The 112,096-nt window shown below is 71.2% G+C and carries 106 protein-coding genes, 1 tRNA gene and 4 pseudogenes (1 of these 111 cut by a window edge); 74 read left to right on the plus strand and 37 right to left on the minus strand.

Annotated features, from left to right (window positions below; all coding sequences use genetic code 11):
- The first annotated feature begins 131 nt into the window (after positions 1 to 131).
- Both ACFY0F_RS14135 and ACFY0F_RS14140 read left to right on the plus strand, forming a co-directional pair.
- Positions 132 to 644, plus strand: a complete 513-nt coding sequence (locus tag ACFY0F_RS14135; protein WP_388792892.1) for a SigE family RNA polymerase sigma factor — start codon at positions 132 to 134, stop codon at positions 642 to 644.
- Entirely contained in the window at positions 634 to 1,383 is a 750-nt protein-coding gene (locus ACFY0F_RS14140) for a L,D-transpeptidase (RefSeq protein ID WP_388792894.1), read from the plus strand. Before ACFY0F_RS14135 ends, ACFY0F_RS14140 begins: the two co-directional genes overlap by 11 nt.
- 72 nt (positions 1,384 to 1,455) lie before the next feature.
- Here the strand turns inward: ACFY0F_RS14140 and ACFY0F_RS14145 are convergent, their stop codons facing one another.
- On the minus strand, positions 1,456 to 3,738 hold the full coding sequence (locus ACFY0F_RS14145) for a (Fe-S)-binding protein (RefSeq protein ID WP_388792896.1): 2,283 nt from the start codon (positions 3,736 to 3,738) through the stop codon (positions 1,456 to 1,458).
- A 230-nt stretch (positions 3,739 to 3,968) separates the two neighbouring features.
- Between ACFY0F_RS14145 and ACFY0F_RS14150 the strand changes: the two genes are divergently transcribed.
- The 7 genes from ACFY0F_RS14150 (at position 3,969) to ACFY0F_RS14180 (ending at position 12,338) form a co-directional block, all read left to right on the plus strand.
- A complete protein-coding gene (locus ACFY0F_RS14150; RefSeq protein WP_388792898.1) occupies positions 3,969 to 5,192 on the plus strand; it encodes an undecaprenyl/decaprenyl-phosphate alpha-N-acetylglucosaminyl 1-phosphate transferase in 1,224 nt (407 codons plus the stop codon).
- Between the two features lie 94 nt (positions 5,193 to 5,286).
- Positions 5,287 to 7,125, plus strand: a complete 1,839-nt coding sequence (gene dnaK, locus ACFY0F_RS14155) for a molecular chaperone DnaK (protein WP_388792899.1) — start codon at positions 5,287 to 5,289, stop codon at positions 7,123 to 7,125.
- Entirely contained in the window at positions 7,122 to 7,781 is a 660-nt protein-coding gene (gene grpE, locus ACFY0F_RS14160; RefSeq protein WP_388792901.1) for a nucleotide exchange factor GrpE, read from the plus strand. Before dnaK ends, grpE begins: the two co-directional genes overlap by 4 nt.
- A gap of 36 nt (positions 7,782 to 7,817) precedes the next feature.
- Entirely contained in the window at positions 7,818 to 8,996 is a 1,179-nt protein-coding gene (dnaJ, locus tag ACFY0F_RS14165; protein ID WP_388792903.1) for a molecular chaperone DnaJ, read from the plus strand.
- Between the two features lie 5 nt (positions 8,997 to 9,001).
- Entirely contained in the window at positions 9,002 to 9,454 is a 453-nt protein-coding gene (locus tag ACFY0F_RS14170; RefSeq protein WP_388792905.1) for a heat shock protein transcriptional repressor HspR, read from the plus strand.
- Between the two features lie 416 nt (positions 9,455 to 9,870).
- Positions 9,871 to 10,977, plus strand: a complete 1,107-nt coding sequence (locus ACFY0F_RS14175; RefSeq protein WP_388792907.1) for a sugar ABC transporter substrate-binding protein — start codon at positions 9,871 to 9,873, stop codon at positions 10,975 to 10,977.
- A 314-nt stretch (positions 10,978 to 11,291) separates the two neighbouring features.
- Complete coding sequence (locus tag ACFY0F_RS14180; protein WP_388792909.1) at positions 11,292 to 12,338, plus strand: LuxR C-terminal-related transcriptional regulator; 1,047 nt, start codon at positions 11,292 to 11,294, stop codon at positions 12,336 to 12,338.
- On the opposite strand, the gene ACFY0F_RS14185 is transcribed toward ACFY0F_RS14180, so the two are convergent.
- Positions 12,301 to 13,293, minus strand: coding sequence for a helix-turn-helix transcriptional regulator (locus tag ACFY0F_RS14185; protein WP_388792911.1), 993 nt, complete (start codon positions 13,291 to 13,293; stop codon positions 12,301 to 12,303). The two genes, ACFY0F_RS14180 and ACFY0F_RS14185, sit on opposite strands and share 38 nt — an antisense overlap.
- Complete coding sequence (locus ACFY0F_RS14190) at positions 13,290 to 14,255, minus strand: helix-turn-helix transcriptional regulator (RefSeq protein WP_388792913.1); 966 nt, start codon at positions 14,253 to 14,255, stop codon at positions 13,290 to 13,292. Before ACFY0F_RS14190 ends, ACFY0F_RS14185 begins: the two co-directional genes overlap by 4 nt.
- Positions 14,256 to 14,425: 170 nt before the next feature.
- On the opposite strand from ACFY0F_RS14190, the gene ACFY0F_RS14195 reads away from it, so the two are divergent.
- Both ACFY0F_RS14195 and ACFY0F_RS14200 read left to right on the plus strand, forming a co-directional pair.
- A complete protein-coding gene (locus ACFY0F_RS14195) occupies positions 14,426 to 14,677 on the plus strand; it encodes a hypothetical protein (protein ID WP_388792915.1) in 252 nt (83 codons plus the stop codon).
- A 1-nt stretch (position 14,678) separates the two neighbouring features.
- Positions 14,679 to 15,014 (plus strand): hypothetical protein, encoded by a 336-nt coding sequence (locus ACFY0F_RS14200; RefSeq protein WP_388792916.1) that lies wholly within the window; start codon positions 14,679 to 14,681, stop codon positions 15,012 to 15,014.
- A gap of 149 nt (positions 15,015 to 15,163) precedes the next feature.
- Here the strand turns inward: ACFY0F_RS14200 and ACFY0F_RS14205 are convergent, their stop codons facing one another.
- A complete protein-coding gene (locus tag ACFY0F_RS14205; protein WP_388792918.1) occupies positions 15,164 to 15,577 on the minus strand; it encodes a pyridoxamine 5'-phosphate oxidase family protein in 414 nt (137 codons plus the stop codon).
- Positions 15,578 to 15,727: 150 nt separating this feature from the next.
- Between ACFY0F_RS14205 and clpB the strand changes: the two genes are divergently transcribed.
- The 5 genes and pseudogenes from clpB to ACFY0F_RS14230 all read left to right on the plus strand — a co-directional run bounded on the left by clpB (position 15,728) and on the right by ACFY0F_RS14230 (position 20,917).
- Positions 15,728 to 18,325: an ATP-dependent chaperone ClpB gene (gene clpB, locus ACFY0F_RS14210; protein WP_388793222.1), complete on the plus strand. Its 2,598-nt coding sequence runs from the start codon at positions 15,728 to 15,730 to the stop codon at positions 18,323 to 18,325.
- 292 nt (positions 18,326 to 18,617) lie between these two features.
- On the plus strand, positions 18,618 to 19,157 hold the full coding sequence (locus ACFY0F_RS14215; RefSeq protein ID WP_388792920.1) for a YbjN domain-containing protein: 540 nt from the start codon (positions 18,618 to 18,620) through the stop codon (positions 19,155 to 19,157).
- A 420-nt stretch (positions 19,158 to 19,577) separates the two neighbouring features.
- Positions 19,578 to 19,880, plus strand: a pseudogene (locus ACFY0F_RS14220) (hypothetical protein); the annotation flags it as partial.
- Positions 19,881 to 20,084: 204 nt separating this feature from the next.
- On the plus strand, positions 20,085 to 20,570 hold the full coding sequence (locus ACFY0F_RS14225; protein ID WP_388792922.1) for a prevent-host-death family protein: 486 nt from the start codon (positions 20,085 to 20,087) through the stop codon (positions 20,568 to 20,570).
- Entirely contained in the window at positions 20,567 to 20,917 is a 351-nt protein-coding gene (locus tag ACFY0F_RS14230; RefSeq protein WP_388792924.1) for a hypothetical protein, read from the plus strand. The genes ACFY0F_RS14225 and ACFY0F_RS14230 overlap by 4 nt, the downstream gene beginning before the upstream one ends.
- Before the next feature lie 45 nt (positions 20,918 to 20,962).
- Here the strand turns inward: ACFY0F_RS14230 and ACFY0F_RS14235 are convergent.
- Positions 20,963 to 21,259 (minus strand): annotated as a pseudogene (locus ACFY0F_RS14235) (aminotransferase class I/II-fold pyridoxal phosphate-dependent enzyme); the annotation flags it as partial.
- 91 nt (positions 21,260 to 21,350) lie between these two features.
- Between ACFY0F_RS14235 and ACFY0F_RS14240 the strand changes: the two are divergent.
- Both ACFY0F_RS14240 and ACFY0F_RS14245 read left to right on the plus strand, forming a co-directional pair.
- Positions 21,351 to 21,620: a type II toxin-antitoxin system Phd/YefM family antitoxin gene (locus ACFY0F_RS14240; protein ID WP_005483715.1), complete on the plus strand. Its 270-nt coding sequence runs from the start codon at positions 21,351 to 21,353 to the stop codon at positions 21,618 to 21,620.
- On the plus strand, positions 21,613 to 21,876 hold the full coding sequence (locus ACFY0F_RS14245) for a type II toxin-antitoxin system RelE/ParE family toxin (protein WP_388792927.1): 264 nt from the start codon (positions 21,613 to 21,615) through the stop codon (positions 21,874 to 21,876). Before ACFY0F_RS14240 ends, ACFY0F_RS14245 begins: the two co-directional genes overlap by 8 nt.
- Before the next feature lie 43 nt (positions 21,877 to 21,919).
- Here the strand turns inward: ACFY0F_RS14245 and ACFY0F_RS14250 are convergent.
- The 3 genes and pseudogenes from ACFY0F_RS14250 to ACFY0F_RS14260 all read right to left on the minus strand — a co-directional run.
- Positions 21,920 to 22,033, minus strand: a pseudogene (locus ACFY0F_RS14250) (aminotransferase); the annotation flags it as partial.
- Between the two features lie 193 nt (positions 22,034 to 22,226).
- Positions 22,227 to 22,577 carry a hypothetical protein gene (locus tag ACFY0F_RS14255; RefSeq protein WP_388792928.1) on the minus strand — a complete coding sequence of 117 codons (351 nt, stop codon included), beginning with the start codon at positions 22,575 to 22,577 and terminating at the stop codon, positions 22,227 to 22,229.
- Between the two features lie 149 nt (positions 22,578 to 22,726).
- Positions 22,727 to 23,911 (minus strand): pyridoxal phosphate-dependent aminotransferase, encoded by a 1,185-nt coding sequence (locus ACFY0F_RS14260; protein ID WP_388792930.1) that lies wholly within the window; start codon positions 23,909 to 23,911, stop codon positions 22,727 to 22,729.
- Between the two features lie 801 nt (positions 23,912 to 24,712).
- On the opposite strand from ACFY0F_RS14260, the gene ACFY0F_RS14265 reads away from it, so the two are divergent.
- Entirely contained in the window at positions 24,713 to 25,279 is a 567-nt protein-coding gene (locus ACFY0F_RS14265; protein WP_388792932.1) for a DUF2617 family protein, read from the plus strand.
- Here ACFY0F_RS14265 and ACFY0F_RS14270 read toward each other — a convergent pair.
- Positions 25,260 to 25,952 carry a TetR/AcrR family transcriptional regulator C-terminal domain-containing protein gene (locus ACFY0F_RS14270; protein ID WP_388792933.1) on the minus strand — a complete coding sequence of 231 codons (693 nt, stop codon included), beginning with the start codon at positions 25,950 to 25,952 and terminating at the stop codon, positions 25,260 to 25,262. The two genes, ACFY0F_RS14265 and ACFY0F_RS14270, sit on opposite strands and share 20 nt — an antisense overlap.
- Before the next feature lie 54 nt (positions 25,953 to 26,006).
- Between ACFY0F_RS14270 and ACFY0F_RS14275 the strand changes: the two genes are divergently transcribed.
- From ACFY0F_RS14275 to ACFY0F_RS14305, 7 genes are all read left to right on the plus strand, one after another.
- Positions 26,007 to 27,131: an FAD-dependent oxidoreductase gene (locus ACFY0F_RS14275; protein ID WP_388792935.1), complete on the plus strand. Its 1,125-nt coding sequence runs from the start codon at positions 26,007 to 26,009 to the stop codon at positions 27,129 to 27,131.
- A gap of 140 nt (positions 27,132 to 27,271) precedes the next feature.
- Positions 27,272 to 28,912 (plus strand): polyamine aminopropyltransferase, encoded by a 1,641-nt coding sequence (locus tag ACFY0F_RS14280; protein WP_388792937.1) that lies wholly within the window; start codon positions 27,272 to 27,274, stop codon positions 28,910 to 28,912.
- Between the two features lie 52 nt (positions 28,913 to 28,964).
- Positions 28,965 to 29,774, plus strand: coding sequence for an SRPBCC family protein (locus ACFY0F_RS14285; protein WP_388792939.1), 810 nt, complete (start codon positions 28,965 to 28,967; stop codon positions 29,772 to 29,774).
- 53 nt (positions 29,775 to 29,827) lie between these two features.
- Positions 29,828 to 30,616, plus strand: a complete 789-nt coding sequence (locus ACFY0F_RS14290; RefSeq protein ID WP_388792941.1) for an aldose 1-epimerase — start codon at positions 29,828 to 29,830, stop codon at positions 30,614 to 30,616.
- Between the two features lie 10 nt (positions 30,617 to 30,626).
- Positions 30,627 to 31,175 (plus strand): orotate phosphoribosyltransferase, encoded by a 549-nt coding sequence (gene pyrE, locus ACFY0F_RS14295; RefSeq protein WP_388792943.1) that lies wholly within the window; start codon positions 30,627 to 30,629, stop codon positions 31,173 to 31,175.
- Positions 31,176 to 31,309: 134 nt separating this feature from the next.
- Positions 31,310 to 32,341, plus strand: a complete 1,032-nt coding sequence (gene fbaA / locus ACFY0F_RS14300) for a class II fructose-bisphosphate aldolase (protein WP_388792944.1) — start codon at positions 31,310 to 31,312, stop codon at positions 32,339 to 32,341.
- 69 nt (positions 32,342 to 32,410) lie between these two features.
- Entirely contained in the window at positions 32,411 to 33,868 is a 1,458-nt protein-coding gene (locus ACFY0F_RS14305; RefSeq protein ID WP_388792946.1) for an MFS transporter, read from the plus strand.
- Positions 33,869 to 34,078: 210 nt separating this feature from the next.
- Here the strand turns inward: ACFY0F_RS14305 and ACFY0F_RS14310 are convergent, their stop codons facing one another.
- Complete coding sequence (locus ACFY0F_RS14310) at positions 34,079 to 34,498, minus strand: DUF3151 domain-containing protein (protein ID WP_388792948.1); 420 nt, start codon at positions 34,496 to 34,498, stop codon at positions 34,079 to 34,081.
- Positions 34,499 to 34,837: 339 nt separating this feature from the next.
- Between ACFY0F_RS14310 and ACFY0F_RS14315 the strand changes: the two genes are divergently transcribed.
- From ACFY0F_RS14315 to ACFY0F_RS14370, 12 genes are all read left to right on the plus strand, one after another.
- A complete protein-coding gene (locus tag ACFY0F_RS14315) occupies positions 34,838 to 35,401 on the plus strand; it encodes a fasciclin domain-containing protein (RefSeq protein ID WP_388792950.1) in 564 nt (187 codons plus the stop codon).
- A gap of 160 nt (positions 35,402 to 35,561) precedes the next feature.
- The gene (locus ACFY0F_RS14320) at positions 35,562 to 36,419 is read left to right on the plus strand and encodes a tryptophan 2,3-dioxygenase family protein (RefSeq protein WP_388792952.1); all 858 of its coding nucleotides are present in this window, start codon (positions 35,562 to 35,564) and stop codon (positions 36,417 to 36,419) included.
- A complete protein-coding gene (gene kynU / locus ACFY0F_RS14325) occupies positions 36,412 to 37,599 on the plus strand; it encodes a kynureninase (protein WP_388792953.1) in 1,188 nt (395 codons plus the stop codon). The genes ACFY0F_RS14320 and kynU overlap by 8 nt, the downstream gene beginning before the upstream one ends.
- Before the next feature lie 502 nt (positions 37,600 to 38,101).
- Complete coding sequence (locus ACFY0F_RS14330; protein WP_388792955.1) at positions 38,102 to 38,986, plus strand: alpha/beta hydrolase; 885 nt, start codon at positions 38,102 to 38,104, stop codon at positions 38,984 to 38,986.
- A 246-nt stretch (positions 38,987 to 39,232) separates the two neighbouring features.
- Positions 39,233 to 40,234, plus strand: a complete 1,002-nt coding sequence (locus ACFY0F_RS14335; protein WP_388792957.1) for an alpha/beta hydrolase — start codon at positions 39,233 to 39,235, stop codon at positions 40,232 to 40,234.
- Positions 40,227 to 41,435: an acyltransferase gene (locus tag ACFY0F_RS14340; RefSeq protein ID WP_388792959.1), complete on the plus strand. Its 1,209-nt coding sequence runs from the start codon at positions 40,227 to 40,229 to the stop codon at positions 41,433 to 41,435. The genes ACFY0F_RS14335 and ACFY0F_RS14340 overlap by 8 nt, the downstream gene beginning before the upstream one ends.
- Positions 41,428 to 42,801, plus strand: coding sequence for a sensor histidine kinase (locus ACFY0F_RS14345; protein ID WP_388792961.1), 1,374 nt, complete (start codon positions 41,428 to 41,430; stop codon positions 42,799 to 42,801). The genes ACFY0F_RS14340 and ACFY0F_RS14345 overlap by 8 nt, the downstream gene beginning before the upstream one ends.
- A complete protein-coding gene (locus tag ACFY0F_RS14350; RefSeq protein ID WP_388792963.1) occupies positions 42,798 to 43,472 on the plus strand; it encodes a response regulator in 675 nt (224 codons plus the stop codon). Before ACFY0F_RS14345 ends, ACFY0F_RS14350 begins: the two co-directional genes overlap by 4 nt.
- Before the next feature lie 115 nt (positions 43,473 to 43,587).
- Complete coding sequence (locus tag ACFY0F_RS14355; protein WP_388792965.1) at positions 43,588 to 44,934, plus strand: histidine kinase; 1,347 nt, start codon at positions 43,588 to 43,590, stop codon at positions 44,932 to 44,934.
- Positions 44,931 to 45,596, plus strand: coding sequence for a response regulator (locus ACFY0F_RS14360; protein ID WP_388792967.1), 666 nt, complete (start codon positions 44,931 to 44,933; stop codon positions 45,594 to 45,596). The genes ACFY0F_RS14355 and ACFY0F_RS14360 overlap by 4 nt, the downstream gene beginning before the upstream one ends.
- Positions 45,597 to 45,657: 61 nt before the next feature.
- A complete protein-coding gene (locus tag ACFY0F_RS14365) occupies positions 45,658 to 46,878 on the plus strand; it encodes a cytochrome P450 (RefSeq protein WP_388792969.1) in 1,221 nt (406 codons plus the stop codon).
- A gap of 56 nt (positions 46,879 to 46,934) precedes the next feature.
- Entirely contained in the window at positions 46,935 to 47,537 is a 603-nt protein-coding gene (locus ACFY0F_RS14370) for a Uma2 family endonuclease (protein ID WP_388792971.1), read from the plus strand.
- Here the strand turns inward: ACFY0F_RS14370 and ACFY0F_RS14375 are convergent.
- Entirely contained in the window at positions 47,529 to 48,377 is an 849-nt protein-coding gene (locus ACFY0F_RS14375) for a diacylglycerol kinase (RefSeq protein ID WP_388792973.1), read from the minus strand. The genes ACFY0F_RS14370 and ACFY0F_RS14375 overlap by 9 nt on opposite strands.
- A 196-nt stretch (positions 48,378 to 48,573) precedes the next feature.
- On the opposite strand from ACFY0F_RS14375, the gene ACFY0F_RS14380 reads away from it, so the two are divergent.
- Positions 48,574 to 49,857, plus strand: coding sequence for an adenylosuccinate synthase (locus tag ACFY0F_RS14380; RefSeq protein WP_388792975.1), 1,284 nt, complete (start codon positions 48,574 to 48,576; stop codon positions 49,855 to 49,857).
- Positions 49,858 to 50,017: 160 nt separating this feature from the next.
- On the plus strand, positions 50,018 to 51,820 hold the full coding sequence (locus tag ACFY0F_RS14385) for a bifunctional metallophosphatase/5'-nucleotidase (RefSeq protein ID WP_388792977.1): 1,803 nt from the start codon (positions 50,018 to 50,020) through the stop codon (positions 51,818 to 51,820).
- Positions 51,821 to 51,835: 15 nt separating this feature from the next.
- Here the strand turns inward: ACFY0F_RS14385 and ACFY0F_RS14390 are convergent, their stop codons facing one another.
- From ACFY0F_RS14390 to ACFY0F_RS14400, 3 genes are all read right to left on the minus strand, one after another.
- A complete protein-coding gene (locus tag ACFY0F_RS14390; RefSeq protein WP_388792978.1) occupies positions 51,836 to 52,486 on the minus strand; it encodes a hypothetical protein in 651 nt (216 codons plus the stop codon).
- A gap of 102 nt (positions 52,487 to 52,588) precedes the next feature.
- Positions 52,589 to 53,281, minus strand: a complete 693-nt coding sequence (locus ACFY0F_RS14395; protein WP_388792980.1) for a GntR family transcriptional regulator — start codon at positions 53,279 to 53,281, stop codon at positions 52,589 to 52,591.
- Between the two features lie 111 nt (positions 53,282 to 53,392).
- Positions 53,393 to 54,748, minus strand: coding sequence for an aspartate aminotransferase family protein (locus ACFY0F_RS14400; protein ID WP_388792982.1), 1,356 nt, complete (start codon positions 54,746 to 54,748; stop codon positions 53,393 to 53,395).
- Positions 54,749 to 54,977: 229 nt separating this feature from the next.
- On the opposite strand from ACFY0F_RS14400, the gene ACFY0F_RS14405 reads away from it, so the two are divergent.
- Positions 54,978 to 56,885 carry a serine/threonine-protein kinase gene (locus ACFY0F_RS14405; RefSeq protein ID WP_388792984.1) on the plus strand — a complete coding sequence of 636 codons (1,908 nt, stop codon included), beginning with the start codon at positions 54,978 to 54,980 and terminating at the stop codon, positions 56,883 to 56,885.
- Positions 56,886 to 57,004: 119 nt separating this feature from the next.
- Here ACFY0F_RS14405 and ACFY0F_RS14410 read toward each other — a convergent pair whose 3' ends face one another.
- Entirely contained in the window at positions 57,005 to 57,754 is a 750-nt protein-coding gene (locus ACFY0F_RS14410; protein ID WP_388792986.1) for an SLATT domain-containing protein, read from the minus strand.
- A 309-nt stretch (positions 57,755 to 58,063) separates the two neighbouring features.
- Here ACFY0F_RS14410 and ACFY0F_RS14415 point away from each other — a divergent pair, with 309 nt between their 5' ends.
- From ACFY0F_RS14415 to ACFY0F_RS14445, 7 genes are all read left to right on the plus strand, one after another.
- Positions 58,064 to 58,408, plus strand: a complete 345-nt coding sequence (locus ACFY0F_RS14415) for a YbaB/EbfC family nucleoid-associated protein (RefSeq protein WP_388792988.1) — start codon at positions 58,064 to 58,066, stop codon at positions 58,406 to 58,408.
- Positions 58,409 to 58,463: 55 nt separating this feature from the next.
- Entirely contained in the window at positions 58,464 to 59,063 is a 600-nt protein-coding gene (gene recR / locus ACFY0F_RS14420) for a recombination mediator RecR (RefSeq protein WP_132856910.1), read from the plus strand.
- Positions 59,056 to 59,712: a DUF5063 domain-containing protein gene (locus tag ACFY0F_RS14425; protein WP_388792990.1), complete on the plus strand. Its 657-nt coding sequence runs from the start codon at positions 59,056 to 59,058 to the stop codon at positions 59,710 to 59,712. The genes recR and ACFY0F_RS14425 overlap by 8 nt, the downstream gene beginning before the upstream one ends.
- A gap of 197 nt (positions 59,713 to 59,909) precedes the next feature.
- The gene (locus ACFY0F_RS14430; protein WP_388792992.1) at positions 59,910 to 61,187 is read left to right on the plus strand and encodes an aspartate kinase; all 1,278 of its coding nucleotides are present in this window, start codon (positions 59,910 to 59,912) and stop codon (positions 61,185 to 61,187) included.
- On the plus strand, positions 61,184 to 62,236 hold the full coding sequence (locus ACFY0F_RS14435) for an aspartate-semialdehyde dehydrogenase (protein WP_388792994.1): 1,053 nt from the start codon (positions 61,184 to 61,186) through the stop codon (positions 62,234 to 62,236). The genes ACFY0F_RS14430 and ACFY0F_RS14435 overlap by 4 nt, the downstream gene beginning before the upstream one ends.
- Before the next feature lie 499 nt (positions 62,237 to 62,735).
- On the plus strand, positions 62,736 to 63,365 hold the full coding sequence (locus tag ACFY0F_RS14440; protein ID WP_388792996.1) for a SigE family RNA polymerase sigma factor: 630 nt from the start codon (positions 62,736 to 62,738) through the stop codon (positions 63,363 to 63,365).
- 113 nt (positions 63,366 to 63,478) lie between these two features.
- Positions 63,479 to 64,531: a hypothetical protein gene (locus ACFY0F_RS14445; RefSeq protein ID WP_388792998.1), complete on the plus strand. Its 1,053-nt coding sequence runs from the start codon at positions 63,479 to 63,481 to the stop codon at positions 64,529 to 64,531.
- Positions 64,532 to 64,716: 185 nt separating this feature from the next.
- On the opposite strand, the gene ACFY0F_RS14450 is transcribed toward ACFY0F_RS14445, so the two are convergent.
- The gene (locus ACFY0F_RS14450; protein ID WP_388793000.1) at positions 64,717 to 65,496 is read right to left on the minus strand and encodes an SURF1 family protein; all 780 of its coding nucleotides are present in this window, start codon (positions 65,494 to 65,496) and stop codon (positions 64,717 to 64,719) included.
- 133 nt (positions 65,497 to 65,629) lie between these two features.
- On the opposite strand from ACFY0F_RS14450, the gene ACFY0F_RS14455 reads away from it, so the two are divergent.
- From ACFY0F_RS14455 to ACFY0F_RS14465, 3 genes are all read left to right on the plus strand, one after another.
- Positions 65,630 to 67,447 (plus strand): prolyl oligopeptidase family serine peptidase, encoded by a 1,818-nt coding sequence (locus ACFY0F_RS14455; protein ID WP_388793002.1) that lies wholly within the window; start codon positions 65,630 to 65,632, stop codon positions 67,445 to 67,447.
- A 211-nt stretch (positions 67,448 to 67,658) separates the two neighbouring features.
- On the plus strand, positions 67,659 to 67,868 hold the full coding sequence (locus ACFY0F_RS14460; RefSeq protein ID WP_388793004.1) for a hypothetical protein: 210 nt from the start codon (positions 67,659 to 67,661) through the stop codon (positions 67,866 to 67,868).
- Positions 67,865 to 68,632, plus strand: coding sequence for a hypothetical protein (locus ACFY0F_RS14465; RefSeq protein WP_388793006.1), 768 nt, complete (start codon positions 67,865 to 67,867; stop codon positions 68,630 to 68,632). Before ACFY0F_RS14460 ends, ACFY0F_RS14465 begins: the two co-directional genes overlap by 4 nt.
- Before the next feature lie 31 nt (positions 68,633 to 68,663).
- On the opposite strand, the gene ACFY0F_RS14470 is transcribed toward ACFY0F_RS14465, so the two are convergent.
- Positions 68,664 to 70,520, minus strand: a complete 1,857-nt coding sequence (locus ACFY0F_RS14470; protein ID WP_388793008.1) for an NAD-binding protein — start codon at positions 70,518 to 70,520, stop codon at positions 68,664 to 68,666.
- Positions 70,521 to 70,704: 184 nt separating this feature from the next.
- Between ACFY0F_RS14470 and ACFY0F_RS14475 the strand changes: the two genes are divergently transcribed.
- Entirely contained in the window at positions 70,705 to 71,760 is a 1,056-nt protein-coding gene (locus ACFY0F_RS14475) for a permease (protein WP_388793010.1), read from the plus strand.
- Entirely contained in the window at positions 71,757 to 72,521 is a 765-nt protein-coding gene (locus ACFY0F_RS14480; RefSeq protein ID WP_388793012.1) for a TIGR03943 family putative permease subunit, read from the plus strand. The genes ACFY0F_RS14475 and ACFY0F_RS14480 overlap by 4 nt, the downstream gene beginning before the upstream one ends.
- A gap of 17 nt (positions 72,522 to 72,538) precedes the next feature.
- On the opposite strand, the gene ACFY0F_RS14485 is transcribed toward ACFY0F_RS14480, so the two are convergent.
- Together ACFY0F_RS14485 and ACFY0F_RS14490 are read right to left on the minus strand one after the other, a co-directional pair.
- The gene (locus ACFY0F_RS14485; RefSeq protein ID WP_388793014.1) at positions 72,539 to 72,796 is read right to left on the minus strand and encodes a hypothetical protein; all 258 of its coding nucleotides are present in this window, start codon (positions 72,794 to 72,796) and stop codon (positions 72,539 to 72,541) included.
- 39 nt (positions 72,797 to 72,835) lie between these two features.
- Complete coding sequence (locus tag ACFY0F_RS14490) at positions 72,836 to 73,894, minus strand: PucR family transcriptional regulator (protein WP_388793016.1); 1,059 nt, start codon at positions 73,892 to 73,894, stop codon at positions 72,836 to 72,838.
- A gap of 288 nt (positions 73,895 to 74,182) precedes the next feature.
- Between ACFY0F_RS14490 and ACFY0F_RS14495 the strand changes: the two genes are divergently transcribed.
- Both ACFY0F_RS14495 and ACFY0F_RS14500 read left to right on the plus strand, forming a co-directional pair.
- Positions 74,183 to 75,205 (plus strand): alcohol dehydrogenase, encoded by a 1,023-nt coding sequence (locus ACFY0F_RS14495; RefSeq protein ID WP_388793017.1) that lies wholly within the window; start codon positions 74,183 to 74,185, stop codon positions 75,203 to 75,205.
- A gap of 79 nt (positions 75,206 to 75,284) precedes the next feature.
- On the plus strand, positions 75,285 to 75,674 hold the full coding sequence (locus ACFY0F_RS14500; RefSeq protein ID WP_388793019.1) for a hypothetical protein: 390 nt from the start codon (positions 75,285 to 75,287) through the stop codon (positions 75,672 to 75,674).
- A 48-nt stretch (positions 75,675 to 75,722) separates the two neighbouring features.
- Here the strand turns inward: ACFY0F_RS14500 and ACFY0F_RS14505 are convergent, their stop codons facing one another.
- The 3 genes from ACFY0F_RS14505 to ACFY0F_RS14515 are packed head-to-tail and all read right to left on the minus strand — an operon-like array spanning position 75,723 to position 78,923.
- On the minus strand, positions 75,723 to 77,009 hold the full coding sequence (locus tag ACFY0F_RS14505; RefSeq protein ID WP_388793021.1) for a sugar ABC transporter permease: 1,287 nt from the start codon (positions 77,007 to 77,009) through the stop codon (positions 75,723 to 75,725).
- The gene (locus ACFY0F_RS14510) at positions 77,000 to 77,779 is read right to left on the minus strand and encodes an ATP-binding cassette domain-containing protein (RefSeq protein WP_388793022.1); all 780 of its coding nucleotides are present in this window, start codon (positions 77,777 to 77,779) and stop codon (positions 77,000 to 77,002) included. Before ACFY0F_RS14510 ends, ACFY0F_RS14505 begins: the two co-directional genes overlap by 10 nt.
- Before the next feature lie 31 nt (positions 77,780 to 77,810).
- The gene (locus ACFY0F_RS14515) at positions 77,811 to 78,923 is read right to left on the minus strand and encodes a sugar ABC transporter substrate-binding protein (RefSeq protein ID WP_388793024.1); all 1,113 of its coding nucleotides are present in this window, start codon (positions 78,921 to 78,923) and stop codon (positions 77,811 to 77,813) included.
- A 310-nt stretch (positions 78,924 to 79,233) separates the two neighbouring features.
- On the opposite strand from ACFY0F_RS14515, the gene ACFY0F_RS14520 reads away from it, so the two are divergent.
- The 3 genes from ACFY0F_RS14520 (at position 79,234) to ACFY0F_RS14530 (ending at position 81,283) form a co-directional block, all read left to right on the plus strand.
- Positions 79,234 to 79,416 carry a hypothetical protein gene (locus ACFY0F_RS14520; protein WP_388793026.1) on the plus strand — a complete coding sequence of 61 codons (183 nt, stop codon included), beginning with the start codon at positions 79,234 to 79,236 and terminating at the stop codon, positions 79,414 to 79,416.
- Between the two features lie 110 nt (positions 79,417 to 79,526).
- Positions 79,527 to 80,492, plus strand: a complete 966-nt coding sequence (locus tag ACFY0F_RS14525; protein ID WP_388793028.1) for an ATP-binding cassette domain-containing protein — start codon at positions 79,527 to 79,529, stop codon at positions 80,490 to 80,492.
- A complete protein-coding gene (locus ACFY0F_RS14530; RefSeq protein WP_388793030.1) occupies positions 80,489 to 81,283 on the plus strand; it encodes an ABC transporter permease in 795 nt (264 codons plus the stop codon). Before ACFY0F_RS14525 ends, ACFY0F_RS14530 begins: the two co-directional genes overlap by 4 nt.
- Here ACFY0F_RS14530 and ACFY0F_RS14535 read toward each other — a convergent pair.
- The 3 genes from ACFY0F_RS14535 to ACFY0F_RS14545 all read right to left on the minus strand — a co-directional run bounded on the left by ACFY0F_RS14535 (position 81,261) and on the right by ACFY0F_RS14545 (position 86,104).
- The gene (locus tag ACFY0F_RS14535; protein ID WP_388793032.1) at positions 81,261 to 84,395 is read right to left on the minus strand and encodes an ATP-binding protein; all 3,135 of its coding nucleotides are present in this window, start codon (positions 84,393 to 84,395) and stop codon (positions 81,261 to 81,263) included. The genes ACFY0F_RS14530 and ACFY0F_RS14535 overlap by 23 nt on opposite strands.
- Before the next feature lie 201 nt (positions 84,396 to 84,596).
- The gene (locus tag ACFY0F_RS14540) at positions 84,597 to 85,433 is read right to left on the minus strand and encodes an isocitrate lyase/phosphoenolpyruvate mutase family protein (RefSeq protein WP_388793034.1); all 837 of its coding nucleotides are present in this window, start codon (positions 85,431 to 85,433) and stop codon (positions 84,597 to 84,599) included.
- A 197-nt stretch (positions 85,434 to 85,630) separates the two neighbouring features.
- Positions 85,631 to 86,104 carry an ArsI/CadI family heavy metal resistance metalloenzyme gene (locus ACFY0F_RS14545; RefSeq protein ID WP_388793036.1) on the minus strand — a complete coding sequence of 158 codons (474 nt, stop codon included), beginning with the start codon at positions 86,102 to 86,104 and terminating at the stop codon, positions 85,631 to 85,633.
- A 79-nt stretch (positions 86,105 to 86,183) separates the two neighbouring features.
- Here ACFY0F_RS14545 and ACFY0F_RS14550 point away from each other — a divergent pair, with 79 nt between their 5' ends.
- The 3 genes from ACFY0F_RS14550 to ACFY0F_RS14560 are packed head-to-tail and all read left to right on the plus strand — an operon-like array spanning position 86,184 to position 87,757.
- A complete protein-coding gene (locus tag ACFY0F_RS14550) occupies positions 86,184 to 86,564 on the plus strand; it encodes an ArsR/SmtB family transcription factor (protein ID WP_388793038.1) in 381 nt (126 codons plus the stop codon).
- Positions 86,561 to 87,304, plus strand: a complete 744-nt coding sequence (locus ACFY0F_RS14555; RefSeq protein WP_388793040.1) for an aquaporin — start codon at positions 86,561 to 86,563, stop codon at positions 87,302 to 87,304. Before ACFY0F_RS14550 ends, ACFY0F_RS14555 begins: the two co-directional genes overlap by 4 nt.
- 30 nt (positions 87,305 to 87,334) lie before the next feature.
- A complete protein-coding gene (locus ACFY0F_RS14560) occupies positions 87,335 to 87,757 on the plus strand; it encodes an arsenate reductase ArsC (RefSeq protein ID WP_388793042.1) in 423 nt (140 codons plus the stop codon).
- 982 nt (positions 87,758 to 88,739) lie between these two features.
- Here the strand turns inward: ACFY0F_RS14560 and ACFY0F_RS14565 are convergent.
- Positions 88,740 to 89,756, minus strand: coding sequence for a hypothetical protein (locus ACFY0F_RS14565; protein WP_388793044.1), 1,017 nt, complete (start codon positions 89,754 to 89,756; stop codon positions 88,740 to 88,742).
- 907 nt (positions 89,757 to 90,663) lie between these two features.
- On the opposite strand from ACFY0F_RS14565, the gene ACFY0F_RS14570 reads away from it, so the two are divergent.
- From ACFY0F_RS14570 to ACFY0F_RS14580, 3 genes are all read left to right on the plus strand, one after another.
- Positions 90,664 to 91,026, plus strand: a complete 363-nt coding sequence (locus tag ACFY0F_RS14570; RefSeq protein WP_388793046.1) for an SNF2-related protein — start codon at positions 90,664 to 90,666, stop codon at positions 91,024 to 91,026.
- Between the two features lie 15 nt (positions 91,027 to 91,041).
- Positions 91,042 to 92,379 (plus strand): helicase-related protein, encoded by a 1,338-nt coding sequence (locus ACFY0F_RS14575; protein WP_388793048.1) that lies wholly within the window; start codon positions 91,042 to 91,044, stop codon positions 92,377 to 92,379.
- A gap of 158 nt (positions 92,380 to 92,537) precedes the next feature.
- Positions 92,538 to 93,491 (plus strand): FAD-dependent oxidoreductase, encoded by a 954-nt coding sequence (locus tag ACFY0F_RS14580; protein ID WP_388793050.1) that lies wholly within the window; start codon positions 92,538 to 92,540, stop codon positions 93,489 to 93,491.
- A gap of 61 nt (positions 93,492 to 93,552) precedes the next feature.
- Here the strand turns inward: ACFY0F_RS14580 and ACFY0F_RS14585 are convergent.
- Positions 93,553 to 93,702, minus strand: a pseudogene (locus ACFY0F_RS14585) (IS5/IS1182 family transposase); the annotation flags it as partial.
- Between the two features lie 163 nt (positions 93,703 to 93,865).
- Here ACFY0F_RS14585 and ACFY0F_RS14590 point away from each other — a divergent pair.
- A complete protein-coding gene (locus ACFY0F_RS14590) occupies positions 93,866 to 95,011 on the plus strand; it encodes a hypothetical protein (protein WP_388793051.1) in 1,146 nt (381 codons plus the stop codon).
- 182 nt (positions 95,012 to 95,193) lie between these two features.
- Here ACFY0F_RS14590 and ACFY0F_RS14595 read toward each other — a convergent pair.
- Together ACFY0F_RS14595 and ACFY0F_RS14600 are read right to left on the minus strand one after the other, a co-directional pair.
- Positions 95,194 to 95,267: transfer RNA gene (locus ACFY0F_RS14595), tRNA-Pro, on the minus strand.
- A 100-nt stretch (positions 95,268 to 95,367) separates the two neighbouring features.
- Positions 95,368 to 96,294, minus strand: coding sequence for a metallophosphoesterase (locus ACFY0F_RS14600; RefSeq protein ID WP_388793053.1), 927 nt, complete (start codon positions 96,292 to 96,294; stop codon positions 95,368 to 95,370).
- A 93-nt stretch (positions 96,295 to 96,387) separates the two neighbouring features.
- Here ACFY0F_RS14600 and ACFY0F_RS14605 point away from each other — a divergent pair, with 93 nt between their 5' ends.
- Positions 96,388 to 96,855: a GatB/YqeY domain-containing protein gene (locus ACFY0F_RS14605; protein ID WP_388793055.1), complete on the plus strand. Its 468-nt coding sequence runs from the start codon at positions 96,388 to 96,390 to the stop codon at positions 96,853 to 96,855.
- A 92-nt stretch (positions 96,856 to 96,947) separates the two neighbouring features.
- Here ACFY0F_RS14605 and ACFY0F_RS14610 read toward each other — a convergent pair whose 3' ends face one another.
- Positions 96,948 to 99,251 (minus strand): transglycosylase domain-containing protein, encoded by a 2,304-nt coding sequence (locus tag ACFY0F_RS14610; RefSeq protein WP_388793057.1) that lies wholly within the window; start codon positions 99,249 to 99,251, stop codon positions 96,948 to 96,950.
- A gap of 568 nt (positions 99,252 to 99,819) precedes the next feature.
- On the opposite strand from ACFY0F_RS14610, the gene wblA reads away from it, so the two are divergent.
- Entirely contained in the window at positions 99,820 to 100,158 is a 339-nt protein-coding gene (gene wblA / locus ACFY0F_RS14615) for a transcriptional regulator WblA (protein ID WP_388793059.1), read from the plus strand.
- Between the two features lie 11 nt (positions 100,159 to 100,169).
- Here wblA and ACFY0F_RS14620 read toward each other — a convergent pair whose 3' ends face one another.
- On the minus strand, positions 100,170 to 101,504 hold the full coding sequence (locus tag ACFY0F_RS14620; RefSeq protein ID WP_388793061.1) for an ArsA family ATPase: 1,335 nt from the start codon (positions 101,502 to 101,504) through the stop codon (positions 100,170 to 100,172).
- Entirely contained in the window at positions 101,501 to 102,478 is a 978-nt protein-coding gene (locus tag ACFY0F_RS14625) for an ArsA family ATPase (RefSeq protein WP_388793063.1), read from the minus strand. Before ACFY0F_RS14625 ends, ACFY0F_RS14620 begins: the two co-directional genes overlap by 4 nt.
- A 72-nt stretch (positions 102,479 to 102,550) precedes the next feature.
- On the opposite strand from ACFY0F_RS14625, the gene ACFY0F_RS14630 reads away from it, so the two are divergent.
- From ACFY0F_RS14630 to ACFY0F_RS14645, 4 genes are all read left to right on the plus strand, one after another.
- Entirely contained in the window at positions 102,551 to 102,709 is a 159-nt protein-coding gene (locus ACFY0F_RS14630; RefSeq protein WP_003991873.1) for a DUF4177 domain-containing protein, read from the plus strand.
- The gene (locus ACFY0F_RS14635) at positions 102,709 to 103,173 is read left to right on the plus strand and encodes a RidA family protein (RefSeq protein WP_388793065.1); all 465 of its coding nucleotides are present in this window, start codon (positions 102,709 to 102,711) and stop codon (positions 103,171 to 103,173) included. Before ACFY0F_RS14630 ends, ACFY0F_RS14635 begins: the two co-directional genes overlap by 1 nt.
- 68 nt (positions 103,174 to 103,241) lie before the next feature.
- Entirely contained in the window at positions 103,242 to 104,159 is a 918-nt protein-coding gene (locus ACFY0F_RS14640) for an NUDIX hydrolase (RefSeq protein ID WP_388793067.1), read from the plus strand.
- On the plus strand, positions 104,156 to 104,986 hold the full coding sequence (locus tag ACFY0F_RS14645) for an MBL fold metallo-hydrolase (protein WP_388793069.1): 831 nt from the start codon (positions 104,156 to 104,158) through the stop codon (positions 104,984 to 104,986). Before ACFY0F_RS14640 ends, ACFY0F_RS14645 begins: the two co-directional genes overlap by 4 nt.
- A gap of 47 nt (positions 104,987 to 105,033) precedes the next feature.
- On the opposite strand, the gene ACFY0F_RS14650 is transcribed toward ACFY0F_RS14645, so the two are convergent.
- The 3 genes from ACFY0F_RS14650 to ACFY0F_RS14660 all read right to left on the minus strand — a co-directional run bounded on the left by ACFY0F_RS14650 (position 105,034) and on the right by ACFY0F_RS14660 (position 107,699).
- Positions 105,034 to 105,855 (minus strand): nucleotidyltransferase domain-containing protein, encoded by an 822-nt coding sequence (locus tag ACFY0F_RS14650; protein ID WP_388793071.1) that lies wholly within the window; start codon positions 105,853 to 105,855, stop codon positions 105,034 to 105,036.
- A gap of 63 nt (positions 105,856 to 105,918) precedes the next feature.
- Positions 105,919 to 106,944: a PQQ-binding-like beta-propeller repeat protein gene (locus ACFY0F_RS14655; protein ID WP_388793073.1), complete on the minus strand. Its 1,026-nt coding sequence runs from the start codon at positions 106,942 to 106,944 to the stop codon at positions 105,919 to 105,921.
- A gap of 80 nt (positions 106,945 to 107,024) precedes the next feature.
- Positions 107,025 to 107,699: a Crp/Fnr family transcriptional regulator gene (locus ACFY0F_RS14660; RefSeq protein ID WP_030734182.1), complete on the minus strand. Its 675-nt coding sequence runs from the start codon at positions 107,697 to 107,699 to the stop codon at positions 107,025 to 107,027.
- A gap of 275 nt (positions 107,700 to 107,974) precedes the next feature.
- On the opposite strand from ACFY0F_RS14660, the gene nth reads away from it, so the two are divergent.
- Genes nth through ACFY0F_RS14675 form a run of 3 tightly spaced genes read left to right on the plus strand, consistent with a single transcriptional unit; the run spans position 107,975 to position 110,772 of the window.
- Positions 107,975 to 108,811, plus strand: coding sequence for an endonuclease III (gene nth, locus ACFY0F_RS14665; RefSeq protein ID WP_388793075.1), 837 nt, complete (start codon positions 107,975 to 107,977; stop codon positions 108,809 to 108,811).
- Positions 108,812 to 108,863: 52 nt separating this feature from the next.
- The gene (locus ACFY0F_RS14670) at positions 108,864 to 109,559 is read left to right on the plus strand and encodes an NUDIX hydrolase (RefSeq protein ID WP_388793077.1); all 696 of its coding nucleotides are present in this window, start codon (positions 108,864 to 108,866) and stop codon (positions 109,557 to 109,559) included.
- Positions 109,560 to 109,572: 13 nt separating this feature from the next.
- Positions 109,573 to 110,772 (plus strand): MarP family serine protease, encoded by a 1,200-nt coding sequence (locus ACFY0F_RS14675; RefSeq protein WP_388793079.1) that lies wholly within the window; start codon positions 109,573 to 109,575, stop codon positions 110,770 to 110,772.
- Positions 110,773 to 110,793: 21 nt separating this feature from the next.
- On the opposite strand, the gene ACFY0F_RS14680 is transcribed toward ACFY0F_RS14675, so the two are convergent.
- Positions 110,794 to 110,973, minus strand: a complete 180-nt coding sequence (locus ACFY0F_RS14680) for a hypothetical protein (protein WP_388793081.1) — start codon at positions 110,971 to 110,973, stop codon at positions 110,794 to 110,796.
- Positions 110,974 to 111,158: 185 nt separating this feature from the next.
- Positions 111,159 to 112,096: the 3' portion of an alpha/beta fold hydrolase gene (locus tag ACFY0F_RS14685; RefSeq protein ID WP_388793083.1), read on the minus strand. 10 nt of this gene lie beyond the right edge of the window; only the last 938 of its 948 coding nucleotides appear in the window; the start codon falls outside the window, past its right edge; the stop codon is at positions 111,159 to 111,161.

Genomic DNA, 112,096 nt, shown 5'->3' on the forward strand with positions numbered 1-112,096 from the left:
GTCATGGTTTTCCTCCTGCGGTGTGTTTCGATGTGCGACGTACGGGACCTGTACGCACGGCGGTGACCGCCGGGTTGCACGGGACATCGGGAAACTCGTGGTGGGGGCATGACGGAGGAAGAGGCGGGGGCATGACGGAGGAGGAGTTCGACGCTTTCTACGCCGCCGCGTTCCCCCGGCTGACCGGCCAGCTCTACGCCTTCACCGGGGACCACGGCGAGGCGCAGGACGTCGTGCAGGACGCGTTCGTACGGGCTTGGGACCGGCGCCGGGAGTTCCTGGCGGACGGGGCGCCCGAGGCGTGGGTCCGGACCGTGGCGATGCGGCTCGCGGTGAGCCGCTGGCGGCGGGCGAAGCGGTGGCTGGAACTGGTGCGCCGTACCCCGCCGCCGGAGTACACGCCGGGGCCCGAGTCCGGGCAGGCTCATCTCGCCGATCTGGTCGCCGCGTTGCGGCGGTTGCCCGAGGCGCAGCGGATGGCGGTGGTCCTGCACCATCTGTGCGACCTGAGTGTGGAGCAGGTAGCCTCCGAGACCGGGGCCCCCGTGGGGACGGTCAAGGCCCGGCTGTCCCGCGGCCGGGCGGCGCTGGCGCGGGAACTGGGCAGCGGTGACGGGGAGAGGGAGGACGACCGTGTCCGATGACCTCACCACCGGGCTGCGCCAACTGGCCGAGTCGGGGCAGAGGTTGCCGACCGCGTCGGGCGCGGACATCCGCCGCCTGGCCCAGTCGCGCCGCCGTCACCGGCGTACCGCCGCCGCCGTCGCCGGGACGGCCGCCGCGGTCGCGGTGACGCTCACGCTGGTGCTGAACCTGGGCGGTCCGGACGCCGGGCGGACGTCCACGCCGGCCGCCGGCCGGACCAGCGCGCCGCCCGCCCCGCGGCAGACCCGTACGGCGATCAGCTCGCCGACCCAGCGGGCGGCGGCCGACGTCACGGTGAACCTCTCGGCGCGCTACCTCGTCGCCGGCGGGCGCAAGCTGCCGATCACCTCCGGCCTCGCGAAGACACCGACGCCGACCGGGCGGATGACCGTCACCTCGATGACCGACGTGAAGGTGATGGGCGATGGAGTGGTCGTCGGAGGGGCCACAGGCGGCTACAAGCTGCCGTGGGTGATCGGCCTGCGGGCGCAGGACGGCGCGACCACCTTCCTCGCCGCCATACCGAACGGCACCAAGGCCCCGGGCAAGTACGACACCACGTCGGGCTGGATCGGCCTGCGGCTCTCCGACGCGAAGTGGCTGTACGGGCGGCTGCGGATCGGGGCGGTGGTCGACATCGTGAGGACGACGGCGGCCGAGCCGGCCCCGGGCGGGACACCGACCTTTCCCGGCTCCGCCCCCGTCGTGACACCGAGCTCCACCGTCTCGGGCTGGTGAGCACGACGATGCCCCCTCGCCCGGAAAGGGCGAGGGGGCATCGTGCGTACCGATCGAGTCGGGGTGCTTCGCCTACTTCACCGGCTCCGGCTCCGGCTCGCTCTCCGTCTCCGCCTCGCCCGCCGGGTCGACCGGGGTCCTGACGGAGTCGAGGAGGAGCTGGGCGACGTCCACGACCTGGATGGACTCCTTGGCCTTGCCGTCGTTCTTCTTGCCGTTGACCGAGTCGGTCAGCATGACCAGGCAGAACGGGCAGGCCGTGGAGACGATGTCCGGGTTGAGGGAGAGGGCTTCGTCGACGCGCTCGTTGTTGATGCGCTTGCCGATCCGCTCCTCCATCCACATCCGGGCGCCGCCGGCGCCGCAGCAGAAGCCGCGCTCCTTGTGGCGGTGCATCTCCTCGTTGCGCAGGCCCGGGACCTTGCCGATGATCTCGCGCGGGGGCGTGTAGATCTTGTTGTGGCGGCCCAGGTAGCACGGGTCGTGGTAGGTGATGATGCCCTCGACCGGGGTGACCGGGACCAGCTTGCCCTCGTCCACCAGGTGCTGGAGGAGCTGGGTGTGGTGGATGACCTCGTAGTCGCCGCCGAGCTGCGGGTACTCGTTGCCGAGCGTGTTGAGGCAGTGCGGGCAGGTGGCGACGATCTTCTTCGCCGACTTCGGCTTCTTCGACTCGGCCGTGACCTTGCCCTCGTCGTCCAGCTCCTCGCCGAACGCCGTGTTCAGGGCCATCACGTTCTCCATGCCGAGCTCCTGGAAGAGGGGCTCGTTGCCGAGGCGGCGGGCGGAGTCACCGGTGCACTTCTCGTCGCCGCCCATGATCGCGAACTTGACGCCCGCGATGTGGAGGAGTTCGGCGAAGGCCTTGGTGGTCTTCTTGGCGCGGTCCTCGAGGGCGCCGGCGCAGCCGACCCAGTACAGGTACTCGACCTCGGTGAGGTCCTCGATGTCCTTGCCGACGACCGGGACCTCGAAGTCGACCTCCTTGAGCCACTCCAGGCGCTGCTTCTTGGCCAGGCCCCAGGGGTTGCCCTTCTTCTCCAGGTTCTTGAGCATCGTGCCCGCCTCGGACGGGAAGGCGCTCTCGATCATCACCTGGTAGCGGCGCATGTCGACGATGTGGTCGACGTGCTCGATGTCGACGGGGCACTGCTCGACGCAGGCGCCGCAGGTGGTGCAGGACCACAGGACGTCCGGGTCGATGACGCCGTTCTCCTCGGCGGTGCCGATCAGCGGGCGCTCGGCCTCCGCGAGGGCGGCGGCGGGGACGTCCTTCAGGGCCTCCTCGGACGCCTTCTCCTCGCCCTCCATGGTCTTGCCGCCACCCGCGAGCAGGTAGGGCGCCTTGGCGTGGGCGTGGTCCCGCAGCGACATGATCAGCAGCTTGGGGGAGAGCGGCTTGCCGGTGTTCCAGGCGGGGCACTGCGACTGGCAGCGGCCGCACTCGGTGCAGGTGGAGAAGTCGAGCAGGCCCTTCCAGGAGAACTGCTCGACCTGCGAGACGCCGAAGACGTCGTCGTCGCCCGGGTCCTCGAAGTCGATCGGCTTGCCGCCGGACGTCATCGGGAGCAGGGCGCCCAGGGAGGTCTCACCGGTCGCGTTGCGCTTGAACCAGATGTTCGGGAACGCGAGGAAGCGGTGCCAGGCGACGCCCATGTCGGTCTTCAGGGCGACCACGATCATCCAGATGAAGGAGGTCGCGATCTTCAGGCCGGCGAAGAAGTAGGTGAGGTTCTGGAGCGTGGAGACGTCCATGCCCTCCAGCCAGTGCACCACCGGGTACGAGATGAAGAACGAGGCCTCGTAGCCGTCCACGTGGTGCTGGGCGCCCTCCAGGGCGTGCAGCATGAAGATGCAGACGCCGACGATGAGGATGACGGTCTCGACGAAGTACGCCTGGCCGAAGTTGGAGCCGGCGAAGCGGGACTTGCGGCCCGGCCTGCGCGGGTGGCTGAGCTGGCGGATGACGATCAGGGCGAGGATGCCGAGCACCGTCATCGTGCCGATGAACTCGACGTACATGTTGTACGGCGCCCACTCGCCGAGGACCGGCAGGAGCCAGTCGGCCTGGAACAGCTGGCCGAACGCGTTGACGATCGTCAGCAGCAGGGTGAGGAAGCCCACCGCCACGAACCAGTGCGCCACACCGATGACGCCCCACCGGTTCATCCGGGTGTGGCCGATGAACTCCTTGGCCACGGTGAGGGTGCGCTGTGTGGGATCGTTGGTCCGCGTGCCGGCCGGCACGGGCTGGCCCAGCCGCATGAAGTTGTAGATCTGCAGGAGGGCGCGGCCGAACAGTGCCACGCCGACCACGATCAGGACCAGCGACACGATGATCGCGGCGAGTTGCATTGGGGCTCCTGAGGCGGCCTCGAATTGACCGAGCGACATTACTAAGCGGTAACTTATGCAGTCCGTCTGAGACTACCCCCATCTTCCGTCGGGATGCAGCCGGGTGCGGGGTGATATGGGTCGCTGAGGTGGCCCTGAGCGGAGGCCGCGGGGGGCCGAGGCGGCGCCCGACGCACAATCTGATCGTGTTATTCATCCAGAATTGTTACTTTCGGGCCTAATTTAGAGCCGTGCTCTACGGGATCAGCGCCGCCACCACCGCCTTCCTCCTGACCGCCGTGCTCGCGGCCATGCTCAGGGGGCCCGTTCTGCGGGCCGGGATCGTCGACCGGCGGCGGCAGCGGCCGGTGCCGCTGTTCGGGGGGCTGGCCGTCGTGGCCGTCACCTGTCTCGTCGCCGGGACGGGGCAGTGGACGCGGGTGGCACCCCTGGGGGACGGGGTGGCACGCCTGCTGGTCGCGGGGGTGGGCGTCGCCGCGCTCGGGCTGGCCGCCGACGTGTGGCGGCTGCGGGCGCGGGTCCTGGTCGGCGGTACGGCGGTGGCGGCGGCCCTCGTGGTGCCGTACGAGGAGACGGGGCTGCCCGCCGGGCTGCTCGCGGTCGCCTGGATCGTCTTCGTCGCGCTGGCCTTCCGGGCCCTCGACCACGCCGACGGGCTCGCGGGCACGGTCGGGGTGGTCACCGCCTTCGGCGCGGGCGCCTGCGCGGCGGCCGAGGTGATGGACGGGCTCGCGGTGCTGCTGAGCGTGCTCGCCGCCGCCCTGACCGGTTTCCTCATGCACAACTGGCCGCCGGCCCGGATCGGCCTGGGCGCCTGCGGGTCGCTGTTCACCGGGTTCCTGCTCGCCTCCGCCGCCGTGTTCGCCCGGGCCGGGTACCCGCTCGCGTCCAGCGCCCGGGTGCTCTTCCCGCTCACCGCGGTCGCCACCGCGGACGTGGTCCTCGTGGTCGTCTCGCGGCTGATGGCCGGGCGCCCGCTGCTGCGCGGCGGACCCGACCACCTCGCCCACCGGTTGCGGCGGCTCGGGCCCACTCCGCCCACGGTCACCGCGCTCCTGGGGGCCGGGGCCTTCGCGGCGGTACTGGCCGGGGTGCTCGTGCACAGCGGGTGGGCGGGGGAGCCGGCCGTGCTGTGGGTGGTCGGCGGGGCGTCGGCGGTCGTGCTCGGGCTGCTGCGCGTCCCCGTGTACGGCGCCCGTCGCCGGGCACCCGCACAGAGCGGCCCCCGGACGGCGACCCGCACCCTCACCGGGACGCCCGTCCAGACCTCGACCCGCACTCCCGCGCAGACCTCCACCCGGACACCCGTTCAGACCTTCACCCGGACACCGGCCCAGACCTCCCCGAGGTCACCCGTTCGGGCCTGCCCCAGGCCGCCCGCGCAGACCTCCACACGGGCCTCCGGCGAGGTATCCGCACAGGTCACAGGGCGGTTGCGTGTAAGGAACGGATAAGACTTGAGCCCAGTCGACTCATGTCTGTTGACCCAGCGGTCCGCCTCGTGCACACTTGAGCCTGTTCCACTCAAGTCAGCTGGAGGAATCAACCATGGCACGTGCGGTCGGCATCGACCTGGGCACGACTAACTCCGTCGTCAGCGTTCTGGAGGGCGGCGAGCCCACCGTCATCACCAACGCCGAGGGTGCCAGGACCACGCCGTCCGTCGTCGCCTTCGCCAAGAACGGCGAGGTGCTGGTGGGCGAGGTCGCCAAGCGCCAGGCGGTCACGAACGTGGACCGGACCATCCGCTCGGTGAAGCGCCACATGGGCACCGACTGGAAGATGGAGCTCGACGGGAAGCCCTTCAACCCGCAGCAGATCTCCGCCTTCATCCTGCAGAAGCTGAAGCGCGATGCCGAGTCCTACCTGGGCGAGAAGGTGACCGACGCGGTCATCACCGTCCCGGCGTACTTCAACGACTCCGAGCGCCAGGCGACCAAGGAGGCCGGCGAGATCGCCGGTCTGAACGTCCTGCGCATCGTCAACGAGCCGACCGCGGCCGCGCTCGCCTACGGCCTGGACAAGGACGACCAGACGATCCTCGTCTTCGACCTCGGTGGCGGCACCTTCGACGTGTCCCTGCTGGAGATCGGCGACGGCGTCGTCGAGGTGAAGGCCACCAACGGTGACAACCACCTCGGTGGTGACGACTGGGACCAGCGCGTCGTCGACTACCTGGTGCAGCAGTTCAAGTCCGGTCACGGCGTGGACCTGGCCAAGGACAAGATGGCCCTGCAGCGTCTGCGCGAGGCCGCCGAGAAGGCGAAGATCGAGCTGTCCTCGTCCACCGAGACCTCGATCAACCTGCCCTACATCACCGCGTCCGCCGAGGGCCCGCTGCACCTGGACGAGAAGCTCACCCGGGCTCAGTTCCAGCAGCTGACGGCCGATCTGCTGGAGCGCTGCAAGACGCCGTTCCACAACGTCATCAAGGACGCCGGCATCTCCATCAACGAGATCGACCACGTCGTCCTCGTCGGTGGCTCCACCCGTATGCCCGCCGTCGCCGAGCTCGTCAAGGAGCTGACCGGCGGCAAGGAGGCCAACAAGGGCGTGAACCCGGACGAGGTCGTCGCCATCGGCGCCTCGCTCCAGGCCGGTGTCCTCAAGGGCGAGGTCAAGGACGTCCTGCTCCTCGACGTCACCCCGCTGTCCCTCGGTATCGAGACCAAGGGCGGCATCATGACCAAGCTGATCGAGCGCAACACCACGATCCCGACCAAGCGCTCCGAGATCTTCACCACGGCCGAGGACAACCAGCCGTCCGTGCAGATCCAGGTCTACCAGGGCGAGCGCGAGATCGCGGCGTACAACAAGAAGCTCGGCATGTTCGAGCTGACCGGTCTGCCGCCGGCGCCCCGCGGCGTCCCGCAGATCGAGGTCTCCTTCGACATCGACGCCAACGGCATCATGCACGTCACGGCGAAGGACCTCGGCACCGGCAAGGAGCAGAAGATGACCGTCACCGGCGGCTCCTCGCTCCCGAAGGACGAGGTCGACCGCATGCGTGAGGAGGCCGAGCGGTACGCGGAGGAGGACCACAAGCGCCGCGAGGCCGCTGAGAGCCGCAACCAGGGCGAGCAGCTCGTCTACCAGACCGAGAAGTTCCTCAAGGACAACGAGGACAAGGTCCCGGGCGAGATCAAGACCGAGGTCGAGGGCGCGATCGGCGAGCTGAAGGAAGCCCTCAAGGGCGAGGACACCGCCGAGATCCGGGGCGCCACGGAGAAGGTCGCGGCCGTCTCCCAGAAGCTGGGCCAGGCCATGTACGCCGACGCCGCGCAGGCCGCCGGTGGCGAGTCCGCCGGTGCCGGTGAGGCCAAGGCCGACGACGACGTCGTCGACGCCGAGATCGTGGACGACGAGCGCAAGGACGGTGCCGCGTGACGGAGGAGACCCCGGGCTTCGACGAGAAGCCCGACGTCCCCTCCGGCGCCACCCCTGACGACGCCGAGCCGAAGGCCGCCTCCACTCCGAAGGAGGAGGCGGCCCCGGCCGGGGACGCGAGCCAGACAGCGGGTCTGGTGGCCCAGCTGGACCAGGTGCGCACCGCGCTCGGCGAGCGCACCGCGGACCTCCAGCGCCTCCAGGCCGAGTACCAGAACTACCGCCGCCGCGTCGAGCGCGACCGGATCACGGTCAAGGAGATCGCCATCGCGAACCTCCTGACCGAGCTCCTGCCCGTGCTGGACGACATCGGCCGGGCCCGGGAACACGGCGAACTCGTCGGCGGTTTCAAGTCGGTGGCCGAGTCGCTGGAGACCGTTGCGGCCAAGATGGGCCTGCAGCAGTTCGGCAAAGAGGGCGAGCCCTTCGACCCGACGATCCACGAGGCCCTGATGCACAGTTACGCGCCGGACGTCACCGAGACGACGTGCGTGGCGATTCTGCAGCCCGGGTACCGCATCGGCGAGCGCACCATCCGCCCCGCGCGGGTGGCCGTGGCCGAGCCGCAGCCCGGCGCGCAGACGGTCAAGGCCGAGGGGGCCGACGAGGCCCAGGCGGCCGACGACGACAAGGACAACGGCCCTGAGGAGGGCTGACGTCGTAGACACTGACGGGAAGGAGGGGCGTCGGGGATGAGCACCAAGGACTTCATCGAGAAGGACTACTACAAGGTCCTCGGCGTCCCCAAGGACGCCACCGAGGCCGAGATCAAGAAGGCGTACCGGAAGCTCGCCCGCGAGAACCACCCGGACGCCAACAAGGGCAACGCCAAGGCCGAGGAGCGCTTCAAGGAGATCTCCGAGGCGAACGATGTCCTCGGTGACCCCAAGAAGCGCAAGGAGTACGACGAGGCGCGCGCGCTCTTCGGCAACGGGGGCTTCCGCCCCGGGCCGGGCGCGGGTGGCGGATCGTTCAACTTCGACCTGGGCGACCTCTTCGGCGGTGGAGCCGGAGGCGGTGCCCAGGGCGGCGGCTTCGGCGGCGGGATCGGTGACGTCTTCGGGGGCCTGTTCAACCGGGGCGGTGCGGGCACCACGCGCACCCAGCCCCGGCGCGGCCAGGACATCGAGTCCGAGGTCACGCTGAGCTTCACGGAGGCCATCGAGGGGGCCACGGTCCCGCTCAGGATGTCCTCGCAGGCACCGTGCAAGGCCTGTTCGGGCACCGGCGACAAGAACGGCACTCCGCGTGTGTGCCCGACCTGCGTCGGCACCGGCCAGGTCGCCCGGGGCTCCGGGGGAGGCTTCTCCCTCACCGACCCCTGCCCCGACTGCAAGGGCCGCGGCCTGATCGCGGAGCACCCCTGCCCCGACTGCAAGGGCAGCGGCCGGGCCAAGTCGTCCCGCACCATGCAGGTCCGTATCCCGGCCGGCGTGACCGACGGGCAGCGCATCCGGCTGCGCGGCAAGGGCGCGCCCGGTGAGCGGGGCGGACCGGCGGGCGACCTGTACGTGGTCGTGCACGTGGGTGAGCACCCGGTGTTCGGCCGCAGGGGCGACAACCTCACGGTCACCGTCCCCGTCACGTTCACCGAGGCGGCCCTCGGCGGCGAGGTCCGGGTCCCGACCCTCGGCGGCCCCGCCGTCACGCTGAAGCTTCCGCCGGGCACGCCCAACGGGCGCACCATGCGGGCGCGGGGCAAGGGCGCGGTCCGCAAGGACGGCACCCGCGGCGACCTGTTGGTCACCGTCGAGGTGAGTGTTCCGAAGGACCTGTCGGGGAAGGCTCGTGACGCGCTCGAGGCGTATCGCGAGGCGACCGCGGGGGAGGATCCGCGGGCTGAGCTGTTCGAGGCTGCGAAGGGAGCTTGAGTGGGATGGACGGCCGTCGACGCAACCCGTATGAACTGACCGAGGAGACCCCGGTCTACGTCATCTCGGTGGCGGCCCAGCTTTCCGGCCTGCACCCGCAGACGCTGCGCCAGTACGACCGCCTGGGCCTGGTCTCGCCCGACCGCACTCCCGGCCGGGGCCGCCGCTACTCGGCCCGCGACATCGAACTGCTCCGCCAGGTGCAGCAGTTGTCGCAGGACGAGGGCATCAACCTGGCCGGCATCAAGCGCATCATCGAACTGGAGAACCAGGTCGCCGCCCTTCAGTCCCGTGTCGCGGAGATGCAGGCGGCGCTGGACGGCGCGGCGGCGACGATGCGTCAGCGCGAGGCCGCCGTGCACGCCTCCTACCGGCGGGACCTCGTCCCGTACCAGGAGGTCCAGCAGACCAGCGCGCTGGTGGTCTGGCGCCCGAAGCGGCAGCAGCCCTCGGACTGACGCGCACGCGCACACCGAAGGGGCCTGGAGGGGAAACCTCCGGGCCCCTTCGCCGTGCACCTTCGGTGCCACGGGGACGTTCCGGTTGGGAGGTTGGCGTCGTGAATCGTTCGCTCCTGTGCTCGGATCGGGGCGGGGGGTCGAGTAGGTGTTCGCGGCCTCGGCGATCGCGACTCGCCGGGTATGGAGTTGGTTGCACCGATCTTTACCCGCACGTGAACTCCCGTTGGGTGAAGGGTCCGTAAAGGGCGATTGGAGGCGATTCCGCTCCGTCTTCACAGGTGCTGCGGAGCGTGGTGTTGCGCACTCGTTAAGTGATTCCGCTTGACGTCGGTGGTGGGCGACGCGTTGGCTTTTCAGTCATCTGGGTGGCATAGGAGCCGCCGCGTCCCGAAACCCCTGAAGTGAGCCCTCGAATGCGTCGTATCGCCCTGTCCGTGGCCGCCACCACGATGACCCTCTCACTCGCCGGCTGCGGCATGCTGAACGCGACGGGGGACTCGAGCGACGCAAGCCCGACGAGGGGCAACGACGTCACCGTGGGCGTCCTGATGCCGGAGAAGACGAACACGCGGTACTCGCAGTTCGACTACCCGATCATGCGGGACCGGATCTCCGAGCTCACCAAGAAGCAGGGCAAGACCGTGTACGCCAACGCGGACGCGAGCCTGAAGAAGCAGATCCGCCAGATGCAGCAGATGATCGACGACAAGGTCGACCTGATCGTCCTCGACGCCGTCGACTCGCACGGCATCGCCCCGATGGTGAAGAAGGCCAAGGAGGCGGGCATCCCGGTCATCGCCTACGACCGGCTGGCCGAGGGCCCGATCGACGCGTACGCCTCCTTCGACAACGAGCTCGTCGGCGAGGTCCAGGCCCGCACCCTGCTCGGGGCGCTCGGCCCGCAGGCCGACACCTCCGACAAGGTCGTGATGATCAACGGCTCGTCCACCGACCCGAACTCGGCGCAGTTCAAGGAGGGCGCGCTCTCCGAGCTCAACGGCAAGGTGACCATCGCGGACAGCTACGACACCCCCGCCTGGGACCCGAAGAACGCCGAGAAGGAGATGACCAAGGCGATCAACTCGATCGGCAAGGACAACATCGCCGCCGTCTACTCTGCCAACGACGCCATGGCCGGTGGCATCGTCGACGCGTTCCACAACGCGGGCGTCACCCACCTGCCGCCCATCACCGGCCAGGACGCGGAACTGCCGGCGGTCCAGCGGATCGTCTCCGGCGAGCAGTACATGAGCGTCTACAAGCCCTACCCGGACCTGGCCCAGGCCGCCGCGGAGATGGCCGTCGCCAAGCTGCAGGGCCGGGACATCCAGTTCGACTCCCTCACCCAGGACAAGGTCGACAGCCCCACCGACAAGAACATCCCCGCCCAGCTCGTCACGGTGAACGCCCTGACGCGGCAGACCATCAAGAGCACCGTCCTCGCGGACGGCATCTACAAGCTGGACGCCATCTGCACGCCCAAGCTCAAGGCGGACTGCACGGCCATCGGCCTGAAGTAGCCCCCCGGGCACGGCACCGGCCGCCTGCCGCATCGCGCCACCCCCGTGTGCGCGATGCGGCAGCCTGGTGGGCGCCGTCCGGGCTCCCCCGGTCCGCCCGGTCGGCGCCCGGTGCCAGCGGGTACAACGATGCCTCTGTGGTCGGTGGGACGCCACCATCAGCTTGTTGCAATGCGACGGAGGGAGGCCGGAGGAAAGCGGGTCATACCGGTGGTTTGGGTTGGCCGTGGCGCGGAGAGCCGTGTTGCGGACCCGGTCGGGGCCGCGCATAGTTGCGCTGCGGAAGAGGCCGCAAACCGGGGGTGGAACGGGCGATGGCCGGGCACGGGACGGAGGAGCATCCCCACGGTGCCGACCGATTGTGCGAGGCCGGGGATCGCGTGTACGCACGGGCCGTACGGCGGGGCCGTGTGGCACGCACGGACGCCGAACCGGTGCCCTGCCTGCTGGAGCTGGCGCTGCTGCACCCGGACCCCGACGACATGGACTGGCTGGTGCCGACCTCCCCGCAGGAGGTCATGACCCGGCTGCTGCGCGGGGTGTACGACGAGGTCAGGGAGAGCCAGCGACGGGTGGGTTCGGCGGTGTCCGCGTTCGAGCGGTACGCCGGTCTGGGACGGCAGTCGCAGCCCGCCGCGTCCGCCTCGGCGGAGGGCACCGCCATCCGCGTCCTGGACGGGCTGTCCCGGATCCAGGCCGCGATGGACGAGGCGACCGAGGCCTGCACCACCGAGGTGCTGACCGTGCAGCCCGGCGGCATCCGGCGCGAGGACGAGCTCACCGAGGGCCTGCACCGGGCGCTGGCGCTGCGCGGCCGGGGCGTGCGCATGCGCGACCTGTACACGCACGTGGCCCGGCACGGGCAGGGGCTGCTGAACTACCTGGAGCTGATGGGTGACACGGTGGAGGCCCGCACCCTGGACGAGGTCATCGACCGGCTGATCCTCTTCGACCGCACGGTGGCCTTCATCCCCGCCAACGCCGACCGCACGATGGCGCTGGAACTGCGTCACCCCGCGCTGGTCGAATACCTGGTGACGGTTTTCGAAAGGCTGTGGCGGCTGGCGATCCCGCTGACCGCGCCGCTGCCCGACACCGGCATCGAGGGCATCTCCCACCGCGAGCAGTCCATCGCGGCCCTGCTGGCGGAGGGCCACCAGGACGCGGTGATCGCCGAGCGGCTCGGCATCAGCGTCCGCACCTGCCGGGCCCACATCGCCCGGCTGTCGGAGACGCTGGGGGCGGCCAGCCGTACCCAGCTGGGGGTGCGCATCGCCCAGGTGGGGCTCGACGGGCCGCCGCGCACCGCGGAGTCGGCCGTGGTCAGGCTTCCGGGTCGAGGATCCCCGACCGTGCGATGAGATAGCCGAGCTGGGCCCGGCTCTCGCTGCCCAGGGTGGCGGCGAGCTTGGCGATGTGGACGCGGGCGGTGCGGACGTTCATGCCGAGGCGGTCGGCGATGACGGCGTCGGTGTGGCCCTCCACGAGGAGGGCTGCGATGGCCCGCTGACGGGGTGTGACACCGTTGCGCGACGGGCGGCGCTCGGCCTTGGGGAACATCGGTGTGGCCAGCTGCCAGAGGACTTCGAAGGTCGTGACGAAGAACTTGATGAGCGCCGGGTGGCGTACCTCCAGGGCGAGGCTGCCGTCGTCGTTGGCGGGGATGAAGGCGACCTTGCGGTCCATGACGACGAGACGGTCGGTCAGTTCGTCGAGGCTGCGGCCCTCGGTGTCGCCCTGCAGCTGCTCGACATAGGCCGAGACGCCCGGCAGGTGACGCATGCTGTGCTGGTAGAGGGCGCGGTTGCGGCCGCCGCGGTCGAGGAACGCCTGGTCGCGTTCGTAGGCGAGGGTGTGGGCGATGTCGCCGCGCTCGCCGGTCATACCGGTGTGCGGCTGGATGCACAGGACTTCGTGCTCGGCATCGGCCATGGACTCGGTGAGGGCCTCGTTGATCCGCCGGGAGCCGTGCAGGAGCCGCAGGGTCGGGGCGTCCGCCGCCGAGTGCCGGCCGTCCATCCGCAGGAGGGACTCGAACTGCTCGACCAGTCGGTTCTCGCGCCGCCGTTCCTCGTCGACCCGGGCCTGGATGCCGCGCAGCAGCCGATTCAGGGCGACGGCGGGGGCCACGGGCTCCAGCCGGTCGAGGTCGTCGACGGTCGGGTGGAGCAGGCCGAAGTCGGTGAGGCAGGGGGCGCCGACGGCGTCCTGGGCGGATATGTGCCCCTCGCGCAGGGCCTGTTCGTAGAGTTTCGCCCCCGCCGGGCACAGCTCCTCGGCACTGTGCTCGGAGTGCTCGGTGCCCGAGTCCGTCACCGCGGGACGCCCTCCCCGGGAATCGACTGGTCCAGGATCCCGGACTGGGCGATGAGATAGCCGAGCTGGGCACGGCTGCCGCTGCCGAGCGCCTGCGCCAGCTTGGCGATATGGGCCCGGCAGGTCCGTACGTTCATGCCCAGCCGACGGGCTATGGCCTCGTCGACATGACCCTCCACCAGGAGCTTGGCGATGGAGTGCTGGATCTCGGTGATGCCCTCGGCGTCGGCTTCGTACGGCCCGCCGGCGCTCATCGGGACGGCCCGGTCCCACAGGTACTCGAAGACCTTCATGAGGTAGCGGACCAGGCCGGGATGACGCAGTTCCAGGGCGATCTTGTGGTCCTCGCGGACCGGGATGAAGGCGACCGTGCCGTCGACGATGATCAGGCGGTCGACCAGTTCGTCGATGGTGCGGTACTCGATCTTGCCGTCCGACAACTGGGCGGCGTAGGCCAGTTTCTCCGGGTTGTACCGCGCCGTGTGCTGGTACAGGCTGCGGATCTTCACACCACGTTCGATAAGAGGGCGGTCGCGCTCCAGTCCCTGCAGCAGACTGGTCTCCGAGATGCGGTCGGACGGCTGTACCGTGACGAGTTCGGTCTGGCACTGGGAGGTGGCGAGGTTGAGCGCCCCGTTGATGCGTTCGCTGCCCTCCAGCACCGTGATGGAGTCGCTGGTCGTCGTCGCCACCGTGCTGAGCGCCATGAACGGCTCGAAGGCCTCGGCGAGTTGGACGGACAGGCGCCTGTGCTCGGCTATCTCCCGTTCGATGGGGTTGAGTCGCTGGGCGAGGGCGACCGCCGGGGGTACCGGGCGCAGCCAGTCGGGGTCGTCGGGATCGGGGTGGAGCAGGGCGAATTCGATCAGGCACGGGGCGGAGTCCGTGTCCGAGCGGGCGATGCGTCCCGTACTGAGAGCGCTGGTGTAGAGGCGGCTGCCTTCTTCACAGAGCTGCGTCATCGCATGGGGATGTGCCGCTTTTGGCCGATTCGCCACTAAATCTCCACCCCCCAATATCCTGAACATGCAGGAACATGATGCACTGATTCTGTGGCCACCACGTGCCCGAATGAGCCATCGTCGTACGTGACGGGGGAAAAGGGGACCTTCAAGTGAGGATGAAGCCGACTATGCGTAACAGACTGCTTCGCTCGGTGTTCGTCGCCGGCTTGTCCGCCGTCGCGGCCCTGGGGGTGTTGAGCGGCGTCTCCGGCGCGAAGAGCGGTGTGCAGGCGGTGACTGAGTGGCCGTCGGCCGGTAAGTCCCAGCTCCAGGCGGTCACTGAGTGGCCGTCGGCCGGGAAGACCCAGGTCCGGGCGGTCACCGAGTGGCCCCTGGTGGCCGTGAACACCGGTTCGGCGGCAGGCGGAGCCGGGAGCTGACGTGACGACTCCGCCCGACGACCGCTCCTTCCGCCGCGAGATGGCCACCGCCTATCGCTCCGGCTGGCACTTCATCGACCTGGTCACCGCCATCCCCCACAGCGGCGACTCGCTGATGGTGACCGTCTTCGGAGAGCCGGTCGTCGTCACGCGGGACGAGGACGAGGACGTGCGGGCGTACCGGTGCCTGCGGAAGCCCCGCGGGGCGCCCCAGCCCGTGCGATGCGCCATCCGCTACGGAATGATCTTTGTGAACCTGGACCAGCGAGACCACCGGATGGCAGACCCGGGAGTCTCGGATGTGAGGACCATCTCGGCCACCCCCCGCAGTGCCTGACGCGATTCCCCCGTCGTAAAAGATCGCTCAGGTACTTCCCCCCGCAGCGGCGTCACCGTGACCTGAACACGGTGACGCCGCTGTCGTTTCGGCGGACATTTCCCCGTATGGGCCTCTTTGCTCGGCTCGTCAGGGTGGCTGAAACGCGCTCAACCCCGTCCGAGGGCCCGCTCCACCTCTATCTCGATCACAACGCGTGACGGATTGGGCGACGGGACCCGCTCGTAGCGCTCCGCATAGCGCCGTTCCGCCTCCGCCACCCGCTCCCGTTCACCGCGGACGTACGCCCGCCCCTCCAGCGTCGCCCACCGGCGCCCGTCCACCTGACACACGGCGACCCGGGCGCCCTCCGGCCCCGCGGCCAGCACATGGGCCGCCTTCGCACTCGCCTTGTTCGTGATCACCCGGGCCAGCCGCGCCCCGGCGTCGTAGGTCACTCCGACGGGCACGACATGCGGGCTCCCGTCGGGGCGGAGGGTCGTCAGCGTGCACAGGTGCCGCTCCCGCCAGAAGCTCAGATAGGGCTCGTCCGGGGCACCCGGATCCACGGAGTACGTACTCATGGAACGGAAGCCAACCAGAACCGCCCCCGCGCCTCCACCGGAGCCGCCCGGAGCCGCCTTGAGTGGAATAGACTCAACTTTGTGTACGTTGGTTAAGTCAGCAGTGGGATGTACGGCCGACGAGCCGACGCCGAGGAGGAGAACGGACACGTGGACGCCGAGCTGACCAACAGGAGCCGGGAAGCGATCAACGCGGCCGGCAACCGGGCCGTGACCGAGGGGCACCCGGACCTCACGCCTGCCCATCTGCTGCTGGCGCTGCTCCAGGGGCAGGACAACGAGAACATCACCGATCTGCTCGCCGCCGTCGACGCCGACCAGGCGGCCGTGCGCTCCGGCGCGGAGCGGGTGCTCGCCGGGCTGCCCAGCGTGACCGGGTCCACCGTCGCGCCCCCGCAGCCCAATCGTGAACTGCTCGCCGTGATCGCCGACGCGACCGAGCGCGCCAAGGACCTCGGCGACGAGTACCTCTCCACCGAGCACCTGCTCATCGGCATCGCCGCGAAGGGCGGCGCGGCCGGAGAGGTGCTGTCGGGGCAGGGGGCGACCGCCAAGAAGCTGCTGGAGGCCTTTCAGAAGGCGAGGGGAGGGCGCCGCGTGACCACCGCGGACCCGGAGGGCCAGTACAAGGCCCTGGAGAAGTTCGGCACCGATTTCACCGCCGCCGCGCGCGACGGCAAGCTCGACCCGGTCATCGGGCGGGACCAGGAGATCCGCCGGGTCGTACAGGTGCTGTCCCGCCGCACCAAGAACAACCCCGTGCTGATCGGTGAGCCTGGCGTCGGCAAGACCGCCGTCGTCGAGGGACTCGCCCAGCGGATCGTGAAGGGCGACGTGCCCGAGTCCCTCAAGGACAAGCGGCTCGTCGCGCTCGACCTCGGCGCGATGGTCGCGGGCGCCAAGTACCGCGGTGAGTTCGAGGAGCGGCTGAAGACCGTCCTGGCCGAGATCAAGGACTCCGACGGCCAGATCATCACCTTCATCGACGAGCTGCACACCGTCGTGGGCGCGGGCGCCGGCGGCGACTCCGCCATGGACGCGGGCAACATGCTCAAGCCGATGCTCGCCCGCGGTGAGCTGCGCATGGTCGGCGCCACCACGCTGGACGAGTACCGGGAGCGGATCGAGAAGGACCCGGCGCTGGAGCGGCGCTTCCAGCAGGTGCTGGTCGCCGAACCGACCGTCGAGGACACCATCGCCATCCTGCGCGGCCTCAAGGGCCGCTACGAGGCCCACCACAAGGTGCAGATCGCGGACAGCGCCCTGGTCGCCGCGGCCACCCTCTCCGATCGCTACATCACCTCCCGCTTCCTGCCCGACAAGGCCATCGACCTCGTCGACGAGGCCGCCTCGCGCCTGCGGATGGAGATCGACTCGTCCCCGGTCGAGATCGACGAACTCCAGCGCGCCGTCGACCGGCTGAAGATGGAGGAGCTGGCGCTGGAGAAGGAGACCGACCCGGCCTCCCGTGAGCGCCTGGAGAAGCTGCGCCGCGACCTCGCCGACAAGGAGGAGGAGCTGCGTGGTCTGACCGCCCGCTGGGAGAAGGAGAAGACGTCCCTCAACCGGGTCGGCGAGCTGAAGGAACGCCTCGACGACCTGCGCGGACAGGCCGAACGGGCCCAGCGCGACGGCGACTTCGACACCGCCTCCAAGCTGCTCTACGGAGAGATCCCGACCCTGGAGAAGGAGCTGGAAGCCGCCTCCGAGGCCGAGGAGGAGGCCGCCCAGGACACGATGGTCAAGGACGAGGTCGGCTCCGACGACATCGCCGACGTCGTGGCCTCCTGGACCGGCATCCCCGCCGGGCGGCTGCTGGAGGGCGAGACGCAGAAGCTGCTGCGCATGGAGGACGAGATCGGCAAGCGGCTCATCGGGCAGTCCGAGGCCGTACGCGCCGTCTCCGACGCGGTGCGCCGCAGCCGCGCCGGGATCGCCGACCCCGACCGGCCCACCGGATCCTTCCTCTTCCTCGGCCCCACCGGTGTCGGCAAGACCGAACTGGCCAAGGCGCTCGCGGAGTTCCTCTTCGACGACGAGCGGGCCATGGTCCGCATCGACATGTCGGAGTACAGCGAGAAGCACAGCGTGGCCCGGCTCGTCGGCGCTCCTCCCGGGTACGTCGGCTACGAGGAGGGTGGCCAGCTCACGGAGGCGGTGCGCCGCCGCCCGTACAGCGTGATCCTGCTCGACGAGGTCGAGAAGGCCCACCCCGAGGTCTTCGACATCCTCCTGCAGGTGCTGGACGACGGCCGCCTGACCGACGGTCAGGGCCGCACGGTCGACTTCCGCAACACCATCCTCGTCCTCACCTCCAACCTGGGCAGCCAGTACCTGGTCGACCCGGTGCTCAGCGAGGCGGAGAAGAAGGAGCAGGTGCTGTTGACGGTACGCAGCTCCTTCAAGCCGGAGTTCCTCAACCGGCTGGACGACCTGGTGGTCTTCTCCGCGCTCAGCAAGGAGGAGCTGGCCCGCATCGCCCGGCTGCAGATCGACCGGCTCGCGAAGCGGCTCGCCGAGCGGCGCCTCACCCTGGAGATCACCGACGAGGCCCTGGCCTGGCTCGCCGACGAGGGCAACGACCCGGCGTACGGCGCCCGTCCGCTGCGCCGCCTCGTCCAGACCTCCATCGGCGACCGCCTCGCCAAGGAGATCCTGTCCGGGGAGATCAAGGACGGCGACACGGTCCGCGTGGACGCCTTCGGCGACGGGCTGATCGTGGGCCCGGTGACCGGCAAGACGCTCTGACCCGCCCTGACAGGACGGCGTCCCGCCCGGCCGGTGCACCTCACCGGCCGGGCGGGACGCCGCACCGGCCGGCCGCCGACACCACCAGGCCCCCCCAGCCACATCACCCCCACCCGCCCCCGAACTTCTCTTCTCATGCGCCCGCCGCGAGCCTGCCGTAGGTTCGTCATGAGGCCGTCAGACAAGGGTGACCGAATCGAATCAGCCGACGGCTGACAGGCCCCGTCGGGGCTTGCCACCCCCCTCCCCGGATGAGGGAGGATGGCGGAATCCGTACGAAGGGAAATTCACGGTGACCATCGACCCGTCCTCGATTCCGAACTTCGGGGGCCAGCCCGAGCCGCAGCCGCAAGGACCGGCGGGCCCCGTCGTCCCGGATCAGGACCTCGTGAAGCAGCTCCTCGACCAGATGGAGCTCAAGTACGTCGTCGACGACGAGGGTGACCTCGCGGCGCCGTGGGAGCAGTTCCGTACGTACTTCATGTTCCGCGGAGAGGACGACCAGGCCGTCTTCTCGGTACGGACCTTCTACGACCGCCCCCACAAGATCGACGAGAAGCCGCAGCTGCTGGAGTCCATCGACGACTGGAACCGGCGCACCCTGTGGCCCAAGGTGTACAGCCACACCCACGACGACGGCACCGTCCGCCTCATCGGCGAGGCGCAGATGCTGATCGGCACCGGCGTCGACCTCAACCACTTCGTCTCCTCCACGGTCAGCTGGGTGCGGGCCGCGATCGAGTTCGACAAGTGGCTGGTCGAGCAGCTCGGCCTCGAGCAGGAGGTCAACGAGGCGGACGCGTCCGAGGACGAGGGCGACGACGAGGAGTAGTCCTCCCGTCCCACGCCGTCCCACGCCGTCCCACGCGTGACAGAGCCCGGCCAGGGCACCGGCCAGTACGGCCGCGTGTCCGGGGCCGGGCTCACCGTCTTCATAAGCGAGTTGAAGGCCGGGCGGCACCGTCCCTGAGGCAGCCGCGCCCCGGCAGCCGCCCGTCTCTCCGGCCCACCGGGCCCTTGCCCGCGAGGGCCCGGCGGGCCGCTGACCTCCTGAAAGAACCGGGGGAAAGAACTACCCGCCCACCCACCCTCCCCGGCCGGAGGGCCCGCGTCACCCGTCCGGGTGGCCCGCTTGCAGGCGCGGGATGCGGACGGTTACGTTCGCCGCGACAACCGCAAACAGATACGGCCCCCGGCCGGGAGTGGCTTCCCGATCGAGGGCCTGACCGATCAGGAAGAAACAGGCTTCCCGATGGCTGACCCGCAGTCTAGCGCGCGCCTGCGCGCCGACGCCGGAGCTCCGACCTCCGGCGTGATCCACGTCCGCACCCGCCTCGCGGCCGACTTCACGGTGCTCTCCAACGCCCTGGTCCAGCGTCGCGGCAGCGCGGTCACGATCGGCGTCGCTGCGTACATCGCCTCGTTGCCCGACGGCACCCCCGTGACCATCACCGCCCTGTGCGACCACTTCGACGAGGGCGAGATCCTGATCTCGCGGGCGCTCAAGGAGCTGGAAGCGGCCGGATACCTGGAACGCCGCCTCGACGAGCTCCCGCGCCCGGAGCCCGAGGGGGAGACCCGCTGACGAGTCAGCCCCCCGGCCCTCCCATCTTCCTGGTCGCGGACCCGTACGCACAGGAAGTCGTCCTGCGCACCCAGCCGACCGCCACGGGCTCTCTCGGTGACGGCGGTGCTGACCGCACCGCCGTCGCCGTCGGGGGCCATGGAAATCAGAGCGTAGTCTGAGTAGAGTCTGAGTATGAGCATCGCGCACTTGGCATCCGAGTCGGAGTCCGTGTCGTTCACCGATCTGTCGCGGAACCCGAAGGCCGTGGCTGCCAGGGCCACCGCCTTGGGCTGCCTGCGTGTCACGCACCGGGACGCCCCCGACATGGTGCTGACCACCGCCATACACGCGGAACGCACCGAGGAGAACCTGACCACCGCGTCCCGGCTGTTCCTTGCACTGATGAAGCAGGACGACGGTGCCAAGTCGCTTCTGCTCGCGCTGCCCGAGGTGTTCCCGTGGGTGCGCCACCTGGACGCTGAGGAAGTCCGGCAGTTCACTGTCGAACTCCTGGAAGCGCTGTCCGACGCCGCTGAGCTGGGCGCCAGGGAGGCCGTGCACCGAGCGATCGTCTCGTGGCGGGCAACCGCCCGCATCAACGCCGACCCCGACCAGCTCAGGGAAGCACTCCGTCCGCTTGGTGACGTCAACCTCGGCTCGGTCGAGGTGCACGAGTGAGTCCGAAGAAGGGTGATCGGGTCAGCGTCCCTCCCCTGAGCGGCTGGAATGTCATCCACGGGACGACGGAGGCCGCGACCGGCTGGGAGGAGCTGTGCCGGGTGGCGTTGCCGAACGCTCATCGCTGCCTGGAAGCCCTTCGCGCAGACCCACTCTCGCGGGCCAACTGGGACCGCCAGCACCAGCTTCGAGGCAGACACGCCACCAGGGAATGGAAGGGCTCCGAGCTGGAGCAGTGGGAGTACGAGATCACCAGCGGCGGCAGGGTCCGCTACCTGGTCAGCCCGGACACCTCGACTGTGATCCTGGTGTACGCCTCTCCGCGGCATCCGAAGGACACCGAATAGCCTCCGGCGCTCCGCCGTCGCAGAGGTGGACGGGCGGGCCGGCGGTCAGCGCGGCAAAACTGCAAGGCACGGTTTCACCTGCGCAAGTTGCCCATTGTGGCGACGGGTCGCGTTGTAGGTGCCGGCGGGCCGGAAGACGCGGAAACCCGCATCTGCCAGACCCGCCGACAGCAGGTCCCGCTTGGCCAGCATGTCCGTGCGGAAGTCGGCGAAGTAGGAGTCGGGAAGGGCGAGGGCCTCCGCCACCGCGTACTGGAAGGGGCCCGAGGCCACGTACGTCAGGAACTGCTTCGCGGAGCGCACCGCCGCCACCAGCCCGGGCGCCGCCGTCACCCAGCCCACTCCCCGTTCACGCACTCATTCACATGCGGGCCCACAGGCTGGACCCCGTGAGCCGTTGTGTACACATGGGACACACGGTACTCTTGAGCGCATGACGCAGCCAATGCCCATAGAGTCCATCCGCGATGTCCGGGCACACCTGGCCGAGGTCGTGGAGCGGGCCGACCGGGACGATGTCCCTACCGTCATCACCCGGCGCGGCAAGCAGGTCGCCGCCGTGGTGTCCATCGAGGTGCTGCGCAAGTACCAGGAGTGGGAAGAGCGCGAGATCAACCGGATCATCGACGAGCGCATGACCAACCCGGCACCCGGCATCCCGATCGAGGACATCATGAGGGAGACGCTGGCACGCAGTGAGTGAGTACCGCACCGTCTTCCGGGCCGAGGCTCAGGCCGAACTGCGCAAGGTCCCGCGAGACATGGCCCTCCGCATCCTGGCCAAGCTGACTGAGCTGGAGAGCGACCCGACGGGGTTCAACACCACGGCCCTCGTCTCCCAGCCCGACCGGCGCCGTCTGCGGGTCGGCGACTACCGCGTGATCTACACGATCGACAACGGCGAGCTGGTGGTGTGGGTCGTCCACGTAGGGCATCGTTCCACCATCTACGACACCTGAGCGCTCCTGGGCGAAGCGCCGAGGGGCGTACGGCTTCACGGCATCACGCGGCCAGCCTCCTGAGCCGGGAGATGGCCTCTTCCAGCACGCCCGTCTGCTTGCAGAACGCGAATCGCACGAACGGGGCGCCGGCCTCCCGGTGGTCGTACATCGGCGCAAGCCGGCGGGCCGCCTTCAGCCACCGAGGTCGGTCCCGGAGTGACGAAAGGTGTCCCAGGCCTCGCTCATGGCGGTCCTGAGTTCGGCGTCATCGAGATCACCGGGTTCCCTGAGGTCAGGCAACCCGTACCTTCACTGGGCCGCGCAGCAGTCCCACCACGAGCATCTCACCCCCCGGTCCGCTTGGCTGCTCACGAGAACTCGTGCAGCACCACCCAGTGGTCGTACTCCTCCACTGAGGCGGCGCACAGGTGCCGGCCGTCGGTCGAAACGGCGAGGAACTCGGGGGAACCCGTCACCTTCGCGACGCGTGAGGGCAGGTTCCTGCCGACGGTGTCCTTGACCCTCACCCAGCCGATCTCACTGCCCCCCGAGACGGGCGGGAGGATGAGGAATTCTCCGTTGTCGTCGTAGAGCGAAACGCTTGAGGCGTGGAAGTGCCACTTCGCGTCCAGTTCGGCGGCGGCGTCGGGGGACGAGGCGGGGATGGTGGCGACCGGTTCGACCTCGAATCCGGTGACGGCGTAGATGGCGGACAGCACGGGAGGACCGCTCTGAGTCGCCTTCTCAACTACCTGAAGGCCGCAGTGCTCCAGGACATCTCGCCACGCGGGCGTCTCCTGCTCCTTCGTCACTTCTGGCCCTCCGCTTGTCCGCTCGGGACAACGATCTCGGCCGCCCCTCATACGTGTCACATGGCCCGCAGCCGCTTGACGGCCTCGTCCAGAACCTGCGTCTGCTTGCAGAAAGCGAACCGTACGAAGGGGGCACCCGCCTCCCGGTGGTCGTAGAACACGACGTTCGGGATGGCGACGACGCCCGCTCGCTCCGGCAGGGCCCGGCAGAAGGCGAGGCCGTCCTTCTCGCCGAGGGGGCGGATGTCGGTGGTGACGAAGTAGGTGCCGGCGGGGCGGAAGACGCGGAAACCGGCGTCCGTCAGACCCGCCGACAGCAGGTCCCGCTTGGCCAGCATGTCCGTGCGGAAGTCGGCGAAGTAGGAGTCGGGAAGGGCGAGGGCCTCCGCCACCGCGTACTGGAAGGGGCCCGACGCCACGTACGTCAGGAACTGCTTCGCCGAGCGCACCGCCGCCACCAGCCCGGGTGCCGCCGTCACCCAGCCGACCTTCCACCCGGTGAAGGAGAAGGTCTTGCCGGCCGAGCCGATCGTCACCGTGCGCTCGCGCATCCCGGGGAAAGCGGCCAGCGGCAGGTGCTCGGCGTCGTCGAACACCAGGTGTTCGTACACCTCGTCCGTGACCACCAGCAGATCGCGCTCCACCGCCAGCTCGGCGATCGCGGTGAGCTCTTCGCGGGTGAGCACCGTCCCCGTCGGGTTGTGCGGGGTGTTGATCAGCAGCAGCCGGGTGCGGTCGGTGACGGCCGCGCGTAGCTCGTCGAGGTCGAGCCGGAAACTGGCGCCATGTGGCCGCAGCGTCACCGGCACCCGCCTGCCGCCGGCCATCGCGATGCTCGCCGCGTACGAGTCGTAGTACGGCTCGAAGGCGACCACCTCGTCGCCGGGCTCGAGCAGTGCCAGCAGTGACGCGGCGATGGCCTCGGTGGCACCGGCCGTGACCAGCACCTCGGTGTCGGGGTCGAAGGTCAGGCCGTAGCGGCGCTCCTGGTGCGCGGCGATCGCGGTACGCAGTTCGGGGACGCCGGGGCCCGGCGGGTACTGGTTGCCGCGCCCGTCCCGCAGGGCGCGCACCGCGGCCTCCCTGACCTCCTCGGGGCCGTCCGTGTCCGGGAAGCCCTGGCCCAGGTTGATCGATCCGGTCCGCACGGCCAGGGCCGACATCTCGGCGAAGATCGTCGTCCCGAACTCGGCGAGCCGGCGGTTGAGCAGCGGGCGCGTGCTGGAGGTCATGCCGGACATCCTGCGCCGAAGCTCTGGAGTTCCTCAACTCTGCTTTGGCCCGCGAGACGGCAGGGCATCCCCCGTTCACCACAGTCACGGGGGAACGGAAGGAGGGTGGCGCCATGGTCATCGGCATCATCCTGGTGGTGGTCGCGGTCCTGGTCGTCACGGCCGTGCGCAAGGGACGTAAGGGCACGCGCAGGGGGCGGTCCTCGTACCGCAGCGGGGACAGCAGCTGGTGGGTGGCCGGGAGCTCGGGGGCTGCCTCGTCGTGCTCCTCGTCCTCCGGCGGACACGGCGGACACGGCGGGCACGGAGGTCACGGGGGCCACGGCGGTCACTCCTGCGGGGGGCACTCGTCGTGCGGCGGGTCGTCCTGCGGGGGCGGCTCGTCCTGCGGCGGGGGCGGATGCGGCGGCGGGGGTGGATGCGGCGGAGGCAGCTGACACGGGGCAGCTGAGCTCCACCGCGCCCCAGGGCCGCACACGAGCGCCCGCCGGAGAAAGGCAACCGGCGGGCGCTCCGTCGTGCGGGCGCGGGCGTGCGCCTCGGGCCCGAATCGCACGCCGTGGTTGAACAGTTGAGCTGTTGAGCCCTCTGAGGGATGGAAACACCACGAAGTTGGGTAAAAACGCTTTGTCGGCGTCACCGTTCGTGATTCCCTCTAAACCGCCCTGGACAGGCCGGGCCGACCGGGCTGACCTGGCCGATCTCCTGGTGACGGACCAGGTGCGCCGCACCGACGCCGCCCCTGTCGTCTCCTTCATCTCCTTCGTCTTCTCTTCCCTCCTCATCTTTGCGTGCTAGCGGAGCCGATCCATGCTCACGACCCTGAACACCGCCTACACCGACACGCGCGCCGCCGACCTCGCCTGGGCCCTGGGGCGCGAGCCGCTCCCCGCCCTCGCCACGCTCGATCTGGAACTGGCCGACGTAAAGCTCCAGTTGCGGCTCCTCGGCGCGTCCCACCAGGTGATCCTGGAGGAGGAGCGCGGCGTCTGCTCGGAGACGGTGGCGTGCCTCCCGGGATCCAGCACCCCGCTTCCGCTGGGGGTGGCCAAGCGGGTCGGGAACTGGGAGTACGAGTTCTCGGCACGCGTGGAGGTCCTCTCGCCCGGCTCCTTCGCGGGCCGCGCCCAGGAGTTGCTCGCCCTGGTCTCCGACCACCCGCACGGGCTGGCCGGGGTGTTCCCCGGCAGCCCGCACGCCTTCACCGCACTCCTGGCCCAGCACCAGGACGGCCAGGTGAACTGGCGTACCTGGCACGCCTATCCGCAGGACGGCCAACTGGTGGCCACCCGCACGAAGGTCGGCGTGCGCGCCTCCGCGCGTCCCCTGACGGCCGGTCGGCCCCCTCGATGGAGCGTCACCCCGGCGGCGGGGTGAGTCTGGCGGCCACGGCGTCGAGGACCCAGTCCAGGCCGGTGGAGAAGGAGGTCCCGGCGTCCACGTCCGTGCCGTCGTGCACGGCCTTGGCCAACGCCGGGAAGCGGCCCGTGGCCAGCATCCTCGTCACATGCGGGCCGGACGCGCGCTGCCAGTCGCGCTTGGACAGGCCCGTGGCGCGCTCGGCCCGCAGGTCCGCGATCTCGCGCCTGATCGCACCGGTGACGTAGGCGCTGACGGTCTCCGCGGCGCGCATGACGGTGTCGACGTCGGCGAGGCCGTCGAGGGCGGCCAGCTTGGCCTCGGTCACGGCGAGGCCGTTCGGGCCCAGGGTCGGGCGGCCGCCGAGCAGATCGGCCAGCCAGGGGTGGCGCAGAGCGGCCTGCCTGGTGCGGTGGGAGAGGACGCGCAGCGCCTCCCGCCAGTCACCGGGCTGCTCCGCGGGGAGGATCTCGGCCTGGACCTCGTCCACCATGAGGTCGAGCAGTTCCTCCTTGGTGGAGATGTAGCCGTACAGCCGCATCGGGCCGGCGTTCAGCCGGGCGGCGACCTTGCGCAACGACACCGCCTCCAGCCCGCCCTCGTCGGCCAGTGCGACGGCGGCGGCGACGATCCGCTCCCGGTCGAGCGGCACGGGGCGAGCCGGCGGTTCCGGCCGGTCCCAGACAGTCATGGTCATCACCGTTCTGCTGCGAAGCACCGCACTGAGTCAATACAGTGTATCGACATGAGACGCCGTATAGCTGTCGTCGGAGCCGGTCCCGCCGGCCTCACCTTCGCCCGTGTGCTGCACCGCCACGGCCGTCCGGTCACCGTCCTCGAACGCGATCCCGCCCCCGACGCCCGCCCCCCGGGCGGCACGCTGGACCTCCACCAAGGGATGGGCCAGTCGGCGCTCGACAAGGCGGGCCTGCTGACGGAGTTCCAGGCGCTGTCCCGGCCCGAGGGACAGGCCATGCGCATCCTGGACCCGGACGGGACGGTCCTGCGCGACTGGCCGGCGCGACCCGACGACCGGGCCAATCCCGAGATCGACCGCGGGCAGCTGCGTGACCTGCTGCTCGGCCCTCTCGACGTCCAGTGGGGCCGGGACGTGACGCAGGTGGTGCCGGGGAAGGGCGACCGGGGCGGCGTCCTGGTCCGCCTCGCGGACGGGCGGCAGGAGACCTTCGACCTCGTGGTCGGCGCGGACGGCGCCTGGTCCCGGACCCGCCCGGCCGTCTCACCGGTGACACCGCACTACACCGGCGTCACCTCGGTCGAGACCTCCCTCGACGACGTCGACACCCGCCACCCCGACCTCGCCCGGTTGATCGGCGACGGCTCCGTGGCCGTGTACGGCGTGAACCGCTCCGTCGTCGCGCAGCGCAACAGCGGCGGCCACGTCAAGGTGCACGCCAGGTTCCGCGCCCCGCTGGACTGGCACGCGAACCTGGACCTGGCCGACGGCGAGGCCGTACGGACGAGCCTGCTGGCCCTGTTCGACGGCTGGGCCGCTCCCGTCCTCGACCTCCTCCGCCACGGCACCGCCTTCGTCCACCGCCCCTGCTACGCCCTGCCCGTGTCCCACACCTGGACCCACGTCCCCGGGGTGACGCTGCTGGGCGACGCCGCCCACCTGATGCCCCCGTTGGGGGCGGGCGCGAACCTCGCGATGCTGGAAGGCGCCGAACTCGCCGAATCCCTCGCCACAGGTCCCGAGGATCCGGACCAGGCGGTCCGCGCCTTCGAGGAGCGGATGTGGGCGCGGGCCGGCAGGTGGGCGAAGATCACGACGGACGGTCTGGAACGCCTCGTGAGCCCGGACCCCGCCGAAGCCCTCGCCCACTTCGACGAGGTCCAGCCGTCCTGACCGCCAAGCGCGAGAGCGCGAGAGTGCGGGAGCCTGAGAGCCCGAGGCCGGTACCACCGGAACCAAGGGGCCCCGCACCACTCCCAGTTACACACGTGTGGGTGACGAAGCGCAGCGCACGCGTGACGTAACGTCGCAGAGTGATCGAACCGCACGCGCCCGCCCCGCCCGGCACACCGCCGTCCTGGGGCGGTCCCGCGCGGCTGCCCGTCCGGCCGGCGACCGGACGTCTCCTGGTCCTCGCGGGCGTCTTCGTCTGCGCGGCCTGCGGACTGGTGTACGAACTCGAACTGGTCGCGCTCGCCTCCTACTTGATGGGCGACTCGGTCACCCAGGCCTCCGTGGTGCTGTCCGTGATGGTCTTCGCGATGGGCATCGGCTCCCTCGTCGCGAAGCGGCTGCGCCGGCTCGCCGCCGCCGGGTTCGGCGCGATCGAGGCGGCCCTCGCGCTGGTCGGCGGCTGCAGCGCGATGGCGCTGTACGCGGTGTTCGCCTGGACGGGCGACTGGGGCGGCCTGTGGGCCGACGGCCCGCGCTGCCTCCTGGTCGCCTTCTCCCTGGCGATCGGCCTGCTGATCGGCGCCGAGGTCCCGCTGCTGATGGAGCTGATCCAGCGCATCCGCCGCCAGGACGCGGGCGGCGCGGTGGCCGACCTGTTCGCGGCGGACTACGTCGGTGCCCTAGCCGGCGGCCTCGCCTTCCCCTTCCTGCTGCTGCCCCGGCTCGGCCAGCTCACCGGCGCGCTGCTCACCGGCACGGTCAACGTGGTGGCCGGCGGCGCCCTGGTCCTCGGCCTGTTCCGCCGCGACCTGACCCGCCGGGCCCGCCGGCTGCTGCTGGTCGCCAACCTCGCCGTCCTCGCCGTCCTGGCCTCCTCCGCCGCGCTCGTCGACGATTTCGAACGGGCCGCCCGGCACGCGGTGTACGGCCCGGACGTAAGGGTCGCCGTGCAGACCGGCGTCCAGGAGGTCGTCCTCACCGGCGGCACGCACGGCCGCCCGCTCGACCTCTACCTGGACGGCCGGCTGCGGGTCGGCGGCCGGGACGAGCGCCGCTACCACGAGGCGCTGGTCCACCCGGCGATGACCGGCCCCCACGCGCGCGTGCTGATCCTCGGCGGCGGGGACGGGCTGGCGGCCCGCGAGGTGCTGCGCCACCGGGGCGTGCGCCGCGTCGACGTCGTGGAACTCGACGCCGGTCTGCTCCACCTCGCCCGCCACGATCCCGCGCTGTCCCGGCTGAACGGACATGTGTACGACGACCGGCGGGTCCACACCACCACGGCCGACGCCTTCCGCTGGCTGCGCGGGGCGCCCCCGGCGGCCTACGACGTGGTGATCGCGGACCTGCCCGACCCCGGCATCACGCCCAGCACGAAGCTGTACTCACTGGAGTTCTACGGCCTGGCCCGCCGGGTGCTGGCCCCCGGCGGCCGTCTGGCCGTGCACGCCGGCCCGGTCTCCGGCAGCACCCGCGCCTTCTGGACGGTGGCCTCGACGCTCCGCGCGGCCGGCCTCGCCACCAGCCCCTACCGTGTCCCCGGCCAGGACCCCGGCCTCGCGGTCGGCCCGCACCGCTCCGCCGGCGCCTTCCACGCCCCGCACGACTGGGGCTTCTTCCTGGCCGCACCGGGCACCACCCCGCCCCCGCTGCGGCTGGACCCCGGCGCCCCGGCCCCGCGCACACTGACCGGCGCCGAGCTCGCCACCGCCGTCCGCTCGGCGGCCCGTACCCGGGTCGGGGGGCTGCCCGCCTCGACGTTGGTGCATCCGCGCTACTGACGTGCGGCCGAGGAGGGTACGCACCGGCCGCACCTGGGTAGGCTCAGCCGACATGGAGCACGAGGTCTTCCTTCCGGTTCCGGCCGAGCGGCTGAGGGAGGCGCTCGCCGACCCCGCGCGCGTCGCCCGGGCGGTTCCCGGGCTCCAGCAGGACGCCGGTGCCGAGCCCGTCGCCGGGCGGCTGAAGGTACGCGTCGGCAGCCACTCCATCACCTACCGGGGCTCGCTGCGCGTCTCGCCCGGCCAGGACGGGGCGTACGTCGTCGAGGGCGACGCCACCGAGACCCGCGGCACCGGCTCGGTCACCCTCGCCCTCACCCTCCGCCTGCGCGACACCGACGGCGGCACCACCGTCACCGTCCACGGAACCGCCACGGGGGAGGGCCGCGTCGCGGAACTGCCGGAGGACGCGGTGACCTCGGCCGCGCTACGGCTGCTGAGCCGCTCCCTGGAGGCGCTGGGGGAGGAAACCGAGCAGAAGCCGGAACCGGAAACCGAGCAGAAGCCGGAGCCGGAATCCGAGCAGAAGCCGGAGCCGGAATCCGCGCCCGTGCCGGAGGCCGCCGCCCCGCCCCCCGACACCGGCGTCGAGACCCCCGGCGCGGGCGGTTTCCCCGCGCCCGCCGAACCGCCCGCCGAGCCGCCCGCCGAACCGCCCGCCGAGGCGGCGCACGCCCGGCGGACGATGATCGGCCGCAGCGCGGAGGAGGTGGACCACGCGCCACCGCGCGGCCGGTACGCCCCCGTGCCGGCGCCGCAGACCGTCGCCGTGAACTCCACGCTCCGCTGGGCGGCTCCCACGGCGGCGCTGGTCCTGGCGTCGGCGATCGTCGTGGGCCGCGCGCTGCGCAGAAGACGCTGACCGGGCCACCCGAGGACCGGACCGCCCCTTGATCACCCGAGTAGGGTCGTCACGTGAGTAACAAGGACATCGCTCTGAAGGCCGGCGACGCGGAAGTGACCCTGCGGCCCGCCCACGGTGGCCGGGTCGGCGGGCTGAAGGTCGCCGGTGTGGAACTGCTCCGGCAGGGTGACCGTTTCGGGTGCTTCCCGATGGTCCCCTGGTGCGGCCGGATCCGGGAGGGCCGCTTCCTGGACGGCGCCACCGTCCACCAGATGCCGCTCAACTCGCCGCCGCACGCCATCCACGGCACCGCCCGTGACGGCGCCTGGCGCGTCGCCCGCACGGGCGCCGACGAGGCGGTCCTCACGTACGACCTGGTCGAGCCGTGGCCGTTCTCCGGCCGGGTCACCCAGGCGGTGACGCTGACCGAGGACAGCCTGACGCTCACCATGTCCGTGGAGACGTACGACTCCTCCTTCCCGGCGCAGCTCGGCTGGCACCCGTGGTTCAACCGGAACGTGGGCGGTCAGGACGTGCGCCTCGACTTCGCCCCGGCCTGGCAGGAGGAGCGCGGCGACGACCACCTGCCCACCGGCAACCGCGTCGACCCGGGGCCCGGCCCGTGGGACGACTGCTTCGGAATGCCGGGCGGGGTGGACGTCACGCTCACCTGGCCCGGGCAGCTGGAGCTGAAGGTGACCAGCCGCGAGGAGTGGGTCGTCGTCTACGACGAGCAGGAGGCCGCGGTGTGCGTGGAGCCGCAGACCGGCCCGCCCAACGGCCTCAACACGCTTCCGCGCCTGGTCACACCTCTGGAGCCGCTGGAGGCCACGATGACCTGGAACTGGCGGCACATCTAAGCTGTCCGACATGACGGACGTTCGCGGCGAGCTGCTGCAGCAGATCAAGGACAAGGCCGTGGTGCACGGCAAGGTGACCCTGTCGTCGGGTCTGGAGGCCGACTACTACGTCGACCTGCGTCGCATCACCCTCGACGGGGAAGCCGCGCCCCTGGTCGGGCAGGTGCTCCTGGATCTGACCGCCGACCTGGAGTACGACGCGGTGGGCGGCCTGACCATGGGCGCCGACCCGGTCGCCGCGTCGATCCTGCACGCGGCCGCCGCGCGCGGGAAGCGCGTCGACGCCTTCGTCGTCCGCAAGGCGGCCAAGGCGCACGGGCTGCAGCGGCGGGTCGAGGGCCCGGACATCAAGGGCCGACGGGTGCTCGTCGTCGAGGACACCTCCACCACCGGCGGCTCTCCGCTGACCGCGGTCGAGGCGGTGCGCGAGGCGGGCGCGGAGGTCGTCGCCGTGGCGACCATCGTCGACCGCGCCACCGGCGCCGCGGAGAAGATCCAGGAGGGGGCGGGGGTGCCGTACCTCTTCGCCTACTCGAAGGACGACCTGGGGCTCGACTGAGCGGTTTTCCACAGGCTGGACAGGATGTCCGAAGCATCCCGTCGAGTCTGCAAAGATGGCCCCGACGATGACGTCATCCCCTAGGTCAGGGCCGTAATCGCAGAACGCCACCCGCACATACAAGGAGCGGACAGATGCCCATCGCAACCCCCGAGGTCTACAACGAGATGCTCGACCGGGCGAAGGCAGGCAAGTTCGCCTACCCGGCCATCAACGTGACCTCGACCCAGACCCTGCACGCGGCCCTGCGCGGTTTCGCTGAGGCGGAGAGCGACGGCATCGTCCAGATCTCGACGGGTGGCGCCGAGTTCCTGGGCGGCCAGTACAGCAAGGACATGGTCACCGGCGCGGTGGCGCTGGCCGAGTTCGCGCACATCGTCGCCGAGAAGTACCCGGTCAACATCGCCCTGCACACGGACCACTGCCCGAAGGACAAGCTGGACGGGTACGTACGTCCGCTGCTCGCGCTCTCCGAGAAGCGCGTCCAGGCCGGTCTGGGCCCGCTGTTCCAGTCGCACATGTGGGACGGCTCCGCCGAGACCCTCGCCGACAACCTCGCCATCGCGCAGGAGCTGCTGGAGCAGGCCCGCCGCGCGAAGATCATCCTCGAGGTCGAGATCACCCCGACCGGCGGCGAGGAGGACGGCGTCTCCCACGAGATCAACGACTCCCTGTACACCACGGTCGACGACGCGATCCGCACCGCCGAGGCGCTGGGCCTCGGTGAGAAGGGCCGCTACCTGCTGGCCGCGTCCTTCGGCAACGTCCACGGCGTGTACAAGCCGGGCAACGTCGTGCTCCGCCCCGACCTGCTGAAGGAGCTGAACGACGGCGTCGCCGCCAAGTACGGTCAGCCGGCCGGCAGCAAGCCGTTCGACTTCGTCTTCCACGGCGGCTCCGGCTCCACCGAGCAGGAGATCCTCACCGCGCTGGAGAACGGCGTCGTGAAGATGAACCTGGACACGGACACCCAGTACGCCTTCACGCGTCCGGTCGCCGACCACATGTTCAAGAACTACGACGGCGTCCTGAAGGTCGACGGCGAGGTCGGCTCCAAGAAGACCTACGACCCGCGCACCTGGGGCAAGCTGGCCGAGGCGGGCATGGCCAAGCGCGTCGTCGAGGCCACGCAGAACCTGCGCTCGGCGGGCAACAAGATCAAGTAACCGGTCGCGGTACTTCCCGGTGAGCCCGGCGTCTGTCTACGGCGCCGGGCTCGCTGTATACCTGGGGGCATGCCCGACGTCCGGCTGACCTCCCCGCAGGGCAAGTGGATCCTGCTCACCACGATCCTCGGCTCCAGCATGGCCCTGCTGGACTCGACCGTCGTCAACGTGGCGCTCCCGACCATCGGCCGGGACCTCGACGCGAGCCTCGCCGCCCTGCAGTGGACGGTCAACGCGTACATGGTCACGCTGGCCGGGCTGATCCTGCTCGGCGGTTCGCTGGGGGACCGCTACGGCCGCCGCAAGATCTTCGTGCTCGGCGTCATCTGGTTCGCCGCCGCGTCCCTGCTGTGCGGGCTCGCCCCGAACCCGGGCGTGCTGATCGCCGCCCGTGCCCTCCAGGGCATCGGCGGGGCGCTCCTCACCCCGGGCTCCCTCGCCCTGATCCAGGCGTCCTTCCATCCCGACGACCGGGGAAGGGCGATCGGCCTGTGGTCCGGTTTCGGCGGGATCGGCGCGGCCGTCGGCCCGTTCGTCGGCGGCTGGCTGGTGGCCGGCCCCGGCTGGCGCTGGGTGTTCCTGCTGAACGTGCCGCTGGCACTGCTGTGCGCGCCGGTCGCCCTGCGGCACGTCCCGGAGTCCTCCGACGCCCGCGTGCACGGCCGTTTCGACGCGCTCGGCGCCGCGCTGGGCGCGCTGTCCCTGGCCCTGGTGACGTACGCGCTGATCGAGGCCCGCGGCGGCTCACCGGCCGTCGCCCTCGCCGCGGTGGCGGGGCTGCTGGCCGCCGGTGCCTTCGTGTACGTCGAGAAACGCCGCCCCGACCCGATGCTGCCGCTGGACGTCTTCGCGTCGCGGCAGTTCACGGCGGTCAACCTGGTGACCCTCTGCGTGTACGCGGCGTTCGGCGGCTTCTTCTTCCTCACCGCCCTGCAGCTCCAGGTCGTGGCCGGTTACTCGCCCCTGCAGGCCGGTGTCTCCCTGCTGCCGACGACCGCCCTGATGCTGCTGTTCTCGGCCCGCTCGGGCGCCCTGGCCGACCGGATCGGCCCGCGCCTGCCGCTCACCGTCGGCCCCCTGCTGTGCGCGGCGGCGATGCTGCTGATGCTGCGGGTGGGCCCGGACGCGAACTACGCGACGGACGTCCTGCCCGCCCTGCTGGTCATGGGCACCGGCATGGTCACCCTGGTCGCCCCTCTCACCGCCTCCGTCCTCGCCTCCGTGGACACCGCCCGGGCGGGCCTGGCCAGCGGCATCAACAACGCGGCGGCACGCGCGGCGGGACTGATCGCGGTCGCCGCGCTGCCGCTGCTGGCCGGGATGGGCCCGGAGGCCTACCGCTCGGCCGCCGCCTTCGACGCGGCCTTCCGCCGGGCGATGCCGATCTGCGCCGGGGTCCTCGTCGCCGGGGCGGTGCTGGCACTCGCCTTCGTACGCCGTCCGCGCCCGGACTGCCGCCGTCCCGAGTGCCGGACGCACGGCAACGTGACGGCTCCGCCGCTGGAGCGCGGCGATCGCCGGGCGTAGCCACGGACCCCCTGGCGGTGGGCCCCCTAGTGCTGTGGCCGGAAAGGTTTGCCGGGAAGCTCGCGGCGTCCGGTGCGGTGCATCGCAAGGCGGAGCGTCGCCCGCGTACTGGATGTACTCGGGTGATGCGACAACGCGGCGAGGTGCCGTGCCGGGCGTCGCGAGCCGGTGAACCTTTCCGGTCGCAGCACTAGCTGTCGGCGTGCACCGTCACCGCTTGAGCTCGGCGTACGCCTCGGCGCTGCTGTCCTGGAGGAACTGCCAGCACCGCTCCGTCTCGTCCTTCTCGTCGATCTCGCCGGCCGCGCGGGCGAGGGCGGCGAGGCAGCGCAGGAATCCGCGGTTGGCGCGGTGGCTCCACGGGATGGGGCCGTGGCCCTTCCAGCCGGCCCGGCGCAGCGCGTCCAGGCCCCGGTGGTAGCCGGTGCGGGCGTACGCGTACGACTCGACCACTCGTCCCGCCTCGAAGGCGTCGTCGGCGAGCATGGCCCAGGCGAGCGAGAACGTGGGGTACTTCGCCGCGACCTCGGCCGGGGACCGGGACTCCTCGCCCAGCAGGCGGTACGCCTCTTCGTTCTCCGGCAGGTACGTCGGCTCGGGGCCGCCGAGGAGGTTGTTGTGAGTCGTCATGGGGCCAGTCTGCCACCGTTCCCTCGCGGTCCCTCCGGGGCCATCTTCCCCCGCGTCGCCGGTCGACGCAGCCGGAGAGGTCCCGGCCGCCTCACCCCCGGCGCCGAACGGTGCAGCGCGGGTGCCGAGTTCCACGCCGGACGCGGCTTCGAGATGCGGTCACCGGTACCTGCTGGATACGCTCGCTGAGTGGCCGGACGACGACGGCCCAAGGCCGTTGCACAGCAGCCGCCCACCCCCCAGGACCCTGCCCCCTTCAGGAAACCAAGACTTCCGCAATCCCGACCTCTGCACTGTTCACGCCTCCACGGGAGGAAGGTTGCGATGAGGTTCACCCGCATGCGTACAGCAAACGCCACCGCGGCGGTTGTGGTCGCCGTCCCGCTCGCGCTCGGAGGTCTGGCGTCGCAGAGCCACGCACAGAGTCCGTCTCCGAGCCCGTCGGGGACGTTCGGTTCCGGCTGTTCGGCGCTCTCCCAGAAGGTGAGCACGGTCAAGGACAAGGTCTCGGAGGCCGCGGCCGCGTACCCCGAGCTCAGCCAGCTTGTCTCGGCCACGGTCAGGGCGAAGCTGAACGGCGCCCTCGACGGGAAGCCCGACATCACCGTCTTCGCCCCGAACAACCAGGCCTTCAAGAACGTGACCGCGTCGCAGCTCGCCTCGCTGCTGAGCAATCAGGGCGAGCTGAAGAAGGTGCTGACCTACCACGTCGTGGACAAGCAGATCACCCCGAACGAGCTCTCCAACGGCTCCTTCACGACGGTCGAGGGCAGCAAGCTGACCACGTCCGGGTCGGGCACCGACTTCAAGGTCAACGGCAAGGCGAACATCGTCTGCGGCAACATCAAGGCCGCGAACGCCACCATCTACGTCATCGACTCGGTCCTCCAGCCCCCGTCCTGACTCCGGAACGGGACAGGACTGTCCGGTGTGGCCCGTCTGGCAGCAGACGGGCCTTGCCAGCACCCGGGGGAATTGCGGAGGATGCGGAGAGGGGACCGGGGCCCCCGTGCCGGCATCGGCAGGGGCGGACCGCTACCCGGAGCAACAACAGGAGACAGCGATGTCCCAACAGGCTCGCCCGACCTCTCAGCCCCCCGAGGCCCATGAGCCCGAGACCCCGCATCTCGACTTCGCCGGCACGACGCCGTACGAGGACTACGTCAAGGCGGACGTGCTCACCCACCTCCAGCACACCCTCTCCGACGATCCCGGGGAAATGGTCTTCCTGGTCACCACCCAGGTGATGGAGCTGTGGTTCACCGTCATCGTCCACGAGTGGGAGACCGCCGCGAACGCCCTGCGTTCGGACGACGTGCCGACCGCCGTGGCCGCGCTGAAGCGTTCCGTCCGCGAACTGGAGGCCCTCAACGCCTCCTGGAAGCCGCTCGGCCAGCTCACGCCGGCGCAGTTCAACTCGTACCGCTCCGCCCTCGGCGAGGGCTCCGGATTCCAGTCGGCGATGTACCGCCGCATGGAGTTCCTGCTCGGTGAGAAGTCCGCGTCGATGCTCGTCCCGCACCGGGGCGCGCCGCGCGTGCACGCGGAACTGGAGAAGGCCCTGCAGGAGCCGAGCCTCTACGACGAGGTGCTGCGGCTGCTGGCCCGCCGCGGCCACGCGATCCCCGCGGATGTCCTGAACCGTGACGTGTCCCTGCGCCACGAGCCCTCGGACGCCGTCGAGTCGGTCTGGACGGCGATCTACTCCGGCGACCAGGACGCCGAACTCGCGCGCCTGGGCGAGGCGTTGACCGACGTGGCCGAACTGGTCTGGCGCTGGCGCAACGACCACCTGGTCGCCACCCGGCGCGCGATGGGCGCGAAGCCCGGCACCGGCGGCTCGGCGGGCGTGGCCTGGCTGGAGAAGCGCGCCCGGAACAACGTCTTCCCCGAGCTGTGGACGGCGAGGTCCCATGTCTGAGCTCGCGGTACGCGCGCGGAAACTGGACGGCGCGGACGAACTGGCGGCGTTGCGTGACCGGTTCGTCCTCGACGAGGCGGTGTACCTGGACGGCAACTCGCTGGGCGCCCTCCCCGGACACGTCCCCGACCGGGTCGCCGACGTGATCCGCCGCCAGTGGGGCGAACTGCGCATCCGCTCCTGGGAGGAGAGCGGCTGGTGGACGGCGCCCGAGCGGATCGGAGACCGCATCGCGCCGCTCGTCGGTGCCGCGCCGGGCCAGATCGTGGTCGGCGACTCCACCAGCGTCAACGTCTTCAAGGCGCTCGTGGCGGCGGTACGCATGGCGGACGGGGACCGGGACGAGATCCTGGTCGACGCCACGACCTTCCCGACGGACGGCTACATCGCCGAGTCGGCGGCCCGGCTGACCGGCCGCACCCTGCGCCCGGTGACCCCGGCCGAGGTGCCGGACGCGCTCGGCGGCCGTACGGCGGCGGTCCTGCTCAACCACGTCGACTACCGCACGGGCCGCCTGCACGACCTGCCCGCCCTGACGGCGGCGATCCACGCCTCCGGCGCCCTCGCGGTCTGGGACCTGTGCCACAGCGCGGGCGCGCTGGAGGTGGGCCTGGACGAGCACGGGGTGGACCTGGCCGTCGGCTGCACCTACAAGTACCTGAACGGCGGCCCGGGTTCACCCGCGTACCTGTACGTACGCGAGGACCTCCAGCCCCGCTTCGACAGCCCGCTGCCCGGCTGGAACTCCCACGCCGAACCGTTCGGCATGCGCCCCTCCTACGCACCGGCGCCGGGCGCCCTGCGCGGGCGCGTCGGCACCCCGGACATCCTCTCCATGCTGGCCCTGGAGGCGGCGCTGGACGTCTGGCAGGACGTGTCCATGTCGGCCGTACGGGCCAAGTCGCTGGCGCTGACCGACTTCTTCCTGGAGTGCGTGGAGCGGTACGTCCCGGCGGGCCGCGTCGAGTGCCTCACCCCGGCCCGTCACCAGGAGCGCGGCAGCCAGATCGCGCTGCGCTGCGACGACGCGGGAAAGGTGATGCGCCGCCTGATCGAACGAGGCGTCATAGGCGACTTCCGCCACCCCGACGTCCTCCGCTTCGGCTTCACCCCGCTGTACGTGACCTTCACCGACGTGGAACGGGCGGGGCGGGTGCTGGGGGAGACGGTCGGGGGGTGACGAGTCCCGCCGTGGCCTCTCAGCGCCGGCAGGCATCACTCAGCCCGTCCGGCGTTTGAGGACGAGGCCGTCCAGGCCGACGGGGGTCTGGGGGCGGAGCCCCCAGGGGGTTCAGGGGCGGAGCCCTGCGGGGGTTCAGGGGGGGGAAGCGCCTGGCGGGGTGCAGGGGCGGAGCCCTGCGGGGGTTCAGGGGGGGAAGCGCCTGGCGGGGTGCAGGGGCGGAGCCCTGCGGGGGTTCAGGGGGCGCAGCCCCCGGCGGGGTCGAAGGGGCGGAGCCCCTGGGGACGGGAACGGGTAGGGGCGGCGGGGGCGAGGAAACCCTCAGGCACCCGGCCGCCCCGACCCCACCCACCACCGAACCGTTTATCCTCACCGAGAGTGACATCCCCCGTCACCGGCCTGGTACCGTCCCGGCCAACGGCCGATTCCCACCTGGTCCGCCAAACCCTCCCCCAGTGCCGAAAGCCTGGGAGATACCCCATCGCCGCTGAGAGGTTGGAGCATGCCGGACGACGCAGCATCCCGCGCCGCCGCCGAGGAGGAGTCGGCCTTCTCGCACCCGTCCGTGGAGCCCGACACCACCCGTGCCTACGGTGAGCACACCGACCAGGTGATCGACTTCTACGCGCCACAGGGCGAGAGCGGACCCGCCCCCCTGGTCGTCGTCCTGCACGGCGGTGCCTGGCGCGCCCCGTACGACCGCCGCCACATCACCCCGTTCGCCGACTTCCTGGCCCGCAGGGGCTTCGCCGTCGCCAACGTCGAGTACCGCCGCGGCGGTACGGCGCAGGGGAAGGGGCAGGGGCAGAAGGTGGACGCCCCGATCGCGGGGCGCTGGCCGGACACCTTCGACGACGTGGCGGCGGCCATGGACGCGCTGCCGGCCCTCGTCCGCGAGGTGCTCCCCCAGGCCGACGCACGCCGAACGGTGCTCACCGGCCACTCCGCGGGCGGCCACCTGGCGCTGTGGGCGGCGGCCCGCCATGTGCTGCCGGCCGGCTCCCCCTGGCGCACGGCCGGCCCGGCCCCCTTGCGCGGGGTGGTGGCCCTCGCCCCGATCGCGGACTTCGAGGTCGCCGCGAAACTGGAGGTCTGCGGCAATGCGGCGGTCCAGCTCCTCGGCGGCAAGGAGAACTTCACCGAGCGCCGGCCGTACGCCGACCCCGCCCTCCTCCTGCCCACCGGCATCGCGACCACCCTCGTCCAGGGCCGCGCGGACATCGACGTCCCGGAGGCGGTCGCCGAGTCGTACGCGGAGGCGGCGGCGAAGGCGGGCGAGATGGTGGGCCTGACGCTCCTGGAGGACGTCGGCCACTTCCCGCTGATCGACCCGGCCGCGGACGCGTGCGCGGTGGTGGCGGAGGAGATCGCGCAACTGGCGTGGTGAGAGACCGGCGGTGGGGGCACCGGCGGTGAGGGCAGACGGTCCAGGCCAGACCTCGGGGGCGGCACCCGGGCATACGCCGGGGCAGCCCCCTGACGTACCCCCTGTGACGGCACCCGGGCATACCCGTAGTACCTGAGAGCTACCTCCCAGAACAGCTCCCGAGCGGGACGCAGGCGACGGTCCCCGCTCCGTAACTTCCCCTCCAGACCAGCCCGATGGCCGGGCGGCAGGGGAGGGGAGGCCGGCATGGAGCTGGTACGGACGGCACGCGGTCAAGGCGGGAAGCGGCGCCGCGGACCCAGGTGGCTGCGCGCCCTCCTGGCCACCTCGATCACCGCCGCCATCGTGATCCCCCTCTCCGCCGCCGCACACCCGGAGATCCCCGCCCCGGCCCCCGCCGCGCTCGCCCCCGTCACGGCAGCCACCCTGGGCCACGCCTACGCCGCCAACCGGGCCAACGCCGCGCAGGCGTCCCGGATGGCCGCCGCCCACGGCGACCGGCACCGGGCGGCGGCGGACCGCGAGCTCGCCGACCCGTCCCGTCACCTGCTCGCCTTCGACGGCCGGGGCGCGGGCCTCGCCACGGAGGTGTTCGGCGACCTCGCCCACGCGGACCGGGTGGCCGTCATGGTGCCCGGCTCCGACACCTCCCTCGACACCTACGCCCGCTTCCACACGGCCGGCTCCGCCCTGTACCGCGAACTCACCCGGCACGCACCGCCCGGCACCCGCACCGCCGTCGTCGCCTGGCTCGGCTACCGCACGCCCGGCACGGTCAGCACGACCGTCCTCACCGCGAGCCGCGCCGAGCAGGCGGCACCCCACCTCAGAGATCTCGTCGGCGACCTGCGCCGCGTCACCGGACCGCACACCCGCCTCACCCTGGTCTGCCATTCGTACGGCTCGGTGGTCTGCGGCCGAGCCGCCGCGAACCTGGCGGTGGCCGACATCGCCCTCATAGGCAGCCCCGGCACGGGCGCCGGCACGGCCGCCGCCCTGCACACCCCCGCCCGGGTCTGGGCGGCCCGCGGCAGCGAGGACTGGGTGGGCGAGGTGCCGCACGTCAGGGCCGACCTGGCCGTCGCCACCATCGGCTTCGGCACCGACCCGGTCTCCCCGGCCTTCGGCGCCCGCGTCTTCGGCGCCGCCGACGCCAAGCACAGCGGCTACTTCACCCCGGGCTCCACCGCCCTCACCAACCTGGCCCGGATCGTCCTGGGCGAGACCTCGGAGGTGTCCGGTGCCTGAACCGACCACCCACGCACCGTTCCTGCGGGGCATACGGCAGGCCGCCCCCCGCGTGGACGCCGCCACCCCCGCCTCCCGGGACCGCGCGGTCGACGCCCTGCGCGCCTTCGCGATCCTCGGTGTCGTCCTGGGCCACTGGCTGGTCACCGCCCTCGTCGTGGACGACGGCACGCTGCACACGGGGAGCCCGCTCCAGCACATGCCATGGCTGGCCCCGGTCTCCTGGATGTTCCAGACCCTCGCGGTCTTCTTCCTGGTGGGCGGCCATGTCGCGACCCAGGGGTACGCCTCCGCGCGCTCCCGGGGCACGTCATACGGCGAGTGGCTGCGAGGCCGGCTGTCCCGGCTGTTCCGGCCCGTCGCCGCCGTCCTCACCCTGTGGACGGTGGTGGCGACCGCCCTGCTCGTCGCCGGGGTCCCCTACGACACGGTCCACACCCTGGTCAAGCTCGCCCTGTCGCCGATGTGGTTCCTGCTGGTGTTCGCGGCGCTGACGGCGGCGACCCCGTTGGTCGGCCGGCTCAACCCCTTGTGGCCGCTGGCCGTCGTCCTCCATGTGGACCTTCTGCGATTCGGCCTCGGCGTGGGCCCGTTCTGGCTCGGCTGGGTGAACGTCGCGGCGGGCTGGCTGGTGCCCTACACCCTGGGCGCGGCCTGGACCCGGGGCGAGCTGGAGGGCCGCCGTGCGGGCTGGGTACTGCTCCTCGGCGGCACGGTCGCCACCGCGGCACTGGTCGCCTGGGCGGGCTACCCGGCCTCGATGGTCGGCGTCCCCGGGACGGCCGTCTCCAACCTGGACCCGCCGACCCTGGCGGCCGTGACCTTCGGCCTCGCCCAGTGCGGACTGGCCCTGCTGCTGCGCGACCGGCTGCGCCGCGCACTGCGCCGTCCCCCGGCCTGGGCGGCGGTGGCCCTGGTGAACCTCTCCGCGATGACGATCTACCTCTGGCACCAGACGGCCATGATGGCCACCACGGCCACCGCCCTCCCCGCCGGCCGCCTGCCGGGCCTGCACACCCTGCCCGACGACCTCGGCTGGGTGGCGTCCCGCCTGGCCTGGCTCCCGGTGTTCGCCCTGGCCCTCGCCGTCTGCTGGACCGCGTTCCGCTGCTACGAGCAGCCCCGCGGCCGGAGTTCACACGTGGTCCGGTCGCACCGGCCGTCCCCCGGAAGAGCGGTGGTGGCGAAGCGCCATGTCTAGGGTGGGGCCCGTGACGGAACCGGGGACGCGGCGTGTGCTCACCGGCACAGTCCTGCGCTGGCTGCGGGTGCTGCGCGACGACCTGTGGACCACCAGGGCGGATCCGCTGCCTCCGTCTGTACGGCTGCGCTGGCTGCCGCAGGGGGTGTTGTGCCTCACCGCGTTCGGCATCACCCTCGGCGGTGCGGCCCAGCTCGCGAACGGCGGGAACCTCTACTCCGGGTACGCCCTGCTGATCGCCCTCGCACAGGGCGGCGCGGTGGTCCTCGCCCTGTGGCGGCCCATACCGGCGTGGTGGCTGTCCATGGCGGCCACCGTGGTGGGGGCCGTCGCGGTGCACGGCTGGCTGCCCGTGGAGGCCCGCACCCAAAGGTTCACCTGGCCCTGGACCGTGGCCGGGATCATCGCTCACCTGCTCGTGCTGCTGCTGCTCGCGCTACGGGTCCGCACCAGGGTGTCCGCGGAGGCGCTGGGCCTGACCGTACTGGTCACCTATCTCCTCGAAGGGCTGTGGGGCGGGGCGAACTACCAGCCCACCGGGATGGTCACGACCGTCCTGTCGGCGGTCGTCGTGGTGCTCGGCATGGCGCTGCGCGGACGCCGCGAAGCACGCGCGGAACTCGGCCGGCAGACGACGCTCACCGCCGAGGAGCGGGCGCGGCGCACCCTCCTGGAGGAGCGCAGCCGCATCGCACGCGAACTGCACGACGTGGTCGCCCACCACATGTCCGTCATCTCCATCCAGGCCCAGGTCGCCCCGCACCTGGTGGAGGACCCGCCCGAGGAACTCAAGGAGAACCTCGCGGGTATCCGCGAGAACGCGCTGGAGGCACTGACCGAGCTGCGCCGGGTGCTCGGTGTGCTGCGCTCCGAGCACCCCGAGACCGGTGACCTGCTCGACGGATCGGCCACCGGCACCGCCCCGCACGCCCCGCAGCCCGGCCTGGACCGGCTGGAGGCGCTCGTGGAGAACACCCGGGCCGCGGGCCTCACCGTGGACCTCGACATCAAGGGTGAGCGGCGACCGCTGCCGCCGGGCGTCGAACTGTCCGCGTACCGGATCGTCCAGGAGGCGCTGAGCAACGTGCTGCGGCACGCCCCCGGCGCCACCGCCCGCGTCGAAGTCCGTTACACCTACGGGCTGATCGTGGAGATCGTCAACTCGCCGCCGACGCGGCCTGCACCGCCGTCACCGGGTGTCGGGCACGGGCTGCTCGGCATGCGGGAGCGGGTCGCGATGCTCGACGGCTCGCTGACGGCGCACTCCCTGCCGGACGGAGGCTACAAGGTGATGGCGTACCTCCCCCTCTCCGCGACCGACGTCGCCCCGGGCTTCGTCACCGACCACAAGGACGGCACCGTATGACCGGCAGTCCCATCCGCGTCCTCATCGCCGACGACCAGCAGATGGTCCGGCAGGGCTTCACCGTGCTGCTCAACACCCAGCCGGACATCGACGTGGTCGGCCAGGCGGTGGACGGCCTGGACGCGATCGGCAAGGCCGCCGAACTGACCCCGGACGTCGTTCTGATGGACATCCGCATGCCCGAACTGGGCGGCATCGAGGCCACCCGTCGCATCACCGCCGAGTACCCGGGCATGCGGGTGCTCGTCCTCACCACCTTCGACCTGGACGAGTACGTGTACGACGCACTGCGCGCGGGCGCGTCCGGCTTCCTGCTGAAGGACGCCTCCGCGGACCAGCTCGCCGAGGCGGTCCGGGTGGTGGCCGCGGGCGACGCGCTGCTGGCCCCGGGGATCACCCGCCGGCTGATCGCCGAGTTCTCCCGCCTGGACGGCAGCCGCCGGGCACCGCTGAAGCAACGCGTCGGTGACCTCACGGAACGGGAGACGGAGGTGCTCGCCCTGATCGCCCAGGGCCTGTCGAACGCGGAGATCGCCGAACGGCTCGTGGTCGCGGAGCAGACCGTGAAGACCCATGTGGGCCGCATCCTGGTGAAACTCGGCCTGCGCGACCGCACCCAGGCGGCGGTGTTCGCCTACGAGTCGGGCCTGGTCCGCCCGGGCGGCCGCTGAGACACCCGACCGGCGACGGCAGGACCCATGGCGACCCGTAGTACCTGAGGAGGATCCCGAAGGACCCCTCTCACTGGTGACGCCCAACACCCCTGCTCCCGCCTACCTTTTGAACGTGACCGAGACGACGCACACGCAGACGACACCGCCGGGCGCGGGCGCCAGGCCGCGCAGCACGGAATACCGGCTGGCCGCGGGCGCCCTGCGGAAGCTGCGGCAGGACCTGTTCCACGACGCCTTCGCCTACCGCCCGTTGCCCACCATGAACGTCGACGGTCCGATCACCAGCCGGTTCACACCCCGCATGCGCAGGTACGCCCTGTGGACCCGGCACGGGGTGGTGGCCGCCGCTGCCGTGTTCTCGATGCTGGTCGCCTGGGCGAGCGACAACCGCGGCGGTCTGTCGGCCCTGCTGAGCGGCCTGATCGTCGCCGTTCCGGTCCTGCTCACCCTGATCCGCCCGGTCGGCGCCTTCTGGCTGTCCTTCGTCGCGACGTCGTTCATCACCCTGCTGAACAACTCGTCGCTGGACTGGCCGTGGCTGCCCGGCTCCGCCGTGTCCCATCTGGCGGTGCTCACGATCGTGGCGATACGCACCCGCCCGCGCACGGCGGCCTGGATGTGGGCGATCACCGGGGCGTACGGCCTCGTGGCCGAGCACCTCTTGGGCCGGGGGTACAACGGCGTCACCACCGCCCCTGTGCTGATCCTCGCCGCCATGATCCTGCTGGCCGTCACCATCTGGCACATACGCCGCGAGGCCCGGCAGGAGGTGACCGCCCAGCAGACCGCGACCGAGCAGGAGCGCTCCCGCCGCACCCTGCTGGAGGAGCGCACCACCATCGCCCGCGAGCTGCACGACGTGGTCGCCCACCACATGTCGGTGGTCGCCATCCAGGCGGAGGCCGCGCCCTACCGGGTGGAGAACCCGCCGCCCGAGCTGGAGCGGGCCTTCGCCACCATCCGGGAGAACGCGGTGGCGGCGCTGACCGAGCTGCGCCGTGTCCTCGGTGTCGTCCGCGCGGAGGACTACGAGGCCCCGGACGCCCCGCAGCCCACGCTCGCCGACCTCGACGCACTGCTCGCCAACGTGCGGGAGGCGGGCCTCGACGTCGAGAAGGTGGTCACCGGAGCCGTGCGTGAACTGCCGCAGGGCGTCGAGCTGTCGGCGTACCGGATCGTCCAGGAGGCGCTGAGCAACACCCTCCGGCACGCTCCCGGAGCGAGCGCCCGCGTCGAGGTCGGGTACGTTCTCGGCGGGCTCGGCCTGCGCGTGGTGAACGACCCGCCGCCCGCGCCGTCCCTGGTGAAGCCGTCCCCCGGGGCCGGCCACGGCATCACGGGGATGCGGGAGCGCGTCACCATGCTGAACGGCGAGATGACGGCGGGCCGTGCGGACGACGGAGGCTACGAGGTGACGGTGTTCCTGCCCGTCGCCACGACGATCGAAGGGACCGAATGAGCATCCGGGTACTGATCGCGGACGACCAGATGATGGTGCGCGAGGGCTTCTCGGTGCTCCTGGGCGCCATGCCGGACATCGAGGTCGTCGGCGAGGCGGTCAACGGCCGGGAGGCGGTGGAGCGCGTACGTGAACTGGCCCCGGACGTCGTCCTGATGGACATCCGCATGCCCGAACTGAACGGCATAGAGGCCACCCGCGAGATAGTGGCGGCGGACGGCGCGGCGAAGGTCCTGGTGCTGACCACGTTCGACCTCGACGAGTACGTGTACCAGGCCCTGCGCGCGGGAGCCTCCGGCTTCCTCCTGAAGGACGCCTCGGCCCGCCAACTGGCGGACGGCGTACGGGTGGTGGCGTCCGGCGAGGCGCTCCTGGCACCGTCGGTGACCAGGCGGCTGATCACGGAGTTCTCCCGGCTGGCCGACAGTCCGCGGCTGTCCGTGACGGCGCAGGCGGCCTACGGGGACCTGACGGATCGCGAGACGGAGGTCCTGGTCCTCATAGCCCAGGGCCTGTCCAACGCGGAGATCGCCGGGCACCTGGTGGTGGCCGAGTCCACGATCAAGACCCATGTGAGCCGGATCCTGGTGAAGCTGGGGCTCAGGGACCGGACCCAGGCGGCGGTGTTCGCCTACGAGGCGCGCTTGGTCACACCGGGCTGAGAACGGGGCAGACCGTCGACACCCCTGGTCAGCGGCACCGGTGCCGGGCTAGCGTCCGTTCATGGCAGCTGCTTACGACCTCGCGTTCGACCCCTGGGACCAGACGTTCGTGTCCGACCCGTACCCGGCCTACGCCGAGCTGCGGGAGCGGGGGCGCGTGATCTACTACGAGCCCACCGACCAGTGGCTGGTCCCGCACCACGCGGACGTCTCGGCGCTGCTGCGGGACCGCCGGCTCGGGCGGACGTACCAGCACCGGTTCACCCACGAGGACTTCGGCCGCACACCGCCCCCTCCCGAGCACGAGCCGTTCCACGTCCTCAACGACCACGGCATGCTCGACCTGGAGCCACCGGACCACACCCGGATCCGGCGCCTGGTGTCGAAGGCGTTCACGCCGCGCACCGTGGAGGCGCTGCGGCCGTACGTCCAGAACCTGGCGAACGACCTGGTGGCCTCCTTGGTGGAGAAGGGCGGCGGCGATCTGTTGAGGGACGTGGCCGAGCCACTGCCGGTCGCGGTGATCGCCGAGATGCTGGGCATCCCGGAGTCCGACCGGGCGCAGCTTCGGCCCTGGTCGGCCGACATCTGCGGGATGTACGAGCTGAACCCGTCGGAGGAGACGGCGGCGAAGGCGGTGCGCGCCTCGGTCGAGTTCTCCGACTACCTCCGGGAGCTGATCGCCGAGCGCCGTGAGCAACCGGGCGACGACCTCGTCTCCGGTCTGATCGCCGCGCACGACGAGGGCGACCGGCTGACCGAGCAGGAGATGATCTCCACGGCCGTCCTCCTCCTCAACGCCGGCCACGAGGCCACGGTCAACGCCACCGTGAACGGCTGGTGGGCCCTGTTCCGCAACCCGGACCAGCTCGCCGCCCTGCGCGCGGACCACTCCCTGGCCCCGTCCGCGATCGAGGAGCTGATGCGCTACGACACCCCGCTCCAGCTCTTCGAACGCTGGGTCCTGGACGAGGTGGAGATCGACGGCACGGTGATCCCGAGGGGCGCCGAGATCGCCATGCTCTTCGGTTCCGCCAACCACGACCCTGCCGTCTTCACCGCCCCGGAGCGGCTGGACCTGACGCGGAAGGACAACCCCCACATCTCCTTCAGCGCGGGCATCCACTACTGCATCGGCGCACCCCTCGCCCGCATCGAACTCGCCGCCTTGATGACGGCCCTGCTGGAGAAGGCCCCGACGCTGACCCTGGCGGCCGAGCCGACGCGGAAGCCGAACTTCGTGATCCGGGGGCTGGAGGGACTGAGTATGGAGGTGAACTGAGTGACCGGTCCACTACGCTGTGTGGTGACTGGTCTGCATTCGAGGGAGGGCGCATCATGACGTTGATGGCAGAGCGACCGGTGATAAACGACGCCGAACCCCGTAGCAGCTTCGAGGAGCTCCTGGACCTCCTCGACGAGCTGAACGTGCCCGACGGCTACAAGGCCGAGATCATCAGGGGGAGCATCGTCGTGTCGCCGTGGTCGAAGGCCTATTACGCGGATGTAATGGACATGATCTGCGATCAGCTACGTCCTCATCTACCCGAGGAGCACCGCATCAGCTGGGGCCCCTTGCTGTATGTGTTCCCAGGCATCGAGCGCGCGTACGGCCCTGACATCCACGCTGCCCACCGACGTGCCCGTCGCAGCACCAGCAACCGCCTTGACGGAGAGGCGCTCTCGTTCGTTGCGGAGCTGACCTCTCCGGCCACACGAGACGAAGACCGCACGGACAAACTCGAGGTCTACAGCAGGGTCGGCGTCCCCGTCTACCTGCTCCTCGACATGCAGGAAGAAGAGGCCACCGTCTACTGGGAGCCTTCGTCCAAGGGATACCAGGGGCGGCTCACCACATCCTTCGGCGAGAAGCTGTACATCCCGGACCCCATCGGCTGCACGCTGGACACCACCGGCTTCCAGGCCCCCACCTCACCCTGAAGGCACCGTAAGCCCCCAAGCCCCCTCCACCACCCGCCACGTCCGTCTGCGCACCGGCCCCGACACCCCCGCGTCGGCCCGGTAGCGGAAGTCGGCCCCGGTGACCGTCACCGTCCTCCCCGAGGCCAGCAGCGGTGACGCCTCCGCCCCCACGGACAGCGGGCGCACCTCCACGTCGGCCACGCCGGAGGCGCCCGGGGTGACCGAGACCGCCTCCACGGGCTGGTCCAGGCCGACGACCGTCTCCCCGTCGACCTCCACCCGCAGCCGGGACGGCCCGGGAGCGGGAACGGCCGGGGCGGGGCGGGACGCGAGGGTGCGTACCAGCGACCGGCACCGCGTGCGCAGCCCCGGGCGCCCGGGGGCGGACGCCGCCGGCTCCACCGCCTCGGCCTCCCGCAAGGGGACCGGTGGGATCCGCAACGCGCCCAGCACCACCCCGTCGCTCTCGTCGACCAGCAGGTCCATGCGCCGCTCCACCCCGTCCAGCACCGCCCGTGCCCCGGCGACGGCATCCGTCGGCAGGCCCAGCGTCTCGGCCAGGGTCAGGGAGCCGCCGACCGGCACCATGGACAGCACGCATCCGGACAGCTCCCGCTGCCGGTGCAGCAGGGTCACCGCACGGACCAGCGCCCGGTCGTCGCCCACGACCACCGGCCGGCGCGAGCCCCGCCGGGTCAGCACCCGGGCGAATTCCTCCGGGTCGTCCGGCAGACACACCTTCGTGGCCGCACCCGCGCTGAGCACGTCTTTCGCGATCCGCACCGCCTCCCCGTCCGTCCGCCGGGCCAGGGGATCGATGATCACCAGCAGCTGATCGGACCTCGCGGAAGTCGCCACCTCGGTCCTGCCTCGCTTCCTCGGGTAGCATCTTTGTGCAAGAGCCCCTTGCGCTATTGCGCCAGGGGCTTCGTCTATTCCGGGGCATCCGGTCCGACGGTTGTGCGGCCAACGGCGGTCGCGGTGGTACGCGGCGGTGAGCCTACGCGTACGCCCCTGACCTTGGACATGCCCCGCCCGGAAGGGGTGTACGCGCGTGCCCGCACTTGTGCTGCTCGGTGCTCAGTGGGGTGACGAAGGCAAGGGAAAGGCGACCGACCTGCTCGGTGGCTCGGTGGACTATGTCGTTCGCTACCAGGGCGGCAACAACGCCGGCCACACGGTGGTCGTCGGCGACCAGAAGTACGCACTCCACCTCCTCCCTTCCGGAATCCTCTCGCCCGGCTGTACGCCGGTCATCGGTAACGGCGTCGTCGTCGACCCGTCGGTCCTGCTCTCCGAGCTGAGCGGTCTGAACGAGCGCGGCGTCGACACGTCCAAGCTCCTCATCAGCGGAAACGCGCACATCATCACGCCGTACAACGTCACCGTGGACAAGGTGACGGAGCGCTTCCTCGGAAAGCGCAAGATCGGCACGACCGGGCGCGGCATCGGACCGACGTACGCGGACAAGATCAACCGCGTCGGCATCCGGGTGCAGGACCTGTACGACGCGTCGATCCTGACCCAGAAGGTCGAGGCGGCACTCGACGTCAAGAACCAGGTCCTCACCAAGCTCTACAACCGGCGCGCGATCGCCGTCGACCAGGTCGTCGAGGAGCTGCTGGGCTACGCCGAGAAGCTCGCGCCGTACGTCGCCGACACGGTGCTGGTCCTGAACCAGGCCCTGGAGGAGAACAAGGTCGTGCTCTTCGAGGGCGGCCAGGGCACGCTCCTCGACATCGACCACGGCACGTACCCCTTCGTCACCTCCAGCAACCCGACCGCCGGCGGCGCCTGCACCGGCGCCGGTGTCGGCCCGACGAAGATCAGCCGGGTCATCGGCATCCTGAAGGCGTACACCACCCGCGTCGGCGCCGGCCCCTTCCCGACGGAGCTGTTCGACGAGGACGGCGAGGCGCTGCGCCGCATCGGCGGTGAGCGGGGTGTCACCACCGGCCGTGACCGGCGCTGCGGCTGGTTCGACGCCGTGATCGCCCGCTACGCGACCCGGGTGAACGGTCTGACCGACTTCTTCCTCACCAAGCTGGACGTCCTCACCGGCTGGGAGCAGATCCCGGTCTGCGTGGCGTACGAGATCGACGGCAGGCGGGTGGAGGAGCTGCCGTACTCGCAGACGGACTTCCACCACGCCAAGCCGGTCTACGAGACCCTGCCGGGCTGGTCCGAGGACATCACCAAGGCGAAGTCCTTCTCCGACCTGCCGAAGAACGCCCAGAACTACGTCAAGGCGCTGGAGGAGATGTCCGGCGCCCCGATCTCCGCGATCGGCGTCGGCCCGGGCCGTGACGAGACGATCGAGATCAACTCCTTCCTGTAGGACGCGGATCCCACCCCCATGGGCCGGTCATGGACATGAGCATCCTTGACCGGCCCTTGGGTTGTTCGTGGTTCCGCGCGGAGGTGGCCGAGGCAAGCATCTACGCGGGTAGTTGCCGTTTCTCCCTCATCTGCTCCCTCTCCAGTTCCAGGAGTCCCGAATGCCCGTCAGTCCCATGAACCGCCGTGAGTTCGTGCAGAAGTCGGCCGTGACCGGCGCGGCGGTCGCCGTCGCGGGCGCGGTCGGCGCCGGTACCGCCGAGGCCGCCGGACGCAAGGCCGACTGCAAGCCCCGTACCTGGTCCTTCTCCATCCTGGGCACCACCGATCTGCACAGCCACGTCTTCGACTGGGACTACTACAAGGACGCGGCCTACAGCGACAAGGCCGGCAACTCCGTGGGCGTGGCCCGCGTCGCCACCCTCATCAAGCAGCAGCGCGCCGCCAAGGGCGAACACCGCGTCCTCCTCGTCGACGCCGGCGACATCATCCAGGGCACCTCCCTCGCCTACTACTTCGCGCGCGTGGAGCCCATCACCGGCGGGGCGAAGCACCCCATGGCCGTCGCCATGAACCACATGCGCTACGACGCCGCCGCGCTCGGCAACCACGAGTTCAACTACGGCATCGACGTGCTGCGGAAGTTCGAGAGCCAGTGCCGCTTCCCGCTGCTCGGCGCGAACGCGCTGGACGCGAAGACCCTGCGCCCGGCGTTCCCCCCGTACACCGTGAAGAAGATCCGCGTGCCCGGCGCCCCCGACATCAAGGTCGGCATCCTCGGCCTGACCAACCCGGGCATCGCGCTGTGGGACAAGGACAACGTCAGCGGGAAGATGGTCTTCCCCGGCCTGGTGGAGCAGGCGAAGAAGTACGTGCCCCGGCTGCGCGCCCTCGGCTGCGACGTCGTCTTCCTCACCGACCACTCCGGGCTCGACGGCTCGTCGTCGTACGGCGACGAACTCCCGTACGTGGAGAACGCCTCCAACCTCGTCGCCGAGCAGGTGCCCGGCATCGACGCGATCCTGGTCGGCCACACCCACGTCGAGGTCCCGTCCTACACCGTGAAGAACGCGGAGACCGGCGAGGACGTCCTGCTCTCCGAGCCGTACTGCTGGGGCTACCGCCTCAGCGTCTTCGACTTCGAGCTGGAGCTGCACCACGGCCGGTGGAAGGTCACCCGCAAGACCGCCCAGACCCTCAACCCGAACACCGTGGACGAGGACCCGGAGATCAAGAAACTCCTGGAGGCCGACCACGAGCTGGTCGTGAAGTACGTCAACACGGCGGTCGGCACCTGTACCGAGGACCTCTCGGCGGCGGAGTCCTGCTGGAAGGACGTGCCCATCATGGACTTCATCCACAAGGTGCAGGCCGACACGGTGAAGGCGGGCCTGTCCACGGCGGACGCGGCGCTCCCGCTGATCTCGGTGGCGGCGCCCTTCAGCCGCACGGCGGACATCCCGCAGGGCAGTGTCACCATCAAGGACATCGCCGGCCTCTACATCTACGACAACACCCTCTACGGCAAGAAGCTGACGGGTGCCCAGCTCAAGGACTACCTGGAGTACGCGGCGAAGTACTACCACCAGGTCCCGTCGGGCACGAAGGTCGACACCGCGACCCTCACGAACGCCAACAACTTCTGGGACTACATGTACGACACCGCCGCGGGTGTCGACTACGAGATCGACATCGCGCAGGCGGAGGGTTCGCGGATCAAGAACCTCACGTACCAGGGCAAGCCCGTCGCCGACGACCAGGTCTTCGTCGTCGCCGTCAACAACTACCGGGCCAACGGCGGTTCGGGCTACCCGCACATCGCGTCCGCGGAGATCGCCTACAGCTCCACGAACGAGATCCGCCAGCTCATGATCGACTACGTGACGGCGAAGAAGACCCTCGACCCGAAGGACTTCGCGGCCGTCGACTGGAAGCTCACCCAGGACGGGACGCCGGTGTTCTGACCGGCGCCCCGGTCATCAGCTGAACACGATCATCGAGCCCTGAGCCAGGCTCCGTGTCGCCGCCGCGTGCAGCCCCAGCCAGACGTGCCGTTCCCGCGCGAACGGGCTGGGGTCGTACGGGGCGGCCACGGCGGGCTCCTCCAGCCCCGTCGGCGCGCGCGGCGGTTCCGGGGCGGCCGGGGGGTTGGCCGGGTCGATGCCGATCGACTGCGCCACCGTCTCCAGCTCCCTCAGCAGCGTCTGGGAGGAGCCCAGCGGGCCGCCGCCGGCCAGCAGCTCGTCGTTGGACAGGGGGCTCGGGAAGTCCACCGGGACGTACGCGCCCGCGTGGTCGTAGTGCCAGACCAGGTGGGACTGCTGGGCCGTCGACTCGAACATCTCCAGCAACTGCTCGTAGTCCCCGCCCAGTTCGTCCACCGGGGTCACCGGCAGCCCGCACACCTGGAGGAGGTAGGCGCGGCGCAGGAAGTGCAGCGCGTCGTAGTCGAAGCCGGCCACCGGCGCGACCTCACCGGACAGGCCCGGCATGTACTGGTACACCGGCACCGGCGGTAGCCCGGCCTCGGCGAGCACCTTGTTGTATTGCGCGAGCTCCTCGGCGAACGGGTTGTCCGGGGTGTGGCACAACACGTCGACGAGCGGGACCAGCCACAGGTCACAGGCCAAAGAGGGCTCCTCGCATCAGCACGCGTACAGCATGACGGTGGACAGGGAAGCGTAGTCGGTGCCGTACCCGGTCAGCTCCCCCCGTGCACGTCCCATACCCATTCATTCGCCGGCGGGCCGGTCGATGAGGCTCAGGGAGTGCGCGTTGTACGCGGCGACGATCCCGCGGGCCGTCGTGGAGTCCCGGCGCGCGAGGGCGTCGACCAGCTCGGTGTGGCCGGACCACAGCCGGCCGCGCAGGTCGGACAGGCGGCGCAGGTGCTGCACCGTGCACACCCAGGACTGCACCCGCAGCCGGTGCAGGAAGTCCGAAAGGTAGGGGTTGCCGAACAGGGCGCTCAGCTCGCGCCAGTAACGCAGGTCGTAGCCGATCAGGACGGTGAGGTCACCGGCCGCCGCGGCGCGCCCCGCCTCCTCGCCGCGGCGGCGCACCCCGGCGAGGGCGGACACCCTGCGCGGGTCGTCCACGTCCGGGAAGCCCTCCTGGCCGTCGGCGAGGGCCTGGAACATGCCGTCGGTGACCAGGCTGCGGGCCTCGATGATGTTCCGGTGGTCGGCCGGCGTGTACTCGGGGACCCGGAAGCCGCGGTGCTGGTCGGCCTCCAGCACCCCCTGCGCGGACAGGTCGACCAGCGCCTCGCGGACCGGGGTCGCGGAGACCCCGTACTGGTCCGCGATCTCCTTCACGGTGAACGCCCGCCCCGGTTGGAGCCGCCCGGCCAGCACCTCGTCACGAAGCGCGTCCGCGATCTGCTGTCGCAGGGTACTGCGGGTCACGGCAGCGTTGCCGGGCATGATCGGGCGGCTCTCCTCACGCGTGCGGGTGGGTGTTCGCTTATGTCTACGAGCACGCCACCTTACGCGTTCGAAGCGTTTTCCTACCGAGCCGTGATAACGGCGACTTCGTCACCCGGTGTACTCGTCGGCCACGCTCAGCGCGGCGTCCAGCGCCGCCAGCCCCTCCTTCAGGTCCGCCTCGCTCACGTTGCACGGCGGCACCACGTGCGTCCGGTTCATGTTCACGAAGGGCCATATCCCGTGCTGCTTCGCCGCCGCGGCGAACGCCGCCATGGCCGCGTTGTCCTGCCCGGCCGCGTTGTACGGCACGAGCGGCTCCCGGGTCTCCCGGTCGCGGACCAGTTCGAGCGCCCAGAACATGCCGACGCCCCGCACCTCGCCGACGCTCGGGTGCCGCTCGGCCAGCGCCCGCAGCCCCGGCTCCAGCACCGAGGCGCCCAGCGTGGCCGCGTGTTCGACGATGCCCTCCTCGGCCATCACGTTGATCGTGGCGACGGCCGCCGCGCAGGCCAGCGGATGCCCGGAGTAGGTCAGACCGCCGGGGTAGGGCCGCCTGGCGAAGGTCTCCGCGATCCGCCCGGAGATCGCGACGCCGCCGAGCGGCACGTACCCGGAGTTCACGCCCTTGGCGAAGGTCATCAGGTCGGGCACGACGCCGAACAGGTCGGCCGCGAACCACTCGCCGGTCCGGCCGAACCCGGCCATGACCTCGTCCAGGACGAAGACGATCCCGTAGCGGTCGCACAGCTCACGCACCCCGGCGAGGTAGCCGGGCGGCGGGACCATGATCCCGGCCGTGCCCGGGATCGTCTCCAGGATGATCGCCGCGATCGTCCCCGGACCCTCGAAGGCGATGGTCGTCTCCAGGTGCTCCAGCGCCCGCGCGCACTCCTGCTCCTCGGTCTCGGCGTAGAAACGGGAGCGGTAGAGGTAGGGGGCCCAGAAGTGGACGACCCCGGCGGCGGCGCTGTCGGAGGCCCAGCGGCGCGGGTCGCCGGTGATGTTCACCGCCTGCTGGGTGCCGCCGTGGTACGACCGGTACGCGGAGAGCACCTTCGGGCGGCCGGTGTGCAGCCGGGCCATGCGCACCGCGTGCTCGACCGCGTCGGCGCCGCCGTTGTTGAAGAAGATCTTGTCCAGGTCGCCGGGCGTCCGCTCGGCGATCAGCCGGGCCGCCTCCGAGCGCGCCTCGACGGCGAACGCCGGCGCGAACGTGGTCATCGTCGCGGCCTGCTCCTGGATCGCGGCGACGACCTTCGGGTGCTGGTAGCCGATGTTGGTGAAGACGAGCCCGCTGGCGAAGTCCAGGTACCGCTTGCCGTCGTAGTCCCAGAAGTACGACCCTTCGGCGCCGGCGACGGCGAGCGGGTCGATGAGCTCCTGAGCGGACCAGGAGTGGAAGACGTGCGCACGGTCCGCGGCCTTGACGGCCGCGCCGGCCTGAGGGTTGGGCTGTGGGGTCATGCGGGCGAGCGTAGATGTCCCGGGCGGGGGACCGGAATCGGCTTCCTGTTCCGTCGGCGGGGGGTTTCCGCGACAGGTTGTCGCACGCGGACCGGCCCGCAGCGCGCTCCCGAGGTCACCTGTTACGGAACCGTAGACGCCTTCCGGTGCGACGCCGATCAGGGCCGCACTATTCTCGCTCTGTTGCACATGCGCAGATTTCGGGCCTATCGGGGGAGGCGGCGCGGCCATGGAGAAGCTGGGGCCGGGGGATCCGCAGAAGATCGGGGCGTACCGGCTGCTGGCGCGGCTGGGCGCGGGCGGCATGGGGCAGGTGTATCTCGCCCGCTCGGACCGGGGCCGTACGGTCGCCGTGAAGCTGGTGCGGGAGGAGCTCGCCGAGCAGGAGGAGTTCCGGGCCCGGTTCCGGCAGGAGGTGCAGGCGGCGCGGCGGGTCGGCGGTCACTGGACGGCGCCGGTACTGGACGCGGACACCGAGGCCGCCGTGCCCTGGGTGGCCACCGGGTACGTGGCCGGGCCCAGCCTGCAGCAGGTCGTCGGCCACGACCACGGGGCGCTGCCCGAGCGGTCGGTGCGGATCCTCGCGGCCGGGCTCGCGCACGCGCTGAAGGACATCCACGCCGCCGGGATCGTCCACCGGGACCTCAAGCCGTCCAACGTGCTGGTCACCATCGACGGTCCGCGGGTCATCGACTTCGGCATCGCGCGGGCGCTGGAGACCCTGGCCGGGGACGGACTCACCCGCACCGGCTCGCTGGTCGGCTCCCCCGGGTTCATGGCGCCCGAGCAGGTGCGCGGCGACCGGATCACGCCCGCCTGCGACGTCTTCTGCCTCGGCTCGGTGCTCGCCTACGCCGCGACCGGAGCGCTGCCCTTCGGAACGGCGGGCACCGGAGCGCACGCCGTGATGTTCCGCATCGCCCAGGAGGAACCCGACCTCGAGGGTGTCCCCGAGGGCATCGCCGACCTCGTCCGCGACTGCCTGCGCAAGGACCCGGCCGCCCGCCCGACGCTGGACGCGATCCTGGAGCGCACCGGTGCGGAGGACACGGTCTCCGGGGGCCGCTCCCGGGACCCCTGGCTGCCGGGGGCGCTCGTCGCCCAGCTCGGGCGGCACGCGGTGCGGCTGCTGGACACCGAGGACCCGGAGGGGGCGGCCGGGACCGGCCTCGGGACCGGCTCCGGCGCGGGCCGGGCACAGCCGCCGGCGCCCGCTGCCGCGCCCGCCGCACCGGACGCCTCCCCGGAGCACGCCTCCGCCTCCGACGACGCCTCGGTGCCCGCGCCCGGGGACCCGCGCCCGCAGGGACAGCAGGGCGGCGGCGTGCCGCTGAACCACCTCCCCACGATGGTCGCCGGGCAGACGCCCCCGCCCGGCACACCTCCGGCGCACCCCGCGTACGGCTATCCCCAGCAGCATGCCCAGCAGCATCCGCAGCCGGTCGCCTACGGCTATCCGCAACAGCCCGGCGCCCAGGCGCCGTACAACCCGTACGCCGGCTACGGCTCGACTCCGCCGTACGGCCCGCCGCCCGTCGGGGTCGGGCCCCGGCCGCCGCGGGAGAACCGGCGGTCCACCGCGGTGCTCGTCGTGGTGGCGTTGGTCGTGGCGCTCGCCGCGGGGGGCTCGGTGTACGCCCTGATGAGGGACGGCGGCGGGGACGCCGGCGGGGGCACGGTCAGCCCGTCCCCGACCGCCACGAGCGCGTCCACCACCCCGGACACCACCCAGGGGTCCACTCCGGCCACCACGGAGCCGGAGTCCCCGAGCCCGTCGGCGGCGGACGGGGCGATCCCGGCCTCCTTCCTGGGCACGTGGTCCTCGTCGATCGACAACGACCTCGGCCACCACACCCGGGAACTGACGCTCAAGCAGGGCGGGGTGGGGGACACGGTCCTCACGCTGGTCGCCGACGGTCCCACCAAGGACGGCGGCACGTACCACTGCGTCTTCGAGGCGGACCTCGCCGGACAGCCGGGTGACGGCGGCCCGTTGGAGATCGGCCCGTCCAGCGTCACGGTCGGGGGGCCGAGTCCGACGTGCAAGCCCGGTGAAGCCAGCGAGGTCACGCTGCTGCCGGACGGCCGGCTGCGCCGCGACGGCAGCGGGGGCGCCCTGACCTACACCAGGGAATGAGGCCGTTGAACGTTCGGCGAATTCCAGCGGGCATGACCGGATTGTCCCCTCCGGGATGCGTACCGTGACCCCACCATCCGACTCCGGGGAGTGGCGGGGATGCGCCCGTGCGCGTGAGGTCAGCGGGGCTCCGGAGGCCGCTGGCGCGGCATGTTCGGGCGGGCCGCGCCGGGCGGGACGGGGAAGCGGCCCGTGGGGGACACGGCGTCCGGCCGCGGCCCCGAGGCGGCCGCGGCCGTCTGGATCCCCAGCGGTGTCGGGCCGGTCCGGAACTCCACCATCCAGCCGGCGGTCTCCGCCCGCACCAGCTCCGTCACGTCCTCGGAGAACTTCCGCAGTACGCCTAGGCACCGCTCCGTGGCCTCCGCGGCCGTGCCCTCCGCCGGCCCGAGCACCTCCCGGACGCTCTCCGACGCCCAGTCGAACTGCAGCACCTGCAGCCGCCGCTGCACGGCCTGCGCGGTGGCCACGTCCCTTATCCACCCGGACGTGACCCCGAAGCACCGGTCCACGGCGACGCACGCCACCGCGAGCAGGAACGCGAGATATCCCCAGGGAGCGACCCCGCCGACCGCCCCGCTGACGTCCAGCAGGGGCAGCGCGGCCCCGCACACCGTCCCGGCCGCCGCTCCGCCGCGCAGCATCCGCGCGCTCCGGCGTTTCCACACCCGGTCCTCGAGGTACCAGGCAGCCGTGTCCAGCGCTCCCCGTTCCACCCACCGGTACAGCTCGTCCAGCCGCTCGGCCGGCTCTCCCCAGTCCCCGAGCGGGAACGGCCGCCCGGTCAGGTCGCCCGGCCGCAGCCCGGCCGCCCCCTCGCCCCGCCCGTCCTGAGGCGGACCCTCGGGCTGCATCTCCGGCTGACCCACCCGGCACTCCCTACTGATTCCGACCGACTGATCCCGACGACCGACCCCGACCCACCGACCCCGACCCACCGATTCCGACCCACCGTTTCCGTTCGTCACGCTGCGTGATACTGGATGCCGATGCGCGGAACCCTTCCTACCGCCCAACGGGTGGCGGCGGTGCGGCTTCCGTCGCTTTTCCGCCCGTAAGGGGGCCTTGATCAGGTATAGGGCTGCCGTAGATGCCACTCGAAAGAGTGCTGGGGCGATGGGCCAGTTGACCACGTAGGCTCGTGCACACGGAGGAAACGACAAGACCAGGAGCTGATCGTGATACCCGGTGGTGGCCAGCCCAACATGCAGCAGCTGCTCCAGCAGGCCCAGAAGATGCAGCAGGATCTGGCGAAGGCGCAGGAGGAACTCGCGGCCACGGAGGTCGACGGGCAGTCGGGCGGCGGGCTGGTGAGGGCCACGGTGACCGGCGCCGGCGAGCTCCGCGCGCTGAAGATCGACCCGAAGGCGGTCGACCCCGAGGACACCGAGACCCTCGCCGACCTGATCGTCGCGGCCGTGCACGCGGCCAACGAGAACGCGCAGACGCTGCAGCAGCAGAAGCTGGGTCCGCTGGCCCAGGGGCTGGGCGGTGGCAGCGGCATCCCGGGTCTGCCTTTCTAAGACCGGGCACCGCCAACTACCGTACGTACCGTAAGACTCCAGGAAGGGCAGTCCGTTGTACGAAGGCGTGGTCCAGGACCTCATCGACGAGCTGGGTCGCCTGCCCGGCGTCGGTCCCAAGAGCGCGCAGCGGATCGCCTTCCACATCCTGCAGGCGGAGCCGACGGACGTACGGCGCCTCGCGCAGGCGCTCCTCGAGGTGAAGGCGAAGGTCCGCTTCTGCGCGACCTGCGGCAACGTCGCACAGGAGGAGCTGTGCGGCATCTGCCGCGACGCGCGCCGGGACCCGGCCGTGATCTGCGTCGTGGAGGAGCCGAAGGACGTGGTCGCGATCGAGCGGACCCGTGAGTTCCGCGGCCGCTACCACGTGCTCGGCGGCGCGATCAGCCCGATCGAGGGCGTCGGCCCCGACGACCTGCGGATCAGGGAACTGCTGGCCCGCCTGGCGGACGGTACGGTCACCGAGCTGATCCTGGCCACCGACCCCAATCTCGAGGGCGAGGCGACGGCGACGTACCTCGCCCGCATGATCAAGCCCATGGGTCTGAAGGTCACCCGGCTGGCCAGCGGCCTGCCGGTGGGTGGGGACCTGGAATACGCGGACGAGGTCACCCTCGGCCGTGCCTTCGAGGGGAGACGACTCCTAGATGTCTGACGCCACGCTGCACGACTCGACACGGAACCCGGACGACTTCGCCGTCCAGATCGCGGACCAGGTGGAGAGTTTCCTGGTGGCCGTCACCGAGGTGGCCAAGGGCGACGAACCCGACTCCGCCGTGCCCTTCCTCCTGCTGGAGGTCTCCCAGCTCATGCTGGCCGGCGGCCGGCTGGGCGCCCACGAGGACATCGTCCCCGAGGAGCGCTACGAGCCGGACCTGGGCCCGGAACCCGACGTGGACGAACTCCGGGAGAACCTCGCCCGCCTCCTGGAGCCGATCGACGTCTACTCCGAGGTCTTCGACCCGTACGAGCCCCGCAAGGCGCGGGTCCCGGCCCGGATCTCCGACGACCTGGCCGACGTGATCACCGACCTGCGTCACGGCATGGCCCACTACCGGGCCGGCCGCACCACGGAGGCCCTGTGGTGGTGGCAGTTCTCCTACTTCTCCAACTGGGGCGGCACCGCCTCGGCGACCCTGCGGGCCCTGCAGTCCCTGGTCGCCCACGTCCGCCTGAACCAGCCCCTGGAGGAACTCGACGGCCTCGACACCGACCAGGACCTCGGTGACGACCTGGAGATCGAGGCCGGCCGGGTGATGGCGGAGGAGATCGGCGGACAGCTCGGACTGCGCCCGGGGACGTGACCCGGCGCGGTGTCCGGCGGCGCGGGCGCCGTCCTCGTGCGACTGTGAGCCCTGGCACTTTCCGAGTGGGGCGGCCCGGGCTGGGCATGTGCTGTTCCGGACGGGCGCCGACATCTCACGATGCGATACCGCAGAGGTGAAATGAGGGCGCTCGTTAAACTGAGCCGACCGAGTACATACCGGAGCGAGGAGCGCACGTGGGCCTTGTCGTGCAGAAGTACGGAGGCTCCTCCGTAGCCGATGCCGAGGGCATCAAGCGCGTCGCCAAGCGGATCGTGGAAGCCAAGAAGAACGGCAACCAGGTGGTTGTCGTGGTTTCCGCGATGGGCGACACGACGGACGAGCTGATCGATCTCGCCGAGCAGGTGTCCCCGATGCCTGCCGGGCGCGAGTTCGACATGCTGCTGACCGCCGGGGAGCGGATCTCCATGGCCCTGCTGGCCATGGCGATCAAGAAGCTGGGTCACGAGGCCCAGTCGTTCACCGGCAGCCAGGCAGGTGTCATCACCGACTCGGTCCACAACAAAGCCCGGATCATCGACGTCACGCCGGGGCGGATCCGCACGGCGCTGGACGAGGGCAACATCGCCATCGTCGCCGGGTTCCAGGGCGTCAGCCAGGACAAGAAGGACATCACGACCCTGGGTCGTGGCGGCTCCGACACCACCGCGGTGGCCCTCGCGGCCGCCCTCGACGCCGAGGTCTGTGAGATCTACACCGACGTCGACGGCGTGTTCACCGCGGACCCGCGGGTGGTGAAGAAGGCGAAGAAGATCGACTGGATCTCCTTCGAGGACATGCTGGAGCTCGCGGCCTCCGGCTCCAAGGTGCTGCTCCACCGCTGTGTGGAGTACGCCCGCCGTTACAACATCCCGATCCACGTCCGCTCCTCCTTCAGCGGGCTGCAGGGCACGTGGGTCAGCAGCGAGCCGATCGAGCAAGGGGACAAGAAGGTGGAGCAGGCCATCATCTCCGGTGTCGCGCACGACACCTCCGAGGCCAAGGTCACGGTCGTCGGCGTGCCGGACAAGCCGGGCGAGGCCGCCTCGATCTTCCGCGCGATCGCCGACGCCGAGGTCAACATCGACATGGTCGTGCAGAACGTGTCCGCGGCCTCCACGGGTCTGACGGACATCTCCTTCACGCTGCCGAAGACCGAGGGCCGCAAGGCCATCGACGCGCTGGAGAAGTACAAGGCCGGCATCGGCTTCGAATCGCTGCGCTACGACGACCAGATCGGCAAGATCTCCCTGGTCGGCGCGGGTATGAAGACCAACCCGGGCGTCACCGCGACCTTCTTCGAGGCGCTGTCCGACGCGGGCGTGAACATCGAGCTGATCTCGACCTCGGAGATCCGTATCTCGGTCGTCACCCGTGCCGACGACGTGCCGGAGGCCGTACGCGCCGTGCACACCGCCTTCGGGCTCGACTCCGACAGCGACGAGGCCGTCGTCTACGGAGGCACAGGGCGATGACCGCCGGACCGACGCTCGCGGTCGTGGGAGCGACCGGAGCCGTCGGCACGGTCATGCTCCAGATCCTCTCCCAGCGCGCCGACGTCTGGGGCGAGATCCGTCTCGTCGCCTCGCCGCGCTCGGCCGGCCGCAAGCTGGCCGTGCGCGGCGAGGTGGTCGAGGTGATCGCCCTGACCGAGGAGGCCTTCGACGGGGTCGACGTCGCCATGTTCGACGTCCCCGACGAGGTCTCCGCACGGTGGGCGCCGATCGCCGCCGCCAAGGGCTCGGTGGTGGTGGACAACTCGGGCGCGTTCCGGATGGACCCGGACGTGCCCCTGGTCGTCCCCGAGGTCAACCCGCACACGGTCCGGGTCCGCCCGCGCGGCATCGTCGCCAACCCCAACTGCACGACCCTGTCGATGATCGTCGCCCTGGGCGCGCTGCACGCCGAGTTCGGACTGCGCGAGCTGGTGGTGTCCTCGTACCAGGCGGTGAGCGGGGCCGGACGGGCCGGCGTGGAGGCGCTGCGCACCCAGTTGTCCCTGGTCGCCGGTACGGAACTCGGGACCAGCCCGGGTGATGTGCGGCGGGCCGTGGGCGACAACACCGGGCCGTTCCCGGAGCCGGTCGCGCTGAACGTCGTGCCGTGGGCCGGGTCGCTGCGCGAGGACGGCTGGTCGTCGGAGGAGATGAAGGTGCGGGACGAGTCCCGCAAGATCCTCGGACTGCCGAGGCTGCCGGTCGCCGTGACCTGTGTGCGCGTCCCCGTGGTCACCACGCACTCGCTCACCGTCCACGCCCGTTTCCAGGGCGAGGTCACCGTCGACGGCGCCCGCGAGATCCTCGCCACGGCGCCCGGTGTGGTGCTGTGCGACGACCCGGCCGCCGGTGAGTTCCCCACCCCCGCCGACGTGGTGGGCACCGACCCGACCTGGGTCGGGCGGGTGCGGCGGGCGCTCGACGACCCCACCGCGCTCGAACTCTTCGTATGCGGGGACAATCTGCGCAAAGGCGCCGCGCTCAACACCGCGCAGATCGCCGAGCTGGTGGCTGCGGAACTGATCTGAGGTCCACGTCTCACCGAGGAAGCACAGGGTGGGAGCGGATCCATTTGTAGGATCAATGTGACGAGTATGGCTCCGGACTGTGGTCCGGACCACTTGAACCGGGCCCCTTCGGCGTTCGAAGATTCTTCTCCCCGCCCTCCGCAACCGCGCGGAGGGCGGGGAGCGTCTTTGCGGTCACCCTTACGGGGGCGTGGGGGCGCATGGTCCTGGCGTGGGGACGCCGTGATCAGGGCGTGGGGACGCCCGTTCATATGGGATACAAGGGAAGAGCGGGACGCATGACGGCACTTGAGGCACCGTCGGATGTGCTGCCGGTCGCGGGGACGCCGTCGGCTGCGGGGAGGCACGGCTCGCCCGCGTCACCTGGCACAAAAGTGATGCGCGGCACGTACAACCCCCAGGGGGCCGCGCGTGTCCAACAGGCGTGGCAGAGGTACTCGACTTCACGGTTGCGCCTCGCGGCACGGCTCTGCGGCCCCGCGCGACGCTTCGACCCCGCATGCCCGGCACGCCCGGTGGCATGCCGGTGATCGCGCCCATGCCCGCAGCGCGGCCCACCCGCATACCGAACCAGCGCGACGGCATACCCGCCCCGCGCGAGGGAGCCGAGGACACCGCGGACACCGTGGCCGCCGGTACCACCGTCGACCACCTCACCGAGACCTACCGGGCGCACTACCGCTCGCTGCTGGGACTGGCGGCGCTGCTCCTCGACGACACCGCCTCCTGCGAGGACGTCGTCCAGGAGGCCTTCATCCGTGTCCACTCGGCCCGCAAGCGCGTCCGGGACCCGGAGAAGACCCTCGCCTACCTGCGCCAGACGGTGGTGAACCTCTCCCGTTCCGCGCTGCGCCGCCGCATCCTCGGCCTGAAGCTGCTGTCCAAGCCGATGCCGGACATGGCGAGCGCGGAGGAGGGCGCGTACGACTCGCTGGAGCGCCGTGACCTCATCAAGGCGATGAAGGGCCTGCAGCGCCGCCAGCGCGAGGTCCTCGTGCTGCGCTACTTCGCCGACATGACCGAGGCCCAGGTCGCCGAGACGCTCGGAATATCCCTGGGGTCGGTGAAGGCGTACGGCTCCCGCGGCATAGCGGCCCTCCGGGTGTCCATGGAGGCGTCGACATCATGAGCGACCGCGCCGAGGGAGGCGGTTCCCACGATCGCCACGAGCCCTATGCCTGGCACGAACCGACGAAGCAGCACGAGCAAGAGCACACGCCAACGCACGCTGGGAACGGAACTGTGAACCACGGCCCCGACGACCAGGGCCCGGACGGGCTCGGCTCGGACGAGCTGGACCTGCGCCGACTGCTGCACTCGGCCGTCGACGACATCGAGCCGCGCGACGGCACGCTGGACCATCTGCGCCGCGCGGTGCCCGCCCGGCGAGCGCGCAAGCGGCAGGCCGTGGTCGGCATGGCGGCGGCGGTCCTGTTCGTCGGCACCGCCATCCCGGCCCTGCTGCACGTGTCCCACGCCACCGGCTCCGACCCCAACACCTCCATGGCCGGCCAGGCCTCCGAGGCGCAGGGCGGCGACTCGGGCAAGAACCCGGACGGCGGGGCCAGCAGCGCGGGCGGCTCCAGCGGCAGGAGCAAGGGCAAGCCCAAGGAGGGGACCAAGGAGCCCGGCAGGAGCAAGGCGCCCGGCGGCGCCACCGGCTCGACCGGCGGCGCCAACCCCTCCGCCAGCGCCGCCGCCGGACCCTCGGTGTGCACGCCCGCCCAGCTCGGCTCGGCCACGGGAACCGTCAACGCGCCCGACGCGACCGGTGTCGTCTACGGCACCTTCCGCGTCGTCAACGTCTCCTCCACCAGCTGCACCGTCGGCGGCCCGGGCAGCGTCAGCCCGCTCGCGCAGGGCGCCGCGGACCCCGCCAAGATCAGCGCGGTCCGGCATGTCGCCGGCGACCAGGCGGGGGGCCTGCCCGCCCCGTCGACGGAGGTCTCCGGGCTGGTCCTGGCCCCCGGCGCGGCCTACGAGGAGAAGTTCGCCTTCGTCCCCTCCGAGACCTGCCCCACGACCGGCGGCGGCACGGACACCGGCGGCACGGAAACCGGCGGGCCCAGCCCCGACCCGACCCCCACGCAGGACCCCGGCGCGACCGGCTCGACGGACACCGCCGGTGCGACGTCCTCCGGCGCCACCACCCAGCTCTTCACCGCGGACGGCACGGCGGACGGGAGCATCGTGGTGTCCCACACCGCGGAGGGCGGATCCCCGACGACATCGGTGACGGTACCGGGCGCGTGCGCGGGCACGGTGTACTGGACGGGGCTCTTGGCAGGGTCGTAGCCGCGGTAGCTGCGGCAGCAGCGCCCCAGCTGCGGGCAATCGTGCCTCCCCCAGTGCCTCAAGGGCCTGGGGGGACCCCAGGGCGGCACGGGCGGGCGGTGGGGTTCCCCGAAGCCGAGAGTGGGGGAGGCACCCCGCAGCGCCGGGTTGCGCAGCCCCCGCCCGAGCTGCCCCCGGGCGCAGGGTCACACCCCCGCGGTCTCCCCCTCCGGCACCAAGCCCAGCGCAGCGTCCCGCGCGAACTCGACCTCCCGGCGCAGCAGCCGGAACCACATGAAGACGACGAACCCCGCGAAGACGAACCACTCACCGGTGTAGCCGAGGTTCTGGAACGCCTTCAGGTCGAGCCCCGACCCCGCGGGCGCGGTCGCCGGTACCGCCTTCATCCCCGAGTCGCCCTTGTCGAGGGTCACCCAGGCGTCGTACACCCGGTACGGCACCAGGTTGACCAGCGAGGCGGAGCTGATCGCCGCCGTCTCCCCGGCCGGCAGCCCGCCCGCCGCGCTGACGCCGTTGTCCCCGGGCGTCTCGGAGGCCTGCAACGCCCCGGTGACGGTGACCTCACCGGACGGCGGGGCGGGCGCCCTGTCCGGGTCGGCGGTGCCGGGCAGCCATCCGCGCACCACCGGCAGCGCCCTGCCGGAACCGGTGCGCAGCAGGGTCAGCACGTAGTAGCCGCGCTTTCCGTCCAGCTCCCGGTCGGGGACGAGGAGCTGCTTGCCGTACCGGCCGGTCGCGGTGGCCTGCTTGCCCGAGGTGTTCTGGTCCACGGGCAGCAGCTCGGCCAGCGGCCGGGCCGCCTCCTTCCGGTCGGACACGGCCCGCTCGGCGGCGTCGTGGTGGTCCTGCACCCGCGCCTCGAACCGGCTCAGCTGCCAGGACCCCATGAACACACAGAACGGGATGGCGAGCAGCACGAACACGTTGATGCCCCACCAGCGGGGTGTCAGCAGAAACCGGTACACGCCCTCAACGGTACGGCGACGCCGCCGTACCCCCGTCCCCAGGGGCCTTCCGTGCGTGCATGATCGCAAAAGTTGTCCACAGGCTACGCACACTCGCCAGCTATTTGCCGGTGGTGACGGGCAGTATGGGCGCATGACTGGGGCACAGAGTGAGAGCAACATGCCGGACTGGGTGAAGCGCTTTCGGGCGCCGCGGGTGTCACTGCCCGACTGGGCCGAGGACGCGCCCGACCGGTCCCTGTTCGTGTCGAACGCGACGGGCACGTACGAGCTGTACGCCTGGGACCGGGTGACGGGGGAGCAGCGCCAGGTGACGTCCCGGCCGAACGGCACGACGGACGGCGTGCTCTCCCCGGACGGCGCCTGGATCTGGTGGTTCGACGACAAGGACGGCGACGAGTTCGGGGTGTGGCGCCGCCAGCCCTTCACGGGCGGCGCGGACGAACCGGCCACCCCCGGCCTGGAGCCCTCCTATCCGGCGGGCCTGGCCCTGTCCCGGGACGGCCGTACGGCGGTCGTGGGCCGCTCCACGGACGAGGAGGGCTCGACGATCCACGTGGTACGCGAGGGCGAGGCCCCCTTCGAGCTGTACCGGCACCGGGAGTCGGCGGGCGTCGGGGACCTCTCCCACGACGGCTCCCTCATCGCGATCGAGCACACGGAGCACGGTGACGCGATGCACTCGGCACTGCGCGTGCTGCGCCCGGACGGCACGACGGTCGCCGAGCTGGACGACACCAAGGGCGGCGCCGAGGAGCTGGGTCTGGAGGTGCTGGGCTTCGCCCCGCGCGAGGCCGATCCGCGGCTGCTGATCGGGCACCAGCGGCGCGGCCGGTGGGAGCCCCTGGTCTGGGACGTCGTCACGGGCGAGGAGACGGACCTGGTGCTGGACCTGCCGGGCGACGTGAGCGCGGACTGGTACCCGGACGGCTCGGCGCTGCTCATCGCGCACGGCTTCGAGGCCCGCAGCGAGCTGTTCCGGTACGACCTGGGCAGCCGCGAGCTGACGAGGATCCCCACCCCGCCGGGCACGGTGTCCGGCGCGACGGCCCGCCCCGACGGCAGCGTGGAGTACCTGTGGTCGTCGGCCGCCGAGCCGTCGTCGGTCCGTTCGACGACGGGCCGGGTGGTCCTGAACCCGCCCGGCCTGAAGAGCCCGGGCTCGGTCCCCGTGGAGGACGTGTGGGTGGAAGGGCCCGGCGGCCGTATCCACGCCCTGGTCCAGAAGCCGGCCGGTGCGACGGGTCCCCTGCCCACGGTGTTCGACCTGCACGGCGGGCCGACCTGGCACGACAGCGACTCCTTCGCCGCGGGCCCGGCCGCCTGGGTGGACCACGGGTACGCGGTGGTCCGGGTCAACTACCGGGGCTCCACGGGCTACGGCCGGGCGTGGACCGACGCGCTCAAGCACCGGGTCGGCCTGATCGAGCTGGAGGACGTGGCCGCGGTCCGCGAGTGGGCCGTCTCCTCCGGCCTCGCCGACCCCTCCCGGCTGATCCTCACCGGCGCCTCCTGGGGCGGCTACCTCACCCTGCTCGGCATCGGCACCCAGCCGGACGACTGGGCCCTGGGCATCGCCGTCGTCCCGGTCGCCGACTACGTCACCGCGTACCACGACGAGATGGAAGCCCTGAAGGCCATGGACCGCACCCTCCTGGGCGGCACCCCCGAGGAGGTCCCCGACCGCTTCGAGGCCTCCTCCCCGCTCACCTACGTCGACCGGGTCAAGGCTCCCGTCTACATCTCCGCCGGCGTGAACGACCCCCGCTGTCCCATCCGCCAGATCGACAACTACGTCAAGCGTCTGGAGTCCCGCGGCGCCGTGCACGAGGTGTACCGCTACGACGCGGGGCACGGATCCCTGGTGGTGGACGAGCGGATCAAGCAGGTCCGGCTGGAGCTGGACTTCGCGGCGAGGCACCTGGAGCAGGCGCGCACGACGGCGGCGTGAACCCGGCTCGTGGGGCCGTGCGCGTCCGCGCGGCACGGCCCCGCCGGCACGGCCCGCGCAGGGTGGACCGTATGCCATGCGATTTCATATCCAGTCTGAATATCCGGGCGAATCTTGTATGAATCCGCGCGGTAATTCAAAGCGTTTTTCCGGGCGGCCATTCACCCGATCGCCGCGCATCCAAGTGAAAAGAGCCGCCGTTAGTCGGGGCATGGCGAATGCAAGCGATCCTGGCAAGACGCCCGGCCTCTATGGGGTGACGGTGGGGCCGTACGTCTACACCCCGGGCATCCTCAGTAAGAACGGTGTGCCTGTCGTACTGCAGGTCACTGATCCACTGTTGCAGAACTTCCTCACCGATGTCCGTCAAGCGGAATCCGATCTCGCCGGTCGATGGGCCTGCGCGCTGTCGTTCTCATGAGTGACGAACGCTACGGCCGTATGTGGCACGGCACCACCGATTACCTGGACGATTTCGACGAGGCGGCGCCGGACCCGAGCTGGGACCCGGCCGAGGAACTCGCCTATCTGCTGCAGAAGGCCGGCCAGGAGGAATACGCGAAGACGGTGCCGCCGCCCCGGGACGAGGTGCCGGTCACCGGTACCGCGGCCGGCGCCCCGATGAGGCAGCTGCAGGACCTCACCGCCGAGCTGCCGCCGGTGCGTTCGTCCCGCCGGGGCCATCGCAGGCCCACGCCCCGCCGACGACCGGGTGGTCTGCGCATCGCCAGCTGTGTCCTCGCCGCGCTGGGCGCGGTCATCGTGTCGATGGTGAGCGTCTTCAGCGGTGTGGCCACCTACGAGCCTTTGCTCGTCATCACCTCGCACGGCCGGGACGGTGCCGACGCCTGGTGGCCCCTGCTGGTCTACGGCCCCTGGATGGCCGGGTCGCTGTCCATCCTGCGTGCGGCGCTGCACCAGCGTCGCGCCGTCCACTCGTGGTTCGTCGTTCTCCTCTTCTCCTCCGTCGCGGTGCTGCTCTGCGTGGTGCAGGCGCCGCGGACCATCGCGGCCACGGCGACGGCCGCCTTGCCGGGGGTCGCGGCGCTGGCCTGTTTCCAGCAGCTGGTCCGGCAGATCACCCTGACGCGACCGCCCCGACGGACCACCCCGCGGCACCGGTCACGGACCCCGCAGGAGCGCTATGCGGCCGGGGCCGCGGCCGAGGGCGGGGAGACGCTCTGACACCGAGGACGCCCGGTGCGGACCTGTCGTCTCACAGGCCGGCATCGGGCGCTCCGCGCCGGCCCAGCAGCTCCGCCAGTCCCCGCCGGGTGGCGGCCAGCAGTACCCGGTCCGCCGCCCGCAGCACATGGCCCTCGTCCACGTCGGGCCGCCCTTCCAGCGCGAGCACCCGCCAGGCCCCGGCCCGGAACGCGTCCTGAACGGTCCGCCCCTCCAGCTGCGGATGCCCGCCGACGTCGACCACGGCGAACAGCAGCACCCGCCGCTCCACCGGAATCGCCCCGAGGATCTGGCGGCCGAGCATCGCCCCCGCGAAGGCGGGCGCGGCCAGATGCGTGACACTCCGGCTCCGGGTCTGCGCGTGCGGGTGCGCGGCCCGCAGGGTGCGGTACACGGCGGTCGCGAAGTCGTCGTCGTACAGCCGCAGCACCACCCGCAGATCGGGCCGTACGGACCGCGCGTACAGCACCGCCTCCAGATTGGTGGTGTCCGCGCTGGTCACCGCCATCAGGGCGTGCGCCCGGTGGATCTTGGCGGCCTCCAGCACCCCTTCCTGCGTCACGTCACCGAGCACCACCGGCACCCGCAGCCGCCGCGCCACGGCCAGCCCGCGCGCCTCGGGGTCGGACTCCACGCACACCACCGGGATGTGCAGCTCCCGCAGCCGCGTCAGCACCCGCGTGCCGATCTTGCCGAGGCCCAGCAGCACCACGTGCCCGCCGAGCCCTCGGGGCGGCTTGCGCAGCGCGGACGCGGTACGGAAGGTGCCCAGCGCCTCCAGGACCGCGGCCAGCAGCACCGGGAGCAGCAGCAGCCCCACCAGCCCGGACAGCAGTTGCAGGATCTGCCGCCCGAGGGACTGGCCGATGGCCGGGTCGTCGATCGCGAACATGTCCAGCAGCGTCAGGTAGAAGGCGCTCACCGGATGGATCCCGGTCACCACGGACAGGGCGACGGCCAGCGCCACCACGCACCCGACCATCCCGGCCAGCGACCACCTGAGCCGCCGGGAGAACAGCGACGCGAACGGCGGGACGCCCGCGACCCCGCGCCCCGCCGCCGACGACGCGCCGGCGGAGTACGACACCTGCTCCAGCACCACCGTCCCGCGCCCGGTGGCGGCGGCCACCTCCGCCGGGTCGGGCAGCAGCCGCGGCCCCTGTTCCCCGCTCCCCTCCGACCCGTCCGCCCCGGCCGGATCGCTGCTGGTCGCCGACAGCAGCGCCAGCGTGCACAGGCCCGGATCGGCGACCTGCCCCGCCGCCGGCGGAGGCCGCTCCACCGCGCGCAGCAGCAGCTCGTCGGTCTGCACGACCTTGCTGGTGCCCGCGACCGCGGTGGCGGCCAGCGCGGGTGCGGCGGTGTCGGCGTCGGACAGCACGACCGTGGACGCGTCGCCCGCGGCCGCGTCGTTCCCGGCCAACGTGGCGGCCTGGTCGAGGAGTTCCTCGATGTGCTGTCCCAGCCGGCGGTTGTACAGCCTGAGGACCAGCCGCAGCCGGGGGTTGAGGCGCCGGGCGGTCAGCGCGGCACGGATGTTGGTCTCGTCGTCCTCGTACACGAGAGCCAGGGCGACGGCCTGCTCCACACCCGCCTCGGCGAGCACCGCCTCGCTGGGTTCGACCGTCTCCAACAGCCGTTCGCCGCGCGGTGGTTCGCCGCCCCCGCCGCCGTTGCCGTTGCCGCCCGGAGCCCCGGGGCCGCGCCCCACCGTGGCGTTCACCACCCGGTCCAGCAGCGCCGCCGAGGCGGCCCGGGCCCGTCCGACGACCGGTGGTCGCACCGTGCGCTCGTTCGGCGGTACGACGAGCGTCACCTGCTCCCCGTACACCCCGCGCAACTCGGCTGCCAGCCGGTGCGCGAGCCCGTCGTCCCCGCACACGACCATGTGCGCGGGCGCACCACTGTGCCCACCTTGATACGGAACGCTCGCCACAAGGGAGAAGAGTGCCCCAACGGGACGGGCGGTTCCAGCGATCACTGAACGCCCGGGGCCCGCGTGCCGTACTGATGGGGAGGGAGAAGACGCACCGAGATCGCGGGCCGGTGCCCGCACGCGGAGGGACCCACCCGTGGCCATCACCGAAGAAGCCCCGCCCGGGCGAGTCCCGCACGACCCGCCGCCCGACGCGCCGCCCGGCACGTCGCCCGAGGCCGGCGGACGGCAGGCCCGGGACGGCTGGCACCTCAACTCGCCGCTCGCCCTGACCCTGCTGCTGCTCCTGGTGGTCCTCTTCCAGGGCCGGGTCCGCGGCGCGCTGTCGACCCCGGTGATGCAGAGCTGGATGACGGTGTTCGTGGCGGTGGTCGTGCAGGCACTGCCCTTCCTCGCCCTCGGTGTCCTGCTGTCGGCGGCGATCGCGGTGTTCGTGCCGCCGGCGTTCTTCGCCCGGGCCCTGCCCAGCCGGCCCGCGCTCGCCGTGCCGGTCGCCGGGATGGCGGGCGCGGTGCTACCGGGCTGCGAGTGCGCGTCCGTGCCGGTGGCCGGGGCGCTGGTCCGGCGCGGGGTCACGCCCGCCGCGGCGATCGCGTTCCTGCTGTCCGCCCCGGCGATCAACCCGATCGTGCTGACGGCCACGGCCGTCGCCTTCCCGCGCAACCCCGAGATGGTGCTGGCCCGTTTCGCCGGGAGCCTGCTGGTGGCCTGTGTGATGGGCTGGCTGTGGCAGCGCGTCGGCCGCACCGACTGGATCCGCCAGCCCGCGCACGCCCGGCACGAGGGGCAGGGCAAGGGGGAGGCGTTCTGGGGGTCGGTCCGGCACGACATGGTGCACGCCGGGGGCTTCCTGGTGCTCGGCGCGATGGCCGCGGCGACGCTGAAGGCGGTGGCCCCGGCGAGCTGGCTGCGCACCGCCGCCGGCAACCCGGCGGTGGCGATCCTGGCCCTGGCGGTCCTCGCCGTACTGCTGTCGATCTGTTCGGAAGCGGACGCGTTCGTGGCGGCCTCGCTCACCCAGTTCTCGCTCACGGCCAAGCTGGCGTTCCTGGTGGTCGGCCCGATGATCGACCTGAAGCTGTTCGCGATGCAGGCGGGCACCTTCGGCCGGGGCTTCGCGCTGCGCTTCGCCCCCGCCACCTTCGTCCTCGCCATCGCGGGCGCGGTGCTGACCTCGGCGGTGCTGCTGTGAACCGGCAGGCCCAGGCGGCGGTCCTGTTCCTGACCGGCGCGGCCCTGCTGCACGCGGGACTGACCGACCTGTACCTGCGCTATGTGAAGGCGGGGCTGCAGCCGCTGCTGCTGGCGGCCGGGGCGGTGCTGGTGGTGACGGCGCTGGCGACGGCCTGGTACGAGTGGAAACGCGGCCGCGGCAAGCCCTCCACCGCCCCGGAGCCCGACGCCCACGGCCCGGAGCCCCACGGCCACGGCCACGCCCACGCCCACCGCGAGCCCCGTATCTCCTGGCTCCTCGTGCTGCCCCTCCTCGCCCTGATCCTGGTCGCCCCGCCCGCCCTGGGCTCCTACAGCGCCATGCGCACCGGTACGGCCCTGCAGCACCCCTACGGCTACACGACCCTGCCGGCCGGGAACCCCGTACCGATCAGCCTGGTGGACTACGCGGGCCGTGCGGTCTACGACCACGGACGCTCCCTCGGCGGACGTCAGGTCCGCATCACCGGGTTCGTCGCCCTGGACCGCACCGGCACCCCCTACCTGGTCCGGATGGCCCTCAACTGCTGTGCCGCCGACGCCCAGCCGGTGAAGATCGGCCTGACGGGGAGGATCCCGCCGGTGCTGCAGCCGGACAGCTGGCTGGAAGTGACGGGCGCGTACACGTCGAAGCAGGCCAAGGACCCGGTCAACAACGGACCGATCCCGTTCCTGAAGGTGAGCGTCGCCCGTCCGGTGCCGACACCGCACGATCCGTACGACGAGAGCTGGAACACCTGACCCCGCGGCGGCCCCGCTCACGGGCCGCCCGTACCGCCGCGGTCGGCGCCGGCCTCGGCGGCACCCCCGTTCCAGTCGTACGGCCCGCCGCCGCGCCACTCGATCAGTTCGGGATCGTCGACGGCCTGGTCCACGGCGGGCAGCCCGGCACGGTGCACGAGATCCAGCACGTCGAACAGGTCGTACGCCGTCCCCACGCGCTCACCGCGCACCGTCACCTGCCGCCCACCGTCCGCGGCCGGCGGCAGCACCACCACAGGAGGACCCGTACTCATGCCACCACCATGCGCCAGCCACGCCTGAAGCGCAGCACGTCACAGCGGTCTGGCGGGCCAGTCCAGCAGCCGGGCCCCGATCACGGCCGTCTGCAGCATGTACCGGTGGGCCGGGTCGGCCGGGTCGGCGCCGGTCAGGCGGTGGATGCGGTCCAGCCGGTAGGTCAGGGCGCGCACGCTCAGCGACAGCCGGCGGGCGGCCTCGGCGGCCACACAGCCGCAGTCGAAATAGGCCGTAAGGGTGTCCAGGAGCGGCTGGGCGCCACCCCGGGCGGCGGTGAGCGGACCCAGGGCGCCGCGCACGAGGTCGGCCAGGGCCTGCCGGTCGCGGGTGAGGACGGGGTAGACGAGTAGGTCGGCGGCGCGCAGCACCGGCTCCGTCATCTGCAGCCGTTCGGCCAGCTCCAGGGTGTTGAGGGCCTCCTCGTACGACTGGACGACCCCGCCGGCGCCGGGCTGGGAGCGGCCGATGGCGACCCGGCCGCCCTCCGTGGCCGCGTGCGCCTGCTGGGCGAAGTGGGCGAGGATCTCGTCCTGGTCGCCGGGCGCGACGCACAGCAACCGGCCGCCCTTGGTGGTGAGCAGGATGCTGCGGTCGCCGAACCGGGCGATGAGGGAGCGTTCCACCTGCCGGGGGACCGGACCGCTCTCGTCGTACGCGGTCGGGCCCTCGGCCACGGCCACCGCGTGGGTCCGGGACAGGCGCAGACCGAAGCGCTCGGCGCGTTCCGCGAGGCGGCCGAGGTCGCTGCGGCCGTAGAGCAGGTCGTCGATGAACTCCCGGCGGGCGGCCTCCTCCTGGCGCACGGCGTGCCGCTGGGCGCGTTCGTAGCCCTCGGCGAACGCGTCCACGGCCTGCTGCACGGCGGCGAGGGTGCTGTCGGCGGAGCCGGGGGCGCCGGGCCAGGCGGCACGGGTGGCGGCCAGGTGGGCGCGGACCAGGGCGCGCAGCCCGTGGCCGGCCTCGGCGGCCTGTTCGCCCAGGACGCGCCGGTCCTCGATCTCGTCCCGGGCCAGCCGCCGGCCGGTGGCGGAGACATCCGCCAGGAGTTGCGCGTACCCGCGCAGATACCGGTCGGGTATCCCCTGCTCCGTCACGTCTTCCCCCCGCGTTCCGACGCGCCGGTGACGCTCTCCGCACGGTCTTCCGCACGGCCTTCCGCACGTCCCGGCACGCAGACCCTAGTGAACGCTGCCGGAAACCGGCAATGCGCGGGCGTGCGCGGGGCGTGCACCATGGCCCGAGGGGAGCACTGCGGATGGTCCCGATGCCGGAGCCCGGCAGATCGCCGGCTCCGGCAACGGGACCCTGACGCGCGTGAACCTGCCGGTGCTGGTCTGATGGTTTGCGGGGGTCCTTTCGCAACCGCACCCCAGGAGACCCCGATGAGTACGCATCGAGTGGCGCAGGTGGCCGAAGCGGGCGGCCGGTTCGAGATCGTCGAGCGTGAGGTGCCGGAGCCGGGCCCGCGCCAGGTACGGATCGCCGTGGAGGCCTGCGGGATCTGCCACAGCGACGTCCTGTTCGTGAACGCCATGGTGCCGGGGATCCGGTTCCCGGTGGTCCCCGGGCACGAGATCGCCGGACGCATCGAGAAGGTGGGCCCGGGGACGGACGACGTCTGGCGGGTGGGCGACCGGGTCGCGGTGGGCTGGTTCGGCGGCAGCTGCGGCCACTGCACCTCGTGCCGGAAGGGCGACTTCGTGACCTGCGAGAACCTGAAGGTCCCCGGCTGGGCGTACGACGGGGGTTACGCGGAGAAGGTGATCGCACCGGCCGACGCCCTGGCCCGGGTCCCCGACGCGCTGGCACCGACCGACGCGGCGCCCCTGGCCTGCGCGGGCGTGACGGTGTTCAACGGGCTGCGGCGCAGCTCGGCACGGCCCGGCGATCTGGTGGCCGTGCTGGGCATCGGCGGCCTGGGGCACCTCGGGGTGCGGTACGCCGCCGCCATGGGCTTCGAAACGGTGGCCATCGCCCGCGGGGCCGACAAGGCGGACTTCGCCAAGCAGCTCGGCGCCCACCACTACATCGACAGCACGGGGGACACCCCCGTCGCGGACACCCTGCGGTCCCTCGGCGGCGCCGGTGCGGTCCTGGCCACCGCCGCCAACTCCGCCGCCATCACGGCGACCGTGGACGGCCTGCGCGCCCGGGGCGAGCTGGTGGTCATCGGCGCGGACGTCGAACCGCTGGGGATCAGCCCCAACCAGCTCCTCATGACCGGGAAGGTCGTCCGCGGCCATCCGTCCGGCACGGCCCAGGACGTCGAGGACACGATGGCCTTCAGCGCCCTGCACGGGATCCGTCCGATGACCGAGATCATGCCCCTGGGCGAGACGGAAGCGGCCTGGCAGCGCATGCTCTCGGGCGCCGCCCGCTTCCGGATGGTGCTCACCACGGGCTGACGCCGTGAGGGAGGAGCCAAAGCGCGCGAGGATGGAAGGAGCACATCCACACCGACTCGACATGAGAGGAGGAGACGGGATGGCCGATTCAGCGAAGCAGTCCGCTGCCGCTCTGACCACCCTGGAGCCCGCTGCACGCGTGCGGGCCCAGAAGGGGCTGCCGAGAACGGAGCGCACGCGCCTGAGCCCCGTGCGTGAGGGCCCCCAGCCTCGGCAGGAGCGGACCGGGACATCACACACCGACGGCACGGGCACCCAGGCCCGCAGGCTCCGTCCTCAGGTTCCGGTGCCCGGCATGAAGAACCTGCCCGCGAACATGAGGAACCTGCCCGCGAGCATGCAGAACCGGGACCTGGTCTTCTACGGAGGCCTGGGAGCGATGACCGTGGCAGGCGCTCTCGAGTGGCCGGTCGCCCTGGCCATCGGCGGAGCCACCTGGTTGCTGCGCGGCAGGCGGAAGGAGCAGTAACGCCGAAGCGGTACGGAGCCGCGCGGTGCGACACCGGTCCGACGTCCCTCAGACCCGCCCGCGCGACTCCGCGGCGCGCCGCGCCAACGAGTCGAGGACCACCGCGGTCAGCAGCACCCCGGCGGTGACCATGAACTGGACCGAGGGCTCGACGTCCAGCAGCGCCATACCGGAGCCGATCGACTGGATGATCAGCACCCCGAGCAGCGCCGACCAGGCCGAGCCACGTCCGCCGAACAGGCTGGTGCCGCCGATGACGGCGGCGGCGATGGCGTTGATCAGCAGCATGCCGGAGCCCGGGACCTGACTCGCCGAGGTGAGCCGCGAGGCGACGAACAGCCCGCCGACCGCCGCCAGGGCCCCCGACGCCACGAACACGCCGATCCGCACCCGTGCCACGTCGATGCCGGACCGCCGGGCCGCCTCCACTCCGCCGCCCAGTGCGAGGACCTGCCGGCCGTAGGGCGTGCGGCGCAGGAAGACGTCCGAGACGACGACGACCGCGAGGAAGATCAGCAGAGCCAGCGGCAGGCCCTCGAACCGGTCCAGCACATGGACGGTGGTGAACGCGACCAGCCCGAGGAGGGCCGTGCGCACCCAGATCTCGGCCACCGGCCGGTACGGCATCCCGGCGGCGCCGCGGCGCCTGTGGTCGCGGTAGGTGACGAGGAGGTAGGCGGCGGTGCCCGCGGCGGCCAGGCCGTAGGTGGCGGCGGCGGTGCTGAAGTATCGGCTGGTCAGGTGGGCGACCAGCCCGTCGTCGCTGAAGTTGATGGTGGTGTCCGGGCCGAGCAGGTAGAGCATCAGGCCGTTCCAGCCCAGCAGGCCGGCGAGGGTGACGACGAACGCGGGCACACCGATCCTGGCGAAGAGGAACCCCTGGGCGGACCCGGCGGCCGCACCGCAGGCCACCGCGATGGTCACGGCGAGCCATTCCGGCATGCCGAGGTTCACGTTCAGGGCGGCGAACACGGCGCCCGCGAGGCCCGCGAGTGAGCCCCCCGACAGATCGATCTCACCGATCAGCAGCACGAACACGATGCCGACGGCGATCATGCCGGTCCCGACGATGTCCACGCTGAGGACGGACAGGTTGCGCGGCGAGAGGAAGTTGTCGTTGAGGGCCTCGAAGACCGTCCAGATCACGGCGAGGGCCAGCAGGACCGGGGCGGCGCCGAGGCCGCGTTCCCGCACCCTCTCGCGCACTCTTCGGCGTACCGCGCCGCCGTACGCCTTCAGACGTCCGCTGTACCGCCCCCGCCCGTCGTGGCGCGGGTCGGCGTCGGACTCGGCGTCGGGGTCACCGGCCCGGGTCCCTCTCCCTCTCACGGCCACGTCTCCTCCGGAAGGGTCCGGCGGTGGGCGACGGCGTTGTCCGCCGCCCCGGTGATGGAGGAGATGATCTGTTCCTGGGATGTGGTGTTCACGTCGAAGACACCGTTGTTGCGGCCGAGGCGCAGCACGGCGACCCGGTCGGCGACGGCCTTGATGTCGCCCATGTTGTGGCTGATGAGGAGGATGCCGAGGCCCCGGTCACGCAGCTCCTCGATGAGGTCGAGGAGCTGGGTGCTCTGCTCGATGCCCAGGGAGGCGGTGGGCTCGTCGAGCAGGAGCAGTCTGGGTTCGCCGAGGAGGGAGCGGGTGATCGCGACGGCCTGCCGCTGGCCGCCGGACAGCGAGGCGAGCGGCGCGCGGACGTCGGGGACGCGGATGGACAGGGTGTGCAGCAGCTCGCGGGTGTGGCGCTCCATCTCCACCTCGTCGAGGATGCCGCGCCGGTGGATCTCCCGGCCGAGGAAGAGGTTGCCGACGACGTCGAGGTTGTCGCACATCGCGAGGTCCTGGTAGACGGTCGCGATCCCGAGCACCTGGGCGTCCTGGGGGCGCTTGATCTGGATGGCGTCGCCCTGCCACTCGATGACGCCCTTGTCGGCGGGACCGACCCCCGAGATCACCTTGACCAGCGTGGACTTGCCGGCGGCGTTGTCGCCCACGAGGGCGACCACCTCACCGGCCCTGATCTCCAGCTCGACGTCCACCAGCGCGTGGACGGCGGCGAACCGCTTGGACACGCCGCGCAGCGCCAGCAGGGGCTGAACCGGCACGGGACCACCTCCTTCCGCCTCCGGGAAGAGCTCACCGGACGAGTCCGGCCTTGGCGCACGCGGACCGGAACTCCGGGGTGCATATCTGTGCAACCGTGTATATACCGTCCCTCACCAGAGTGTCCTTGACGTTGCGGACGGTCACCGGGACCGCCGGGAGGAGGACCGAGGGGATGTCCTTGGTGGTGGGGCTGTCGACGGTGCCGGTGGCGACGGACCCGGCCGTCCTGCCGCGTCCCAGGGCGACGGCCATCTCGACGGCGACGTCGGCGGCGGCCTTGAAGGGCTTGTAGACGGTCATGGACTGGTCGCCCTTGACGACGCGCTGCACCCCCGCGAGATCGGCGTCCTGGCCGGTGACCGGGGGCAGCGGCGTGACGTCGGTGGCGTTGAAGGCGGAGATCACGGCGCCGGCGAGGCTGTCGTTGGCGGCCAGGACGCCGTTGATGTGGGCCCCGCCCAGGGCGGCGATGGCGCCGGTCATGTTGACGTAGGCGTTCTCCGGCCGCCAGCCGGCGGTGTCGTACGACTTGCCGATCTTCACCTTGCCCTTGAGGACGGAGAGCGCCCCCCGCTCGAACCAGCCGGCGTTGGGGTCGGTCGTGGCGCCGTTCATCATGACGATCTGGCCGCCGTGCGCCTTGGTGCCCATGGCCTTCAGGAGCCCCTCGCCCTGCAGCCTGCCGACCTGCGCGCCGTCGAAGGTGACGTACCCGTCGATCGGACCCTGTGCGAGCCGGTCGTAGGCGACGACCGGGATGCCGGCCCGGTGCGCGTCCTCGACCGACGGGCGGAGCAGCTCCGGGTCGACGGCGGCGACGATCAGTACGTCCACCCGCCTGGTGATCATGGACTCCAGCTGCTGCCGCTGGACCGCCGGGTCCGGTGTGGCGGCGACGGCCACCGAGCAGTGCGGGCACATCTGCTTCAGCTTCTTCTCGATCAGCGGCCGGTCGAACCGCCCGAACCGGGAGGCCCCGCCGCCCGGCATCAGCACACCGACGCTGAGACCGTCCCCACCGCCCCCGCCCCCGCCCCCGCCGCAGGCCCCGGCCAGGACCAGGCCGGCGGCGACCGCGATCGCCATGGCCGCACGACCGGGGGACCTGCGCTTCACGGCCTGAAGGCCGGCACCGAGACCCATCTTGGATTCCCCAGCGGAATGTCCGATACGCCCTTCATGGGCGTTTACGCCAAGCGTAGCCAAGGTGGCGTGGACGGCCCGTCCGGGGCCGTGGCGCGGTGGATCCGCCCGGGCGGAGGCGCCCATCGGGCGAACGCCCGCCGTCGCTCCCCCGTACCCCCTGCCGTACCGCAACCGCCTGGATGCGGATCCGTGGTCCGCTCACCGACCAGCTCCTCGAGGCGCGGGATCGGGTTGCAGTAGGGCGACTCGACCGGGGCCGTAGCAGTGCGAGCAGACGACGTTCCACGGCCTCGCTCATCACGCGCGTGTGAGCGGCGCGCCGGTCCTCTCCGTCCGGCCCGACAGGATCCCCGCCGGCCGGCACCTCCTGGTCGCCTTCCTCCCGGGCCGCACCCAGCCCCACCGCGGGGCGACCATCATCCGGGCCGGCAGGCTCGCCGGCCGCGCGCCCTCCTGCGTCCCCGCCCTGCTGAAGGGCTCCCTCCGCTGACGCGGAGACGGCCGAAGCCGGGCAGCGGGTTTCAGGGCACCGAGCCCGCTCAGGGCGGCTGAAACCGCGGTGAAGCCGCCCTGAACCGCCCGGGCCGCAAGCTCTGCGGCATGACGACGACGGAACACCACCTCGCGATCGCAGCCACCGGGTTGCGCAAGTCCTACGGGGACAAGACGGTCCTCGACGGCATCGACATCCAGGTGCCGGCGGGCACGATCTTCTCGCTGCTCGGGCCGAACGGCGCGGGCAAGACCACGATGGTCAACATCCTGTCCACCCTGATCTCCGCCGACGGCGGCCAGGCGCGGATCGCCGGGCACGACCTCACCGGCCAGGCCCAGGCGGTACGCGCCGCCATCGGGGTGACCGGGCAGTTCTCCGCCGTGGACGGGCTGATCACCGGCGAGGAGAACATGCTCCTCATGGCGGACCTGCACCACCTATCCAAGCAGGAGGGCCGGCGGGTCACCGCCGAACTGCTGGAGCGCTTCGAGCTCGTCGAGGCCGCGAAGAAGCCCGCCTCCACCTACTCGGGCGGCATGAAGCGCCGCCTCGACCTCGCCATGACCCTGGTCGGCAGTCCGCGGATCATCTTCCTCGACGAGCCGACCACCGGCCTCGACCCGCGCTCCCGCCACACCATGTGGCAGATCATCCGCGAACTGGTCTCCGGCGGTACGACCGTCTTCCTCACCACCCAGTACCTGGAGGAGGCCGACGAGCTCGCCGACCGCATCGCCGTGCTCGACGGCGGCAGGCTCGTCGCCGAGGGCAGTGCCGAGGAGCTCAAGCGGCTCGTGCCCGGCGGCCATGTGAGGCTGCGGTTCTCCGACCCGGTGGCGTACGAGCGGGCGGCCACCGCACTGCGCGAGGCCACGCGGGACGACGAAGCGCTGGCCCTGCAGATCCCCAGCGGCGGCAGCCAGGGTGAGCTGCGCGCCATCCTCGACTGGCTGGACGCCGCCGGCATCGAGGCCGACGAACTGTCCGTGCACACCCCCGACCTGGACGACGTGTTCTTCGCCCTGACCGCGACCGCCCCCGCCGCCACCGAGAAGGAGACCGCCCGATGAGCACCTCCGCCCACGCCCTGCGCGACAACCTCACCATGCTGCGGCGCAGCCTCCTGCACGCCCGCCGCTACCCCTCCCTCACCTTGAACGTCCTGCTCACCCCGGTCATGCTGCTGTTGCTGTTCGTCTACGTCTTCGGCACCGCGATGAGCGCCGGCATCAACGGCGGCCACGCGGACCGCGCCGACTACATCGCCTACCTGGTCCCCGGCATCCTCCTCATGACCGTGGGCATGATCTCGCTCGGCACCGCGGTGTCCGTGTCCAGCGACATGACCGCGGGCATCATGGCCCGGTTCCGCACCATGGCCATCTCCCGCGCCTCCGTGCTGACCGGCCACGTGATCGGCAGCGTCATCCAGACGATGCTGGCACTGGTGCTGATCCTGGGCATCGGAGTGGCCATCGGCTTCCGGCCCGACGCGTCGCCGGTGGAATGGCTCGCGGCGGCCGCGCTGATGGCCGCGTTCAGCCTCGCACTGTCCTGGATCGCGGTCGGCATCGGCCTGGTCAGCCCCAACCCCGAGGGGGCCAGCAACCTCGGGTTGCCGCTGACGATGCTGCCGATGCTGTCCAGCGCGTTCGTGCCGGTGGGCACCATGCCGGGCGGGTTCCGCTGGTTCGCCGAGTACCAGCCCTTCTCGCCCGCCATCGAGACCCTGCGCGGACTTCTGCTGGGCAGCGGGATCGGCACGAAGAACGCGCTGCTCGCGGTCGGCTGGTGCGTGGGCCTGACCGTGCTCGGCTACCTGTGGTCCAAGGCGCGGTTCAACCGAGAGCCGCGGAGCTGAGTTCGTGCAGCGCCGCGGCCCGCAACTCCTCCCGCCCCAGGGCGGCGTACCTCGACCTCGCGTCGGCGTACGCCGCCCTGTCGGCGTTCTCGGCCGCCTGCCGGGACCGGGCCGAGGACAGGGTGGGGAAGTCCCGCATGGCCGGCATCCGCTCCGCCAGCGCCAGCAGCCGTACGGCCGCCGTCTCGCCGCGGTCCAGCCCGGCGAAGCCGAGCGCCAGCAGGACGGTGCCGTACACCTGCAGTTCCACCGGCGACCTGTCGTCGACGGGACCGGACAGCATGTCGAGGAGCCGTTCCCGCAGTTGCCCGGGCAGGTGGGCCACCGGTTCCAGCCGGCCGTGCTGTGCGTGCGCCGCCAGCGCGGCCGCCCGCATCTGCAGCAGCCACAGATCCAGGAACGGATCGCCGACCTGCAGCAGGCTGCCCTCCCGTATCCGCTCCACCGCCTGGCGCCACAGGCCGAGCCCGATCTCGGTCAGCCCCCGGGCCAGCGCGATCTCGGCCCGGGCCGGGAGAGCCTGCGCGTAGATCTCGGCGGACTCCGGCTGCTGCTCCAGGGCCGCGAGGCCCAGCCAGTACTCGGCCTCGTCGACCTCCCCGCGCTGGAGACAGGCGACCGCCAACCCGCCACGGACACCGATCGCGTCCGACCAGTCGTCGAACTCGCCGAGCGCCTCCGCCGCCCGCAGATGCTCGTACGCCTCCGCACCGCGTTCGGACTGGAGGCACAACTCGCTGATCCGCCCATGGCTGAGCAGCAGCATGGGCGGATTGCCGAGCGGCGCCAGCGCGGCGAGCATCCGGCGGGCGCACTCGAGCGCGCGTTCCGCGTCGTGCCGGGACTCCCACACGTAACTGGCGACGCCTGCCGCGATGCCCGCCAGCATGGGCTCGTCGGCGTCGCAGAGTTCCTGCAGCCGGGCGTACCGCGGCGGGTGCATGTCCGGGACGGCACCCAGCACGACGGCCAGCGCCCGCAGCACGGTGTCGGGAGGGGCGGGCGGCAGACGGCGCAGTGTGACGAGCTGGCGCACGGCGTGCGGGCCGTGGCCCATGAACAGCCCGGCCGTGCACACCACCGCCGCGCTCCGCGCCGCCTCGACGTCCTGTGCCCCGGGGCGGAAGTGGGACAGCGGCCCGCCGGTCTCGGCGGCGAGGGTGGCGAGCCGGGTGTAGTTGGTGCCGGCGGACCACAAGGAGGCCAGCGCGGCGGTGACGGCGGCGATGGACGGTCCGTCGGCGCGGGCCAGGGCATGCCGCAGCGCCAGTACGAGGTTGTCCTGCTCGGTCCGGATACGGGCGAAGGAGGCCACCGCGTCGTCGCCGAACAGCACGTCGTGATGAGCGCGGCCGAAATCCCGCGCCCAGGCGAGGAACCGGTCGGTGACCAGCTCCTCCTCGCCGGCCTCGGCCCGCTGGGCGGCACCGAACTCCCGCAGGGTCTCCAGCATGTGGAAACGCACCCCGGACGGGCTGTCGCCCACCTTGACCAACGACTGGTCGGCGAGCTGCTCCAGCAGGGACAGCGCGTCCCCCGTCCCGCCCAGGACGCACTGCGCGGCCTCCTGGGTGAAGCCCCCGGGGAACACCGACAGCGCGCGCAGCGCCGCCCGGCCGTCGGGCTCCAGCAGGTTCCAGCTCCACTCGACCACGGCCCGCAGCGTGCGGTGCCGCTCGGGCGCGTCTCGGGCCCCGCCGCGCAGCAGCGCGAACCGGTCCCGGAGCCGGCGCGAGATGTCGGCGACGGACAGCACCCGCACCCGGGCCGCGGCCAGCTCCACCGCGAGCGGCAGCCCGTCCAGGTGACGGCAGATCTCCGCCACCGTGCCGGCGGGGAGTTCCACACCGGGCCGGGCCGCCCGCGCCCGCTGCGCGAACAGCTCGACGGAGGTCGCCAGGGACAGTTCCGGCAGGGCGTACACGGACTCCGAGGTCAGCCCGAGCGGAGCCCGGCTGGTGGCCAGCACCCGCAGCCCCTTCGACCGGGACACCAGCGCCTGTACGAGACATGCCGCGCCGGCGACGACCTGCTCGCAGTTGTCCAGGACCAGCAGGGCGGGGCCGGTGCCCAGCGCGGCGACGATCCCGCTCACCGGGTCCCCGCCGCCGGGGAACTGCCGGCCGTCCCCCGTGCCGACCGCGGAGGCCACCTCACCGGCCACGTCGTCGTCGGCGGTGACACCGGCCAGCGGCACGAAGTGCACCACGGGCTGCTCGGCGGCCCGGCTCACCGCGTGGGAGAGACGGGTCTTGCCCAGCCCGCCGGGCCCCATGACCGTGACCACCCGCGCCTCGCGCAGCAGCCCGGCCACGGCGGCGACGTCCGCGTCCCGCCCCAGCAGGGGGTTCGGCTCGTGCGGCACACCCTGACGGACCCGGGGTGCGTCCGCGTTCAGCAACTCCTGGTACACCGACCTCAGTTCGGGACCCGGGTCGGTGCCGAGCGCGTCACGCAGCCCGCGGCGGTAGGCGTCGTACCGGGTCAGCGCGGCGGCCCGGCCCGCCGTGGCGGCCTCGCAGCGCAGCAGCTCCGCCAGCACCTCCTCGTCCCGGGGCAGCTCCCGGGCCAGCTCGGCCAGCGGACCGGCCGCCTCCTCCCGCCGGCCCAGCCGGGCCAGGGCGAGCGCCCGGCACCGGACCAGGGCCCGGTGGGTGCGCGCCCGGTCGGCACGGAGGGACACCACCGGATCGCGCAGGTCCTCCCCCGCCCCCGCGCCCACCCTCCCGTCCCACAGGGCCAGGCCCGACTCGGCCTCTGCCAGGGCGCCTTCGTGATCCCCCGCCCTCGCGCGTCCGGCACTCGCCGCCTCGTGCAGCAGCAGCGCGGAACTGTCGACCCGCGTCTCGTCCAGCGCCAGCCGGTACCCCGTCGACGTGCTCACCACCAGCTCGGCGCCCACCTGCGCCCTGAGCCGCGACACGAGGATCTGCACCGCCTTGCCGGGCCGCTCGGGCAGTTCGTCCGCCCACAGCCCCTCCACCAGCCGGCCCGTGCTGCACCCGGTGCGCAGATCCGCCGCGAGCAACGCCAGCAGCCCGCGCAGCCGCGGCGCGGTGATCTCCTTCCCGCGGCAGGCGACACGGGACAGCAGCGCCAACTCGGTAGTCACACCCGAAGGTTAGGGCCTGTCCGGCGGATCACGCCCGTGCCCGGCCCCGCGGGAACCGGCCGGGAACGCGGCGGGGCCGTGAGGGCCTGGTCGAAGCGGCCGAGCACACTGCTGGACCAGCTCGTCGCGCGCTGGGCGGCGGCGCTCTGAGCGAGCGCGCGGGGGAGGGGCCGGTGGTGCCACCGGCCCCACCCGCCGTGCTCAGGAGCTGAAGAGGCCGTCCACCTCGGAGAAGTCCAGCGAACCGGCCAGTTCCTCGTACGTGCCGGAGCCGAGGAGTTCCAGCGTGGAGCGGCGGGCCGCCGTGTACGCGGCCTGGGCGATCGCGGTGCCGACGCTGACGCGGCGCACCCCGGCCTTGGCCAGCTCGGCCACACTGGGCCCGCCGGGGCCGGCCATGGCGTTCACCGGCAGCGGGGAGCGGGCGGCCAGCTCGCCGAGGACGGCCAGGTCGAGCAGGCCGGGCACGAAGATGCCGTCCGCGCCGGCCTGCGCGTAGGCGGCGGCGCGGTCCAGCACGTCCGCGAGACGGCCGGACTCCTCGCCGATACCGAACAGGTACACATCCGTTCGGACGTTGATCACCAGCTCGGGCAGCCCGGCCGCCTCCGCCGCGGCGCGCGCGGCCGTGATCCGCTCCGCCTGCTCCTGCGGGGTGAACAACGGGCCGCCGGGGGCCCTGGAGTCCTCCAGGTTGACGCCCACCGCTCCCGCGGCGACCACCGCGGCGACCGTCTTCGCCACCTCCTGAGGGGCCGCGCCGTAACCGGACTCGATGTCCACGGTCACCGGGACGTCGACCGCTGCGGCGATCCGCGCGGCGGCCGCGAGCATCTCGTCGCGGGCGGCCCGCTCACCGTCGCCCCTGCCGAGGGACCAGGCGACACCACCACTGGTCGTGCCGATCGCCGGGGCGCCCGCGGCGGCCATCACGGCGGCGCTGCCCGCGTCCCAGGCGTTGGGCAGCACGAGGACCGACTCCGTGCCGAGCGCGCGCAGCCGCTGGGCCTTGTCCTTGGTGCTCTGGTCAACTGTCATGGTTTTCCGGTGCCTTTCGTGGTCGGCACAGCTCTGTGCTGCGGTTCGCGTGACGATCGCGACGGATCGTTGCACGGGGGTGGGGAACAGGGGTGAGATTCGGACGACCGGGACTGCGGTCAGCGGTCCCGCGGCGGGACGCCCCGGAAACGCCGGAAGCCAGGTAGTGGATCCACTACCTGGCTTCTGAGTCCTGGTCACTGGCCGCATGCACATCCGGCGGCTGCCGGGGTCTCCTCGGTGGCCTGGCTGGTGCAGCAGCCGTCGCCGGTGGCGTCGGGGTCGGTGCTCTTGCCGAGGGTGTCGGCGTCGGCCTTCACGACGTACACCTCCCAGGGCTCCTTGCCGGGGCCGTGGACCCACACCTTGTCCTGGAGGGCGTAGCAGCAGGAGGTGTCGTTCTCCTCGAAGGTGGCCAGGCCGGCGTCCTTGAGCCGGGTGGTGGCCGCGTCGACCTGTTCGGTGGACTCGACCTCTACGCCGAGGTGATCAAGGCTGGTTTCCTGGCCGGACTCGCCCTCGATCAGTACGAGCTTGAGCGGTGGCTCGGTGATGGCGAAGTTGGCGTAGCCCTCGCGCCGCTTGGCCGGTTCGGTACCGAACAGCTTCGCGTAGAAGGTGATCGACGCTTCGAGGTCGCTGACACGCAGGGCGAGCTGAGCACGGGACATGGCAGGGCTCCCATCGGCTTGCATTGATGTTTGTCGATGCAAGCTTGCGCCTTGGATCGAGGGACGTCAATATAGGCGCATGTCGAAACAGGAGCTTGTGGTGCTCGGGCAGAGCAACGAGAACGGCGCATGCTGCCCGGGGCTGGTGACCGCGCCGCTGGACGAGGACCAGGCGGCGGAACTGGCGAAGCTGTTCAAGGCGCTGGGCGACCCGGTACGCCTGCGCCTGCTGTCGCTGATCGCCTCGCGGGCGGGCGGTGAGGTCTGCGTCTGTGACCTGACCCCGGCCTTCGACCTGTCCCAGCCGACGATCTCGCACCACCTCAAGCTGCTCCGGCAGGCCGGTCTGATCGACTGCGAGCGGCGCGGCACGTGGGTCTACTACTGGGCACTGCCCGCCACTCTCGACCGGCTCGCCGCCTTCCTGACGACGTCGCAGACCGCCGAGGCAACCGCATGAGCGCTCCGCTGGGCCGCCGGGCCGTCGCCGAGGCCGTGGGGTCGGCGGCTCTGGTCGCGGTGGTCGTCGGCTCCGGCATCCAGGCCACCGAGCTGACCAGGGACGTCGGCGTGCAACTGTTGGCCAACTCGCTGGCCACGGTCTTCGGCCTGGGCGTGCTCATCGCGCTCCTGGGGCCGGTTTCCGGTGCGCACTTCAACCCGGTCGTCACCCTCGCGGCCTGGTTCACCGGCCGCCGCAGCGAGGACGGGTTGACCGCGCGGGATGTCGCCGCGTACATCCCGGCCCAGCTCGCCGGATCCATCGCCGGTGCCCTCGTGGCCGACGCCATGTTCGGCAAGCCGCTCGCGCAGTGGTCCACCCATGACCGCTTCGCCGGTCACCTGTGGTTGGGCGAGGTGGTCGCGACCGCCGGACTCGTCCTGCTGATCTTCGGACTGGCCCGCACCGACCGCGACCACTTCGGGCCCGTGGCCGTGGCCTCCTATATCGGCGCGGCGTACTGGTTCACGTCGTCCACCTCGTTCGCCAACCCGGCGGTCACCATCGGCCGGGCCTTCACCGACACCTTCGCCGGCATCGCCCCCGGCTCGCTCGGCCCGTTCATCGCGGCCCAACTGGTCGGCGCCGCGCTGGGGCTCGGGCTGGTGGTCGCGGTGTTCGGACGCCCGGCGCCCGCACGGACCGCCTCCGCCCTCGTCCAGGGCGAATCCGAGCTCGCGGCCCCCACACTCCCCTGACCGGCATCCGCCCAGAAAGACGCATCCGCCATGAACAACCCTGCCGAACGTCCGTCCGTGCTCTTCGTCTGCGTCCACAACGCCGGACGCTCCCAGATGGCCGCCGCGTTCCTCACCCACCTGGCGGGCGACCGCGTACAGGTCCGCTCCGCCGGGTCCGCGCCCGCCGACACGGTCAATGCGGCCGTCGTCGAAGCGATGGCGGAGGCAGGCATCGACATCTCCGCGGAGGTGCCCAAGGTGCTCACCGTGGAGGCCGTCCAGGCCTCCGACGTGGTCATCACGATGGGCTGCGGCGACACCTGCCCCGTCTTTCCCGGCAAGCGCTACCTCGACTGGGAACTCCCCGACCCGGCCGGGCAGGGCGTCGACGCCGTACGCCCCATCCGCGACGACATCGAAAAGCGCATCCGCGGGCTGCTCGACGAGATCGCCCCGGCGAGCCGATCCTGAGTGCCGCGACCGCCGTTCGCACCGTGGTCGTGGGTTCTGTGCGCGCCGATGAGGTCCAGGAGAACCACGACGCGCGGCGGAGGCTCGACTGCCACTGTCGGTCGCCGTTTCCGGAGCGGAAATAACGCAGATGGACAGGCACACGAAAACAGGTGGGCCCACCTAGGAACGTTCCTAGGTGGGCCCACCTGGTGTTGCGGCTGTCGGGGTGGCGGGATTTGAACCCACGGCCTCTTCGTCCCGAATGAGGTTCGGGTGGTGAGCCTGCCAGCCTCGCTCGCGTTTCCGCAGGTCGGAGTGGTGGGCTCGGTTGGTCTCGCGGGGCCTGGAAGGGGTTCGGGGAGCGGGTTGGCTCCCAGATGGCTCCCAGCAGGAAACGGTCAGCATGTGCCGCCGAGCTTGCGCATTAGCTCGGTGACCAGCGCGTGGTCGCGAGCGGCGTCGAAAGGCTCGGACGGATCACGCAAGATGCGGCCTTTCCGGAACCACTCGTTTCGTTCCGCCTCCCTGGCTGCGAACACGCGTTCGGCCCTGCGGTACACGACAGAGAACACCTCCGGGAGGTCCTACGGGGCCGGTGCGATGGCCTGCGGCTGCTCCGTGATTACGTCCTGCGAGCTCGGTCGCATTTTGACAGCCAAGCCTCGCACCCAATCCATCCTGAGACGATCAATCAGGCGACTGGGAATAATCATTCTTCAACGTCGAGGGGAGTGGTGCCGCCGGGCGGCCGGGCTGATCGGTGACCGCCGCGTAACGCCGCTCCAGCAGGACGATTCGGTTGGCCAGTCTTCTCGGAGCTTCCAACCTCGCGGCGACACCCTGTCACTTGCCAACGCAGACGTCGGTGTTCGAGGACGGCCTTCCAGAGATCCAGGCGGTGGCGAGAGTCCTTCGGGAATGTGAAGCGGAGGACCCCCAAGACAACGGCAGCTACCAGCACGGGTGCGGACCCCGGGTGGTCGGTGAGGAACGGCATGGATCAGCCCTTCCCATCGCACAAATCGAGCGAGGCGGTGCCCAGCACCACTCGGTAGGTGTCACCGTGGCGGGTAAATCCAGCACCCTTGACCCCGGCTTCCCGGTGGGTCAGGGCCAGAGCCAGGTCGCGAGGTTCGGGATAGCCGGTCCAGCGGTACTCCCATGAGTCGCCGGCGCCCCAGAGTCGACGTACGGGACCGTGCCGGATCACTTCTGGTTCCTTCCGGCGTTCGACTCCGGAGCGCTCCAGAGGGTCCCAGGACAGACTGGTCGCCCAGTGGCCACGCCGATCAACCAGGTTGTAGCGGGAAACGAGACCTGCCAGCAGAGTGGTGGCCTCTCCCGAGATCGGGGGGACCGCTGCCAGAGCGCGGCGCTCCTGCGTGGTGAGGTCGTTGTCCAGCGTGAGATAGGGGTGCCGGGGCACGAGGCTGCGCTTGTTGCCGCGTCGACATCCGGCCGGGTCACCGGTGATGGTCAGCAGCGCACCGGTGGGCAGATGGCGCAGACAGACGGAGCGCTGCCCATGGCACGTGTAGCTGACCTCGTGCCGTAGTCCGGGGATGCCGCGTGATTTGGCCCCCTCGGTGGCCAGCAGCCGGGTGGCCACGTTCTCCGGGGCGCGCTCCGCCACTATCACCAACTGGTCCCTGCGGGGCGACATCACTGGGTCGTACGAGGCGACAACCGAGTAGTTCCACTTCGCCGTCGGACCGGTGTACACGTTGCCGTTGAAAAGCGCGAGCGCTAGTAGGGCACGGAAGGCGCGCTGGTCGTCCGAGCAGTCGTCCAGGCCCAGTCCGCGGGTGTCGCTGCTGATCGCGGATCGGGCAGCGGCTTTGCTCTCCCCGGTGTACTGGACGCGAAGTGAGATCCGCTCCTTGGGCGCCATGGTGTGGACGGGGAGTCCGCCCAACTCGCGCGCGGCGGTCAACCGTGCCTGTTGGAAGGGGACGACGTCCCCGGTCTCGCGCCGGATACGGCGTGCGAGTGTGGCGATGTCCCTGTCGAGCGTCATGTCCGGCTCCCGGTGGGCGCGTATCAGTGCTCCCGCCCACTGCGCCCCATAGGAGGAACGGCAGTTTTCAATCACGCGCGCCCGGCGGCACTTTGCGCCCTCAACCCTGGGTAGTTGCGGGAGGAACCCAGGTCCGACGTAACGGCGAGCGTGGTCGCCTGAGACCGGAGCATAGCGCCTTGAGGGGGTGTGGGCGAGGTATGAGTCGGAGACCCCAACCGCACCGTCATCGGCGCCCACCTGCGCGCAAGGGCGTCAAGTGAGGAGATCCGGCTGAAAGCCTGCTATCGCTGAACTCAGTTACGTGTGTTCAGTGGCAGCGGGGGTGCCTGCGCCGCACTGGAGGCGGAACGCGAGGCGGCCGCCGGGGAAGGCGGCTGCCTGGCTGTCGCTCGTGCTGCCCTGACCGACCGACCCGCATCTGTTCCAACCGCCCCTTGCGCCCGTGGCTACGGGGGTCGGAGTCGCGCCCGCGCGCCCCCCTTCGTGCTCTTCATATTGGAAGTAGCAGCGAGATACAGTAATTTGACACCCCATTAGTAAGTCGCAGGTGGGGGAACCGCGGCTGGCCGAGGGGGAGGGACCAGAGCATGGCTTATCCACGTGCGGTGGGTTGGCTCCTGGCCAGTCTCGGCCGGGTTCCGGCGGGTCTTGAGGCTGACGCATAAGCATGCAGGCCCCAGGCACGTTTGAGCGTGGTCAGAGAGTAAGGGTCCAGGCCGCTGGCGTACCGGAGTTCGCCACGGTCAGGTTCGCCCTGCCCGGAGATCAACCGGGGTCATGGGACCTCATCCTGGTCGACGACGAAGACCGTCGTCACGAAGTGAATCTGGCAGCTGGAGACACGGAGACCGTGCGGCCTCTCGTCAGCGACGGGAAGGCTGACTCTGCACGTGTGCTGGCGGCCATGTGGACACAGTGGATGAACGCCGCGGCGACCAACGCCGAGTCCAGCGCGATGGCAGCCACACCGCTGAAGCCGTACGCGCACCAGACGACGGCCGTCTACGGAGCGATGCTTCCCCAGCCCCTGCTGCGTTTCCTCCTGGCTGACGAGCCGGGTACCGGAAAAACGATCATGGCCGGTCTGTACCTGCGTGAGATGCAGAGGCTCGGCCTGATCAAGCGGGCGATCATCGTGTGCCCGGCGAACCTCGCCACGAAGTGGGTGGACGACTTCCAGCGGCTGCTGGGGGGCGGTCTGCGCCAGTTAACCTCAGCCACGGTGCGTGAGGACGCCCTGAACTCCAACGACCTGTGGGTGGTTTAGCTCGAGTTAGCAGCGGTGAATCCCGCGGTACAGGACGCCATCCGGCCGGACAAAGCTGGCTGGGATTTGGTCGTCTTCGACGAGGCGCACCGGCTGACTCCGACTGCCGCCGGATTCCACCAGGTCGGACGGCTGCTGGCCAAGAACACACCGCGGGCGCTGCTGATGACGGCAACGCCCCACCGAGGCAAGGAGTGGCTCTTCCGGCACCTGCTGCACCTGGTCGACCCGGAGATCTACCCGGATCCGGGCAGCGACGCTAACGTCGAGCTCAGTGCCCTGCGCCCTGGCCCCATCCACTTCTTGCGGCGGATGAAGGAGGACTTGGTCGACTACGACGGCATGACCCGGTTGTTCAAGGGCCGCACGGCGCACAACCACAGCGTCCCGCTGTCGCAGACCGAGTACGGCTTCTACAAGGCCGCCCTGGAAATGGTCGACCGGTTCTTCCCTCCGGTGGCGCAGCCGCTTGCCCGCATGGTCTACGGCAAGCGAGCAGCCTCCAGCCTCTACGCTCTGGCCCAGACGCTGCGCCGACGGCATGAGCACATGGGGGCGATGAGCGAGGCTGAGGCGGCGCTCATCGCCGACCGTGAGGACCACGGTGACGAGGCCGAGGTCGACGAGGCCAAGGTGATCCATACGGTCTCGGCTTCTACGCGGGCGGAGCGAACTGCGATCAACAGCCTCGTGCAGCAGATCGAGGCAACGCTCAACGACTCCCGCTGGCAGCCGTCTAAGTGGAAGCGGCTCACCGACGACTGCCTGGCACCCCACGGGATTCACCCCGGAAGCGGTGATCAGGCTGTGGTCTTCACCGAGTATGCCGACTCTGCCGAGTGGATCGCCCGGCAGCTCCAGGACCAGGGATACAGCGCCCAGCTCTACTCCGGCCGCCAGAGCAAGACCGAACGTGACGAGGCGCGCAAGGCATTCATGCGCGGCGAGTTCCAGATCATCGTCACCACCGATGCCGGCAACGAGGGCATCGACCTGCAGGCCGCGCACGTGCTCGTGAACTACGACATCCCGTGGTCCTTGGTCCGCCTCGAACAGCGGATGGGCCGCATCCACCGCGTGGGTCAGCAGCGCGACGTCTACCTCTACAACCTGGTCGCCACCGACACCCGGGAAGGCGTGACCTTGCTGCGCCTCCCGGACAACTTCGTCACGGCCGCGAACGAACTGCGCGGCCAGATGTTCGATAGCCTGTCGGTGGTCGCCGAAATGACCGGAAGCCGAGTTCGTTCAGCCGGCGTATCCGACGCTCTGGAAATCCCTCACGGTGCCTGGGCTTACTACTCTGATCCGGTCCTGCAATCTCGCTGTCGCTACCGTTTCTGGGCTCAGTGAGGATCGTCCGTGCCCGGCGGGCGGTGAAGGCGTTCGCGTACTCGCGCACTGCCTAAGGCGGTTGCGGCGGTTGACCGGTGCCGATTCGGGAATCCAGCGGTTCAGTGCGATCAGGATGGCTCGGTGATTCATCGGACCCGGCCGTTAGGGTCAGGTTCATGACCGCAGGGGAGCGCGTTGTCGTTGTCGGGGCTGGGGTGGCTGGACTCACCACGGCCGTCGTTCTCGCCGAGGCCGGGGCTTCGGTGCACGTGATCGCCGAGCAGGTGCCGGGGGTCACGTCGCTGGCGGCCGGGGCGATGTGGGGGCCTTACCTGGTCGAGCCGAAGGACAAGGTCGACCAGTGGGGACAACGGTCCCTGGAGATCTTCCGGGAGCTGGCCCAGGACCCGGCGACAGGCGTCCGGCTCACCAGTGGCATCGAGGCATCCCGCACGGCCGAAGCCGCGCCGGACTGGGCCACCACATTGCCGGGTTTCCGACCGTCCCAGCGGGCCGAACTACCGGCCGGGTTCACGGCGGGCTACCGGTTCACCGTGCCACTAATCGACATGCCCACCTACCTCGACTACCTCCTGCGCCGGCTCCGCGATGCCGGGGGTGTGGTCAAGCAGCGACGGCTGACCTCGCTCACGGACGCCGGTCCCGCTTCGGCGATCATCAACTGCGCGGGCCTTGGCGCACGCGACCTGGTTCCGGACCCTGCCCTCCGGCCCATCCGCGGCCAGCACGTCGTCGTCACCAACCCCGGGTTGACCGAGTTCTTCTCTGAGGACACCGGCCTCTCGCCCGATCTGCTGTGCCTCTATCCTCACGGCGACACCGTCGTCCTGGGCGGCACGGCGATCGACGGCGAGGGCGATCTGGCCCCCGACGACAAGGCGGCGGTCGGCATCTTCGCCCGCTGCGCCGAAGTGGAACCCCGCCTCGCCGAGGCCCGCGTCATGGAGCACCGTATCGGCGCTCGGCCGACCCGTGCCACGGTCCGTGTGGAGGGTGAACTGTGGGAGGAGGGCACCGTGGTCGTGCACAACTACGGGCACGGTGGCGCTGGCGTCACGCTGTCGTGGGGGTGTGCGGAGGAAACGCGGGACCTGCTTTCAGCCCAATGACCTGAGACTCATGGGCGGTGCGGGCCGCACGCGCCTTCCACGATGACGAGGGAGGGTCCGCGGCCCGCTTCCGGACTTCACCGCGTGCAGCATGACGACGGCCCTCGAGGCTGGCCTGCCATGGAGTCGCCAACTCCTCAACCAACCGGGCTATATGACGCCGAGATCCCCCCGTGAACACCCGATGCGCCAGCACCGCCCGATTGACCATGATCGCCACAGTCGGGTCATGCCACCACCCAAGCGCGACACCTCACCCGCTATCACGCACCAACTCGTAAGCCTTCTCCGCGTCCGGACCTCCATGACTGGAGGGGTGGGAAATCAGGAGGAACCCACTCCTCGAAGAGGTGTGGGCTGCCAGGCTCTGAGGCGTGAAATATGTAGTGACGGTAGACGCCCACATCCCGGGAGGCATCCCGGAGTTGGATCCGCTTCAGCGCGTCGGTGCTGTCGCGCTCATCGAGGACGGTTTCGACTCGGTCGAGGCCATCGAGGGCACCGACGGTGTCGAGGTCGGTCTGCTCGACAGCATTGTGGCCGTTCACCCAGGGGGAGCGCTCCTGAAGGTCGTCGTGGACGCCCCGGCGTTGGAAATGGCCGAGAGTGCTGTGCGTTCCATCGTGGAGGAACTGCTGGAGCGGTCCGAATTGCTGGCCGACTGGACGATTGCCCGATGCGAGGTCGCATTGCATCCGAAGCTCGCCCTGGAGAGCCTCGACGCCGCAGACGGACCCGATATTCCGCCGTCCGATCCGGCTGCGCGCAAGGCCAGGCACGGCGAGCACCCTGGGGCCGGGAGTGGCGAGGACGAGTACGACGCGGAGGCGAAGGCTGAGGAGGTGCGCCAGCAGATGCTGGCGTTGGCCGGTGAACTGCGCTCGTTTTCCCCGGTGATGTTCGGTGTGCCGGATGAGGAGGAGAACGAGGAGGCGGAAGAGGGCGAGGGCGGCTTCTCTGTATCGCCCGAGGACGCCCGTCTGGCCGCCGGCGCGCTGGTGTGGGCGACCGACGTCTTGGTGGACCAGCTCTTCCAGGACGTGCAGACGCTCGCGGAAGAGGAGACCACCGCTGCGGAGTGCGACGGGAACCTATGGCACCTGGAGGACCTTCCCGCGCGGTATGCGCTCCAATACGACAGCCTGTTCGCCCGCCGCTTCCTGGTGGCTGTGGTCGCCATGACCACGCACTTTACGGACGGCAGTTTCCAGCGCTTGAGCTGTGTCGCCGAGGAGCTCGCCCTGAGGCTTCTGCTGAACGAGGCCCACGTGACCTTGGAGACCTTCGGGCTGCTCGACGACGGTGTTTCCGCCGCGTTGGAAGTGTTCGCCAACAACGTCTACGAGGACATGGACCACGAGTGGCTCTACGACGACTCCATGGATGGGATCGATGAAAGTCCCATCGGCGAGGTCCTCCGAGTTGCGCCCATGGGGTTCAAGGCGTGGTTCTCCCCGTTCAACAAGGGCAGGTACGTCCACCCGTATGCGGCGGACGAACCAGAAGCCGCGGCGTCGTAGATCCGATTCGCGAACGTGCAGCTTTGAGCCGCCCTGTCCGACCTGCGGGTCGCGGCAGGTGCCGGATCCATCTGGGAGAAGCCGGACAAGATCTTCTCCCAGATTTCTCCCAAGCGGTCCCGGAAACCACTCAGGGGCCCGACCCGCTAAGCGGATCAGGCCCCTGATCTGGTACTGCACTGTCGGGGTGGCGGGATTTGAACCCACGGCCTCTTCGTCCCGAACGAAGCGCGCTGCCAAGCTGCGCTACACCCCGATGTCGCTGCTTGTCGCGGCGACGACGTTTACTCTAGCCCACTGGGGGCCGGAGACGAAATCGGGTTTCGTGGCGGTGGGCGGGGGCCGCGTAGGGGGGGCTAGTCCCGTGCCACCAGGGTCAGCAGCGTGGCCTCCGGTGGGCAGGCGAACCGGACCGGGGTGTAGCGGCTCGTGCCGCATCCCGCCGAGACGTGGAGGTAGGACGTACGGCCGTCCGCGGTGTGGGTGGAGAGGCCCTTCACGCGGTCCGTGTCGAGGTCGCAGTTGGTGACGAGGGCGCCGTAGAAGGGGATGCACAGCTGGCCGCCGTGGGTGTGGCCGGCCAGGATCAGGGGGTAGCCGTCGGCCGCGTACGAGTCGAGTACGCGCAGGTACGGAGCGTGCACCACGCCCATGGAGAAGTCAGCCGACGCGGACGGGCCGCCGGCGACGCGGGCGTAGCGGTCGCGTTTGATGTGCGGGTCGTCCAGGCCGGTGAGCTCCACGGAGACGCCTTCGATCTTGAGTTCGCCCCGGGTGTTGGTCAGGTTCAGCCAGCCTGCCGCGTCGAAGCCGTCGCGGAGGTCTTCCCAGGGGTTGTGGATCGCGCCCACGACGGGCGGGTTGCCGTTCAGGCCGTGCCGGCCGCTGGTCTTCTCCAGGAGGTAGCGGGCGGGGTTGCGGAGCCTCGGGCCGTAGTAGTCGTTGGAGCCGAAGACGTACGCGCCGGGGAACTCCATCAGGGGGCCCAGGGCGTCCAGTACCTCCGGGACACCCTCGGGGTCGGAGAGGTTGTCACCCGTGTTGATCACGAAGTCGGGGCGCAGGCCCGCCAGGGAGCGCAGCCACCGCTGCTTCTTGCGCTGGCCGCCGACCATGTGGATGTCGGAGACCTGGAGCACGCGCAGCGGTCGCATCCCCGGGGGCAGGACGGGCACCGTCACCCGGCGGAGGCGGAAGGAGCGGACCTCGACGCCCGCCGCATAGACCAGACCGGCGGCACCGGCCGCCAGAACTCCCAGGGGTACTCCGTATCGCGCGCGCATACCTCCATCGTGTCAGACCGTGACGAGGCATCGAGAACGGCCGCCCCGTAAATCGGCGGGCGTTCGCGTCACCGGACCTGCGACAATCGAGCCATGACCACCACGCTCAAGTCGAAGCTGCAGGACGACCTCAACGCCGCGATCAAGGGGCGCGACGAGCTCCGCTCCTCGACGCTCCGGCTGACGCTCGCCGCGATCACCAAGGAGGAGGTCGCGGGCAAGGAGAAGCGCGAGCTCTCCGACGACGAGGTGCAGAAGGTGATCACCCGGGAGGCGAAGAAGCGGCGCGAGGCCGCCGAGGCCTTCGCGCAGGGTGGTCGTACCGAGCAGGCCGAGCGGGAGAAGGCGGAGGGCGAGGTGCTCGCCGCGTACCTGCCCAAGCAGCTGTCCGACGAGGAGCTGGACGCGATCGTGGCCCAGGCCGTCGAGGAGGCCAGGGCCGCCGGTGCCGAGGGGCCGCGGGCCATGGGCGCCGTGATGAAGATCGTGAATCCGAAGGTGGCCGGCCAGGCCGAGGGCGGCCGGGTCGCCGCCGCGGTCAAGAAGCTGCTGGCGGGCTGACGCGGCCGCGCACGACGAAACCGGATCGACGAAGGGGCCGCGCCCCGGGGAACCCCCGGGGCGCGGCCCCTTCGTCGTCCGCCGCGGTGCGGTCAGCCCCTCGGGCCTCCGTGGCCGTTCCCGTTGTTCCCTCCGTTGCCCTGCCCCTGGATGAAGTTCTCGGGGAAGGAGAAGGTGGGGTTCGGGAAGCCGGTGTTGTCGCCGGTGGTTCCGCCGTCGTTCGCTCCGCCGATGAGCCCGCCGATGAGGCCACCGTTGTCGTTGCCGCCGCCGTTTCCGCCGTTGCCGCCGTTGCCCTTCCCCTTCCCGTCGTCCCTTCCCTTGTCCGGGTCCGGGATGTTGACGAGGTTGAAGTCCGGGGCGTCCTTGCCGGCCAGGGCGCCGTCCATGGCGTCCTTCCAGATGGGGCCGGGGACCTGACCACCGTACACGAGGCTGTGGTAGACCCCGCCGATGGTGATGTTGGTCATCTTCACGTTCTGCTTGGCGCTGCCGACCCAGACCGCGCCGGCCAGGTTGGGCGTGTAGCCGACGAACCAGGCGTTCTTCCGCTCGTCCGTCGTACCCGTCTTACCGGCGCTCTCGCGGTCGCTGAGGCCGGCCTGCTTGCCCGTGCCGGAGTCGACCACGCCGCGCAGCAGGGTGTTGACCGTGTCGGCGGTCTTCTCGCTCATCGCGCGCGAGCACGTCGACTTCGGCACCGCGAGCGACTTCTGCTCGTCACCGACCTTCTGGCTGATCGACTCGATGGCGATCGGGGTGCAGTACATGCCCCGGTCGGCGAAGGTGGCGTACGCGCTGGCCATCGTCAGCGGGGACAGGCCGATCGCGCCGAGGGCGATGGAGGGGTTCTCGGGGAGCTTGTCGCCGTTGCCCTGCACCACGTGCAGCGCGTCGGTCATCTTCTCCACCGGGCACAGGCCGATGTCGGAGATGAGCTGCACGAAGTAGGTGTTGACGGACTTCGCCATCGCCTCCTTCATACGGAACGGGCCGACCTCGGACTGGCTCTCGTTCTCCACCGTGTACGAGTGGTCGTTGACCCACGGCTTGCTGCTGCAGGTCTGCACGGGGCTCGGGTACGGCATCTTGTACGGCGACGAGTACTCCTGCGTCGCGGGCTTGCCGCCCTCGATGGCGGCAGCGGCCACGAACGGCTTGAAGGTCGAACCGGTCGGGAAGCCGAAGTTCGAGCCGCCCATGTCGCGGTTGACGGAGTAGTTGTACTCGGTCTCGTTGCTGCTGTAGCCGTACGGCTTCGACTGGCCCATCGCCAGGATCTTGCCGGTGCCCGGCTCCACCAGGGTGGCGGCCGCGGCGACCCGGTCGGACTTGTAGACGTGGTCCTTGAGGGAGGCCTGCACCGACTCCTGGGACTGCGGGTCGAGCGTCGTGCGGATGGTCAGGCCGCCCTTGTTCCAGAGCTTGGCGCGCGCCTCGCGCGTCTTGCCGAAGGTCGGGTCGGTGAGGAAGACGTGCTCGACGTACTTGCAGAAGAAGGCGGCGCCCTTGGTGGCGGTGATGCAGCCGTTCTTCGGTTGGCTGGCGTGCAGGCCGAGCGGGGTCTTCTTGGCCTTCTCGGCCTCCGCCGTCGAGATGTCGCCGACCTGGGCCATGCGGGTGAGCACGACGTTGCGCCGCTTGGTGGCCTCGGCCTCGTCGTTGACGGGGTCGTACCGGCTCGGGGACTGCACGATGCCGGCCAGCAGCGCCGACTCCTGCAGGTTCAGGTCCTTGGCGTGCTTGGAGAAGTAGCGCTGCGCGGCCGCCTCGACGCCGTAGGCCTGCTCGCCGAAGAAGGTGATGTTCAGGTAGTTCTCGAGGATCTTCTTCTTGCCGAGCTTGTCCTCGAGCTGGATGGCGAACTTCAGCTCGCGGATCTTGCGGCCCAGCGTCTGCTGGGTGGCCTGCGCGACCTTCGTCGGGTCGTCGCCGGCCTCCTCGATGAAGTAGTTCTTCACGAGCTGCTGGGTGAGCGTGGAGGCGCCCTGGGCGACCCCGCCTTCCTGCGCGTTCTTGTTCAGGGCGCGCAGGATGCCCTTCAGGTCGACCGCGCCGTGCTGGTAGAAGCGGGAGTCCTCGATGGCGACGATCGCCTTCTGCATGTACGGCGACATGTCCTTGAGGTCCACCACCGTACGGTCCCGGGAGTACACCGAGGCGATCTTGTGGCCGGTGCTGTCCAGGATGGCGGTGCGCTGGCTGAGCTGCGGGCTCTTGAGGTTGGCCGGGATCTCGTCGAAGCCCTGGACCGTGCCCTTGGCCGCGAGTCCGAGCGCGCCGGCCGCGGGCAGCGCGATGCCGGCCATCACCGCTCCCGCGAGCACACTGACACCGAGGAACTTGGCGGCCTGCTGCGTGGCCGTCAGGCCACCGCCCGAGCGCTTCTTTGGCATGAGGGCAGCCTAATCCGTAGTCGTGCGTTCCGACGGAGCGGCTGCTTCTCGGGATGTTCCAGTGCCGGATCGTGACCTCGGCGGGCAGGCGGCACCGCGACAAGACGCGCGTGTCCGGCGAAAAGACGGCGGCACCGCGACAAGACGGCGGCACCGCGAAGAGAGGCGCCTACCTTCTCATTCGCCGGACACGCGCGACAGCCTTGGCCTAAGCTGCTCTCAACTGTCACAGCAGTGAGGCCACGTATCAATACGTCCCGCGACCCCGAATCGTTCCGGATGTAGCCCGACTTTTTCGCGGGCGGCGTGTCCGAATCCGCCTCTTGTGTCACCCGGTGCCCGTTGTGACGCACCATAGCTGTACCGGTTTGCCGGAATGATCACGCATGTCACCAGCTCACTCCCGCGGGTGATCTGCCGCTTACCCATAGTCCGTTCGGGCCATTCAAGATTGGGCCCGAAGGGGGTGTTGCGCTGTGCCCACCTTCCGTAACGTCCTCAACTGGCGGCGGTGAATATGCCGCTGCCGCCGTGGGGGAGCCTCGATTCGGGAGAGGACGGCGCCGGTATGGGCTGGGTAATCGACTGGAGTGCGCAGGCTGCCTGCCGCACTACCGATCCGGATGAACTGTTCGTTCAGGGAGCAGCGCAGAACAGGGCCAAGGCGGTGTGCACCGGATGCCCGGTACGCACCGAATGCCTGGCCGACGCGCTGGACAACCGCGTCGAGTTCGGCGTGTGGGGAGGCATGACGGAGCGCGAGCGCCGTGCACTGCTGCGCAGGCGGCCCACCGTGACCTCCTGGCGCAGGCTCCTGGAGACCGCGCGCTCGGAGTACGAGCGGGGGACCGGGATCGTGCCCCTCGACAACGACGAGGTGTACGAGAACTACGCGGCCGTGAGCTGACCGCCAGGGGTCTAGGACCTGTCCTGGGAGAGCTCCGGCCGGCCGGCCGCCAGCCGGTCACCGATGCCCCGCAGTCCCGCCAGGTCGTGCACGTCGCCGGGCAGCGCGGCCACTTCCACCACCGCCACCTCGGGGTGGAGCGCGGTGAAGCGGTCACGCGTGCGCTGCTCGCGGGAGAGCAGCTGCATGCGCTCGGCGTGCAGCCTCAACAGGCCCTCGGCGAGCCGGTCGACGGACGGGTCCGCCGTGGGGGATTCCGCCGCGGGCTGCTGCGGCGCCGCAGCGTCCGGCGCGGCAGAGGATTCTGAACTGCCGTGCGTGTCGGGAGAGTTACGAAGTCCAGCTTTCCCGCCCCCCTGATCCACAATGCGGGGCTCTTCAAGATTTTCCGCGGCGGCCAGCGCACGCTCGGCCGACAGCCCGTCGGCCCCGCTGCCGTGGACCCGGTTGAGCACCAGCCCGACCAGCGGCATGTCCTCCGCGGCCAGCCGCTCGACGAAGTACGCGGCCTCGCGCAGCGCGTCCCGCTCCGGGGCCGCCACCACCAGGAACGCCGTGCCGGGCGCCTGCAGCAGCTTGTACGTGGCGTCCGCGCGCGTACGGAAGCCGCCGAAGGTGGTGTCCATGGCGGCCACGAACGTCTGGACGTCCTTCAGCAGCTGACCGCCCAGCAGCTTGCCCAGGGTGCCGGTCATCATCGACATGCCGACGTTGAGGAAGGCCATCCCCGCGCGCCCGCCCAGCTTCGCGGGAGCCGTCAGCAGCCGGATCAGCCGGCCGTCCAGGAAGGAGCCGAGTCGTTTCGGCGCGTCCAGGAAGTCCAGCGCGGAACGCGACGGCGGTGTGTCGACGACGATGAGGTCCCACTCGTCCTTCGCCCGCAGCTGCCCCAGCTTCTCCATCGCCATGTACTCCTGCGTGCCCGCGAAGCCCGCCGAGAGCGACTGGTAGAACGGGTTGGACAGGATCGCGGCCGCCCGCTGCGGATCGGCGTGCGCCTCGACGACCTCGTCGAAGGTGCGCTTCATGTCGAGCATCATGGCGTGCAGTTCGCCGTCGCCCTCCGTGCCCTTCACCCGGCGCGGCACGTTGTCCAGCGAGTCGATCCCCATGGACTGGGCCAGCCTGCGCGCCGGGTCGATGGTGAGGACGACCACCTTGCGGCCCCGCTCGGCGGCCCTCAGCCCGAGCGCCGCCGCGGTGGTGGTCTTGCCGACCCCGCCCGAGCCGCAGCACACCACGATCCGGGTCTTCGGGTCGTCGAGCAGCGGATCGACGTCGAGCACGCGCGCGGGGGAGAGGCGGTGGCGTGCGGTGTCCTGCGCCTGGGTCGGGTCCGGACTCATGACATCCCCTGATTCCGCAGTTCGTGGGCGAGTTCGTACAGGCCCGCCAGGTCCATGCCCTCGGCGAGCAGCGGCAGCTCGTGCAGCGGCAGGCCCAGCTCGCCGAGGACCGCACGCTGCTCCTGCTCCAGCGCGTACCGTTCGGCGTACTCCGCGGCCTGCTCCAGCAGCGGATCCACCAGCCGTTCGGCACTCCCGCCCCGACGCGCCCCGCCCAGCCCGGCGGCGGACAGCGACCGGGCCACGGCGGTGTGCTCCACGGTCCGCACGAGTTCCAGATCGGCCTCGTCCAACACCTCGGGCCGGACCATGTTCACCACGACCCGGCCCACCGGCAGCCGCGCGGCCCGCAGCTCGGCGATCCCGTCCGCGGTCTCCTGGACCGGCATCTCCTCCAGCAGCGTCACCAGGTGAACGGCCGTTTCGGGTGACTTCAGGACCCGCATGACGGCCTGCGCCTGATTGTGTATCGGGCCGATCTTGGCGAGGCCTGCGACCTCGTCGTTGACGTTGAGGAAGCGGGTGATGCGACCGGTCGGCGGCGCGTCCATGACCACGTAGTCGTACGCGAACCGACCGGTCCGGTCCTTGCGCCGCACCGCCTCGCACGCCTTCCCGGTGAGCAGGACGTCCCGCACGCCGGGCGCGATGGTGGTGGCGAAGTCGATGGCGCCGAGCTTCTTCAGGGCCCTGCCCGCGCCACCCAGCTTGTAGAACATCTGGAGATAGTCCAGAAGGGCCAGTTCGGGGTCTATGGCGAGCGCGTACACCTCCCCGCCCCCGGGAGCCACCGCGATCTTCCGTTCCTCGTAGGGCAACGCCTCCGTCTCGAAGAGCTGTGCGATGCCCTGCCGGCCCTCGACCTCGACGAGAAGCGTCCGCTTCCCCTCCGTGGCCAAGGCCAGCGCGAGTGCGGCGGCGACCGTCGTCTTTCCGGTCCCGCCCTTGCCGCTGACGACCTGGAGCCTGCTCACGTCTTCGAGCCTAACCAGTCAGCCCGCGGGCTACGCGGGAGGCTGTGGATAACAGGGGCTACAGTCGGCCACATGACCAAGTGGGAATACGCAACCGTGCCGCTGCTCGTCCATGCCACGAAGCAGATTCTGGACACCTGGGGCGAGGACGGCTGGGAGCTCGTCCAGGTCGTGCCCGGGCCGAACAACCCCGAACAGCTCGTGGCCTACCTGAAGCGGGAGAAGCAGTGATGGGGGCCGTCGAGGAGCGGCTCGCCGAACTGGGGCTGACCCTTCCGGAGGTCGTGCCGCCGCTGGCCGCCTACCAGCCCGCCGTGCAGTCCGGCCCCTACGTCTACACCTCCGGCCAGCTGCCGATGGTGGAGGGCAAGCTGCCGGTCACCGGCAAGGTGGGCCTGGAGGTCACCGCCGAGGAGGCCAAGGAGCTGGCCCGCACCTGCGCGCTGAACGCCCTGGCCGCCGTGAAGTCCGTCGCCGGTGACCTGGACCGCATCGCGCGTGTGGTGAAGGTCGTGGGCTTCGTCGCCTCGGCCGCCGACTTCACCGGCCAGCCGGGTGTCGTCAACGGCGCCAGCGAGCTGCTCGGCGAGGTCCTCGGGGACAAGGGCGTGCACGCGCGCAGCGCGGTGGGTGTCGCCGTGCTGCCGCTGGACGCGCCGGTGGAGGTCGAGGTCCAGGTGGAGCTCGTCCCGTAACTCTCCGGGATGTGCCCTGGCCCCGGGCGCCCCTCGAACATTCGCGCACCACGGGATAGCCTCCGGCCATGGCGAATGGGCAGTGGTATCCACCGGAGTGGCCGGAACGCATCCGCGCGTTCGCGGCCGGCACCCTCACGCCGGTGCCTGCCCGGCGCGCGGCCACGGTGATGCTGCTGAAGAACGCCGACACCGGCCCGATCGTCCACATGCTGCGCAGACGCGCCTCCATGGCCTTCGCCGGAGGCGCGTACGCGTATCCGGGTGGCGGTGTCGACCCGCGGGACGACGACCGCGACATCCGCTGGGCGGGCCCCACGCGCGCGTGGTGGGCCGACCGGCTCGGTGTCGAGGAGGCCGGTGCCCAGGCGATCGTCTGCGCGGCCGTCCGGGAGACCTTCGAGGAGGCGGGCGTCCTGCTCGCCGGTCCCACCCCCGACACGGTCGTCGGTGACACCACCGGCGCAGACTGGGAGGCGGACCGCGCCGCCCTGGTCGCCCGGGAGCTGTCCTTCGCGGAATTCCTCGACCGCCGCGGCCTGGTGCTGCGCTCCGACCTGCTGGGCGCCTGGGCCCGCTGGATCACCCCCGAGTTCGAGGCCCGCCGCTACGACACGTGGTTCTTCGTGGCCGCCCTCCCCGAGGGCCAGCGCACCCGGAACGCCTCCACGGAGGCCGACCGCACGGTGTGGATCCGGCCAGGGGACGCGGCCGCCCGGTACGACAAGGGCGAGCTGCTGATGATGCCGCCCACCATCGCCACCCTGCGCGAGCTGTCCCCGTACGGCACCTCCGCCGAGGCGCTGGCCGCCGCGCCCGCGCGCGACCTGACCCCGGTCCTGGCCCGGGCCCGCCTGGCCGACGGCGAGATCGTCCTGTCCTGGCCCGGCCATGACGAGTTCACCAAGCACGTCCCGACACCGCCGACGCCACCGACATCGCCGACGCCACCGGCACCCCCGACGCCCGGAGGAAACCCCGCATGACCGACGCAGCAGCCCTGCCCGGGCAGCCCCGGGGCGGCGTCCTGTCGGGGCCGGCCACCGAGCGGGCCGTCAACGTGCTGGCGCCCAACGCGTCCGCGATGACCCTGGACGGCACGAACACCTGGATCGTCTCCGAGCCCGGCTCCGACCTGGCCGTGGTCGTCGACCCGGGCCCCCTGGACGACGGCCACCTGAGCGCGGTCCGGGACGCCGCCGAGGAGGCCGGCAAGCGCGTCGCCCTCACCCTGCTCACCCACGGCCATCCCGACCACGCCGAGGGCGCGGCCCGGTTCGCCGAGCTGACCGGCACCAAGGTGCGCGCGCTCGATCCCGCGCTGCGGCTCGGCGACGAGGGACTGGCCGCCGGGGACGTGATCACGGTCGGGGGCCTGGAGATGAGGGTGGTGCCGACCCCCGGCCACACCGCGGACTCCCTGTGCTTCCACCTCCCGGCGGACCGGGCGGTCCTGACCGGCGACACCATCCTGGGACGCGGTACGACGGTCGTGGCCCATCCCGACGGTCGCCTGGGCGACTATCTCGACTCGCTGCGGCGCCTGCGGTCCCTGACGGTCGACGACGGTGTCCACACGGTGCTCCCGGGCCACGGTCCGGTCCTGGAGGACGCCCAGGGCGCCGTGGAGTTCTACCTCGCCCACCGTGCCCACCGCCTCGCCCAGGTGGAGACGGCCGTCGAGGACGGCTACCGCACCCCCGGCCAGGTGGTGGCCCACGTCTACGCCGACGTGGACCGCTCCCTGTGGCCGGCCGCCGAGCTGTCGGTACGGGCCCAGATGGACTACCTGAGCGAGCACGGGCTGATCTGAACGCCCCCTGGTCCGGCCTCTGGTCCGGCCTCGGGGCCTTGACCCCGTCAGTCCGGCCTCGGGGCCTTGACCCCGTGCACGCGCGCGTACTCCGCCGCGAGCCAGGGCCCGAGGTCGTCGACGTAGGACCGCAGGACCTCCGGGTCGCCGACGGGCTCGTAGCCGTACTCCGCGGCCGTACGCATCTGCCGGGCGCGCTCCGGGTAGTACGCGCCGAACACCTCGGCCATCTCCCGCAGATCGCTGGTCCAGCCCTGCCAGCGGGGCATCACGAGGGTGAACCCGGTGCGCACGAGATGCCGTGACATGAACCGCACGAGCGGCCGCCGGGCCTCTTCACGGTCCCCGGCGTCCGCGATGCGCCGCCGCCAGCGGGGCAGGAAGAGCGCGAGGTCGCCGTTGGTCTCCCGGGCCAGCAGCGAGTCGGGCCGGTAGCGGGGGAGGAACGCGGCGAGGTCCTCCCCGAGCAGCGGGGTGCACAGGCAGGCCACGAACCACCCCAGGTCGTACCGCTCCATGTCGCTGAGCAGCCGCTCCCGGCCGAACAGCAGCGTCCCGACCCCGTCGATCTGCGGGAACCCCGCGTCGAGCCCCTCACCGAGGACACGGGCCGCCTCCCGGTCCGCTTCCGACGGCTCCTCCCGCAGGGCGACCAGCAGATCGAGATCGCTGCGCCCCACGCGCGCGGTGCCACGCGGGATCGACCCGTAGAGGTACGCGCTGTGCATCCGGGCCCCGAAGGCCTCCGCGAGACGGTCGCGGGCTGCGTTGATGACGGGGCGGAAGGCGTCCGGGACCCGCGCGAGGGAGCCCTCGCGCTCCAGGTGGCCCCGGGCGTCGACGCCCTTCGGGGGAGGCGGTTCCGTCATGCGGTCACTGTGCCGCGCCGGGGGCGCCGGGGCAGGTGGTTTACGGCCGGGCCCGGTGGCACGTCACCGCCAGCGGAACACCCGCAGGCGGCGCGTGTCCCCCCGGGAACGGCAGGCCACGGCGACGACGTCCCCGTGCGCGGCCACGAGAGGGTCGTAGGCGTGGCCGCGCGCCCTGCGCCAGGCCACGACCCGCCCGTCCGACGGGTCGAGGACGCTCAGCCGGTTGCCGTACCCGTGCAGGACCAGCAGCCAGCCGCGGTGGGCGAGCGGGACGACCGTGGAGGCGTCGGATCTCGTCCGCCACTCCCACAGCGGCTCGCCGGAGGTCACCGAGTAGGCGCCGAGCCGTACGTAGTACTCCTTCTCCAGCTCGTCCACGGGCACCACCTGTACGGCGACGACATCGCCCGTCACCGCGACCTGCTCGCCGAACTCCGCGCAGTCGGGAGGCAGCCGCAGGGGAACGCCGTCGACGGACAGCCGTGGCCGGCCGCGACTGCCGCGTGCCTCCAGGCGGGCCACGAAGGGCGCGGCGCGGATCACCGCCTCGGGCTCGGAACGCCCGTCGGTCAGCTTGCGCGACCACCGCGTCCGGCCCGTGCGCACGTCGTCCACCCGCAGCTTCGGCGCATCGCGCCACTTGTCGACCACCGTCGCGAGCCGACCCGCGCCCAGGGCCACCTCGCAGTGGTACTCGCCGAGGTTCCCCAGCCTCTCCGCGTCCTGCCTGCGGGTCCAGGCGACCGTGCCGGAGGCCGTGTCCAGGGCGGTCAGATCGACGTGTCGCACGTCGCGCGCGCCGTCGTCGTAGTGCAGCACCACGCCCACGCCGTCCTCGACGTCCGGCGACACCACCCGGACGACGTCCTCACCCGGCGGCCGCCAGGTCCACAGGAGCGCCCCCGTGGTCACGCTGTAGGCGTCCAGCCGGCCGAACCGGGCGAGGACGACACAGGCATCCGTCACCCACAGCCCCACGGGCCTGTCCAACCCGCCCTTCTCGTACGGCGTCTGCCACAGCCGCTGCGCCGAGCGCCACCAATCGGAGCGCGTCCAGACCGATTCCGGCGCCTTGTCCTCGACCATCCCCCACCCCCGCGAGTCCGTCGCAGGGTACGTGAAAGGCCCCACCTCACGGCAGGGCCTCACGCGCGTGTGCGGGTGAATCAGCGCGAGCGCTTCGCCAGTCGCTCCACGTCCAGCAGGATCACCGCGCGCGCCTCCAGGCGCAGCCACCCGCGCTGGGCGAAGTCCGCCAGCGCCTTGTTCACGGTCTCGCGGGAGGCGCCGACCAGCTGGGCCAGCTCTTCCTGCGTGAGGTCGTGGACGACGTGGATGCCCTCCTCCGACTGCACGCCGAAGCGGCGCGAGAGGTCCAGCAGGGCGCGGGCGACGCGTCCCGGGACGTCGGAGAAGACCAGATCGGACATGGCGTCGTTGGTCTTGCGCAGACGGCGCGCGACGGCGCGCAGCAGGGCCCCGGCCACCTCGGGACGTACGTTCAGCCAGGGCTGGAGGTCGCCGTGGCCGAGACCGAGCAGCTTGACCTCGGTCAGCGCGGTCGCGGTCGCCGTGCGCGGGCCCGGGTCGAACAGCGACAGTTCGCCGATGAGCTCGCCGGGGCCCACAACGGCCAGCATGTTCTCGCGTCCGTCGGGGGAGGTGCGGTGGAGCTTGACCTTGCCCTCGGTGACGACGTACAGCCGGTCACCGGGGTCGCCTTCGTGGAACAGTGAGTCACCGCGCGCGAGGGTCACCTCACTCATGGAGGCGCGGAGCTCCGCGGCCTGCTCGTCGTCGAGCGCCGCGAAGAGCGGGTTGCGCCGCAGAACGTCGTCCACGAGTTCTCTCCCTTGTCGACCTGCTCAGGGGATCTTGCTCCCCCGTTGCCAGGGGACCGTGTTCCCCATTTTGCCGGACGATCCAAACAGTGTGATCTGTCACAAGGATGCCGCACGGATGTCCCGGGGTAAGCGGCAGGGGTCCAATCGGGGGCCGATCTTCCGGGTCCGGCGCGGATGTCGGTGCCGGGCTTTAGGCTGGCCGGGTGTCCAAAACGCCGGTGAGAGCACAGGCCAAGGGGGCTGCGCGGGTGGTTGTACGTCGAGATTCCGCTGTGGGCGAACAGAACCCCGGTGGTAATAGGAAAACAGTCAAAGCAGCTAAAAAGGTCCCGGCGGACGAGTCGCGCACCGCTCTGGTCCGCAGGGCCCGACGCCTCAACCGGGAGCTCGCCGAGGTCTACCCGTACGCGCATCCGGAACTGGACTTCGAGAACCCCTTCCAGCTCCTGGTCGCCACGGTCCTGTCCGCCCAGACCACGGACCTGCGGGTCAACCAGACCACACCCGCGCTCTTCGCCAAGTACCCCACCCCCGAGGACCTGGCCGCCGCGAACCCGGAGGAGGTCGAGGAGATCCTCCGCCCCTGCGGGTTCTTCCGGGCCAAGACCAAGTCGGTCATAGGGCTGTCCAAGGCCCTGGCCGAGCAGTTCGGCGGCGAGGTCCCCGGCAGGCTGGAGGACCTCGTCAAGCTGCCCGGCGTCGGCCGCAAGACCGCCTTCGTCGTCCTCGGCAACGCCTTCGGGCGGCCCGGCATCACCGTGGACACGCACTTCCAGCGGCTGGTGCGGCGCTGGAAGTGGACCGAGGCGACGGAACCGGACAAGATCGAGGCCGAGGTCGGCGCGTTGTTCCCGAAGAGCGACTGGACGATGCTCTCGCACCACGTGATCTTCCACGGCCGCCGCATCTGCCACGCCCGCAAGCCCGCCTGCGGCGCCTGCCCCATCGCCGCGCTCTGCCCGGCGTACGGCGAGGGCGAGACGGACCCCGAGAAGGCCGAGAAGCTCCTGAAGTACGAGAAGGGCGGCTTCCCCGGCCAGCGCCTGAAGCCCCCGCAGGCCTACCTCGACGCGGGAGGCAGGCCGGCGCCGCCGCTGGGGGCCGTATGACGGCACGATCCAGGACGGCCAGGGTGTTGAACAGAGCGGAACGGGGGTGGGTATGAAGCACGCCGGCGACACGCGGGGCGGCTCGGTGACGCTCAGCAAGGAGGGCCTGCCGGACTGGTTGGACCCGGTGGTGCGGGCCGTGGAGACGGTCGAGCCGCTGCAGCTCAGCCGCTTTCTGCCGCCCGAGGACGGCCGAGGCCGCCAGTCCGCCGTGCTGATCCTGTTCGGGGAGGGCGACCGCGGTCCCGAGCTGCTGCTGATGGAGCGGGCGAGCTCGCTGCGCTCCCATGCCGGGCAGCCCTCGTTCCCCGGCGGCGCCCTCGACCCCGAGGACGGCGACCCGGCAGGCGACGGGCCGCTGCGCGCCGCCCTGCGCGAGGCCGAGGAGGAGACCGGACTCGACCCGTCGGGCGTCCAGCTCTTCGGCGTACTGCCCAGGCTCTACATCCCGGTCAGCGGCTTCGTCGTCACCCCGGTGCTCGGCTGGTGGCGCGAGCCCAGCCCGGTGGGCGTCGTCGACCCGAACGAGACCGCCCGGGTCTTCACCGTGCCCGTGGCGGATCTCACGGACCCCGCCAACCGCGCCACCGCCCTGCACCCCAGCGGACACCGAGGTCCGGCATTCCTGGTCGAATCGGCCCTCGTCTGGGGCTTCACCGCCGGGATCATCGACCGTCTGCTGCACTACGCGGGCTGGGAGCGCGACTGGGACCGGGAGCAGCAGGTCCCGCTCGACTGGCGGTCATGACAGGGTGAACCCCGTGAACGTGCTGGACATCCTGTTGCTGGTCGCCGCCGTGTGGTTCGCGATCGTCGGCTACCGCCAGGGCTTCGTGGTCGGCATCCTGTCGGTCACGGGCTTCCTCGGCGGCGGACTCGTCGCCGTCTACGCACTGCCCCTCATCTGGGACGCCCTGACCGACAAAGCGGAGGTCAGCACCACCGCCGCCGTCGTCGCCGTGGTGGTCGTCATCGTCTGCGCCTCCGTCGGACAGGCCCTGACCACCCACCTCGGCAACAAGCTGCGCCGCTACATCACCTGGTCCCCGGCCCGCGCCCTGGACGCCACCGGCGGGGCGCTGGTCAACGTGGTCGCGATGCTCCTCGTGGCATGGCTGATCGGCTCGGCCCTCGCGGGCACCACCCTGCCGACGCTCGGCAAGGAGGTCCGGGGGTCCAAGGTCCTCCTCGGCGTCTCCCAGGCGCTGCCCGCCCAGGCCGACACCTGGTTCGCGGACTTCTCCTCCGTCCTCGCCCAGAACGGCTTCCCGCAGGTCTTCAGCCCCTTCGCCAACGAGCCGATCACCGATGTACGGCCCCCCGACCCGGCCCTGGCCGGCAGCGCGGTCGCCACCCACGCCAAGCAGTCCGTCGTCAAGGTCGTGGGCACCGCCCAGAGCTGCGGCAAGGTACTGGAGGGCACCGGTTTCGTCTTCGCCGACCGCCGTGTGATGACCAACGCGCACGTCGTGGGAGGCGTCGACGAGCCGACCGTGCAGATAGGCGGTGAGGGCCGCAAGTACGACGCAAAGGTCGTCCTCTACGACTGGCACCGCGACATCGCCGTGCTCGACGTGCCGGACCTCAGGGCGCACGCCCTGCGGTTCTCCGAGAAGGACGCGACGAGCGACGACAGCGCGATCGTCGCGGGCTTCCCGCAGAACGGCTCGTACGACGTCCGCGCCGCGCGTGTACGCGGGCGCATCGCCGCCAACGGCCCGGACATCTACCACCGCGGCACCGTCCGCCGTGACGTCTACTCGCTCTACGCGACCGTCCGCCAGGGCAACTCCGGTGGCCCGCTGCTCACGCCCGAGGGCAAGGTGTACGGCGTGGTCTTCGCGAAGTCCCTCGACGACGCCGAAACCGGTTACGCGCTCACCGCGGACGAGATCCGGCAGGACATCGACCAGGGGCGCACCGCGAACCAGCAGGTGGGCACCGACAGCTGCGCGCTGTAGCGGGGGTTCAGCCGGCGGGGCTCAGCCGCGGGGGTGACGCAGACGTACCGAGACCCAGCGGGCCCGGCGGCGCAGGATGCGCGGAATTCCCACCCGGAGATCCGTGCTCTGCATCTGCGAAGCGCCTTCCCCGAGCGAGCCCAGGCCTGCGGCCGAGCGGCGGTTCCGGGGTGCGTCACTGTAGTCGTGCGTCCAGCCCATACCCCGACGTGTGCCCGGCCCCCAAGGTCGATAACCGCCTCGGGGGCCCTCAATTGGCCTATGCGCTGGGCATGTGGCCGTTCGTGGAACAGGTGTTCAGGTCCGGATACCGGGCGCATTGGCGCGGTCACCGATCCGGCTCGATCCGTTCCGGCCACCGACGCCCGGACCGACGTGGGCGCGCGTCAGCGGTCGGGCTCGGGGTCCTTGAGCCAGTTGATGAGTTCCGTGGAGAACGCCACCGGGTCCTCCTCGTGCGGGAAGTGCCCCAGCCCGTCGAACAGCCGCCAGCGGTACGGCGCTTCGACGTACTCTCCCGAACCCGCCGCGCTCCGCGTGCGCATGACGGGATCGAGGGAGCCGTGCAGATGCAGCGTGGGCACGCGCACCGGCCGCTTCATCCGGCGGTTGAACTGGATGCCGTCCGGACGCGCCAGTGACCGCACCATCCAGCGGTACGGCTCGATCGAGCAGTGCGCCGTCGACGGGATGCACATGGCGCGGCGGTACGTCTCCACCGCGTCGTCGTCCGGCAGCCGCGGCCCGGACCAGTCCCGGATCAGCTCGCCCACCAGCGCCCCGTCGTCGGCGGTCAGCCGCCGCTCCGGGATCCACGGCCGCTGGAACCCCCAGATGTAGGAGCCGGCCACCGTCTGCCGGGCGTCCCGCAGCATCGCCGCGCGCCAGCGCCGAGGATGCGGCATCGACACCACCGCGAGCCGCCGCACCAGCTTGGGCCGCATCGCGGCCGCGGTCCACGCCAGGTAGCCGCCCAGGTCGTGGCCGACCAGCGCGGCGTCCGGCTCACCGAGGGAGCGCACCACACCGGTGATGTCGAGGGCGAGGTTCGCCGGGTCGTACCCGCGCGGCGTGCGGTCACTGCCGCCCACGCCCCGCAGGTCCATCGCCACGGCCCGGAAGCCGGCGTCGGCGAGCGCGCCGAGCTGGTGCCGCCACGCCCACCAGAACTGCGGGAAGCCGTGCAGCAGCAGCACCAGCGGGCCGTCACCGACCTCGGCGATGTGGAAGCGTGCGCCGTTGGCGGCGACATCCCGGTGTGTCACCTCGTGGCCACCCGGGACGTCCAGCCGTGCGACCGAGAAGGGGTGCGCCGAAGGGGCGG

The organism is Streptomyces sp. NPDC001544 (genome assembly GCF_042894285.1).
Classification (GTDB): domain Bacteria; phylum Actinomycetota; class Actinomycetes; order Streptomycetales; family Streptomycetaceae; genus Streptomyces.

Excerpts from the sequence above, each read along its gene's own strand:
- ACFY0F_RS14135 (WP_388792892.1), top strand. The coding sequence starts at position 132 with ATGACGGAGGAGGAGTTCGACGCTTTCTACGCCGCCGCGTTCCCCCGG.
- ACFY0F_RS14145 (WP_388792896.1), bottom strand. The coding sequence starts at position 3,738 with ATGCAACTCGCCGCGATCATCGTGTCGCTGGTCCTGATCGTGGTCGGC.
- dnaK (WP_388792899.1), top strand. The coding sequence starts at position 5,287 with ATGGCACGTGCGGTCGGCATCGACCTGGGCACGACTAACTCCGTCGTC.
- dnaJ (WP_388792903.1), top strand. The coding sequence starts at position 7,818 with ATGAGCACCAAGGACTTCATCGAGAAGGACTACTACAAGGTCCTCGGC.
- ACFY0F_RS14170 (WP_388792905.1), top strand. The coding sequence starts at position 9,002 with ATGGACGGCCGTCGACGCAACCCGTATGAACTGACCGAGGAGACCCCG.
- ACFY0F_RS14175 (WP_388792907.1), top strand. The coding sequence starts at position 9,871 with ATGCGTCGTATCGCCCTGTCCGTGGCCGCCACCACGATGACCCTCTCA.
- ACFY0F_RS14180 (WP_388792909.1), top strand. The coding sequence starts at position 11,292 with ATGGCCGGGCACGGGACGGAGGAGCATCCCCACGGTGCCGACCGATTG.
- ACFY0F_RS14190 (WP_388792913.1), bottom strand. The coding sequence starts at position 14,255 with ATGACGCAGCTCTGTGAAGAAGGCAGCCGCCTCTACACCAGCGCTCTC.
- ACFY0F_RS14195 (WP_388792915.1), top strand. The coding sequence starts at position 14,426 with ATGCGTAACAGACTGCTTCGCTCGGTGTTCGTCGCCGGCTTGTCCGCC.
- ACFY0F_RS14205 (WP_388792918.1), bottom strand. The coding sequence starts at position 15,577 with ATGAGTACGTACTCCGTGGATCCGGGTGCCCCGGACGAGCCCTATCTG.
- ACFY0F_RS14225 (WP_388792922.1), top strand. The coding sequence starts at position 20,085 with ATGAGCATCGCGCACTTGGCATCCGAGTCGGAGTCCGTGTCGTTCACC.
- ACFY0F_RS14240 (WP_005483715.1), top strand. The coding sequence starts at position 21,351 with ATGACGCAGCCAATGCCCATAGAGTCCATCCGCGATGTCCGGGCACAC.
- ACFY0F_RS14260 (WP_388792930.1), bottom strand. The coding sequence starts at position 23,911 with ATGTCCGGCATGACCTCCAGCACGCGCCCGCTGCTCAACCGCCGGCTC.
- ACFY0F_RS14265 (WP_388792932.1), top strand. The coding sequence starts at position 24,713 with ATGCTCACGACCCTGAACACCGCCTACACCGACACGCGCGCCGCCGAC.
- ACFY0F_RS14270 (WP_388792933.1), bottom strand. The coding sequence starts at position 25,952 with ATGACTGTCTGGGACCGGCCGGAACCGCCGGCTCGCCCCGTGCCGCTC.
- ACFY0F_RS14275 (WP_388792935.1), top strand. The coding sequence starts at position 26,007 with ATGAGACGCCGTATAGCTGTCGTCGGAGCCGGTCCCGCCGGCCTCACC.
- ACFY0F_RS14285 (WP_388792939.1), top strand. The coding sequence starts at position 28,965 with ATGGAGCACGAGGTCTTCCTTCCGGTTCCGGCCGAGCGGCTGAGGGAG.
- pyrE (WP_388792943.1), top strand. The coding sequence starts at position 30,627 with ATGACGGACGTTCGCGGCGAGCTGCTGCAGCAGATCAAGGACAAGGCC.
- fbaA (WP_388792944.1), top strand. The coding sequence starts at position 31,310 with ATGCCCATCGCAACCCCCGAGGTCTACAACGAGATGCTCGACCGGGCG.
- ACFY0F_RS14305 (WP_388792946.1), top strand. The coding sequence starts at position 32,411 with ATGCCCGACGTCCGGCTGACCTCCCCGCAGGGCAAGTGGATCCTGCTC.
- ACFY0F_RS14310 (WP_388792948.1), bottom strand. The coding sequence starts at position 34,498 with ATGACGACTCACAACAACCTCCTCGGCGGCCCCGAGCCGACGTACCTG.
- ACFY0F_RS14315 (WP_388792950.1), top strand. The coding sequence starts at position 34,838 with ATGCGTACAGCAAACGCCACCGCGGCGGTTGTGGTCGCCGTCCCGCTC.
- ACFY0F_RS14320 (WP_388792952.1), top strand. The coding sequence starts at position 35,562 with ATGTCCCAACAGGCTCGCCCGACCTCTCAGCCCCCCGAGGCCCATGAG.
- kynU (WP_388792953.1), top strand. The coding sequence starts at position 36,412 with ATGTCTGAGCTCGCGGTACGCGCGCGGAAACTGGACGGCGCGGACGAA.
- ACFY0F_RS14330 (WP_388792955.1), top strand. The coding sequence starts at position 38,102 with ATGCCGGACGACGCAGCATCCCGCGCCGCCGCCGAGGAGGAGTCGGCC.
- ACFY0F_RS14335 (WP_388792957.1), top strand. The coding sequence starts at position 39,233 with ATGGAGCTGGTACGGACGGCACGCGGTCAAGGCGGGAAGCGGCGCCGC.
- ACFY0F_RS14345 (WP_388792961.1), top strand. The coding sequence starts at position 41,428 with ATGTCTAGGGTGGGGCCCGTGACGGAACCGGGGACGCGGCGTGTGCTC.
- ACFY0F_RS14350 (WP_388792963.1), top strand. The coding sequence starts at position 42,798 with ATGACCGGCAGTCCCATCCGCGTCCTCATCGCCGACGACCAGCAGATG.
- ACFY0F_RS14360 (WP_388792967.1), top strand. The coding sequence starts at position 44,931 with ATGAGCATCCGGGTACTGATCGCGGACGACCAGATGATGGTGCGCGAG.
- ACFY0F_RS14365 (WP_388792969.1), top strand. The coding sequence starts at position 45,658 with ATGGCAGCTGCTTACGACCTCGCGTTCGACCCCTGGGACCAGACGTTC.
- ACFY0F_RS14370 (WP_388792971.1), top strand. The coding sequence starts at position 46,935 with ATGACGTTGATGGCAGAGCGACCGGTGATAAACGACGCCGAACCCCGT.
- ACFY0F_RS14385 (WP_388792977.1), top strand. The coding sequence starts at position 50,018 with ATGCCCGTCAGTCCCATGAACCGCCGTGAGTTCGTGCAGAAGTCGGCC.
- ACFY0F_RS14395 (WP_388792980.1), bottom strand. The coding sequence starts at position 53,281 with ATGCCCGGCAACGCTGCCGTGACCCGCAGTACCCTGCGACAGCAGATC.
- ACFY0F_RS14400 (WP_388792982.1), bottom strand. The coding sequence starts at position 54,748 with ATGACCCCACAGCCCAACCCTCAGGCCGGCGCGGCCGTCAAGGCCGCG.
- ACFY0F_RS14405 (WP_388792984.1), top strand. The coding sequence starts at position 54,978 with ATGGAGAAGCTGGGGCCGGGGGATCCGCAGAAGATCGGGGCGTACCGG.
- ACFY0F_RS14425 (WP_388792990.1), top strand. The coding sequence starts at position 59,056 with ATGTCTGACGCCACGCTGCACGACTCGACACGGAACCCGGACGACTTC.
- ACFY0F_RS14435 (WP_388792994.1), top strand. The coding sequence starts at position 61,184 with ATGACCGCCGGACCGACGCTCGCGGTCGTGGGAGCGACCGGAGCCGTC.
- ACFY0F_RS14440 (WP_388792996.1), top strand. The coding sequence starts at position 62,736 with ATGCCCGGCACGCCCGGTGGCATGCCGGTGATCGCGCCCATGCCCGCA.
- ACFY0F_RS14455 (WP_388793002.1), top strand. The coding sequence starts at position 65,630 with ATGACTGGGGCACAGAGTGAGAGCAACATGCCGGACTGGGTGAAGCGC.
- ACFY0F_RS14460 (WP_388793004.1), top strand. The coding sequence starts at position 67,659 with ATGGCGAATGCAAGCGATCCTGGCAAGACGCCCGGCCTCTATGGGGTG.
- ACFY0F_RS14465 (WP_388793006.1), top strand. The coding sequence starts at position 67,865 with ATGAGTGACGAACGCTACGGCCGTATGTGGCACGGCACCACCGATTAC.
- ACFY0F_RS14470 (WP_388793008.1), bottom strand. The coding sequence starts at position 70,520 with ATGGTCGTGTGCGGGGACGACGGGCTCGCGCACCGGCTGGCAGCCGAG.
- ACFY0F_RS14485 (WP_388793014.1), bottom strand. The coding sequence starts at position 72,796 with ATGAGTACGGGTCCTCCTGTGGTGGTGCTGCCGCCGGCCGCGGACGGT.
- ACFY0F_RS14495 (WP_388793017.1), top strand. The coding sequence starts at position 74,183 with ATGAGTACGCATCGAGTGGCGCAGGTGGCCGAAGCGGGCGGCCGGTTC.
- ACFY0F_RS14500 (WP_388793019.1), top strand. The coding sequence starts at position 75,285 with ATGGCCGATTCAGCGAAGCAGTCCGCTGCCGCTCTGACCACCCTGGAG.
- ACFY0F_RS14515 (WP_388793024.1), bottom strand. The coding sequence starts at position 78,923 with ATGGGTCTCGGTGCCGGCCTTCAGGCCGTGAAGCGCAGGTCCCCCGGT.
- ACFY0F_RS14525 (WP_388793028.1), top strand. The coding sequence starts at position 79,527 with ATGACGACGACGGAACACCACCTCGCGATCGCAGCCACCGGGTTGCGC.
- ACFY0F_RS14530 (WP_388793030.1), top strand. The coding sequence starts at position 80,489 with ATGAGCACCTCCGCCCACGCCCTGCGCGACAACCTCACCATGCTGCGG.
- ACFY0F_RS14540 (WP_388793034.1), bottom strand. The coding sequence starts at position 85,433 with ATGACAGTTGACCAGAGCACCAAGGACAAGGCCCAGCGGCTGCGCGCG.
- ACFY0F_RS14545 (WP_388793036.1), bottom strand. The coding sequence starts at position 86,104 with ATGTCCCGTGCTCAGCTCGCCCTGCGTGTCAGCGACCTCGAAGCGTCG.
- ACFY0F_RS14550 (WP_388793038.1), top strand. The coding sequence starts at position 86,184 with ATGTCGAAACAGGAGCTTGTGGTGCTCGGGCAGAGCAACGAGAACGGC.
- ACFY0F_RS14555 (WP_388793040.1), top strand. The coding sequence starts at position 86,561 with ATGAGCGCTCCGCTGGGCCGCCGGGCCGTCGCCGAGGCCGTGGGGTCG.
- ACFY0F_RS14560 (WP_388793042.1), top strand. The coding sequence starts at position 87,335 with ATGAACAACCCTGCCGAACGTCCGTCCGTGCTCTTCGTCTGCGTCCAC.
- ACFY0F_RS14565 (WP_388793044.1), bottom strand. The coding sequence starts at position 89,756 with ATGACGCTCGACAGGGACATCGCCACACTCGCACGCCGTATCCGGCGC.
- ACFY0F_RS14570 (WP_388793046.1), top strand. The coding sequence starts at position 90,664 with ATGTGGACACAGTGGATGAACGCCGCGGCGACCAACGCCGAGTCCAGC.
- ACFY0F_RS14580 (WP_388793050.1), top strand. The coding sequence starts at position 92,538 with ATGACCGCAGGGGAGCGCGTTGTCGTTGTCGGGGCTGGGGTGGCTGGA.
- ACFY0F_RS14600 (WP_388793053.1), bottom strand. The coding sequence starts at position 96,294 with ATGCGCGCGCGATACGGAGTACCCCTGGGAGTTCTGGCGGCCGGTGCC.
- ACFY0F_RS14605 (WP_388793055.1), top strand. The coding sequence starts at position 96,388 with ATGACCACCACGCTCAAGTCGAAGCTGCAGGACGACCTCAACGCCGCG.
- ACFY0F_RS14610 (WP_388793057.1), bottom strand. The coding sequence starts at position 99,251 with ATGCCAAAGAAGCGCTCGGGCGGTGGCCTGACGGCCACGCAGCAGGCC.
- wblA (WP_388793059.1), top strand. The coding sequence starts at position 99,820 with ATGGGCTGGGTAATCGACTGGAGTGCGCAGGCTGCCTGCCGCACTACC.
- ACFY0F_RS14620 (WP_388793061.1), bottom strand. The coding sequence starts at position 101,504 with ATGAGTCCGGACCCGACCCAGGCGCAGGACACCGCACGCCACCGCCTC.
- ACFY0F_RS14630 (WP_003991873.1), top strand. The coding sequence starts at position 102,551 with ATGACCAAGTGGGAATACGCAACCGTGCCGCTGCTCGTCCATGCCACG.
- ACFY0F_RS14635 (WP_388793065.1), top strand. The coding sequence starts at position 102,709 with ATGGGGGCCGTCGAGGAGCGGCTCGCCGAACTGGGGCTGACCCTTCCG.
- ACFY0F_RS14640 (WP_388793067.1), top strand. The coding sequence starts at position 103,242 with ATGGCGAATGGGCAGTGGTATCCACCGGAGTGGCCGGAACGCATCCGC.
- ACFY0F_RS14645 (WP_388793069.1), top strand. The coding sequence starts at position 104,156 with ATGACCGACGCAGCAGCCCTGCCCGGGCAGCCCCGGGGCGGCGTCCTG.
- ACFY0F_RS14650 (WP_388793071.1), bottom strand. The coding sequence starts at position 105,855 with ATGACGGAACCGCCTCCCCCGAAGGGCGTCGACGCCCGGGGCCACCTG.
- ACFY0F_RS14655 (WP_388793073.1), bottom strand. The coding sequence starts at position 106,944 with ATGGTCGAGGACAAGGCGCCGGAATCGGTCTGGACGCGCTCCGATTGG.
- ACFY0F_RS14670 (WP_388793077.1), top strand. The coding sequence starts at position 108,864 with ATGAAGCACGCCGGCGACACGCGGGGCGGCTCGGTGACGCTCAGCAAG.
- ACFY0F_RS14680 (WP_388793081.1), bottom strand. The coding sequence starts at position 110,973 with ATGGGCTGGACGCACGACTACAGTGACGCACCCCGGAACCGCCGCTCG.